107 protein-coding genes and 4 tRNA genes (1 of these 111 running past the window's edge) are annotated in these 110,921 nt (G+C 67.1%); 31 read left to right on the top strand and 80 right to left on the bottom strand.

Annotation, left to right across the window (positions count from 1 at the left end):
* The 5 genes from NU688_RS00555 to NU688_RS00535 all read right to left on the bottom strand — a co-directional run.
* Positions 1–354: the 5' portion of a TonB-dependent siderophore receptor gene (locus NU688_RS00555; protein WP_257858596.1), read on the bottom strand. It extends 1,836 nt beyond the left edge of the window; the window shows 354 of its 2,190 coding nt (coding positions 1–354); the start codon lies at positions 352–354; its stop codon lies beyond the left edge, outside the window.
* Positions 355–476: 122 nt separating this feature from the next.
* Positions 477–833: a DUF2946 family protein gene (locus NU688_RS00550; RefSeq protein WP_257858594.1), complete on the bottom strand. Its 357-nt coding sequence runs from the start codon at positions 831–833 to the stop codon at positions 477–479.
* Between the two features lie 44 nt (positions 834–877).
* On the bottom strand, positions 878–1,198 hold the full coding sequence (locus tag NU688_RS00545; protein WP_257858593.1) for a multidrug efflux SMR transporter: 321 nt from the start codon (positions 1,196–1,198) through the stop codon (positions 878–880).
* A gap of 6 nt (positions 1,199–1,204) precedes the next feature.
* Positions 1,205–1,672: a carboxymuconolactone decarboxylase family protein gene (locus NU688_RS00540; protein WP_257858592.1), complete on the bottom strand. Its 468-nt coding sequence runs from the start codon at positions 1,670–1,672 to the stop codon at positions 1,205–1,207.
* A gap of 109 nt (positions 1,673–1,781) precedes the next feature.
* On the bottom strand, positions 1,782–3,206 hold the full coding sequence (locus tag NU688_RS00535; protein ID WP_257858591.1) for a PLP-dependent aminotransferase family protein: 1,425 nt from the start codon (positions 3,204–3,206) through the stop codon (positions 1,782–1,784).
* Positions 3,207–3,306: 100 nt separating this feature from the next.
* On the opposite strand from NU688_RS00535, the gene NU688_RS00530 reads away from it, so the two are divergent.
* Complete coding sequence (locus NU688_RS00530) at positions 3,307–3,918, top strand: FMN-dependent NADH-azoreductase (RefSeq protein ID WP_257858590.1); 612 nt, start codon at positions 3,307–3,309, stop codon at positions 3,916–3,918.
* On the opposite strand, the gene NU688_RS00525 is transcribed toward NU688_RS00530, so the two are convergent.
* The 3 genes from NU688_RS00525 to polA are packed head-to-tail and all read right to left on the bottom strand — an operon-like array spanning position 3,915 to position 8,967.
* The gene (locus NU688_RS00525; protein WP_257858589.1) at positions 3,915–4,817 is read right to left on the bottom strand and encodes a LysR family transcriptional regulator; all 903 of its coding nucleotides are present in this window, start codon (positions 4,815–4,817) and stop codon (positions 3,915–3,917) included. The genes NU688_RS00530 and NU688_RS00525 overlap by 4 nt on opposite strands.
* A gap of 16 nt (positions 4,818–4,833) precedes the next feature.
* Positions 4,834–6,117 carry a M20/M25/M40 family metallo-hydrolase gene (locus tag NU688_RS00520; RefSeq protein ID WP_257858588.1) on the bottom strand — a complete coding sequence of 428 codons (1,284 nt, stop codon included), beginning with the start codon at positions 6,115–6,117 and terminating at the stop codon, positions 4,834–4,836.
* Between the two features lie 36 nt (positions 6,118–6,153).
* Positions 6,154–8,967 carry a DNA polymerase I gene (gene polA / locus NU688_RS00515; RefSeq protein ID WP_257858587.1) on the bottom strand — a complete coding sequence of 938 codons (2,814 nt, stop codon included), beginning with the start codon at positions 8,965–8,967 and terminating at the stop codon, positions 6,154–6,156.
* Between the two features lie 97 nt (positions 8,968–9,064).
* Between polA and NU688_RS00510 the strand changes: the two genes are divergently transcribed.
* From NU688_RS00510 to NU688_RS00500, 3 genes are read left to right on the top strand one after another with little or no spacing between them, the layout of a single operon-like run.
* Positions 9,065–9,433 (top strand): hypothetical protein, encoded by a 369-nt coding sequence (locus tag NU688_RS00510; protein WP_257858586.1) that lies wholly within the window; start codon positions 9,065–9,067, stop codon positions 9,431–9,433.
* Between the two features lie 56 nt (positions 9,434–9,489).
* Entirely contained in the window at positions 9,490–10,539 is a 1,050-nt protein-coding gene (locus NU688_RS00505) for a homoserine kinase (protein WP_257858585.1), read from the top strand.
* Between the two features lie 10 nt (positions 10,540–10,549).
* Positions 10,550–11,389, top strand: coding sequence for a BPSS1780 family membrane protein (locus NU688_RS00500; protein ID WP_257858584.1), 840 nt, complete (start codon positions 10,550–10,552; stop codon positions 11,387–11,389).
* Between the two features lie 19 nt (positions 11,390–11,408).
* Here the strand turns inward: NU688_RS00500 and NU688_RS00495 are convergent, their stop codons facing one another.
* The 3 genes from NU688_RS00495 to NU688_RS00485 all read right to left on the bottom strand — a co-directional run bounded on the left by NU688_RS00495 (position 11,409) and on the right by NU688_RS00485 (position 19,240).
* Positions 11,409–12,896: a DUF3999 domain-containing protein gene (locus NU688_RS00495; protein WP_257858583.1), complete on the bottom strand. Its 1,488-nt coding sequence runs from the start codon at positions 12,894–12,896 to the stop codon at positions 11,409–11,411.
* Positions 12,893–16,720: a DUF2339 domain-containing protein gene (locus NU688_RS00490; RefSeq protein WP_257858582.1), complete on the bottom strand. Its 3,828-nt coding sequence runs from the start codon at positions 16,718–16,720 to the stop codon at positions 12,893–12,895. The genes NU688_RS00495 and NU688_RS00490 overlap by 4 nt, the downstream gene beginning before the upstream one ends.
* A 108-nt stretch (positions 16,721–16,828) precedes the next feature.
* The gene (locus NU688_RS00485; RefSeq protein WP_257858581.1) at positions 16,829–19,240 is read right to left on the bottom strand and encodes a UvrD-helicase domain-containing protein; all 2,412 of its coding nucleotides are present in this window, start codon (positions 19,238–19,240) and stop codon (positions 16,829–16,831) included.
* Positions 19,241–19,445: 205 nt separating this feature from the next.
* On the opposite strand from NU688_RS00485, the gene NU688_RS00480 reads away from it, so the two are divergent.
* On the top strand, positions 19,446–20,423 hold the full coding sequence (locus NU688_RS00480) for a GMP reductase (protein WP_257858580.1): 978 nt from the start codon (positions 19,446–19,448) through the stop codon (positions 20,421–20,423).
* Positions 20,424–20,448: 25 nt separating this feature from the next.
* On the opposite strand, the gene NU688_RS00475 is transcribed toward NU688_RS00480, so the two are convergent.
* Positions 20,449–21,315: an alpha/beta hydrolase gene (locus NU688_RS00475; protein WP_257858579.1), complete on the bottom strand. Its 867-nt coding sequence runs from the start codon at positions 21,313–21,315 to the stop codon at positions 20,449–20,451.
* An 89-nt stretch (positions 21,316–21,404) separates the two neighbouring features.
* Here NU688_RS00475 and NU688_RS00470 point away from each other — a divergent pair.
* Positions 21,405–21,480 (top strand) — tRNA-Ala (locus NU688_RS00470).
* Positions 21,481–21,530: 50 nt separating this feature from the next.
* Here the strand turns inward: NU688_RS00470 and NU688_RS00465 are convergent.
* Positions 21,531–22,238, bottom strand: a complete 708-nt coding sequence (locus NU688_RS00465) for an SDR family NAD(P)-dependent oxidoreductase (RefSeq protein WP_257858578.1) — start codon at positions 22,236–22,238, stop codon at positions 21,531–21,533.
* A 144-nt stretch (positions 22,239–22,382) separates the two neighbouring features.
* Between NU688_RS00465 and NU688_RS00460 the strand changes: the two genes are divergently transcribed.
* Positions 22,383–22,458, top strand: a tRNA-Lys gene (locus NU688_RS00460).
* Positions 22,459–22,534: 76 nt separating this feature from the next.
* Here the strand turns inward: NU688_RS00460 and NU688_RS00455 are convergent.
* The gene (locus NU688_RS00455; protein WP_257858577.1) at positions 22,535–22,957 is read right to left on the bottom strand and encodes a hypothetical protein; all 423 of its coding nucleotides are present in this window, start codon (positions 22,955–22,957) and stop codon (positions 22,535–22,537) included.
* 206 nt (positions 22,958–23,163) lie between these two features.
* Here NU688_RS00455 and NU688_RS00450 point away from each other — a divergent pair, with 206 nt between their 5' ends.
* Positions 23,164–23,406 (top strand): hypothetical protein, encoded by a 243-nt coding sequence (locus NU688_RS00450; RefSeq protein WP_257858576.1) that lies wholly within the window; start codon positions 23,164–23,166, stop codon positions 23,404–23,406.
* 91 nt (positions 23,407–23,497) lie between these two features.
* Here NU688_RS00450 and NU688_RS00445 read toward each other — a convergent pair whose 3' ends face one another.
* The 6 genes from NU688_RS00445 to NU688_RS00420 form a co-directional block, all read right to left on the bottom strand.
* The gene (locus NU688_RS00445) at positions 23,498–24,061 is read right to left on the bottom strand and encodes an HNH endonuclease (protein ID WP_257858575.1); all 564 of its coding nucleotides are present in this window, start codon (positions 24,059–24,061) and stop codon (positions 23,498–23,500) included.
* A gap of 56 nt (positions 24,062–24,117) precedes the next feature.
* Positions 24,118–24,191 (bottom strand) — tRNA-His (locus NU688_RS00440).
* A gap of 25 nt (positions 24,192–24,216) precedes the next feature.
* Complete coding sequence (locus NU688_RS00435) at positions 24,217–24,414, bottom strand: short-chain dehydrogenase (protein ID WP_257858574.1); 198 nt, start codon at positions 24,412–24,414, stop codon at positions 24,217–24,219.
* Between the two features lie 39 nt (positions 24,415–24,453).
* Positions 24,454–24,530 (bottom strand) — tRNA-Arg (locus NU688_RS00430).
* 379 nt (positions 24,531–24,909) lie between these two features.
* Positions 24,910–25,116, bottom strand: coding sequence for a hypothetical protein (locus NU688_RS00425; RefSeq protein WP_257858573.1), 207 nt, complete (start codon positions 25,114–25,116; stop codon positions 24,910–24,912).
* Positions 25,113–25,472 (bottom strand): hypothetical protein, encoded by a 360-nt coding sequence (locus tag NU688_RS00420; RefSeq protein ID WP_257858572.1) that lies wholly within the window; start codon positions 25,470–25,472, stop codon positions 25,113–25,115. Before NU688_RS00420 ends, NU688_RS00425 begins: the two co-directional genes overlap by 4 nt.
* 6 nt (positions 25,473–25,478) lie before the next feature.
* On the opposite strand from NU688_RS00420, the gene NU688_RS00415 reads away from it, so the two are divergent.
* Positions 25,479–25,652, top strand: a complete 174-nt coding sequence (locus NU688_RS00415) for a hypothetical protein (protein WP_257858571.1) — start codon at positions 25,479–25,481, stop codon at positions 25,650–25,652.
* A gap of 3 nt (positions 25,653–25,655) precedes the next feature.
* Here the strand turns inward: NU688_RS00415 and NU688_RS00410 are convergent, their stop codons facing one another.
* The 22 genes from NU688_RS00410 to NU688_RS00305 all read right to left on the bottom strand — a co-directional run bounded on the left by NU688_RS00410 (position 25,656) and on the right by NU688_RS00305 (position 50,276).
* Positions 25,656–26,120 (bottom strand): thioesterase family protein, encoded by a 465-nt coding sequence (locus tag NU688_RS00410; RefSeq protein ID WP_257858570.1) that lies wholly within the window; start codon positions 26,118–26,120, stop codon positions 25,656–25,658.
* Between the two features lie 2 nt (positions 26,121–26,122).
* Positions 26,123–26,653, bottom strand: coding sequence for a MarR family winged helix-turn-helix transcriptional regulator (locus tag NU688_RS00405; protein WP_257858569.1), 531 nt, complete (start codon positions 26,651–26,653; stop codon positions 26,123–26,125).
* Entirely contained in the window at positions 26,650–27,426 is a 777-nt protein-coding gene (locus tag NU688_RS00400; protein ID WP_257858568.1) for an SDR family NAD(P)-dependent oxidoreductase, read from the bottom strand. Before NU688_RS00400 ends, NU688_RS00405 begins: the two co-directional genes overlap by 4 nt.
* 73 nt (positions 27,427–27,499) lie before the next feature.
* Positions 27,500–29,086 (bottom strand): ATP-dependent acyl-CoA ligase, encoded by a 1,587-nt coding sequence (locus NU688_RS00395; protein WP_257858567.1) that lies wholly within the window; start codon positions 29,084–29,086, stop codon positions 27,500–27,502.
* A complete protein-coding gene (locus tag NU688_RS00390; protein WP_257858566.1) occupies positions 29,076–29,807 on the bottom strand; it encodes an ABC transporter ATP-binding protein in 732 nt (243 codons plus the stop codon). The genes NU688_RS00395 and NU688_RS00390 overlap by 11 nt, the downstream gene beginning before the upstream one ends.
* Positions 29,804–31,591 (bottom strand): branched-chain amino acid ABC transporter ATP-binding protein/permease, encoded by a 1,788-nt coding sequence (locus NU688_RS00385; RefSeq protein ID WP_257858565.1) that lies wholly within the window; start codon positions 31,589–31,591, stop codon positions 29,804–29,806. The genes NU688_RS00390 and NU688_RS00385 overlap by 4 nt, the downstream gene beginning before the upstream one ends.
* Positions 31,588–32,643: a branched-chain amino acid ABC transporter permease gene (locus NU688_RS00380; RefSeq protein WP_257858564.1), complete on the bottom strand. Its 1,056-nt coding sequence runs from the start codon at positions 32,641–32,643 to the stop codon at positions 31,588–31,590. The genes NU688_RS00385 and NU688_RS00380 overlap by 4 nt, the downstream gene beginning before the upstream one ends.
* A 61-nt stretch (positions 32,644–32,704) precedes the next feature.
* Complete coding sequence (locus NU688_RS00375; RefSeq protein WP_257858563.1) at positions 32,705–33,868, bottom strand: ABC transporter substrate-binding protein; 1,164 nt, start codon at positions 33,866–33,868, stop codon at positions 32,705–32,707.
* Positions 33,869–33,908: 40 nt separating this feature from the next.
* Positions 33,909–34,373, bottom strand: coding sequence for an aromatic-ring-hydroxylating dioxygenase subunit beta (locus NU688_RS00370; protein WP_257858562.1), 465 nt, complete (start codon positions 34,371–34,373; stop codon positions 33,909–33,911).
* Positions 34,370–35,689 carry an aromatic ring-hydroxylating dioxygenase subunit alpha gene (locus NU688_RS00365; RefSeq protein ID WP_257858561.1) on the bottom strand — a complete coding sequence of 440 codons (1,320 nt, stop codon included), beginning with the start codon at positions 35,687–35,689 and terminating at the stop codon, positions 34,370–34,372. The genes NU688_RS00370 and NU688_RS00365 overlap by 4 nt, the downstream gene beginning before the upstream one ends.
* 21 nt (positions 35,690–35,710) lie before the next feature.
* The gene (locus NU688_RS00360; protein ID WP_257858560.1) at positions 35,711–36,856 is read right to left on the bottom strand and encodes an ABC transporter substrate-binding protein; all 1,146 of its coding nucleotides are present in this window, start codon (positions 36,854–36,856) and stop codon (positions 35,711–35,713) included.
* A 41-nt stretch (positions 36,857–36,897) separates the two neighbouring features.
* Positions 36,898–38,067 carry an ABC transporter substrate-binding protein gene (locus tag NU688_RS00355; RefSeq protein ID WP_257858559.1) on the bottom strand — a complete coding sequence of 390 codons (1,170 nt, stop codon included), beginning with the start codon at positions 38,065–38,067 and terminating at the stop codon, positions 36,898–36,900.
* A 52-nt stretch (positions 38,068–38,119) separates the two neighbouring features.
* On the bottom strand, positions 38,120–38,845 hold the full coding sequence (locus NU688_RS00350) for an SDR family oxidoreductase (RefSeq protein ID WP_257858558.1): 726 nt from the start codon (positions 38,843–38,845) through the stop codon (positions 38,120–38,122).
* Positions 38,842–39,654, bottom strand: coding sequence for a cyclase family protein (locus NU688_RS00345; RefSeq protein WP_257858557.1), 813 nt, complete (start codon positions 39,652–39,654; stop codon positions 38,842–38,844). Before NU688_RS00345 ends, NU688_RS00350 begins: the two co-directional genes overlap by 4 nt.
* A 16-nt stretch (positions 39,655–39,670) precedes the next feature.
* Positions 39,671–40,924 carry an SDR family NAD(P)-dependent oxidoreductase gene (locus tag NU688_RS00340; protein WP_198788156.1) on the bottom strand — a complete coding sequence of 418 codons (1,254 nt, stop codon included), beginning with the start codon at positions 40,922–40,924 and terminating at the stop codon, positions 39,671–39,673.
* The gene (locus tag NU688_RS00335) at positions 40,921–42,093 is read right to left on the bottom strand and encodes a thiolase family protein (RefSeq protein WP_257858556.1); all 1,173 of its coding nucleotides are present in this window, start codon (positions 42,091–42,093) and stop codon (positions 40,921–40,923) included. Before NU688_RS00335 ends, NU688_RS00340 begins: the two co-directional genes overlap by 4 nt.
* On the bottom strand, positions 42,090–43,715 hold the full coding sequence (locus NU688_RS00330) for an AMP-binding protein (protein ID WP_257858555.1): 1,626 nt from the start codon (positions 43,713–43,715) through the stop codon (positions 42,090–42,092). Before NU688_RS00330 ends, NU688_RS00335 begins: the two co-directional genes overlap by 4 nt.
* Before the next feature lie 7 nt (positions 43,716–43,722).
* The gene (locus NU688_RS00325; protein ID WP_257858554.1) at positions 43,723–44,223 is read right to left on the bottom strand and encodes an aromatic-ring-hydroxylating dioxygenase subunit beta; all 501 of its coding nucleotides are present in this window, start codon (positions 44,221–44,223) and stop codon (positions 43,723–43,725) included.
* Positions 44,223–45,536: an aromatic ring-hydroxylating dioxygenase subunit alpha gene (locus NU688_RS00320; protein WP_257858553.1), complete on the bottom strand. Its 1,314-nt coding sequence runs from the start codon at positions 45,534–45,536 to the stop codon at positions 44,223–44,225. Before NU688_RS00320 ends, NU688_RS00325 begins: the two co-directional genes overlap by 1 nt.
* A 20-nt stretch (positions 45,537–45,556) precedes the next feature.
* On the bottom strand, positions 45,557–46,549 hold the full coding sequence (locus tag NU688_RS00315; RefSeq protein WP_257858552.1) for a PDR/VanB family oxidoreductase: 993 nt from the start codon (positions 46,547–46,549) through the stop codon (positions 45,557–45,559).
* Between the two features lie 18 nt (positions 46,550–46,567).
* The gene (locus NU688_RS00310; RefSeq protein ID WP_257858551.1) at positions 46,568–48,079 is read right to left on the bottom strand and encodes an indolepyruvate oxidoreductase subunit beta family protein; all 1,512 of its coding nucleotides are present in this window, start codon (positions 48,077–48,079) and stop codon (positions 46,568–46,570) included.
* Between the two features lie 4 nt (positions 48,080–48,083).
* Positions 48,084–50,276, bottom strand: a complete 2,193-nt coding sequence (locus NU688_RS00305) for an indolepyruvate ferredoxin oxidoreductase subunit alpha (RefSeq protein ID WP_257858550.1) — start codon at positions 50,274–50,276, stop codon at positions 48,084–48,086.
* A gap of 159 nt (positions 50,277–50,435) precedes the next feature.
* Here NU688_RS00305 and NU688_RS00300 point away from each other — a divergent pair, with 159 nt between their 5' ends.
* Positions 50,436–50,918: a MarR family winged helix-turn-helix transcriptional regulator gene (locus tag NU688_RS00300; RefSeq protein ID WP_257858549.1), complete on the top strand. Its 483-nt coding sequence runs from the start codon at positions 50,436–50,438 to the stop codon at positions 50,916–50,918.
* 6 nt (positions 50,919–50,924) lie between these two features.
* Here the strand turns inward: NU688_RS00300 and NU688_RS00295 are convergent, their stop codons facing one another.
* The 6 genes from NU688_RS00295 to orn all read right to left on the bottom strand — a co-directional run bounded on the left by NU688_RS00295 (position 50,925) and on the right by orn (position 57,665).
* The gene (locus tag NU688_RS00295; protein WP_257858548.1) at positions 50,925–51,800 is read right to left on the bottom strand and encodes a zinc-binding alcohol dehydrogenase family protein; all 876 of its coding nucleotides are present in this window, start codon (positions 51,798–51,800) and stop codon (positions 50,925–50,927) included.
* Positions 51,797–52,597: an alpha/beta fold hydrolase gene (locus NU688_RS00290; protein WP_257858547.1), complete on the bottom strand. Its 801-nt coding sequence runs from the start codon at positions 52,595–52,597 to the stop codon at positions 51,797–51,799. Before NU688_RS00290 ends, NU688_RS00295 begins: the two co-directional genes overlap by 4 nt.
* Positions 52,594–53,598 carry a 3-hydroxybutyryl-CoA dehydrogenase gene (locus tag NU688_RS00285; RefSeq protein WP_257858546.1) on the bottom strand — a complete coding sequence of 335 codons (1,005 nt, stop codon included), beginning with the start codon at positions 53,596–53,598 and terminating at the stop codon, positions 52,594–52,596. Before NU688_RS00285 ends, NU688_RS00290 begins: the two co-directional genes overlap by 4 nt.
* Complete coding sequence (locus NU688_RS00280) at positions 53,588–54,661, bottom strand: NAD/NADP octopine/nopaline dehydrogenase family protein (protein WP_257858545.1); 1,074 nt, start codon at positions 54,659–54,661, stop codon at positions 53,588–53,590. The genes NU688_RS00285 and NU688_RS00280 overlap by 11 nt, the downstream gene beginning before the upstream one ends.
* A 214-nt stretch (positions 54,662–54,875) precedes the next feature.
* Complete coding sequence (locus NU688_RS00275; RefSeq protein WP_257858544.1) at positions 54,876–56,819, bottom strand: DEAD/DEAH box helicase; 1,944 nt, start codon at positions 56,817–56,819, stop codon at positions 54,876–54,878.
* A 249-nt stretch (positions 56,820–57,068) separates the two neighbouring features.
* On the bottom strand, positions 57,069–57,665 hold the full coding sequence (orn, locus tag NU688_RS00270; RefSeq protein ID WP_206177874.1) for an oligoribonuclease: 597 nt from the start codon (positions 57,663–57,665) through the stop codon (positions 57,069–57,071).
* Positions 57,666–57,724: 59 nt separating this feature from the next.
* On the opposite strand from orn, the gene NU688_RS00265 reads away from it, so the two are divergent.
* From NU688_RS00265 to rsgA, 3 genes are read left to right on the top strand one after another with little or no spacing between them, the layout of a single operon-like run.
* On the top strand, positions 57,725–58,990 hold the full coding sequence (locus NU688_RS00265; protein WP_257858543.1) for a M48 family metallopeptidase: 1,266 nt from the start codon (positions 57,725–57,727) through the stop codon (positions 58,988–58,990).
* A gap of 31 nt (positions 58,991–59,021) precedes the next feature.
* Positions 59,022–59,372, top strand: coding sequence for a 4a-hydroxytetrahydrobiopterin dehydratase (locus NU688_RS00260; protein ID WP_257858542.1), 351 nt, complete (start codon positions 59,022–59,024; stop codon positions 59,370–59,372).
* A gap of 12 nt (positions 59,373–59,384) precedes the next feature.
* Positions 59,385–60,344: a ribosome small subunit-dependent GTPase A gene (gene rsgA / locus NU688_RS00255; RefSeq protein WP_257858541.1), complete on the top strand. Its 960-nt coding sequence runs from the start codon at positions 59,385–59,387 to the stop codon at positions 60,342–60,344.
* Here the strand turns inward: rsgA and hisC are convergent.
* From hisC to rpsP, 7 genes are all read right to left on the bottom strand, one after another.
* The gene (hisC, locus tag NU688_RS00250) at positions 60,338–61,426 is read right to left on the bottom strand and encodes a histidinol-phosphate transaminase (protein ID WP_257858540.1); all 1,089 of its coding nucleotides are present in this window, start codon (positions 61,424–61,426) and stop codon (positions 60,338–60,340) included. The genes rsgA and hisC overlap by 7 nt on opposite strands.
* A 10-nt stretch (positions 61,427–61,436) precedes the next feature.
* Positions 61,437–62,438 (bottom strand): CobD/CbiB family protein, encoded by a 1,002-nt coding sequence (locus NU688_RS00245; protein ID WP_257858539.1) that lies wholly within the window; start codon positions 62,436–62,438, stop codon positions 61,437–61,439.
* Between the two features lie 51 nt (positions 62,439–62,489).
* Positions 62,490–63,299, bottom strand: coding sequence for a CoA pyrophosphatase (locus NU688_RS00240; RefSeq protein ID WP_257858538.1), 810 nt, complete (start codon positions 63,297–63,299; stop codon positions 62,490–62,492).
* Positions 63,300–63,423: 124 nt separating this feature from the next.
* Complete coding sequence (gene rplS / locus NU688_RS00235; protein ID WP_042582524.1) at positions 63,424–63,807, bottom strand: 50S ribosomal protein L19; 384 nt, start codon at positions 63,805–63,807, stop codon at positions 63,424–63,426.
* Positions 63,808–63,920: 113 nt separating this feature from the next.
* Complete coding sequence (gene trmD, locus NU688_RS00230) at positions 63,921–64,667, bottom strand: tRNA (guanosine(37)-N1)-methyltransferase TrmD (RefSeq protein ID WP_257858537.1); 747 nt, start codon at positions 64,665–64,667, stop codon at positions 63,921–63,923.
* A gap of 17 nt (positions 64,668–64,684) precedes the next feature.
* Positions 64,685–65,239: a ribosome maturation factor RimM gene (gene rimM / locus NU688_RS00225; RefSeq protein ID WP_257858536.1), complete on the bottom strand. Its 555-nt coding sequence runs from the start codon at positions 65,237–65,239 to the stop codon at positions 64,685–64,687.
* Between the two features lie 16 nt (positions 65,240–65,255).
* Positions 65,256–65,519, bottom strand: a complete 264-nt coding sequence (rpsP, locus tag NU688_RS00220) for a 30S ribosomal protein S16 (RefSeq protein WP_013540078.1) — start codon at positions 65,517–65,519, stop codon at positions 65,256–65,258.
* Positions 65,520–65,699: 180 nt separating this feature from the next.
* Between rpsP and NU688_RS00215 the strand changes: the two genes are divergently transcribed.
* Both NU688_RS00215 and NU688_RS00210 read left to right on the top strand, forming a co-directional pair.
* Positions 65,700–66,224 carry a GNAT family N-acetyltransferase gene (locus NU688_RS00215; protein ID WP_257858535.1) on the top strand — a complete coding sequence of 175 codons (525 nt, stop codon included), beginning with the start codon at positions 65,700–65,702 and terminating at the stop codon, positions 66,222–66,224.
* Positions 66,221–66,667 (top strand): TM2 domain-containing protein, encoded by a 447-nt coding sequence (locus NU688_RS00210; RefSeq protein ID WP_257858534.1) that lies wholly within the window; start codon positions 66,221–66,223, stop codon positions 66,665–66,667. The genes NU688_RS00215 and NU688_RS00210 overlap by 4 nt, the downstream gene beginning before the upstream one ends.
* A gap of 3 nt (positions 66,668–66,670) precedes the next feature.
* Here NU688_RS00210 and NU688_RS00205 read toward each other — a convergent pair whose 3' ends face one another.
* From NU688_RS00205 to hda, 6 genes are all read right to left on the bottom strand, one after another.
* On the bottom strand, positions 66,671–67,681 hold the full coding sequence (locus NU688_RS00205; protein ID WP_257858533.1) for an inorganic phosphate transporter: 1,011 nt from the start codon (positions 67,679–67,681) through the stop codon (positions 66,671–66,673).
* 14 nt (positions 67,682–67,695) lie between these two features.
* Complete coding sequence (locus NU688_RS00200; protein ID WP_124463399.1) at positions 67,696–68,340, bottom strand: DUF47 domain-containing protein; 645 nt, start codon at positions 68,338–68,340, stop codon at positions 67,696–67,698.
* Positions 68,341–68,465: 125 nt separating this feature from the next.
* On the bottom strand, positions 68,466–69,074 hold the full coding sequence (locus NU688_RS00195; protein ID WP_257858532.1) for a trimeric intracellular cation channel family protein: 609 nt from the start codon (positions 69,072–69,074) through the stop codon (positions 68,466–68,468).
* A gap of 7 nt (positions 69,075–69,081) precedes the next feature.
* Entirely contained in the window at positions 69,082–69,741 is a 660-nt protein-coding gene (gene folK / locus NU688_RS00190; RefSeq protein ID WP_308340270.1) for a 2-amino-4-hydroxy-6-hydroxymethyldihydropteridine diphosphokinase, read from the bottom strand.
* On the bottom strand, positions 69,738–71,369 hold the full coding sequence (gene pcnB, locus NU688_RS00185) for a polynucleotide adenylyltransferase PcnB (protein WP_257858531.1): 1,632 nt from the start codon (positions 71,367–71,369) through the stop codon (positions 69,738–69,740). Before pcnB ends, folK begins: the two co-directional genes overlap by 4 nt.
* Positions 71,370–71,387: 18 nt before the next feature.
* Positions 71,388–72,074 (bottom strand): DnaA regulatory inactivator Hda, encoded by a 687-nt coding sequence (gene hda / locus NU688_RS00180; RefSeq protein ID WP_041942819.1) that lies wholly within the window; start codon positions 72,072–72,074, stop codon positions 71,388–71,390.
* Between the two features lie 133 nt (positions 72,075–72,207).
* Here hda and purM point away from each other — a divergent pair, with 133 nt between their 5' ends.
* The 5 genes from purM to NU688_RS00155 all read left to right on the top strand — a co-directional run bounded on the left by purM (position 72,208) and on the right by NU688_RS00155 (position 76,678).
* Positions 72,208–73,248, top strand: coding sequence for a phosphoribosylformylglycinamidine cyclo-ligase (purM, locus tag NU688_RS00175; protein WP_257858530.1), 1,041 nt, complete (start codon positions 72,208–72,210; stop codon positions 73,246–73,248).
* Between the two features lie 56 nt (positions 73,249–73,304).
* The gene (locus NU688_RS00170) at positions 73,305–74,393 is read left to right on the top strand and encodes an AI-2E family transporter (protein WP_257858529.1); all 1,089 of its coding nucleotides are present in this window, start codon (positions 73,305–73,307) and stop codon (positions 74,391–74,393) included.
* A gap of 127 nt (positions 74,394–74,520) precedes the next feature.
* Positions 74,521–75,087 carry an isochorismatase family protein gene (locus tag NU688_RS00165; protein ID WP_257858528.1) on the top strand — a complete coding sequence of 189 codons (567 nt, stop codon included), beginning with the start codon at positions 74,521–74,523 and terminating at the stop codon, positions 75,085–75,087.
* Positions 75,084–75,713 carry a DJ-1/PfpI family protein gene (locus NU688_RS00160; RefSeq protein WP_257858527.1) on the top strand — a complete coding sequence of 210 codons (630 nt, stop codon included), beginning with the start codon at positions 75,084–75,086 and terminating at the stop codon, positions 75,711–75,713. The genes NU688_RS00165 and NU688_RS00160 overlap by 4 nt, the downstream gene beginning before the upstream one ends.
* Positions 75,680–76,678, top strand: a complete 999-nt coding sequence (locus tag NU688_RS00155; RefSeq protein WP_257858526.1) for a GlxA family transcriptional regulator — start codon at positions 75,680–75,682, stop codon at positions 76,676–76,678. The genes NU688_RS00160 and NU688_RS00155 overlap by 34 nt, the downstream gene beginning before the upstream one ends.
* A gap of 3 nt (positions 76,679–76,681) precedes the next feature.
* On the opposite strand, the gene NU688_RS00150 is transcribed toward NU688_RS00155, so the two are convergent.
* Positions 76,682–77,908, bottom strand: coding sequence for an RNA polymerase sigma factor (locus NU688_RS00150; protein WP_257860470.1), 1,227 nt, complete (start codon positions 77,906–77,908; stop codon positions 76,682–76,684).
* Positions 77,909–78,012: 104 nt separating this feature from the next.
* Here NU688_RS00150 and NU688_RS00145 point away from each other — a divergent pair, with 104 nt between their 5' ends.
* The gene (locus NU688_RS00145) at positions 78,013–78,984 is read left to right on the top strand and encodes a formylglycine-generating enzyme family protein (protein ID WP_257858525.1); all 972 of its coding nucleotides are present in this window, start codon (positions 78,013–78,015) and stop codon (positions 78,982–78,984) included.
* Between the two features lie 14 nt (positions 78,985–78,998).
* Here NU688_RS00145 and NU688_RS00140 read toward each other — a convergent pair whose 3' ends face one another.
* The 5 genes from NU688_RS00140 to murJ all read right to left on the bottom strand — a co-directional run bounded on the left by NU688_RS00140 (position 78,999) and on the right by murJ (position 82,928).
* Positions 78,999–79,415: a YciI family protein gene (locus NU688_RS00140; protein WP_257858524.1), complete on the bottom strand. Its 417-nt coding sequence runs from the start codon at positions 79,413–79,415 to the stop codon at positions 78,999–79,001.
* Between the two features lie 27 nt (positions 79,416–79,442).
* Complete coding sequence (locus tag NU688_RS00135) at positions 79,443–79,871, bottom strand: YciI family protein (RefSeq protein ID WP_206177854.1); 429 nt, start codon at positions 79,869–79,871, stop codon at positions 79,443–79,445.
* A 129-nt stretch (positions 79,872–80,000) separates the two neighbouring features.
* The gene (locus tag NU688_RS00130; RefSeq protein WP_257858523.1) at positions 80,001–80,450 is read right to left on the bottom strand and encodes a VOC family protein; all 450 of its coding nucleotides are present in this window, start codon (positions 80,448–80,450) and stop codon (positions 80,001–80,003) included.
* Positions 80,447–81,301, bottom strand: a complete 855-nt coding sequence (locus NU688_RS00125) for a SirB1 family protein (protein WP_257858522.1) — start codon at positions 81,299–81,301, stop codon at positions 80,447–80,449. The genes NU688_RS00130 and NU688_RS00125 overlap by 4 nt, the downstream gene beginning before the upstream one ends.
* Positions 81,302–81,374: 73 nt before the next feature.
* Complete coding sequence (gene murJ, locus NU688_RS00120; protein ID WP_257858521.1) at positions 81,375–82,928, bottom strand: murein biosynthesis integral membrane protein MurJ; 1,554 nt, start codon at positions 82,926–82,928, stop codon at positions 81,375–81,377.
* A 118-nt stretch (positions 82,929–83,046) separates the two neighbouring features.
* On the opposite strand from murJ, the gene rpsT reads away from it, so the two are divergent.
* A complete protein-coding gene (gene rpsT, locus NU688_RS00115) occupies positions 83,047–83,361 on the top strand; it encodes a 30S ribosomal protein S20 (protein ID WP_007831346.1) in 315 nt (104 codons plus the stop codon).
* A 127-nt stretch (positions 83,362–83,488) separates the two neighbouring features.
* On the opposite strand, the gene NU688_RS00110 is transcribed toward rpsT, so the two are convergent.
* Complete coding sequence (locus NU688_RS00110) at positions 83,489–83,893, bottom strand: DUF3579 domain-containing protein (RefSeq protein ID WP_257858520.1); 405 nt, start codon at positions 83,891–83,893, stop codon at positions 83,489–83,491.
* 159 nt (positions 83,894–84,052) lie between these two features.
* Between NU688_RS00110 and NU688_RS00105 the strand changes: the two genes are divergently transcribed.
* The 8 genes from NU688_RS00105 (at position 84,053) to NU688_RS00070 (ending at position 92,321) form a co-directional block, all read left to right on the top strand.
* Entirely contained in the window at positions 84,053–85,261 is a 1,209-nt protein-coding gene (locus tag NU688_RS00105) for an aspartate aminotransferase family protein (RefSeq protein WP_257858519.1), read from the top strand.
* Positions 85,258–86,193, top strand: coding sequence for an ornithine carbamoyltransferase (gene argF, locus NU688_RS00100; RefSeq protein WP_257858518.1), 936 nt, complete (start codon positions 85,258–85,260; stop codon positions 86,191–86,193). The genes NU688_RS00105 and argF overlap by 4 nt, the downstream gene beginning before the upstream one ends.
* Before the next feature lie 26 nt (positions 86,194–86,219).
* Positions 86,220–86,528, top strand: coding sequence for a YkgJ family cysteine cluster protein (locus NU688_RS00095; RefSeq protein ID WP_257858517.1), 309 nt, complete (start codon positions 86,220–86,222; stop codon positions 86,526–86,528).
* 75 nt (positions 86,529–86,603) lie between these two features.
* Positions 86,604–87,257 (top strand): arylformamidase, encoded by a 654-nt coding sequence (gene kynB / locus NU688_RS00090; protein WP_257858516.1) that lies wholly within the window; start codon positions 86,604–86,606, stop codon positions 87,255–87,257.
* Positions 87,258–87,267: 10 nt separating this feature from the next.
* Complete coding sequence (gene kynU / locus NU688_RS00085; protein WP_257858515.1) at positions 87,268–88,545, top strand: kynureninase; 1,278 nt, start codon at positions 87,268–87,270, stop codon at positions 88,543–88,545.
* Positions 88,542–89,390: a tryptophan 2,3-dioxygenase gene (kynA, locus tag NU688_RS00080; RefSeq protein WP_257858514.1), complete on the top strand. Its 849-nt coding sequence runs from the start codon at positions 88,542–88,544 to the stop codon at positions 89,388–89,390. Before kynU ends, kynA begins: the two co-directional genes overlap by 4 nt.
* 221 nt (positions 89,391–89,611) lie before the next feature.
* On the top strand, positions 89,612–90,997 hold the full coding sequence (locus NU688_RS00075; RefSeq protein WP_257858513.1) for a reverse transcriptase family protein: 1,386 nt from the start codon (positions 89,612–89,614) through the stop codon (positions 90,995–90,997).
* A 73-nt stretch (positions 90,998–91,070) separates the two neighbouring features.
* Positions 91,071–92,321 (top strand): SMI1/KNR4 family protein, encoded by a 1,251-nt coding sequence (locus NU688_RS00070; RefSeq protein WP_257858512.1) that lies wholly within the window; start codon positions 91,071–91,073, stop codon positions 92,319–92,321.
* Positions 92,322–92,337: 16 nt separating this feature from the next.
* Here NU688_RS00070 and NU688_RS00065 read toward each other — a convergent pair whose 3' ends face one another.
* The 7 genes from NU688_RS00065 to NU688_RS00035 form a co-directional block, all read right to left on the bottom strand.
* Positions 92,338–93,522, bottom strand: a complete 1,185-nt coding sequence (locus tag NU688_RS00065) for an FAD-dependent monooxygenase (protein WP_257858511.1) — start codon at positions 93,520–93,522, stop codon at positions 92,338–92,340.
* Positions 93,523–93,681: 159 nt separating this feature from the next.
* Positions 93,682–93,969, bottom strand: coding sequence for a DUF6587 family protein (locus tag NU688_RS00060; RefSeq protein WP_257858510.1), 288 nt, complete (start codon positions 93,967–93,969; stop codon positions 93,682–93,684).
* A 34-nt stretch (positions 93,970–94,003) separates the two neighbouring features.
* Entirely contained in the window at positions 94,004–95,899 is a 1,896-nt protein-coding gene (locus tag NU688_RS00055; protein WP_257858509.1) for a ferrous iron transporter B, read from the bottom strand.
* Positions 95,892–96,200: a FeoA family protein gene (locus tag NU688_RS00050; protein ID WP_257858508.1), complete on the bottom strand. Its 309-nt coding sequence runs from the start codon at positions 96,198–96,200 to the stop codon at positions 95,892–95,894. The genes NU688_RS00055 and NU688_RS00050 overlap by 8 nt, the downstream gene beginning before the upstream one ends.
* Before the next feature lie 134 nt (positions 96,201–96,334).
* Complete coding sequence (locus NU688_RS00045) at positions 96,335–96,793, bottom strand: metallophosphoesterase family protein (RefSeq protein ID WP_257858507.1); 459 nt, start codon at positions 96,791–96,793, stop codon at positions 96,335–96,337.
* A gap of 4 nt (positions 96,794–96,797) precedes the next feature.
* Positions 96,798–99,665 carry an aconitate hydratase gene (locus tag NU688_RS00040; protein WP_257858506.1) on the bottom strand — a complete coding sequence of 956 codons (2,868 nt, stop codon included), beginning with the start codon at positions 99,663–99,665 and terminating at the stop codon, positions 96,798–96,800.
* Positions 99,666–99,842: 177 nt separating this feature from the next.
* Positions 99,843–100,256 (bottom strand): hypothetical protein, encoded by a 414-nt coding sequence (locus tag NU688_RS00035; RefSeq protein WP_257858505.1) that lies wholly within the window; start codon positions 100,254–100,256, stop codon positions 99,843–99,845.
* A gap of 142 nt (positions 100,257–100,398) precedes the next feature.
* On the opposite strand from NU688_RS00035, the gene NU688_RS00030 reads away from it, so the two are divergent.
* Positions 100,399–101,247 carry a helix-turn-helix domain-containing protein gene (locus tag NU688_RS00030; protein ID WP_257858504.1) on the top strand — a complete coding sequence of 283 codons (849 nt, stop codon included), beginning with the start codon at positions 100,399–100,401 and terminating at the stop codon, positions 101,245–101,247.
* Here NU688_RS00030 and NU688_RS00025 read toward each other — a convergent pair.
* The 5 genes from NU688_RS00025 to NU688_RS34020 form a co-directional block, all read right to left on the bottom strand.
* On the bottom strand, positions 101,153–103,411 hold the full coding sequence (locus NU688_RS00025) for an acyl-CoA dehydrogenase (RefSeq protein ID WP_257858503.1): 2,259 nt from the start codon (positions 103,409–103,411) through the stop codon (positions 101,153–101,155). The genes NU688_RS00030 and NU688_RS00025 overlap by 95 nt on opposite strands.
* A gap of 136 nt (positions 103,412–103,547) precedes the next feature.
* Positions 103,548–104,171 (bottom strand): hypothetical protein, encoded by a 624-nt coding sequence (locus NU688_RS00020; RefSeq protein WP_257858501.1) that lies wholly within the window; start codon positions 104,169–104,171, stop codon positions 103,548–103,550.
* A gap of 8 nt (positions 104,172–104,179) precedes the next feature.
* Entirely contained in the window at positions 104,180–105,298 is a 1,119-nt protein-coding gene (locus tag NU688_RS00015) for a DUF2827 domain-containing protein (protein WP_257858500.1), read from the bottom strand.
* Entirely contained in the window at positions 105,295–106,434 is a 1,140-nt protein-coding gene (locus NU688_RS00010) for a DUF2827 domain-containing protein (protein ID WP_257858499.1), read from the bottom strand. Before NU688_RS00010 ends, NU688_RS00015 begins: the two co-directional genes overlap by 4 nt.
* Positions 106,435–106,534: 100 nt before the next feature.
* Positions 106,535–110,921, bottom strand: a 4,387-nt coding sequence (locus tag NU688_RS34020; RefSeq protein WP_257860469.1) for a YadA-like family protein, incomplete at its 5' end; no start/stop codon positions are given.

Raw genomic sequence — 110,921 nt, 5'->3', positions numbered from 1 at the left:
GTAGCTCACGCCGATGTTGCCCGGCGCGTCGTGCGCGGTCACGCCCGGGATGGCGCGCAGGATCTCCTGCGTGTTCTGTGCGCCGCGCGCGTCGATGACCGAGCGGTTCACCACGGTGACCGAGGCCGGCGTCTCGCGCGGCGTGAGGCCCAGGCGGCTGGCGGTGTCGGAGGGGGTGTCGAGGTCGAGCCGGCCGTTGGGGCTTGGCGCCTCGTCGGTCACTTCGACCTGCGGCAGCGACCGTGCGGCCGCGCCGGCCAAACCGGGCTCTTGCGCGATGGCGAGGCCGGGTGCGCAGGCGACGCCGAACAGGGCCGCGAGCCCCAGCGTGGGGGCGGAAGGAATACGGGACATGGAATCTCTCTGGCGGCGGCGCGCGCAAGCCCGACAGGGGCGACAACGCAGCGCCGGCCGCGGAACGACCGAAGATCCACCGCGCGCCCAAAAGCGACGTCAGGTGGAGGAAGTGCGGGAGCTCAGGAGAGCGCGGGCGGCCCGCGCGCCGGCAGCGGCGAGGCCGTGGCTGCCGCGATGCGGGCAGCGGGAATCGATTGCAGCGCGCGGCCCAGCGGCAGCGGCGTGGGCAGCGCCACCTGCGCGGCGGGAGGCGGTGGCGCGGAGACCATGCACAGCGGACAGTCCATCGCCGCCATGCCCATCTCGGTGGGACCATCGTCGCCCTGCACGACGAGCTTGACGCTGCCGGTGGCGGAGCACACCAGCTCCATCGCCTGCGGGTTCACCAGGGGCGAAGCCCCCGCGACCAGCAACGAGGCCATGAACCATGCCAGCGCCAGGCGGCGCAGGAAGCAGAGGGTTCGAAGGACGTGCATGGCGCCGGATTATGGCGCGGGGCGATGCCCGCCCCTTCCCTTCGTCAGTCGACCGTGACCAGCTTGAGCCCGATCACGCCCGCCAGGATGAGCGCGATGCACAGCAGCCGCATAGGCGCGGCGGAGTCGCCCAGCACCACCATGCCCACGATCGCGGTGCCCGCCGCGCCGATGCCGGTCCACACCGCGTAGCCCGTGCCCATCGGCAGCGTGCGCATCGAGAGCGCCAGAAGCACCACGCTCGACAGGCCGGCACCCACCGTGAACAGCGCGGGCACCAGCCGCGTGAAGCCTTCGGACGACTTCATCGCGAAGGCGAAGACGATTTCGAGAAGCCCGGCGATGCCGAGCAGTGTCCATGCCATGGCGCGTCAGGCCGCAGCCGCCGCAGCAACCGTGGCTGCGGGCGTCGAGCGAAAGGTGACACCGAAGCGGTTGAAGGCGTTCATCAGGCTGATCGCATAGGTGAGATCGGCCAGTTCCTTGTCGCCGAATTCGGCGGTGGCGGCTTCGTAGTCGGTGTCGGGAACGCCGGTCTCGGCGACGCGCGTCACCGTTTCTGCCCAGGCGAGCGCGGCGCGTTCGCGTGCACTGAACACCGCGCCCGCGTCGTGCCACACCGGCACCAGCACCAGCTTGTCGACCGCGAGACCGGACTTCAGCAGGTCGCGCGAATGCATGTCGATGCAGTAGGCGCAGCCGTTGATCTGCGACACCCGCAGGTAGACGAGATCGACCAGTTGCTTGGGAAGGCCGCTTTTCTGGACGGCGACATACACCCCGCCGAAGGCCTTGTAGACGTCGGGCGAAACCTTGGCGTAGTCGATGCGATTGCTCATGGGGAGTCCTTGTGTGTTTGCTGATTGAGAAGGACTCCATCGTCGGAGATCTTGGTCCAGCTCAGAAGAGCCAAGAATGGCATCTGGTCCTAGGCCATGATTTTTCGATTCACATCAAGGCCAGGATGCGCCTGCCCAGCTTCTCGGCCGTGGCCCGGGAGTCGATGTTCGTGAAGTTGACGAGCAATGCCGAGGCGCCCTTGCCGATCTGCTGCCATTCCGACAACGCCTCCGCGAAGAGGCCGTCTTCCCGCATGCGCAGCATGAGCTTGCGGTCCGATTGGCGGCCCGTCAGCCGCAGGATGAGGTGCATGCCACCGGGCAGTGCGTCGATGCGCACGCGTTGGCCCAGCACGCTTGCCAGGCCCGCGCTGGTCGCCTCGCGGCGCTCGGCGTAGAGCTTGCGCATGCGCTGGATGTGACGCGCGAAGTGGCCCTCCTTGATGAAGGCCGTGACGATGGACTGCGTGAGTTCGGGGCTGCCCCCGGCGAAGGTCTGGATGATCTGCTCGAAGCGCTCGACCTGCGGTTCCGGCACCACGAGATAAGCCAGCCGGAGGCTCGGAAAAAGCACCTTGCTGAAGGTGCCCGCATAGAGCACGCGCCCGTCGCGGTCCAGGCTCTTGAGCGCAGGCAGGGGGCGGCTCACGTAGCGGTATTCGCCGTCGTAGTCGTCCTCGACGATCCATGCGTTGTTCCGCCCCGCCCAGTCCAGCAGCGCCAGGCGCCGCTGCAGGGACAGGGACACGCCCAGCGGGCTTTGGTGCGCCGGCGTGACCACGGCCATGCGCGCACGCGGCGCCGACCGGACGCCTTCGGCAACGACCATGCCGTCCGCGTCGACCGGCACCGGAACGGAGGCGATCTGCATGTGCGCGAGCAATTCCCGCGTGGGCGGATAACCCGGGTCTTCGAGCCAGACGCGGTCGCCCGCCTTCAGCAACGCGAGACCGATCAGCTCGATGGAGTGACGGTATCCCGAGGTCACGAACACTTGCGACGCCGCGCAATGGATCCCGCGCGACACCTGCAGGTAGGCAGCGATTTCCGCACGCAGCGCGGGCTGCCCGTAGACGGAGGGATGCGTCATGTCCGATGGCTGCATGGCCCGCGCGCACCGCGCACCGAGGCGCGCCCAGATCTTTCGGGGAAATTCGTCCAGCGCGGGCAAGCCCATCTGGAACGGAAGGATCGAATACGGGCGAAAGCCGATCGAAGAAGTCCCGGTGTCGATCACGGGCGACGGCATGGCCACGGGCGTGCGCGGCTTGAGGCCCGGCGTGACGATGGTGCCCGCCTGGCCGCGGGCCTGGATGTAGCCCTCGGCGGTCAGCAGGGAGTACGCGGTGTCGATGGTGCCTCTGGCCAGGCCGAGCTCCTTGGTCAACGCGCGTGCAGAGGGAATCCGGTCGCCCGGCTTGAGCAAGCCGCTGGCGATGGCGCTGCGCAATCGCTCGTAGATCTGGCGGTAGTAAGGCTCGGCCGCCGTGGGGTCCAGGGGCGAGATGGAGGTGGGCTTGCCGGCGGTCGTCATGCCAAATTATGGACCAGCCCCAATCTTCATTCATGGCTCTATGACATAGGCCATGTGCTTCCTAGACTTCTTCCTTCACAAGAAACTGGAAGTGGTCGCAATGAAGATCCTGCATGTCGTCTGCAGCTCCCGCGGGGAAGCCTCCGAGAGCTACCGGCTCTCCCGAAAAATCGTCGCGCGCCTCATGGGTCGCGAGCCGGCTGCAACGGTGATGAACCGGGTGATCGGCGGCAACGCCCTGCCCCATATCGACGCGAACTACGCGCTCGGCCAGCACTCGGCCACGGCGGAGATCGCGCACGGCGGCTCCATGGCCCAGTCCGACGAACTGATCCGGGAGCTGGAGGATTCGGATGCCGTGGTCATCGGAACACCGATGCACAACCTGGGCGTGCCCTCGGCGTTGAAGGCGTGGATCGATCACGTCGTGCGGGCGCGCCGCACCTTCAACACGGGCCCGGGCGGCAAGGTCGGCACGCTTCGCGACCGGCCTGTCTTCATCGCCATCGCTTCAGGCGGCAGTTTTTCCGGGGAGTACGCACGGCAGCCGGATTTTTTGACGCCGTACCTGACGGTCATCCTGGCCCAGATCGGGCTGAAGGACCTGCACTTCTTCTCGGTGCAGGGAACGGGCCTGGGGCCGGAAATCCTCGAGAAGTCGAGGGCGCTGGCCGACGAGGCGCTTCAGTCGTATTTCTTGCCGCGCGTCTAAAGCGCTTCCTGGATCGCCTGCTGCATGCAGCGCGTGATGCCGCGCACCGCCACTGAATCGGGCCGGCCGGTGAAGCGCAGCGCGCGCACCGGCACCGGGATGTGCGGCTCAAGCGTGAGCACATCGACCTTCTCGCGGTCCGCCGAACGCGCGGTGCAGCCATCGACCAGCGCGACGCCCAGGCCGTGGTGCGCCATGGCCAGCGCCGCGTGGTACGTCTGCACCGTCACCACTGCCTGCTGGAAGCCGACGCCGGCCTGCCGGCAGGCCTGGCTGAGACTCGTGCCGACCGGGTCGCGGCTATCGAGACCAATCACCGGGCGATCGACCAAGTCATGCAGCGCCACCGAGCCGTTGCGCACCAGCGCGCGCGGCAACATGCCCTTGGGCGCGATGCAGACCATGCGGCTGTCGGCCAGCGTCTCCTGCGTGAGCGAGGGATGCACCACGGGGCTGAAGGCGAAGCCCACGTCGGCCTCCTGCAGCAGCAGCGCCGACATGATCTGCGGCGAATGCAGCGACTCGACGGTGATCGCATAGCCCGGATGCTTTTCGCGAAACGCCTTGAGCGCGCGCGGCAATATCTCGTAGCTCAGCGCGAGCACGCTGAGGATGCGCAGCTCGCCCGTGTCGCTGCCGGCCTTGAGGTTGGCGGCCAGCCGCTGCACCTCGTCGAGCTGCGCGAACAGGCGCTCGATGTGCGGGTAGAGCGTGAGCGCCTCGGTGGTCGGCGAAAGCCGTCCCTTGGCGCGCTGGAACAGCGGAAAGCCCAGCTGCAACTCCGCATGCTGCAAGGTGCGGCTCACCGCCGGCTGCGTGATGTTGATGAGCCGCGCGGCCGCGCTCACGCTGCCGGTCAGCATGATCGCGTTGAAGACCTCGATGTGACGCAGCCGCATGGAGGGGCCAGGGGAATCAGTTGCCGGTCTTGCCGCGTGCGATGTCCATCACCATGCGCGTGGCGAGATACAGGCGCGGCTCGATGGAATCGACCAGCACGTATTCGGCATCGGCCGAGTGCGCGCCGAAGCCCTGCAGGCCGAAGCGCTCGACCACTGGCGCCTTGGTCTTGAGCGAAGCGAAGGCGGCATCGGTGCCGCCGCCGGCGGCCTTGTCGTCGGCGCCCAGCGGGCGGCCGAGCTCGTCCTTGTAGATCGTCTGCGCATGCTTGGCGAACGCGACCGAGGCGGCTGTGGCTTCGAGCGGCGGGCGGCGGCGCTCGAACTTCAGCTCGACCTTGGCTTCGGGAATCAGCTGCTTCTTCACGCGCTCGTTGACCTGCTGCTCGATGCGGTCGTAGTCGGCCACCTTGAGCACGCGCACGTCGGCGCCCGCGGTGGCTGCGGCCGGAATCACGTTGCGGTTGCTGCCCGAGCGGGAGATGGTCCAGTTCATCTTGAGGCCGGTGGCCGGATCGGAGAGGTCGCGCATCTGCAGGATCTGGTGCGACAGCTCGTAGAGCGCGTTCACGCCCAGCTCGGGCGCGGAACCCGCATGCGAGGCCTTGCCGGTGACGTTCAGCGTGACCGAGGCAATGCCGGCGGTGGCCAGCGAGAGCTTGTCGTCCTTGATGGAGGCGCCCTCGAAGGACATCACCGCATCGTGCTCGCCGCCCAGGCGCGTGAGAAGCGCGCGCGAGCCGGGCGAGCTGATTTCTTCGTCGCCGTTGATCAGCACGGTGAGCGTGCCGTATTCCTTGAACTTCAGCGCCTGCAGCATCGCCACCGTGTGGGTGATGACGGCCACGCCCTGCTTGTCGTCGGAGATGCCCAGGCCGTAGGCCTTGTCGCCCTCGATGCGGAACGGCTGCCGGTTGAGCATGCCCACGGTGTAGACCGTGTCCATGTGCGCGATGAGCATGATCTTCTTTGTGCCCGTGCCCTTGAAGGTGGCGCGCACGACGCGGCCGATTTTTTCGGGCGTGTCGTCCATGCGGTAGGCCTCGGCGCTCGGATCGATCAGCTCGACCTCGCCGCCCAGTGCCTTGAACTTCGCGGCGATGAGGTCGGAAATCTTCTCCAGGCCTTCGAGGTCACGGCTGCCCGATTCGATGGAAACGAGTTCCTTCAGCGTGTCGAGCAGCGCGGGCTTTTCCTTGGCGGCGAGCGAGGCGATGCGGGCATCGGGGGCGGCGAAGGCGGTGCCGAGGAAGGCGGCGCAAACGGCCGCAAGCAGAAATGGGGGGGGCTGTAATTTCATGGGTGCGGTTCTTCTTTGGTCTTGTCTCGTGTCTCGTCAGTGGGCCTTGTCCCAGTTGGGACCGATGCCGATCTCGGCGAGCAGCGGCACCTTGAGCGCCGCCACGCCGGCCATCAGGCGCGGGATTTCGGTGCGCACCCATTCGACTTCGGCCTCGGGCACTTCAAACACCAGTTCATCGTGCACCTGCATGATCATCTTGGTGGCGCGCTTCTCTTCGTCAAGCACGTTCTGTACCTTGACCATGCTCAGCTTGATGAGGTCGGCCGCCGTGCCCTGCATCGGCGCGTTGATGGCTTGCCGTTCCGCAGCCTTTTTGCGAGGGCCATTCCCGCCATTGATTTCACTAAGGTAAAGGCGCCGGCCGAACGCGGTCTCAACGTAGCCGTGCTCCCGCGCAAACTCCACCGTCTCATCCATGTACACCTTCACGCCCGGGTAGCGCGCGAAGTAGCGCTCGATGTAGGAGGCCGCGGCCTTGGTCTCGATGCCGAGGTTCTTCGCCAGGCCGAAGCTGCTCATGCCGTAGATGAGCCCGAAGTTGATGACCTTCGCATAGCGGCGCTGCTCGCTCGACACCTGGTCGGGCGTGGAGCCGAACACCTCTGCCGCCGTCGCGCGGTGCACGTCGATGCCTTCGGTGAAGGCGCGCAGCAGCGACTCGTCGCCGCTGATGTGGGCCATGATGCGCAGCTCGATCTGCGAGTAGTCGGCGCTGGCGATCACGCTGCCTGCGGGTGCCACGAAGGCTTCGCGCACGCGGCGGCCTTCGGGGGTGCGGATCGGGATGTTCTGCAGGTTCGGGTCGTTGCTGCTCAGGCGCCCCGTCACCGCCACAGCCTGCGCATAGTGCGTGTGGACGCGGCCCGTGCGCGGGTTGGCCAGCTGGCCGAGCTTGTCGGTGTAGGTGCCCTTGAGTTTCGACAGGCCGCGGTGCTCGAGGATCTTGGCGGGGAGCGGATAGTCCTCGGCCAGTTTCTCCAGCACTTCTTCATCGGTGCTGGGCGCGCCGCTCGGCGTTTTCTTGACCACCGGCAGGCCCAGCTTGGTGAAGAAGATCTCGCCGATCTGCTTGGGCGAACCGAGGTTGAAGGGCTGCCCCGCAATCTCGTAGGCCTCCTGCTCCAGCGCCATGATGCGCGTGCCGAGCTCGTGGCTCTGCGCGGCCAGCGTGGCGCTGTCGATCATCACGCCGTTGCGCTCGACGCGGTAGAGCGCCTCGCTCGAATCCATTTCGAGCTGGTAGATGAAGCGCAGCTTCTCGTTGGCTTCGAGCTGGGGCCACAGCGTGCGGTGCACGTCCAGGGTCTGATCGCTGTCCTCGCACGAGTATTCGGCGGCCTTGGCGATGTCGACCTGGCTGAAGGAGATCTGGTGCGCACCCTTGCCGCAGAGGTCTTCGTAGGAAATGCCGCTGCGGCCCAGGTGGCGCTCGGCCAGGGACGACAGGCCGTGCGGCCTGTGCACTTCGAGCACGTAGCTCTGCAGCATGGTGTCGTGCGCGTAGCCCTGCACCTCGATGCCGTGGTTGGCGAACACATGGCGGTCGTACTTGATGTGCTGGCCGAGCTTTTTCTTTTCGGGGTTCTCGAGCCAGGGCTTGAGCCTGGCGAGCACCTCGTCGATGGGCAGTTGCGCGGGCGCGTCGGGGTAGTTGTGCGTGAGCGGGATGTAAGCCGCCTCGCCGGGCTCGACGCTGAAGCTCACGCCGACGATCTGCGCGACCATTTCGTCTAGCGAGGTGGTCTCGGTGTCGATCGCCGCGAGTTCGGCGGCTTCGAGCCGCGCGAGCCAGGTGTCGAACTGCTCCCAGGTGGTGATGGTGTCGTACTTGAGGTTGCTCGCGGGCGCGGCGGCGTCGAGCGCGCTCAGGTCCGAAGGCTCGTCGAACAGGCCGCCCTGGTCGGTGTTGGCCTTGGCGGACTTCTTCTTGGCGTTCTCTTCGATCAGCTCGGGCGGAACCGCCTGTGCTTCGAGCGATTTGACGAGACTCTTGAAACCGAACTTCTCGTAGAAGGGCTTGAGGTCCTCGGTCTGCGGCGCGCCGACGGGCAGGCCTTCGAGCGACGGCAGGCCGGTGACGTGACCCTCGAGGTCGCAGTCGGTGCGGATGGTGACCAGGCGCCGGCTCAGGGGCAGCTTGTCTAGCGCCTTGCGCAGGTTCTCGCCGGCGGCGCCCTTCACTTCGGCGGCGCGTTCGACCAGCGCATCGAGCGAGCCGTATTCGAGCAGCCATTTGGCTGCTGTCTTGGGGCCGACCTTCTCGACGCCGGGCACGTTGTCGACCGTATCGCCCACCAGCGTCTGGTAGTCGACCATCAGGTTCGGCGGCACGCCGAACTCGGCCGTCACGCCAGCGATGTCGCGCTTCTTGCCGTTCATCGTGTCGATGATCGTGATGTGCTCGTCGACCAGCTGGCTCAGGTCCTTGTCGCCGCTGGAGACGATCACCTCGACGCCCTGCGCGGCGGCGATCTTGGCGAGCGTGCCGATCACGTCATCGGCCTCCACGTCGGGCACGCTGAGCACCGGCCAGCCCAGGAGCTTCACCACTTCGTGGACGGGGTCGATCTGGCTTCGCAGGTCGTCGGGCATCGGCGAGCGGTTGGCCTTGTATTCGGGATACCAGTCGTCGCGAAAGGTCTTGCCGGGCGCATCGAAGATGCAGGCCGCGTAGTCGGCGCGCACCTCGCGGCGCAGCGCCGTCATCATGTTGATCATTCCCCGGATGGCGCCGGTGGCCGGGCTCTTCGGGTCGCCGGGCACGGCGCGCAGGTCGGGCATGGCGTGGAAGGCCCGGTACAGGTAGCTCGAGCCATCGACGAGCAGCAGCGTTTTCTTGTCGGTCATCGGGCCATTTTGCCGTGCCCGGACCGGCGCGCAGAACCACGACGCCATGCGCCGCGCGCCGACACCCCTGGAACGGGTGCGCGCCTACAATCAAGGCATGCCTAGCTCCACACTCCTGATCGCCCGCCGCATCCTGCTGGCGCTGGCCTTTGCGGCCCCCTTCGCCACCGTGCAGGCGCAGCCCGCGCCCGCTGCCACCCCGGCCCCGGCGGAGCCGCTACAGAATCAGGAGCAGGCCGACGGCCGGCGCAACCAGAAGGTCGAGCACATCCATACAGAAGACAGTGGCGCCTCGGTCGACGAAGTCCGCTACGGCGGCCGCACGCAGAGCATCAACGTCACGCCGAAGTCGAACATGCCGGGCTACGAGGTCCTGCCGAACGACCCCGGCAGCGCACGCCCCGGTTCGGGCGACACGAACACCACCGGCAACGGCGCGCGCGTCTGGAACGTGATGAAGTTCTGACCGTGCAGTCGTCGTTCCCGTCCACCGCATCCCCGGCTCCTCGCTGAGCACCCCCCATGGCAGTTTTTACCGAAGTCGAGTTCGGCGAGGCAGACGCGCTCGTCCAGCGTCTGGGCATGGGCGCGCTGCGCGACCTGCGCGGCATCGAGGGCGGCATCGAGAACACCAACTACTTCGCGACCACCGAGTCCGGCGAGTTCGTGCTCACGCTGTTCGAGCGCCTCAGCGCCGAGCAATTGCCCTACTACCTTTGCCTCATGAAGCACCTGGCGGCCCGCGGCCTGCCGGTGCCGGAGCCCGTGGCCGACCCGGCCGTGGAAGCCCCCAAGGGCCACGCGCTGACGGTTCCCGCCAACGCGCCCTGCGAGCTGCTGCATATCGTGGCGGGCAAGCCGGCGGCACTGGTGCAGCGCCTGTCGGGCCACAGCGAACTCGCCCCGACCGCGGCGCACTGCGCCGAACTGGGCGCAATGCTGGCGCGCATGCACATCGCCGCGCGCGACTTCCCGCGCATCCAGCCGAACCTGCGCGGCCTGCCATGGTGGAACGAGACCGTTCCGGTGGTGCTGCCCTACATCGACGAATCGCAGGCCACGCTCTTGCGCGCCGAGCTCGCCTACCAGAACCACATCGCCGAGTCGTCGGCCTACGCGGCGCTGCCGCGCGGACCGGTGCATGCCGACATGTTCCGCGACAACGTGATGTTCGCGACCGATGGCGAGCCCGGCTCGCCGCCGCTTCTCACCGGCGTGTTCGACTTCTACTTCGCCGGCACCGACACCTGGCTCTTCGACCTCTCGGTGTGCCTGAACGACTGGGCCATCGACCTCGCCACCGGCGTGCACGACGCGGCGCGTGCCGACGCCCTGCTCTCGGCCTACGAAACCGTGCGTCCGCTGAACGCCTCCGAGCGCGCCCTGCTGCCCGCGATGCTGCGCGCCGCGGCGCTGCGCTTCTGGATCTCTCGCCTGTGGGACTTCCACCTGCCGCGCGAGGCCAGCATGCTCAAGCCCCACGACCCCACGCACTTCGAGCGCGTGCTGCGTTGGCGCGCCACCCACCCGCATGCCATGGCGCAGGCTCTCGAGCCGCTCATGGCCGCATGATCCGGACCCCATGAAACTCAACCTCGTGCCGGCGCGAACCGGCGCCGCCTGGGTCCGCTCCGGACTCAAGACCTTCTGGCAGCAGCCGCTCGCCTTCATCTCGCTGTTCTTCCTGCTGATGGCGGTGATCTCGACGGTGTCGGTGCTGCCGCTCATCGGCAGCATCGTCGCGCCTGTGTTCCTGCCCTTCATGACGCTGGGCCTGATGGTGGCGACCTCGGTGGCCTACGACGACAACGCCGACGGCCTCGGCCGCGCGGGCCAGCTTGGCGATGCGCAGCGTCCCACGGGCTCGGCGATGTTCGTCGCAGTGTTCGGCGCCATGCGCACCGAATGGCGCTCGCTGGTGGTGCTGGGCGTGATCTCGGCGATCTACTTCGTGTTCGCGGTGATGGTCACCGCGCTGGTCGACGGCGGGCAGCTCATGCGCGCCTACCTGCTGGACGATGCGATCACGCCCGAGGTGATGGCCAGCAGCGACTTCCAGCTGGCCCGCGTGCTCCTGATGTGCCTGAACCTGCCGCTGTCGCTGGCCATGTGGCACGCGCCGGCGCTGGTGCACTGGCACCGCGTGGAGCCGGTCAAGAGCATCTTCTTCAGCATCGTCGCGCTGTTCCGCAACTTCGGCGCCTATGCGCTGTTCGTGCTCGCGTGGTTCGGCGTGTTCTTGCTGGCCGGCATCGCGATGGGCCTGGTCGCGACCGTGCTGGTGGGCGTCGGCGCGCTGGGCGCGGGCGGCGCGGCCGTGGCGGTCGGCAACATCCTGATGATCGGCACGGCGCTGGTGCTGGCGGCGATGTCGCTGAGTTCGACCTGGTTCACGTTTCGCGACAGCTTCGATCCGAACTGACCGTCTCCGGTCAGTCCGCTCAGTCCGCCGAGGCGCGGTCCTTGCGCAGGCTCGCGAACAGCGACCACGCCATGCCTGCGAGCAACAGCAGGCCGACACCGAGAGCACCCCAGAGCCACCACTTGCGTGACGGATCGTTCGGCGCCGTCTCCGGAACGGGCGCGAGCGCGGCGGCAGCGACGGCAGCCTCCACCGCGGCCACGGGCAACGTGACCGAAGCGTCGTCCGCCACGACGGGTTTGTCCGCGGCGTAGCCCGGGATCAGCGTCGACAACGCGAGCGGTGCTCCCGGCACCGCACCTTGAACCGCGCCCTTGTCGGGCGCCGCGCTCCACGCCAGCGAGAACGGCGCGCCGCCCTGTGCAAGAAACACCAGCGTGCGCGGCGTGGCGCCCACCGCAATCGTCGGCGGCATCGCACCGAGCACGCTCACCGGACCGGAAGTGCGCAGCCGCAGGCGCGCATACACCGCACCGTCGAGCGCCAGCACGGGCGAACGCGCTTCGCCGCCGGCCTGCGCGAGCCGGTACACCACCGCGTCGAGCAGCGGCGCCTCGCCCGGGCCGGTGGGCAACGGCGTCGTTCGGCGCTGCTGGTGCCGCAGCGCGTAGAGCGGGTTGCGCGGCACGAACTGCGGCGGCGTCGCCGAAGCCGGTGTGGCATCGAGCAAGCCCGAGACGCCGACCTGCGCCAGCGTGTTGATGTCGGCCAGGTCGATGCGCAGGCTCTGCACCGGCAGGCCGCGCGGCAGCAGGTAGTCGCAATAGTCCTCGGCGCAGCGCTCCGGCTTCAGCGCGCCGGACCATTCGATCGGCGCCACCGGCTCGACCTCCTGCACGCTGTCGATCTCCACCTTGGAAAGCGGTGCGCCTTGCTGCGGATCGCTCCAGCGCAAACGCAGGAAGCGCGTGCGCAGGTTGCCGAGGTCGACCGCCATGCGCTCGATGGTCTGGCCGCCGTGGGCCAGGCGCACCAGTTGTTCCTCACCGCCAACTGGGCGCCATTGCCGCAGGTCCTCGCTGGCCTCCAGCCGGAAGGCGAACAGGCCGCGTGCATCGGGCACGACCTCGAAGCGCGCCTGCAGCAGGCTGCCCTTGACCTGGCTCACGTCGATGAGCCATTGCGTCGCGTCGTTCGGCTTGGCGGTGGTCTTGCCGTCAAGCGCCAAAGAGCCATCGGGACGCACGGTGAAAACCAGCGCGGCGTCGGCCGATGCGGTGTTGCTCGGCAGCGCAAAGATCGGCACAGCCCGCGAGGCCGTGCGCGGCGCGGCCGCTTCGTTGCGCAGCCAGGCATAGGGCACGGCATGCCCGGCGGCGTTGTGGACCCGCAGGTCACCGAGGTCGCCGTAGGCTGCGCGGCCGTAGATGGCGAGTGGCAGCGTGAGCCGGTGGTACGGCCCGGCGCCCTGCAGCGCGATGGGGGCGGAAGTGACCGGCTGCGCCTGCGCCACGCCAGCCGCAGCCATCAGCGCGACAAGGACAACGCGAATCGAACGGCCGCTCATGCCGCACCTCCTTCAGCCGGCGCCGTCTTCGGCTCCGGCTCTTCCTTCTTCGGCGGCACCGGCGCGAAATACCCCACCAGCAGCAGCAAGGCACCGACAGCAATGAACGACACGATGCGGAACAGCCCGCCGCGGTCCGCCAGTTCGACGAAGAACAGCTTCAGCACCACCACGCCGAGCAGCGCGGCACCCGCGATCCACAGCGTACGCACCCTGCGCCCGTGGCCGAGCACCATCGCGACCACGCCGCAGATCGCCCAGGTGATCGACAGCGCCGCCTGCGTGAGCCACGAGGCGTAGAGCGCGTCGAAACGCCACTCGACGCCCGCGTAGTGATGGCAGGCGCGCAGCACCATGCCGGTCAGCAGCGCGAGGCCGGTGAAGCCGACCGCGCCCTTCGCGACCATCGGCTGCACGCGCGCGAACGAGCCTTGTGGCAGCGCGCGCCACCAGAGCACCAACGCGAACAGCACAAGCCATTGCGCAAGTTCGAGCGGATTGAGCAGCGGCACATAAGGCAGCGGCGCCGCATCGCCAGGACTGACGGCGTTGGTGACCCACACCCATGCGAGCAGGTACACCGCCACGGGCGTTGCGGCGAACTCCAGGTAGGCGCTGCGGTATTCGCTGAGCGGCCAGCGCTGCAGCAGCACGCGCGAGCGCAGCGCCCACAGCACCAGCGCGGGCACGATGGCCCAGCCCAGCAACTGCCAGCTCGACCACTCGGCGCCGACGCGGCCGAGCTGCCACTGGCATTCGCGCGCCGCGAGCAGCAGGAAGAGCCAGAAGCCCGCGACGTGGAACGGCGTCAGCGCCGCGGCATCGAGCCAGCGCTTCTGCGCACGCAGCAGGCGCAGGTGCCACACGAGCGCCAGCGGCCACGCGATCCAGCCGAGCGCGCTCGACGGCACGTAGAACAGCGTCAGCCCGCCTGCGATGCCGTAGGCGGCGATCAGGCCGAAACCGGGCAGCGCGGCGATCGTCGCCTGGCCAAGCTGCGACCAATTGCGTCGATGCGCCACGAGCGCGCTGAGCACCGACGTCACGAGCACCACTGCCATTGCAACTGCGGGCACATGGCTCGCCAGCGCGTGGAGGTTCAGCACCCGGACGCTTTCGTCCAGCATGCCGAACAGCCACCAGCCCAGGCCCCAGACCACTGGCGTCCACAGCACCGCAGGCAGGGCGCACCACGCGTTGACCCAGCGCTTGCGCGCCGCGCCGGCGGGCTCGCCCGCGCGCGGTCGCGCTTCGTCGCGCAGCCAGTCGCCGGCCAGCAGCGCCGCAAGGCCCAGCACCACCGGCGTCCAGAAGCCGAGATGCCCGAAGGCGGGGCGCAGCACGCGCATGTCGCCGCCCATCTCCGCCAGCACGATGAAGAGGATCGCCGAGACCGCATGCAGCACGCCCGCGAACGCCGCGAGCGGCAGGTGCGCCATGCGCAGCGCCACCCACAGCACGACGGTGGCGGTCAGCGGCCACAGCAGCGCGGCCTGGGCAAGGCTGATCTGAAACAGCATCGCTAGGTGCAACAGGCCCGCGCCCGCGATCACGCCCACCACATTGCCGACCGACCACACGGGCTGCACGCCACGCGCCAGTGCCGCGCGGTGCGCCTGCAGCATCGACCAGGCGGCGCTGCCGAGCACGCTGAGCGCGATCAGGCAGGCGGCCGCGGCGCCTTGCCAGCCGCTCTCGAGCGCCTGCCCGGCATCGAGCCCATCGCCTGCGCGGTGCAGCGTGGCGATGAAGCCTGCTACCGCCAGCGCCTGCATGCCGAAGCTCACATAGGTGAACGGCAGCAGCGCGAAACGCACGGCAACCGCGAAGGTGACCGATGCGAGCACGGCCGTCGCCGCCGCGGCCCAGGGCGGTGTGAACCACTGCCACAAGAGCAGCGTGAGCGCGGCCATGCCGAGCCACGGCAAGGCGCTGCCGACGATGGCTTCGAGGCTGTCGCCTTCATCGAGCTTGGCGCGGCGATGCATGGCCCACATCGCGAAGGCGCTCGCCGCCACCAGCAGCGGGCCAATCACCGAGCCCTGCAGCAGCGGATGCCCGGCGGCCCCGTCGAGCTGCGTGGCTTCGAGCAGCTTCCACACCGCACCGGCGAACACCAGGAACGAGAAGGCGCGCGCATAAACGCGCCCTTGCCGCACACCCAGCCAATACATGCCGGCCGCCTCGACCGCCCACGCCGCGCCGGTCCACTGCCCCTCGAGGCCGAGCGGAATGGCGAGCGTGCCGAAGATCACGCCGACGATGGCGTAGGCCTCCGCCAGCAGCGCGAGGCCCTTGGGCTGCGTGGCGAACACCAGCCGCCCCATCACGAGATAAAACGCCGCGAGCGCCATCGCCGAGAAGGCGGCGCCGTACTCCCACGGCCGCATCAGCAGGTACTGCATGCCGAAGGCGACCATCGGCGTGCCGAACACCAGCGAGCTGTCGACCCGGCCGGCGCGGCGCAAGGTGTCGAGCGCGCGCGTTGCGAGCGGCTGCGCAGGCTGCACCGGCGCATCGAACAGCGTGCGGCGCGCGAAGAACAAACCGATGGCAGTGAACAGCAGGAAGAACACGACGAGGAACGGCTGCACGATGCCGTACTGGTCGTCGGTGTAGTACTTGTGCGCCCAGCCGGCCGCGAGCGTGAAGGTGCCGACGAATCCGATCAGGTTGAGCACGCGCCAGGCCTTGAACCAGGCGATCAGCACGATGCCCACGTCGAGCACCAGCAGGTAGGTGAAGAGGCCCACCGGCTGGTTGGAGCCGGTCGATGCCAGCACCGGCGCCGCGAAGCCTTCGAGCGCGGCGACGATCGCAAGCAAGGGCGCGTTCTGCAGCACCGCGAGCGCAGCGCTGAGCACCGCCACGCCGAACAGGAACGCGAAGCCCACGCTGGCCGGCAGCAGGCCGCTGAGCTTCATGGCCGCGAGCGTCGTGAGATAGAAGACGCCGATGCCTGCCCCCTGCAATATCAGCGCATAGCCCGCGCGCTTGTGGCGCAGCAGCCAGCCCAGCACCAGGAGGCCCGCGCCCACCAAGGCGACCGCGGCGTAGCGCAGTTCGATCGGCACGGTGACGCGTTCGGCCGTGTAGCGCAGCAGGAAGGCCAGGCCGAGGAACAGGATCAGCACGCCGAGCTTCACCAGCATGTTGCCGCCGAAGATCAGGTTGGCGATCGGTGCGGGCAGGCGGTCGCGCAGCGGGACCGATGGCGGCGGCGGGGGTGGACGGCGAACCAGCGGCGGCACGGCGACCGGCGCAGGGGTGGCGACGGTTTCAGGCAGACGTGGCGCGGCGGGTTTGTCGGCAGCGGGAACGACGGGTGCGGCAGGCGCCTCTGCGGCGGGCTCCTTGGCAACGACGACAGGTTGCGGGACCTGCATGGTCGAGATGCGGGGCCGCGTCATCTCGGCGGCGCGTGCGGTCGCCGGTTGACCCAAGGGCAGTGAAGGCGATTCGGCCACTGGCGTGCCGGCCATGGAGGTGGCGAGATCGCTGACCGGCGTGGCCGGTGCCACGACTACTTCGCTTGGGCCCTGCGCGAGCCGGCGTTCGAGCTGGCTGACCCGCTCCTCGAGCTCGGTCACCCGCTGCTGCAGCTTCAGCACGCCGCCAGCGGGTGCCGTCGTGGCCGGCGTGCCAACGGTGCGGCCGTCCGGCAAGCCGCCTTCAGCCTCGGTGCGTTGCGGCGCATCCTTTTTCTTCTTGCCGAACAGCTGCGAGAACGCATACGCGCCGACGAGTGCGAGAACCAGCGCCACGGGCACCGATTCGAACAGCGCCCCAATGAACAGGCCGGCCATCATGCCTATGAACCACATCCCTGACTCCCCATGTTTTGGCGAGTCCGGAGTGTACGGCTGATCTAGGCTGAAGCCGCTGCGGCGCCCGCCCGGCCTATGCTGTCAGCTATAGGTTTGGTAGCAGCCTCAGACCGGCGTGAGCTTGGCCACCGACAGCGCCAGCCACTTCACGCCGTGCCGCGTGAACTTGACCTGCGCGCGCGCGTCGTCGCCCGAGCCTTCGAGGGCCACCACCGTGCCCTCGCCGAACTTGTTGTGGAACACCTGCATGCCCGAACGCAGGCCGTGCGACGGTGCGGTCTTCTGCGGTGGCACCGGCGGACTGGCGAAGGTGTCCTTGCTGCCGCCGTAGCTGCTGCTTCCACCGCTGTAGCCGCCACTGCCACCACGCGTGCTCGCGTAGCCGCCGCCGTAGCCGAAGGCCGATGGCGTGAAGCCCTGGTTCTTCGGCGTGAGCCACTTGAGCGCGCCTTCGGGCAGTTCGTCAAAGAAGCGGCTCTTGACGTTGTACCGGGTCTGGCCGTGCAGCATGCGCGTCTGCGAATGGCTCAGGTACAGGCGCTTGCGGGCGCGCGTGATCGCCACGTACATCAGGCGGCGTTCTTCCTCGAGGCTCTCGAAATCGCTCATCGAGTTCTCGTGCGGGAACAAGCCCTCTTCCATGCCGGTGATGAACACGCAGTCGAATTCGAGGCCCTTGGCAGCGTGCACCGTCATGAGCTGCACCGCGTCCTGGCCGGCCTGCGCCTGGTTGTCGCCCGACTCGAGCGCGGCGTGCGTGAGGAACGCCGCCAGCGGGCTCAGCGTTTCGCCGGTTTCGGCGTCGGGGGCGAGCGGCTCGTCGAGCACCGGGCGGGTCGGATCGATGCCCTGGCTCGCGGGCGACTGGCGCAGTTCATCGACCGGCAGCGCCACCGCATCGCGGCCGAAGCCTTCCTGCGTGACGAAGCTCTCGGCCGCATTCACCAGTTCGTCCAGATTCTCCAGTCGATCGGCGCCTTCGCGGTCGGCCTTGTAGTGTTCGACGAGGCCGCTGTGATCGAGCACCAGCTCGATGATTTCGCGCAGGCTCACACCCTGGGTCTGCTCCCGCAGCACGTCGATCTTGGCGACGAAGCCCGTGAGGTTCGCGCCCGCCTTGCCGCCAACCACGCTGACCGCGTCATGCAGCGAACGCCCCGCCGCACGCGCCGCGTCCTGCAGGGTTTCGAGCGTGCGTGCGCCGATGCCGCGCGGCGGAAAGTTGACGACGCGCAGGAAGCTGGTGTCGTCGTCCTTGTTCTCCAGGAGGCGCAGGTAGGCCAGCGCGTGCTTGATTTCGGCGCGCTCGAAGAAGCGGAGGCCCCCATACACGCGGTACGGCACCGAGGCATTGAAGAGCGCCGTTTCGATCACCCGGCTCTGCGCATTGCTGCGGTAGAGCACGGCCATCTCCTTGCGGTCGAAGCCGTCGCGCACGAGCTGGCGCATTTCCTCGACCATCCACTGCGCCTCGGCGAGATCGGTGGGCGATTCGTACACGCGCACCGGCTCGCCCGGGCCCTGGTCGGTGCGCAGGTTCTTGCCCAGGCGCTTCTTGTTGTGGCTGATGAGCTCGTTGGCCGAGTCGAGGATGTTGCTGTAGCTGCGGTAGTTCTGCTCCAGCTTGATCTGGTGCTGCACGTCGAACTCGCGCACGAAGTCGGCCATGTTGCCCACGCGCGCACCGCGGAAGGCGTAGATGCTCTGGTCGTCGTCGCCCACCGCGATCACGCTGTTGTTCGGGTTCGGCGTGAACTGGCCGCCGACCGTGTGGCCCGAGAGCATCTTGATCCACGCGTACTGCAGGCGGTTGGTGTCCTGGAACTCGTCGATCAGGATGTGGCGAAAGCGCCGTTGATAGTGCTCGCGCACCGGATCGTTGTCGCGCAGCAGCTCGTAGCTGCGCAGCATGAGCTCGCCGAAGTCGACCACGCCTTCGCGCTGGCATTGCTCTTCGTAGAGCTGGTAGAGCTCGACCTTCTTGCGGTCGTCGTCGCTGCGGATCTCCACACCCTTCGGACGCAGGCCGTCTTCCTTGGCGCCGGCGATGAACCACTGGGTCTGCTTGGCGGGAAAGCGCTCGTCGTCGACGTTGAACTGCTTCATCAGGCGCTTGATGGCCGAGAGCTGGTCTTGCGTATCGAGGATCTGGAAGGTGGAAGGCAGGTTGGCGAGCTTCCAGTGGGCGCGCAGCAGGCGGTTGCACAGGCCGTGGAAGGTGCCGATCCACATGCCGCGCACGTTGACCGGCAGGATCGCCGTCAGCCGCGTCATCATTTCCTTGGCGGCCTTGTTGGTGAAGGTCACGGCGAGGATGCCGCCGGCGGAGACCTGGCCGGTCTGCAGCAGCCAGGCGATGCGGGTGGTGAGCACCCGGGTCTTGCCGGAACCGGCGCCCGCCAGGATGAGCGCATTGCCCTGTGGCAAGGTGACCGCAGCGCGCTGCTCCGGGTTCAGGTTCTGCAACAGCGGCAGTTCCGAGGGGTTGGCATCAGCCGCAGGATCGTTAAACAACATCCACCGATTGTAGAAACCACCGCGTATGCGGGTTATACGAAGAACTGGAAGACCTGCCTTCAGGACACCGCGTAAAATCAATCACCGGGCCCAAGATTCTTGCGCCCGGTTTTTTGTGCCCGTCTTTTGCTGAAAGACGCCGCAATGACCGGCCGGACCAAGCGCTCATTCGTTTTTTTCAACGATTCCTTTCAGGAGCCTGGTCATGCAGATTTTCGATTACGACAACATCCTTTTGCTCCCCCGCAAGTGCCGCGTGGAGAGCCGCTCGGAATGCGACGCCAGCGTGACGCTGGGCGAACGCACGTTCCGCCTGCCGGTGGTGCCGGCCAACATGAAGACGGTGGTCGACGAGTCGATCTGCCTGTGGCTCGCGCAAAACGGCTACTTCTACGTGATGCACCGCTTCGACCTGGACAACGTGAAGTTCGTCAAGGACATGCAGGGCAAGGGCGTGTTCGCCTCCATCTCGCTCGGCGTGAAGAAGCCCGACTACGAGACCGTCGACCAGCTGGTGGCGCAAGGTCTCGTGCCCGAATACATCACGATCGACATCGCGCACGGTCATGCCGACAGCGTGAAGAACATGATCGGCTACCTCAAGGAGAAGCTGCCCAAGGCCTTCGTGATCGCCGGCAACGTCGGCACGCCCGAAGCGGTGATCGACCTGGAGAACTGGGGCGCGGACGCAACCAAGGTCGGCATCGGCCCGGGCAAGGTCTGCATCACCAAGCTCAAGACCGGCTTCGGCACGGGTGGCTGGCAGCTGTCGGCGCTCAAGTGGTGCGCGCGCGTGGCGACCAAGCCGATCATTGCCGACGGCGGCATTCGCGACCACGGCGACATCGCCAAGAGCGTGCGCTTCGGTGCATCGATGGTGATGATCGGCTCGCTGTTCGCAGGGCATGAAGAATCGCCGGGCAAGACGGTCGAGGTCGACGGCACGCTCTTCAAGGAGTACTACGGCTCGGCCAGCGACTTCAACAAGGGCGAGTACAAGCACGTCGAGGGCAAGCGCATCCTCGAACCGATCAAGGGCAAGCTTGCGGACACGCTGGTCGAGATGGAGCAGGACGTGCAGAGCTCCATCAGCTATGCGGGCGGCCGCACGCTGATGGACATCCGCAAGGTCAACTACGTCACGCTGGGCGGCGACAACGCGGGCGAACACCTGCTGATGTAGCCGCCTCGCTCCGGGACCGTGCCGGTCAGGCTTCGAGCAGTTGCACCGCGTGGCGGTGCAGCGAGTGGGCCGGATCTGCGAATGCATCGACCACGCCGAAGTGGTCGAGGCCCGGGAGCACCTCGCACACCGGCACAGCGTTGCGGCCCCAGGCGTCGCGGATCATCGCGTTGTGGCGGATGAATTCGGGGCTCTCTTCGCCACCAACAGCCGCGTAGAGTTGGCCGCGCGGCGGCGCGGGCCAGAGCGCCGGGCTCGCACGACGGGCATCTGCATCGGTCAGCTTCAGCGTGTGCTCCAGGAACGGTGTGCGTTGCAGCGGTCGTAGGTCGTACAGGCCCGAGATCGAGAGCGCATTGCGCGCCAGCTGCGCGGGCAGATCGGGTGCGACTGCTTTCCAATCGCAGGACAACAAGGCCGCCGCCATGTGGCCACCGGCCGAATGTCCCGCGACGGTGATGCGCGAGGGATCGCCGCCGTAGGCCGTGACGTGGCGCCAGGTCCATTCGAGCGCACGCAGCACCTGCATGAGGATATCCGGCACGGTGACGGGCGCTTCGACGGGCCCGGGACACAGCGCGTAGTTGGGCACGACGACGCAGATGCCGCGGTCGTTGAACGATGGCGCGATGAAGGAATGCTGGCTCTTGTCCATCGCGCGCCAGTAGCCGCCGTGGATGAAGACCAGGACCGGCGCGTCGGGGATCGGCGCCGGAAAAATGTCGAGCGTTTCGTTCGGGCCTTCGCCGTAGCGCAGGTCGATCCGGCCCGGCAAGGCATCACGTACCGCAGCCGATTCGCGCGTCCAGCGCTCGAAGTACGCCGGATGGTTTTTCACCCGCGCGAGGTTGTTGTACATGCCTTCCAGCCAGGCGGGGTCGTACGAGGCCATGCGATTGCTGCTCTTGGTTTTGCGAGGCGCGAATCTTGGCACGACAACGTGCGCCGGGACGGGAGTCTGGTTAGAATTTACGTCGTGTTGGGGGGGTAGCTCAGCTGGGAGAGCGCCGCGTTCGCAATGCGGAGGTCGTGAGTTCGATCCTCATCCTCTCCACCAACCGATTTGAAAAGGCCTTGGCAACCGCCAAGGCCTTTTCTTTTTGGCGCTCAGGTATCGAGCGTCAGATGCTGGCCATGCAACGCCGCCGCGGCAGGCGATGCGAGAAAACCGATGGTCTGCGCCGCGACCGACGTCGACACCCACTCGGCCGGATTGGCATCGGGCATCGCCTGGCGATTCGCTGGTGTGTCCAGCACGCTCGGTGCGACGCTGTTCACGCTGACGCCGTGCGGCGCGGCTTCGGCAGCCATCGCTTCCACCAAGCGCTGCAATGCGCTCTTCGATGCGATGTACGCGGCCATTGCCGGCACTCCGCGCGCCGCAACCTTCGCCGTCACGGCGACTATGCGGCCGGCCTTGCGCTCGATCATCGAGGGCAGCACGGCCTGCGTCACCGCGACGAACGACCAAGCGTTGAGATTCATCATGCGGTCCCAGCTCGCACGCGACAGCGCATGCGTTGCCTCGCCCATTTCGAAGCCACCGGCAATGTGCACGAGCGCGTCGACACGGCCGAATGCCTTGAGCACCTGGCCGGTCAGTTCGGCCATGTCGGGTGCCGAGGTCACGTCGCCTGCGAGCAGCAGGTGCTGCGAGTTGTCGAGCCCCGGGAAGACCTCGGCCAATCGACCTGCATGGTGATCGACCAGTGCAAGGCGTGCGCCTTGCTCAAGGAAGTGCTGCGCCATGGCCCGACCCAGCGCGCCCGCAGCACCGGTGATCACGACATGGGGCGTGGTGTTTGCATCGCTCATAAGAAAATGCTCCTGATTGTGAGGAGGGGAATGGCCCCGTCGGTGGCGCATCCTAACGCCGCGGTTCACAATTTTTTTGGACACCGGAAAATTCTGGGATATACTCGTGGTCTTGCCTGAAAACGCTAGTCGCTTACAGTGCAGGGGCTCTTAGCTCAGTTGGTAGAGCAGCGGACTCTTAATCCGTAGGTCGAGTGTTCGAGTCACTCAGGGCCCACCACCAACATGGCGGAAACGCTGAAAAAGCCTGCAACCTCACCGGTCGCAGGCTTTTTTATTTGCTCGCCGACATCACGTCACGGCGAACCCGCCTCACCCTGCCGCGTCATCCAGTCGTCGACGAAACGCGCGAGCACATCACGCTTCTCGTCGACCTCGGCCGCCAGATATTGGCGCGCATGTTCCTGGGCCAATTCGTTCGACAGGAACCACTGTTCCCGCGCGGGACTGCCCTGCGCAGGCGGCGTGCCCCAGGCGGCGACGCTCTTGCCCAGAAACGCTTCAGTGACTGGCAACCGCCCATCGGTCTTGCCGATGTCCGACAGCGCATTGCGCGGACCGCCGAGTACGACACGCACCTGGACGATGTCGCTCTCCGCATGAATGGATGCGCCAAGCCCACCCGTCTGGTGCACCTGCCAGAGCTGCTCCGCGGAAGCATTGCGAATCCAGCTTTCGAGCGCGCGCGTCAAACTCTCAAGGATGATTTCTTTGTTCATATATGCACTATTTCACATTTAAGACTGTCAGTTCTGGTCTTCGATAACGCAAATCTACAGAGTCCCGTGCATGACATGGCATCTTGTACCCGCTGTCACGCATCACAACAATCAAGATTCCAGGGACATCAACTTCGAAGCGAAAAGCTCGTTGGACCCGCTTCGGCGGGTTATTTTTTGCCCTCCCTCATCCAGCGCGACCAGCGATGCCCGGTGACAACACAATCCACCGGCCGGGCAAAGTGATTTCCGGCCTGCGCTATATTTCTCCCATGGAAAAGGCTTCCGACATAGGCAAACCCACCGTCCCCATCGACCTGATCGGGCCGGAACACTGGGGCCGCTCCAGGCGCGGCAATGGTCGGGTCACCAAGGTGCTCTGCATCATCGTCGGTGGCCTCGCGGCTGCTGGGGTGATCGCCTATCGCTTCTTCGGCGTCGGGCGCTGAACGTTCCATCCGCACAATAGAAAGCCCGCTGTCCGACGACAGCGGGCTTTTTTCATGAGGGTCGTCAAGCCAGTGCACAGCCCCCTCCCTCTCATTGAAGCCGCGAGCCCTTGGGCAGCCGCTTCGCCAGCCACTCGTGCACGTCCGCGCGGATGTTGCGGCCTTCGAGCAGAAAGCTCTCGAAGCGGCTCGGCACATAGGGCAGATAGACCAGCGGCATGCCGGCTTCCTCCGGCGTGCGCGCGGCCTTCCTGTTGTTGCAGACGGCGCACGCGCTCACCAGGTTGGTCCAGGTCCACGGGCCACCGCGCGATTCGGGCAGCACATGCTCGCATTGCAGATCGCGTTCGTGGAACACGCCCGCGCAGTACGCGCAGGTGTGACGGTCGCGACGCACCAGCTTGCTCTTGGTGACACCGGGCACCACGTCGAACAGGTTGATCTTCGACGCGCCACGCAGCGCGATGATGGGCGCCACTTCGATGCGCGACTGCACACCACGCGCAACGTTGAAACCGCCGCGCAGCGTGGCCAGCGGCAGGACGCCGTCTTCCCAGGCGACCGATCCGGTGGCGTAGTGCAGCACCGCCTGCTCCAGCGAAATCCAGGCTTGCGGCGTGCCCTGAATATCTAGTTGCAGGACGTGAGGATGCATGATGGCTCGCCTCCTTTTGCGGCGATGGTCGAAGGGGTTGAAGAGAAAAAGATGGGTGGGGTGCACGAACGGAATCGAACCGTCGTCAGCGGGCTCACAACCCGCGGCTCTGCCGTTGAGCTACGCGCACCGTAGAGAAGAAGCTGACCGGCCGGCTACCACTCGCCCACTTCACGCACGCGCTGGTCAAGGTCGAGACCTTCGACCGCACGCTCGTGGCTAGGCGACGCGGACAGACTTTCCGTCGTGCGCCAGCCGATGCCGAAGCGTTGCGCCAATGCCAGCACCATGCGCTTGCGCGGCTGGGTCGGGCGCACGGTGATCATCCGGATCGGGGTATTGCGCTTGCGCATGGTGACTCCTTGGTTGTTGTGGTGACAGCAAAACAAAAATGGCCCCACGTGCACGACTCGAACGTGCAACCCCTTGCTTCGTAGGCAAGTGCTCTGATCCATTGAGCTAACGCGGGATGAATGAAAAACGAAAATAAAAAGTGTCCGGTTACGGGTTCCGGCGCCGCCCAATCTTTGCGGCCGGTTTCCGCGGAAGGACCATCTGCAATGGCCCGGTTCCGCTCGGGTTCGATGCGAAAAAACGAATGACCGCTTTTCCATTTCGGTTGTGTCCTCACGCGACGGACAGCGCGCTGGGCGCTGCCCCGTACGACGTCGCTGCACAGGAGGGATCAGTTCCTGCACATCCCGCCAGACCGTCTACGCGGTGGGTCCTGGCGGTGTGGTGAAGGCACACCCGAAATGGCAAAGCACAAAAGCAAAAAACAAAACAAAAAGGCCCGGAAACCTTTCGGTGTCCGGGCCTCTGCTTGAGAGAGCTTGGAAGGTATGCGCCTATGCGCAACCTCCACCCGGTAGCACCTGATCCTCGAACTTGCCAACGCGCAGACGGGCTGCGGTTTGCGTGGCATGCACGTAGCTCTGGCGCAGATTCGATTTCGACGACGACGGCATGCCGAACCCACCGCCACACGACCACACGCGCACGAACGCCCGGCCCGATGCGGGTCGAATGTTGGTGAGGGTCAATGCGGTGTTCACGATGGTTCCTGGTCAAAAATTGCCGCTGTCGGCTGTAAGGGGTTGGAAAAAAGGTACGGCTTGAGCCGCGAATGAGGGCAACTGTAAATAGTGTTTACGGCGACGTCAACAACCGGGACAATCTTTTCTTGTCTTGTTGTTGTTTTTGAACAGTGCCCAATACCACCGTCGCGCGCCGTCGCAATGTCCTTGCGCTGCATCGCCGCTTTCTTGAGGGCGCCATTGCCGCCGGTCTGCCAGCCAAAGGGCTGGATCAGTCCTTTGCGAAGAAGATCGAAATCTCCCCGAGCATGTGGAGCCAGATCAAGAGCTCCCGGCCCATCGGCGACAACCTCGCGCGGCAGATCGAGCGGCATTGCGACGTGGAGCCTGGTTGGCTCGACAAGGAAGACCGGCCCTCCGAGGTGCCCGATGCGGCGGAAGAACGCTTCATCACGGCTGCGCGCGAGGCGTGGCGCACGGCCAATGCCAAGGGCAAGAGAGAACTCGGCGGCTGGCTGAAGAAACACGCGCAGGACGCCGACCCGGCGCCCTGAAATTCAACTCGCCAACGCCGACGCGTCGCGCAGGATCGCCGCGCGCATGTCATCGGGAATGGCAACTGCGCGATGCGTCTCGAGCGATGTCGTGACGATCACCTGCGCCATCTGCATCCGCACTTCGCCGCTCTCGGCACCGAAGCAGCGCACCGCCAACGTCATCGAGCGTGAGCCCAACCGTTCAACGGCGAGCCCGAGCATCACTTGGTCACCCATGCGGCTCACGGCGCGGAAGTCCACTTCCAACTTCACGGTCGGCAGACCGATGCGGCGCTCGGCCACGAGCCCGTGGTAGCTCAGGCCCAGCCCTTCGTTCACCCAGTCTTCGACCAGCCCGTTGAGCATCACGAAGTACTGCGGATAGAACACGATGCCCGCCGGATCGCAGTCCGAAAACCGGATCAGCCGCGGTCGTCTGAATTCCGCACTCGGCGCCGCCAAGTCGACATGCGTGGCATCACTCACGCTCACGCCTCCTCGCCGGCTGCCTCGCCGCGCATCACATGCACGCGCAGCAGTCCGAGCTGGCTGTGCATCTGCTTGACCGTCTTCATGTCGAGGCCCGAGAACATCTCGAGAATCCACTGCTCGTGCTCACTCGCCATCGTCTCGAAGGTGCGCCGCCCCGCGGGCGTGAGGCTCACGATCCATGCGCGGCGGTCGTCGGGGCTGGGCGCGCGGGCCACCATGCCTTCGCGTTCGAGCTCATCGGTCAGCCCGGTCACGTTGCCGCCGGTCACCATGAGGTAGCGCGACAGCACGCGCATCTTGAGCCCGTCCTTGTAGCGGTAGAGCTGCGCCATGTAGTCGAAGCGCGCGAGCGAGATGCCGAAGCGCTCGCGCAGACGGCGGCGGATCTCGGCCTCGATCTGCGTGGTGCTCGCGAGCATGCGCAGCCACAGCTTGAGCATCGCGTGGTCTTCATGACCGGCGCGTGCTTCGTGACCGAGTTCTTCGGCGTCGCTCAGTGCGGCGTGCGAGGCGTCGTTGCGTGTCATGTCACTTCTCCTCCCGAGACCGAGATCGATTGGCCGGTGACCGAGGCCGCGCCTTCGCCGCACAGCCAACGCACGGCGTCGGCCACCTCGGATGGCTGCACGATGCGCTTCTGCGGGTTCACGCTGGAGAACTCCGCCAGCGCATCGGCCTCGCTGCGCCCGGTCTTGCCGACCACGTTGGCGACGCTGTTGCGCAGGATGTCGGTGTCGGTATAGCCGGGGCACACGGCATTCACCGTGATGCCCTTGCGCGCCACTTCGAGCGCGAGCGAGCGCGTGAGGCCGATCACGCCGTGCTTGGCCGCGGTGTAGGCCGAGACGTAGGCGTAGCCTTTCTGCCCCGCCGTACTCGCGATGTTGACGATACGACCCCAGCCGGCTTCGAGCATGTCCGGCAGTGCGGCCTGCGCGCACAGGAAGCTGCCGGTGAGGTTCACCGACAGCATCCGCTGCCAGAGATCGACTGAGGTCTTGAGGAACGGCGCGCTCTCGGCGGCACCCGCGTTGTTGACGAGGATGACGATCGGGCCCCGCGCCGCACGGGCCTGCGCGAAAGCGGCCTGCACGCCTTCCGGGTCCGCCACATCGGCGGCGGCCACGCCATGGCCGCTGCCTGTGAGCGTATCGGCCACGCGCTGCAGCGCTTCGCGGTCACGCCCCAGCAGCGTCAGTACGGCGCCCTCGGCGGCCAGCGTGCGTGCGATCTCCGCACCGATGCCGCGCGCAGCGCCGGTCACGAGTGCGTGACGGCCAGTGAGTAAATTTGATTGCATACCTGAATGTTTTAGTTCTGAATCATTTTAACAATCTCCGCCCGCCGGCCTGTCAGCACATGAAACGGCCGCCTTACGGCCTCGCGGGCCGACCGTCCCAGGTCTGCGGCCCGACGCCGCGCTCGCGCAGCTTGAACTTCTGCACCTTGCCGTTCTCTGTCCGCGGCAGGTCGGGCAGCACGTCGATGTAACGCGGCACCGCGAAGTACGGCAGGCGGCCCTCGCAGAAGCGCGACAGCTCCACGGGATCGATGTGCTCGCCTTCGCGCACGACCAGCGCGGCCATCACCTCGTCTTCGGCCAGCTCGGAGCGCACGGGATACACGGCGCACGAGGCCACACCGGGGTGACTCAACAGCACCTGCTCCACCTCGAACGAAGAGATGTTCTCGCCGCGCCGGCGGATCGCGTCCTTGATGCGGTCCACGAAACGAAACGCGCCGTCCGCATCCCGCACCACGCGGTCACCCGTGTGGAACCACAGGTTGCGCCAGGCTTCGACCGTCTTCTCCGGCATGTTGAAGTAGCCGCTCGCAAAGGCATACGGCTCGTCCGCGCGCAGCAGCAGTTCGCCGGCCTCGCCGGGCGGCAGCGCCACGTCGTCCTCATCGGCCACGCAGGCCTGGAAGCCGGGCCGCAACCAGCCCATGACTCCGCCACGCGGCGAGTCCGGCGCGGTGGCGATCGCGAAATTGGTTTCCGTCGAGCCGTAGCCTTCGAGCAGCGACACGCCCGTGCGCGCCTTGAACGCCTGCCCCGCCGCCGACGGCACGCCCGGCCCGAGCCCGATGCGCACGCGGTGATCGCGCTCTCCCTCTCCTTCGGGCTGCGCGAGCAGGATCGGCACCATCGCGCCGAGGAGGTAGACCACGGTGGCGCCGCTCGCACGCATCGACGGCCAGAAGCCCGAGGCCGAGAAGCGCGGCTCGAACACCACCTCGGCCCCGGTCATCGCCGCCTGCGCGAAAGTGTTGAGCGCGTTGATGTGAAAGAGCGGCAGCGTGGTGCACAGCACGTCGTCGCGCCCGACACCGAGCACCTCGGCACTGTTCACGCCCCACCAGAAGTACTGCGCATGCGGGCAGATCACGCCCTTGGCCGGACCGGTGGTGCCCGAGGTGTAGAGGATGGCGAGCGGATCGCCCGGCTGCACATCGGCGGGCGCAATGGCCTCCGAACCTTCCGGGAAGTTCGAGACGCGCACGCCGGCGGGCGGCTCCCACGAAGCAGCACCCTCGCCCACCACCCACACATCGCGCAACGCAGTGCGCCCGAGATCGGCCGTCTTGAGGCGCTCAAGAAAACCCGCCTCGATCACCAACAGCTTCGCCGCGCTGTTGGCCAGGAAGTATTCGATCTGCGGCCCCATCGACGCCGTGTTGACCGGCACGACCGAAGCGCCGAGCCATCCGGCACCGAGAAAAGTTTCGAGAAACTCGATGCGGTTGCCGCACATCACCGCGATGCGATCGCCGCGCGCCACGCCAGCCTGCGCCAGTGCACCGGCGCACATCGCGGCCGCTTCGACCGCGTCACCATGCGTCCACTGCCGGCCCGCGATCCGCAACAGCGGGCGCGCACCGAACAGCGCCGCTTGCCGCTGCAGCATCGCCGGCAGCGTGCGCTGCGCGGGCGGCACGGCGCGCACCTCACTCGTCATCGTGCGTGCCTCCGCCGAGGTACGTCGCTTGCACGCGCGGGTCGCTCGCCAGCTCGGCCGAGGCGCCCGAGAGCGCGATCTCGCCCGTCTCCAGCACATAGCCCTCGTCCGAGCTTTCGAGCGCCGCGCGGGCGTTCTGCTCCACCAGCAGGATCGACACGCCGTCTTCACGCAGCTTCCGCACGATGGTGAGGATATCCCGCACGATCAGCGGCGCAAGGCCCAGGCTGGGTTCGTCGAGCATCAAGAGGCGCGGCGCCGACATCAGCGCGCGCCCCACCGCCAGCATCTGCCGCTCGCCGCCCGAGAGCGTGTCGGCGCGTTGCGCGCGGCGCTCCGCCAGTCGTGGGAAGCGGTCGTACACCGACTGCAGCTGCCGCTTCATCGCATCGCCGCGCAGCCGCTTGGCGTAAGCACCGAGCTGCAGGTTGTCGAGCACGGTGAGTTCGCCGAACAGCTCGCGCTTCTCGGGCACGAGGCACAGGCCGCGCTCCACGCGTGCCTCCACGTCGAGTCCCTGCAGGTCTTCGCCCTCGAAGCGCAGCGTGCCCTTGCACGGCAGGAGCCCCATGGCGGCCGCCAGCAGCGTTGTCTTCCCCGCGCCATTCGGCCCGATCACCGAAATGATCTGCCCGGGCTGCAGGTCGAGCGATACACCGCGCACCGCCTCCACCTGCCCATACGACACATGCAGGTCGCCGATCTCCAGCATCGCAGTCATACAACGCTCCCCAGGTAAGCCGCCTGCACACGCTCGTCCGCGCGCACCGCCGACGGCACGCCCTCCACGAGCTTGGAGCCGAAGTTCATCACCACCAGCCGGTCCACCAGTTTCATCACGAAGTCCATGTCGTGTTCGACGATCAGGATGGTCACGCCCTCCTCGCGGAGCTTGCGCAGCAGGTCGCCGAGCGCCATCTTTTCCTTGCGACGCAGGCCCGCCGCGGGCTCGTCGAGCACCAGCAGCACCGGGTCGGCGGCCAGCGCGCGAGCGATCTCCAGGATGCGCTGCGTGCCCAGCGGCAGGCTGCCCGCGATCTCGTGCACGCGGTCGCCAAGCCCGATGCGGTCGAGCTGGCGCTGCGCCTCCTGCAGGATCTGCATCTCCTCCTTACGATCGAGCCGCAGGCCCGCCTTCAGGATGCCCGAGCGCGTGCGCGAATGCGCGCCCAGCGCCACGTTGTCCAGCAGGCTCATGTGCGGCCGGAGCTTCACGTGCTGGAAGGTGCGCGCCAGGCCCAGCCGCGCCACCTGCCGCTGCGGCATGCCGGCGATGTCGTGGTCGAGGAAGCGCACCTGCCCCGAGGTCATCGGCAGCGTGCAGGTCAGCAGGTTGAACATGGTCGACTTGCCCGCGCCGTTCGGCCCGATCAGCCCGACGATCTCGCCGGCCTTCACGTCGAAGCTCACGTCGTTCACTGCCACCAGCCCGCCGAAGCGCTTGACCGCGCCATTCACCGACAGCACCTGCGTGCCGCGCGCCGGCAGTTGGCGATGCGGCAGCGGATCGACCGGCGGTGCATCGTGGCGCGATACACCCTGCGTGCCACCACGACGACGCGTCCAGCGCCGCAGCAATCCCATCAACCCACCACGCGCAAAGTGCAGCAGCAGGATGAAAAGCGCGGCGAAGGCCACGGCCTCCAGTTGCCCGGCACGCTGCGTGAGCATCGGCAGCACGTCCTGCAGCCCGTTCTTCAACACCAGCACCAGCGCGGCGCCCACCAGCGCCCCGGCCAGTTGGCCGAGCCCGCCAGCTACCGCCATCAGCAGGTACTCGATGCTCGCGCGCACATCGAAGGGCGACGGGCTCACGAAGCGGTTCATGTGCGCATAGAGCCAGCCCGCCAGCCCCGCGAACAGCGCGGCCGTCACGAACAGCGTGAGCCGCACGCGGTACGCATCTGCCCCCACGCTCGCCAGCAGCGTTGCCCCGCCGCGCAGCCCGCGAATCGCGCGGCCCGGTCGCGACTGCAGCAGGTTGTGGCTGAACAAGCACGCCAGCCCGACCACCACCCAGATCAGGTAGTACATCGACCGAGGATCGGCCAGCGACCAGCCCGCGACCTGCAGCGCCGGAATGTTCGACAGGCCCGTGTGGCGGCCGAGCGCATCGACGTTGCCGAACAGCATCGCGATCGACAGTCCCCACGCGATGGTGCTGAGCGGCAGGAAGTGCCCGCCGAGCCGCAGCGTCAGCATGCCGATGGCGAGTGCCGAGATACCCGTGAGCAGCAACGCGAACAACAGGCCGATCCACGGCGACATGCCTTGCGCGGTCGTGAGCCACGCCGTCGCATAGGCCGCGATGCCGACGAAGGCCGCCTGCCCGAACGAGGTCGCGCCGCCCACGCCCGTAAGAAGCACCAGCCCGAGCGCCACGAGCGCGCCGATGCCGATGTCGTTGAGCAGCGAGACCGTGAAGCTGCCCGCCACCGCCGGCACCAGCGCCAGAACGACGATTACCGCGGCGATCCACAGCATGCGTTTGCGGTTGCCGTTCATTGGTCCACCTCGTCTTCTTCCTCTTCCGAATGGGCCGCCATGAAGGAGCGCAGCATGAGCACCGGGATCAGCAGGCTAAACACGATCACGTCTTTCAACGCCCCGCTCCAGAACGACGCGAAGCTCTCCACCACGCCGACCGCGAGCGCGCCCACAGCCGTCATCGGGTAGCTCACGAGCCCGCCGATGATCGCGGCCACGAAGGCCTTCAGCCCGATGATGAAACCGGAGTCGTAGTACATGGTCGTCACCGGTGCGATGAGCACGCCAATGAGGCCGGCGAGCAGCGAGGCGCAGCCATAGGCCAGCAGCGCGGTGCGCACCGGCCGGATGCCGACCAGCCGCGCCCCCACCCGGTTCACCGCGGTCGCACGCAGCGCCTTGCCGGCCACCGTGCGCTCGAACACCAGAAAGAACAGCCCGCTCAGCACGATCGCCGCGCCCACCATCAGCACCACCTGGCCGCTGACCGTGAACCCGTCGCCCAACGTGAACACCGCGCTCGTTAATGGCGTGGTGCGCGAACCTTCAGGGCCGAAGAACAGCAGGCCCAGGCCCGAGAGCAGGAAGTGCAGCGCGAGCGACACGATCAACAGCACCAGCACCGACGCGTCGGCGATCGGCTGGAACACCACCCGTGCGAGCAGCGGCGCGATCGGCACCACCAGCAGCACAGCCACCGCGATGTGCACCGCCACCGGCACGCCCGGCCGCGCCGCGATCCACGCGAGCACGCACGGAATCGCCGGCAGCACGCCCCACATCAGCACCGCCTTCGGAATGTGCGCGGCCTCGCCGCGGCGCAGCAGGCTGCCGATTTCCGTCGCCAGCGCCAGCACCGCGAGCACCGCCACCATGCCGATAGTGGCCGGCACACGGCCGGTTTCGAAGGCCGCGAGCGACAGGGCCGCGAAGGCCGCGATGTCGCCGAACGGCACGAACACCACCCGCGTCACGGAAAAGATCAGCACCAACCCGAGGCCGGCCAGCAGATAGACGGCACCGTTGGCCAGGCCGTCGGTGATGAGGATCAGCGCGACGTCCCACGTCATAGGAAAACCTCAGGCGTTGCTTTCATCTTTTTTCTTCTCTTCTTCGGGAACGGGACATTGATCAAGGTGCGAGCTTCCAATGGCCGTTGTCGAGCTTGACGATCACGCGTGCACGCTCGTCAACGCCGTAGAGGCTGCCGGGCTTGAAGCTGTAGACGCCGTGCGTGCCCACCACTTCCTTGGTGCTGAAGATGGCATCGCGCAGCGCCACGCGGAACTCGGCGGTTCCCGGCTCGGCTTTCTTCATGGCGCGCGAGGCGGCGTCGGCGAACACCAGCCAGCCGTCGAAGGAATAGGCCGAGAAGGCATCGCTGGTCGGCGCGTTGTTGACCTTCTGGAACACGGCGCGGAATTCGGTCGCGATCTTCTTGGTCGGGTAGCTGTCCGGCAGTTGCTCGGCGACGATCACCGGGCCGGTAGGCATCAGCGCGTTCTGGCCGGCAGCGCCGACCACGCGCACGAAGTCGGGGTTGATGAGCCCGTGCTGGCCATACACGCCGCCCTTGTAGCCGCGCTCCTGCAGCGCGAGGAACGGCAGCGCGCCCGGCGTGCCGGCGCCGCCGGTCATCACCGCGTCGGGGCGCAGCGCCACGATCTTGAGCACCTGGCCGGTTACCGAGGCATCGGCGCGCGCATAGCGTTCGTTGCTCACCACCTTGATGCCGGCGCCGGGCGCGGCCTTCATGAGCGCGTCGTACACCAGGTCGCCCCAGGCGTCGGTGAAGCCGATGTAGCCCACGGTCTTCACGTTGTTGCGCTTCATGCGCTCGACCACCGCATCGATCATCAGCTGCGTGGGCTGCGCGACCGTCATGACCCACGGGTTCTCGTTGGGGTCGAGCAGGATGGGCGTGAGGCCGATCATCGGCGTCTTCGCATCGCGGCCGACCTGCGCCATTGCAATGGCGGCCGGCACGCCCGAAGTGCCCATGAGCACATCGACCTTTTCCTCTTCAACGAGCTTGCGCGCATTGCGCCCGGCGGTGGTCGGGTCGGAGCCGTCGTCCAGCACGATGAGCTGCACCTTGCGACCGTTGATCTCGGGCTTGTACGCCAGCGCGGCCTGCATGCCCTTCGCATAGGGCACGCCCAGCGAGGAGTTCGGCCCCGAGAGCGACACGCTCAGGCCGACCTTGAGATCGGCCGCGAGAACGCTCGCAACGCCGCAGGCGGTCAGCGCCGCGGCGAGGGCACCGCGCGTGAGGGTCAGCATCAGGCTCTTCATGTCGTAGCTCCGGTGAGGATGGTTGGAATGAACAGGTAACTCAGATGAACAACTGGATGGCCGGCAACGCGCGTGCGGCATTGAGCAGGTTGATGCGCTTCTGGCGGATGGCCCAGCCAGCCGGCGTGTGCACGAGGTGGTGGCGCGCGGTGCCGCTCAACAAGATCTGGGATTCGCCGCGCGCCTCGACATAGAGAAACGGTGTGCGCAGGTGCGCTTCGTCGGCCGTCTCGCTCTCGATGCGCGAGGGCTGCAGCACATGCTGGCTGTGGCTCGCGGGGTGCTGCGAATGCGCGCGCGGGTTCTTGAGGCGGTCCACGCGCAGTTGCAGCAGCAGCCGGTCTTCGTAGGTCAGCGAGTTGTGCGAGAACGGATCGACCTGCGCCGCGCCGAGCAGCGGCACCCAGTAGTGGCCGTCTTCGCAGAACAGTGCCAGCCAGTCGTCGAAGCGCCGCTCGTCGAGCAAGGCGGCCTCGTGGGCAATGAAATCGCGCGGGTCGTTCATGCCGCAACCTCCGACGCCATCGCCTTCGCCCAGGCGCGGAACTGGTTGCGCATGAGCAGCTCGTTCGTGCCGTTGGTGGTGATGGTCGATTGCGCGAGCTCGGCCGCATCGAAGTTGCGGTGCAGGCTCACCCACTCGTTGCCGCCGGCGCGCAGGCCCTGCTGGATGCTCTCGAACAGATGCACGTCGTCGTGCGCCACCACCGACATCGGCGAGAACACGAGCCGGTTGTAGCTCATCGCGCGCTCGAACAGCAGCGCGGGCGCACCGGCCGCGCGGAAGCTCCAGGCTTCGATCAGCGTGCGGTCGGCAGCCAGCGGACGGATCACGCGGATGGCCTGCGGCGAGCCCTTCACCGACAGGCTCGGATAAAAGACCGAGTTCTGCGGCGAGCGCTGCAGGATGTCGGCTGCGCGTTCAACGCCGTGCGCGGCCTGCATCGCGGCCTCGTACTCTGGCAACTGCGCATAGTTGGAGTGGATGCTGAAGTTCACGCCCAGCACGCTGTGCCCGTTGGCGAACACCCGCCCGCCCATCCTGTCGAAAAACTCGTAGCCCGAGCCGAAGGGCAGGATCTGCTCCATCGCCATCGGCTTGGGATCGGTGGGCGCATGGCCCTCCCACAGCGCCTCGGCCGCCTGGGTGGCCGACTCGTGCGTCGACATCGGATGCACCGTGTCGTTGATGTTCTCCAGGTACATCTTCCAGTTGCAGTGGACGATGTTGCGCAGCACGCCGCCACCCACGGTGAGCTTGCCTTCGGGAGAGCGGTCGACCATGTTGTCGATGGCGCCGAGCACCTCGCCGAAGTAGTCCTCGAACGCGGGGCCGGTGTCGGCCAGGCGCACGAACACGAAGTCGCGGTAGACCTTCACATGCTTCACCACGGAAAGCCCCTGCCCCGATTCGCAGGCCCTGAGCTGCGTGCCTTCGTAGCCCGCCTTCAGCGGCAGGCCGAGCGGCGCACCGTCGAGCTTGTAGGTCCACGCGTGGTACGGGCAGCGAAAGAACCGGCCGGTGTTGCCGCTCTCGTCCGTCACCAGTTGCGTGCCCTTGTGGGCGCAGCGGTTGTACATGACGTGCACCGCGCCGTCGGGCTGTCGCACCATCAGCAGCGGCCGGCCCGCGACCTCTTGCGTCACGAAGTCGCCCGCCTCTGGCACCTGGCTCGCATGGCCGAGGAAGACCCAGGTGTTCGCGAACAGGCGCTCCTGCTCGAGCGCGAAGATCTCCTCGCTCAGGTACAGGTCGCGGTGCACGCGGTCGTCCTGCACCAGGGCGGCGATGCGGTCGGGATGATGGCGGTAGCTGGTCATCGGCGGGCGCTCAGGTTTCGGTCAGGGGACCAGCTTCCACTGGCCCTTGTTCATCTGCACGATCACTACGCCGCGCTGGTCGGAGCCATAGCGGTCGTCGGGCCTGAAGGTGTAGATGCCGTGCGTGCCCACCAGCTCCTTCGTGCTCACGATGGCGTCGCGCAGCGCGGTGCGGTACTGCGGCGTGCCGGGCTCGCCCTTGGTGCGCGAGGCGGCGTCGGCCAGCAGCAGGTAGGCGTCGTAGGTGTACGAGGAGAAGGCATCGGTCGGCACCGCGCCGTTCACCTTCTGGTAGGCCGCGCGGAAGGCCATCGACACCTTCTTGACGGGGTTGCTGTCGGGCAGCTGGTCGGCCACGAGCACCGGGCCGCTCGGCACCTGCAGGCCTTCGATGGAGGCGCCGCCCACACGCACGAAGTCGGCGTTGATGAGCCCGTGCGTGCCGTAGATCCTGCCCTTGTAGCCACGCTCGGCGAGTGCGATGTAGGGCAGCGCGCCAGGCGTGCCGGAGTTGCCTGCGAACACGGCATCGGGCCGCACGGCGACGATCTTCAGGATCTGCCCCGCCACCGACGAATCGCTGCGCGCATAGCGCTCGTTCGCCACCACCTTGATGCCGGCGGCGGCCGTGCTCTTCATCAGCGAGTCGTAAGCCAGGTCGCCCAGCGCATCGGAAAAGCCGATGAAGGCCACCGTCTTCACGCCGGACTTCTGCATGCGGTCCACCACGCCCGCGACCATGAGCGGGAACGGCTGCGACACCGTCACCGTCCACGTCCCTTCGGGGCCGGCGATGGTCACCGGCGTGGGCGAGATCAGCGGCGTGTTGAGCTCGCGCGCCACCGAGGCGATGGCCATCGCGCCCGGTACGCCCGAGGTGCCAATGAGCACATCGACCTTGTCTTCCGTCACCAGCTTGCGGGCGTTGCGGCCAGCGGTGGTCGGGTCGGAGGCGTCGTCGAGCACGATGAGCTGGACCTTGCGTCCGCCGATTTCCGGACGCTCGGCAATGGCTGCGCGAATGCCCTTTTCGTAGGGCACGCCGAGTGCGGCCACGGGCCCCGACAGCGAGCTGATGAAGCCGATCTTCAGGTCGGCCGCCATGGCCTGTGCAGTTGCCAGTGCGATGGCGGTGAGGCCGAGGATGCGGGCGATTTTCTTTTTCATCGAGGTTGCTCCAGCGTGTGTGGTGTGTGGTGTGCGTTGAATCAGGGGACCAGCTTCCACTGGCCCTTTTCAAGCTTCACGACGACCCGCGAACGCTCATCCGATCCATAGCGGTCGGTCGGCTTGAAGTTGTAGACGCTGTGGGTCCCCACCAACTCCTTGGTGCTGACGATGGCGTCGCGCAACGCAAGGCGGAACTGCGGCGTGCCCGGTTCGGCCTTGGTGGCGAGCGCGCGTTGGGCCGCATCGAGGTACAGCAGCCACGCGTCGAAGGTGTAGGCCGAGAAGGCATCGGTCGGCGGCGCGCCGTTGGCCTTCTGGTAGGCCGCGCGGAAGTCCATCGACACCTTGCGGATCGGGTTGTCGTTGGGCAACTGCTCGGCCACGATCACCGGGCCGGTGGGTGCGAGCAGGCCTTCGACGGCCGCGCCGCCGACGCGCACGAAGTCAGGATTGATGAGCGCGTGCATGCCGTAGATCTGGCCCTTGTAGCCGCGCTCCGCAAGCGCCAGGTAGGGCAGCGCGCCGGGCGTGCCCGAGGTGCCGGTGATCACCGCATCGGGGCGCAGCGCCACGATCTTGAGCACCTGGCCGGTCACCGACGAATCGGCGCGCGCATAGCGCTCGTTCGACACGATCTTGATGCCCGCGGGCTCCGCGCTCTTCTGTAGCGCGTCGTACACCAGGTCGCCCCATGCGTCGGAGAAGCCGATGTAGCCGACCGTCTTCACGCCCGATTTCTTCATGCGCTCGACCACCGCGCTCACCATCAGCGGCGCAGGCTGCGGCAGCGTGACCATCCACGAGCCCTCTTCGCCCGGCAGGTTCGCGTTGGCGATGGAGATCAGCGGCGTTTTTGTCTCGCGCGCCACGCCGGCGATGGCTAACGCGCCGGGCGATCCTGCCGTGCCGATGATGACGTCGACCTTGTCCTCGTCGATCATCTTGCGGGCATTGCGCGCGGCCGTGGACGGGTCCGAGGCGTCATCCAGCTGCACCAGCTGGATCTTGCGGCCGCCCAGGTCCGCCTTGTAGGCGAGCGCGGCCTTCATGCCCTTCTCGTAGGGAATGCCGAGCGACGACACCGGCCCCGAGAGCGACGTGATGAAGCCGACCTTGAGATCGGCGGCCCACGCGCCTGCCACGGCGCTCAAGGCGCCGAGGCCCACGGCGATGCCCGCGAGGGCACGGAATCGGTTCAGGACTTTCATGGCGATGCTCCAGAGGTGATGTTTTGAACGAGACGAAACGCTGAAATGAAAACTAGAGGGCCAGGCTGCCGACACTGGTGCCGCCGCAGACATAGAGCACCTGGCCGGTGACGAAGCTGTTGTCAGGGTCCGCGAAGAAACGCACGGCGCGTGCCACATCGGCCGATTCGCCCAGCCGCTTGACGGGCACGGAGGCGGCGAGTGCGCGTTCCTTCTCGCTGCCGGCTTCGACGACGTCATAGAACATGTCGGTGCGGATGGGGCCAGGCGCCACCACGTTCACCGTGATGCCATCGGCGGCCAGTTCCAGAGCCCAGGTGCGGGCCATGCCCAACATGCCGGCCTTGGTCGCGGAATAACTGGTGCGGGTCGCAAGGCCCAGCGCGGCGCGCGACGACAGCAGCACCACACGGCCGAAGCGCTGCGCGCGCATGGCGGGCAGTGCGCCCTGCACGAGCTGGATCGCGCAGCCCAGGTGCAGGTCGACCAGCGCATCCAGATCGTCGAGCTTCACCTCGGGCAGCAGGGCGGCGCGGATCACGCCCGCGTTGTGGACGATGGTGGTCGGCGCAAAGCGCTCGACCAGTTCGCGCACCGCTTCGCCCGTGGCCGCGCGGTCGCTCAGGTCGACCTCCAGGCTGTGCAGCTTCGGATGGTCGATCTCGGCCTTGCGGCGCGCGAGCGACACCACCTCGTAGCCCTGCGCGAGCAGGTCTTCGCAGATCGCCTTGCCGATGCCGGCGCTGCCGCCGGTGACGGCCGCGACCTTCGGCGTCATGCCTGAGCCCCCACCAATGCCAGCACGCGCAGCGGGCTGCCGCTGCCCTTCTCGATCTTGAGCGGCGGGCAGATCAGCACCGCACCGGACGGCGGCAGCAGATCGAGATTGGTCAGGCATTGCAGCCCATAGCGCCCCGCGCCATGCATGTAGTAATGACACGGGTACGGCGGCCGCAGGTGATAGCCCTGCCCCGCATCCGTGCCGATCGCCTCCGAGCCGAAGCCCAGCACGTCGCGCTGCTCCACCAGGAAGCGCACAGCCTCGGTGCTCGGGCCGGGCGTGTGCTGGCCCGTCTCGTCGAAGTTCTGGTAGGCCTCAGGGTCGCTGCGCTTGGACCAGTCGGTGCGCATCAGCACCCAGGCGCCCTTGGGAATGCGGTCGTGCGCAGCTTCGTAGCGCTCGATGTCGGCCACGCTCAGCAGGTAGTCGTCGTTCGATTGCACATCGGCCGAGCAGTCGATCACGCAGGCCGGCGCCACGAAGTTCTGCACGGGGATGGTGTCGACCGAATTGTTCGGCAGGTCGCGTCCCGAGATCCAGTGGATCGGCGCGTCGAAGTGCGTACCGGTGTGCTCGCCGCAGGAGAAGTTGTTCCAGTACCAGCCTGGGCCGCGCTCGTCGTACTTCGACACTTCCTCGATGCGGAAGGGCCAGCACTGGCCCATCTCGGGCGGCAGCGCGATCTGCGGGAATTCGGGCGTGAGCGTCTGCGTGAGGTCGATCACGCGGATGCGACCGCTCGCCATGGCGGTCACGAGGCCGCCGAGGATTTCGGCGGCGGATATCAGTTCGGTGGTGGTCGTCATCGTGTGGCTCCTGTTCTCAGCCGCCTGCGGCCAGCTCGCGTTCGAGCACCTTCGGGTTGTCGCGCCAGCGCTCCAGCCACTCCTGCGCCACGTCGCCCGGATAGACGTCTTCGACGCCATCGCGCAGCGCCTTCACGATGGCGTTGGCCAATGCGGTGGGCGCCAGCTTGGGCGGCGGCGTGTGCTGGTTCCATTCGTCGTCGATGGGCCCCGGGAACACATTGATCACGCGGATACCGGCCGGCCTCATCTCGGCGCGTAGGCACTGCGCGAGCGAATGCGCCGCCGCCTTCGAGGCGCTGAAGGTGCCATGCGGCGGGAAGTTGCTGAGCGCGTAAATCGACAGCAGGTTGACCCACGCCGTCGCGCCCGTCGCGCCGTCGGCCGAGCGGCCCTTGAGCGCGGGACCGAATTCCTGCGCGAGGCGCAGCAAGCCGAAGTAGTTGATGTCCATCTCGGCCTTGGCCACATCAGTGCCGCGGCGAGCGCCGATGCCGAAGGTGCGATGCACCTCGGCGTTGTTGATCACGATATCGACCTTGCCGCCGATGGAGCCTGCGAGCTCGGTCACCTGGCGGCCGTTGGTGAGGTCCAGCGGCACGAGCGTCACCTGCGGCAGCGCCGAGATGTCGTCCAGCCCGTCGCCCATCTTCTTCCAGGGCTCGGCGTGGCCGACCCAGACGATGTCGGCGCCGGCCTTCACCAGTGCGCGCACGATGGCCTGTCCGGTCTCGGTCTTGCCGTCGGTCACCAGCGCCTTGCGGAACTTGGGGTCGCTGGTCATTTCTCGGAGCATCTTGTCGTCGGCCATGTGGGCACTCCCTTCATTCGGAAAACCAATGAGAACGGCCTGGCCCGCGCGGTCGAGCCGGGCGCCGACACGCACGCGCGTGGGCGCATCGCCGACCTCGCCGTGCAGGTGGACCATGAGCGTCGGGCCGGCATCCAGGTGCACCAGCCCCAGCCGCCAGGGCAGCCGCTCGCGGAAGAACAGATCGTTGCTGTGGTGCAGCGTGGTGCTGCCGAGCAGTTCGCCCTCGCCGCTCTGCGTGCGCCAGCGCAGCGCTGCGGAGAGGCACTTGTGGCAGACCTCGCGTGGCGGGTACTGCACGGTGCCGCAGTCTTCGCAGGTCTGCAGCTCGAAGCGGCCTTCGGCTGCGGCCGCCGTGAGGCCGAGCGCCACGCGGCCGCGCGCGCCGGGCGGCAGGTTCATTTGCCGGGTGCGCAGCACCGGGTTCTTGCGCGGGGGGCGCATCAAAGGCATGGTCATGCCGGTCTCCCCAGAATGACCGCGCCTGTACAGAGGCACCGGTCGTAGGTCACCATGCCGAAGCCGGCGACGAGCCCGAGTTGGGCGTCCGGCACGGCGCGTTTGTCGGCTTGATCGGTCAACTGGCGAATGGCCTCGACCATGCCGAGGAACCCACCCGCCGCACCGGCCTGCCCGGCAGATAGCTGGCCACCGCTCGTGTTGTTAGGAAAGCTGCCGTCGAAGGTCATGGTGTGCGACTGCACGAAGGCCGGGCCCTCGCCCTTCTCGCAGAAGCCCAGGTCCTCGAACTGCATCATCACGATGACGGGGTAGTCGTCGTAGGTCTGCACGAAGTCGAGCGCGGCGGGCTGCACGCCGGCCTGCGCGTAGAGGTCGTCGCGGTCCTTGCGCCAGCCGCCCTGCACCATCACCGGGTCGTCGGCGTAGGCGTTGTGGCGCTCGATGGCACCGCGGATCACGACATGCGCGAGGCCCAGTTCGCGAGCGCGCTCCTCGCTCATCACGAGGAAGGCGTCGGCGCCCGCGCAGGGCATCACGCAGTCGAACAGGTGGATGGGGTCGGAGATCGGCCGCGCGGCCATGTACTCGTCGAGCGTGAGGCCCTTCTTGAACATCGCGTTGGGATTGCCGAGCGCATTGGTGCGCTGGTCCACGCAGATGCGGCCGAAGTCCTCGCGCTTCGCGCCGTAGGTGCGCATGTAGTTAGCGGTGATGAACGCGAAGATCGAGTTCGGCCCGCCCGAGCCGTAGGGGTAGCTCGCATCGCGCGCGAAATTGCTGAAGCTGCCGAGCGTCTGGCGGAAGGAGTCGACGTGGTTGGTGTCTGCCCCCACGCAGGCGACGATGTCGGCATCGCCCGCCTGCACGGCGCGCGCGGCGCGGCGCAGGCACATCACGCCCGAGGCGCCTCCCGTGGGCACATGGTCGAGCCAGCGCGGCGACATGCCCAGATGCTGCGTCACGCCCACGGCCGTGTCGGGCGCGAGCGAGAAGCTGCTCAAGCACAGGCCATCGATCTCTTCCTTCGCGACGCCGCTGGCTTCGACCAGCGCCTGCACGGCCTGCCCGATGAACCAATGCGCGGTGTGCGTGGAGTAGCGCACGTAGGGCACCGTGATGGGCACGGCCACCGCGACGCCTTCGTAGGAAAGCCGGTTGCGACTCATGCTTGCCTCTTTTTCATCGAGCGGGTGTCGATGCAGTGGTCCTGCCCCGGCAGCGACTGCGCCATCTCGCGCAGTTGCCCGCGCTGGATCTTCTGGGAGGGCGTGAGCGGCAGCGCATCGACGAAGGCGACGTAGCCCGGCGCCTTGTAATAGGCCAGCTGCGCGAGCGCGTGCTGCACGATGCTGGCTGCGACCTGCTCGCGCTGCGATGCATCGGCGTCTTCGCGCATCACGATGCAGGCCAGCACCTCGTCGCCCCGCACCGCGTCGGGCGTCGCGGCCACGGCCGAGGTCTTCACGGCCGGGTGCTGGTTGAGCACGCTCTCCACCTCGACGGCCGAGATGTTCTCGCCGCTGCGGCGAATCACGTTCTTCTTGCGGTCGACGAAGAAGAAGTTGCCTTCGGCGTCGCGGCGCACGAGGTCGCCGGTGTGGAACCAACCATCGGCCCAGGCTTCGTGCGTGGCTTCCTCGTCCTTCAGGTAGCCGGAGAAGAAATAGCGCTTCGGGTCGTCGCCGGCCGAGCGCACGAACAGTTCGCCCGGCGCATCGGTGCCGACGTCGCTGCCGTCCTCGCCGACGAGGCGGATCTGCACGAAGTCTTCCTGCCGGCCAAAGCAGCTTGTGCCCACGAGGCGCGGCTCGCGGTTGGCCATGATGCAGGCGGCCGCACCGGTCTCGGTCATGGCCCAGGCCTCGACCAGCGGGAAGCCGAAGCGTTCTTCGAACGGTATGTGGTTCTTGCGGTCCACGCCAGCGCCGAAGCCCCAGCGGATCGCGTGGTCGCGGTCGGCGGCCGACGCAGGTGCGGAGAGCAGCATCGCGGGCATCACGCCGAGGTAGTGAACGATCGTCGCGCCACTTTCGCGCGCGCTCGCCAGCCAGGTCTTCGGATGGAAACGGTCGAGCTGCACCAGGCAGCCGCCTGCCACCAGCACCACCATGGTGGAGAACGCCATCGCGTTCATGTGGTTGAGCGGCAGCGGTGTGATGACGCGCTCAGTGTCGGGGCGGATGCTGCAGACGCCATCGAGCGCGGCATACCACTCGCCTGCGCGCAGGAAGTACGCGTTGCTCAGGATGCAACCCTTGGGGCGCCCGGTGGTGCCCGAGGTGTAGAGCAGGCCGCATTCGGTGTCGACGCTGATGGGCTCGTGGGCGCGCGGCGCGGCGGTCTTTGCGCTGAGCACTGCGTCGTCCGGCCCCATCGTTTCGAAGTCCACGCCAGCTTGTGCCGCGGCTGCGTGCAAGTCGTTCGCGCGCTCGGGCAGCGTGACGGCAAGGCCGATCTCGCTGTGGCCGATCAGATAGGCCAATTCGGCCGATCGCATCTCGGCATTGATCGGCACCACGCTAACGCCGAGTGCATTGAGTGCGAACCAGTGGAAGAGGAACGCGGGCCGGTTCTCCAACAGCAGGCCGACGCGGTGGCCATGGCCATAGCCGGCTTGCGCGTAGGCCGTGCGCAGTCGCTCGACCTCGGCAGCAGCCTCACCCCAGCGGATGGCGCCGGCCGCGATGCCGTAGGCCGCAGCGGTCACCGATTCGGTGAACAGGAACTCGGCCTCCGGCGTGCGCTCGGCAGTCGCCGCGAAAATTTGATGGACGGTGGCGTGTTGCATCGCGTCCCTAGATGAAGAGCTGCACGGCCGGAAGCGCCGCGTCGCAGTTGAGCAGGTTCACGCGCTTGAGCGTCATGCGCAGCGCGCCGTCCTGCAGCGTGAGGTGATGGAAGAAGGTGCCGACGTAGAACTGCAGCTCGTCGCCTTGCGACTCGGTGTAGTGGAATTCAGTGCGCACCACGAAGCGGTTGCCTTCGGCGTCCAGCACCTCGACCACCGGCACCTGCAGCAGGTGGTGACAACGGCTGCGCGGCTGCTGCGAGAACGCACGCGGGCTCTTCAGGCGCTCGATGCGCAGGTCGCGCAGCAGCTTGTCTTCGTAGAGGTGCGAGGTGTGGTTGAGGCCCTCCTCCTGGTCGGGCACGAGCGGCACCCAGTAGAAGGCGTCGCCGGTGAAGAGCGCGTTCCACTCTTCGTAGCGGCGCGTGTCGAGCAGATGGGCTTCGTTCACGACGAAGTCGATCAGGTCCTGGCGCGTGATCTGAGCTGAGGTGTCGATGCCGGCCATCACATCGTCTCCGTCATGCGCTCGACCCAGCTTCGATACTGGTTGCGCATCGGCAGCTCGTTGGTGCCGCCGGTGGTGATCTCGCCGCCCTTCAGTTCCGACTCTTCGTAGTCGCGGTGCAGGCTCACCCACTCGTTGCCGCTCGCATGCAGGCCGGCCTGCATGCCGCGATACGCCTGCAGGTCGTCGTGCCCCACCACCGAGAACGGCGAGTTGATGAGCCGGTTGTACATGGTGGTGCGCTGCAGCAGCTCGGGCGGCGCGCCCTTGAGGCGAAAGGTCCAGCTCTCGATCAGCGTCTTGTCGGCCGAGATCGGCTTCACCACGCGGATCGCCTGGATCGCGCCCTTGATCGTGAGGTTCGGGTAGTACACCGTGTTGTGCCGCGCCATGCCCAGGATCTGCGCGGTCTTTTCTTCGCCATAGCGCGCCTTCATGGCGTCGTCGTATTCGGGGATCGCCTTGTACTTGCTGTGGATGCTGAAGTGCACGCCCGTGAAGCTGTGGCCGTGGTCATAGGTGCGGATGCCCATGTCCTCGAAGAACTTGTAGTCGGACATGAAGGGCACGAACTGCTCGACCGCCATGGGCTTGGGCTCGTCGGCCGGCTTGTCGGCCCACATGCGCTTGGCGGTGCCGGCCGAGGACTCGTGCGCCACCATCGGATGCAAGGTGTCGTTGAGGTTCTCCACGAACATCTTCCAGTTGCACTGGTGCACGAAGCGCAGGCACCCGCCGGCGATTTCGAGTTCGCCCTCGGGCGAGCGGTCGGCCATGTTGTCGATGGAGCTCAGCGAGTCGCCGAAGTACTCGTCGAAGTCCGGCCCCGCGTCGTTGATCTTCACGAAGATGAAGCCGCGGTGGCTGCGCACATGCTTGAGCGTCGTCAGGCCCCTGGCCGACTCGCATTCGTGCAGCGCGGTGTTCTCGTAGCCGGTCTTCAGTGGAATCGCCAGCAGCGATCCGTCGGTCTTGAAGGTCCAGGCGTGGTACGGGCAACGGAAGAACTTGCCGGTGTTGCCACAGGGCGCGCTCACGAGGCGCGAGCCCTTGTGGGCGCAGCGGTTCATCATCGCGCGCACGCTGCCGTCGGTGTGGCGCACCACGATCAGCGGACGGCCGGCGATCTCGTTGCTGATCCAGTCGCCGGGCTTGGGCAGCTGGCTCTCGTGGCCGACGTAGTTCCAGGTGTTGGCGAAGAAGTGCTCCTGCTCCAGCTCGAAGAGTTCCTGGCTGGTGTAGAGGTCGCGATGGACGCGGTCGTTCTGCACGAGCGCGCGGACGGCATCGGGGTTGTCTCTGTATGAAGGCATGGTTCTCGTGGCTCCTTGCTTCAGATGTCGAGCACCAGGCGCGGACCCTTGGCGCGCGAGATGCAGATCTGCATGACGTTGCCTTCCGCCTTCTCGCGGGCGGTGAGCACGTAGTCGCGGTGTTCGATTTCGCCTTCGAGCACGGGCACGGCGCATACGCCGCATTCGCCGCGCTTGCAGTCGAACATCGGATCGCAGCCGTTGTCGATGAGGCAGTCGAGGATGCTCTGGTCGGCCGCAACGGTGAAGCGCTGGCCCGATTGGGCGAGCTCGACCTCGAAGGGCTGGTCGCCTTCTTCGGCGACCGGCTCGGTGAAGAGCTCGAAGTGCACGCGGTCGTGGTCCCAGCCGCGCGCCTGGGTGCGAGCGAGTACCGCGTCGAGCATGACTTTGGGGCCGCAGACGTAGAGGCGGTCGCCGGCGGGAACGCCATCGAGCAGCGCGTCGATGTCGAGCGGCGCGCCGGCTTCGGCATCCGCATGCACCCGCATGTCGTCGCCCAGCAGCGCCTGCAGTTCGGGCAGGAAAGCCATCAGCTCGCGGCTGCGGCCGGCGTAGTGCATGCGCACCGATGCCTCTTCGGCGCGGCGGCGCGCGGCCATGGTGGCGAGCGGCGTAACCCCGATGCCACCCGCGACCAGCACCGAGCCGCCGGGGCCGGTGTGCAGCGGAAAGTCGTTCTTCGGCGCCTCGATGGCGAGCGTGTCGCCCTCTTTCAGCCCCTCGTGCATGAAGCGCGAACCACCGCGGCCTTCAGCCTCCTTGCGCACGGCGATCACGTATTCGGTCGGTACGTTCGTCGCGTTGCGCGCGGTCGCGAAGTTGATCAGCGAGTAGTGGCGCCAATCGGTCTTGCCGTCGGGCAGCGACACCTGCACGCGGATGTGCGCGCCGGCCGCGAAGCCCGGCAGCGGGCGACCGTCTTCCGCGCGCAGGCGCAGCATGCGGATCAGCGGATTGAGTTCGCGCGCTTCGGCGACGCGAAGCTGGAGCGTGGCGGTGGGAGCGGTCATCGTGCGTCCGTTGTCTCTTCAGGCCAGTGCGTGCTGTGCCAGTGCCGCCTGCAGCTTGTGGCCGTGTTCGTCGGCGAGGGCCGCATCGCGCAGTTCTCGCAGGGTGGCGGGCGCGAGCTGTGCACCGGCGCGCTCGACCGCGCGCATCACGGTGTCGTAGTTGCGGATGCCGCGCTCGTGCGTGTCGCTGTAGCCCTTGACCAGGCGCTGGCACTGCGCGAGTTCCACCGCCAGCTCGGGGTTGCGCTCTGCAGTGACGGCAATGCGCTGCAGCCATTCCTCGATGCGGCGGTTTTCTTCGGCGTAGCGCATCGTCGAGAGGCGCCAGCGCTTCATGGCGGCCACGGTGCGCAGCATCAGGTAGCCGCGCAGCGAGCTGGTCCGGATCACGCGGCCGTTCTGCGTGAAGCGCTCGACGAGCTTCTTCGGCAGCGTGGAGTTCATGAGCCAGCGGCCGATGCCGCCGGGCAGCGTTTCGCAGATTTCCTGCAGGCGCGGATGCATATATTCGTTGATGGCGAGCACCTGGCCCGGCTGCACGCGGGCCTCGCCGCGCACGCGCTCGAAACGGGTGGCACGGGTCTTGAGGGCGGCCACGCGGGCGGTGTCTTCGTAGGACATCCAGAGCGCGAGATGCCGTGCGGTTTCGCGCAGTAGCCGGTGGTCGCCGCCGTTCGGCAAGGCCGCGATGACGGCCACCCGGTCCAGGTACAGGCCGGCATAGGCCACGTCCTGGTAGTCGATGAGGCGGCGCACGCCTTCGAGCAGGAAGTCTTGCGCGGCGAGCGGAAAGCTGTGCTGCACGCGTTCGACCAGTGCGCGCACGGCCGGGTGACGGGGCTGTGGCGTTGGCACGGCCGCAGCGGCTTCAGACGGTGTCTCGCCATCGTCGCCGGCCTGCGCGCGGGCGAATGCGTCGCCGAAGGCCCTCAGGCTGGGCTTCACGCCGACGCCGCCGCGCTCGACGGTCGCTTCGAACTGCGCGCGGCTGAACGGCAGCACGCCCGAACCCGCCAGCGCGCCGAAGAGCACGGCGCTGATCACGCTGCCCGATGCTTCGGCGGCTTGCGCCATGTCGAAGCGGATGAAGCGCTTGGCAGCTTTGGCGGTGTGCGCGAGCAATTGCGCGCTGTCGACGCGGCCATCACCCAGCGCACTCTTCTCCGCGATGGAGAACACGCGGTGCGTGGAAGCGATGAGCGTGGTGCGGTCGTTCGTGACCAGCCCGCGTTGCACTGCACGGCCGGCCTCCATCAGTTCCGATGCCAGCACCACATCGACGTCGCCCGGCAGCGGCATCAGCGCCAGCACGGGCCGGCCGCCATCTGCATCGGCTTGCGCGATCGGATACAGCTCGACGTAGTAGATGGTTGCGCCGGTGCGCTGGGCCACGCCTGGTACCGAGGTGGTCTGCGCGACATAGCCATTCGCTTCGCCCATGTCGACGATCCAGTCGGCCAGCACGCCGCCGCCCTCCCCGCCCATGGCGAGGATCGCGATCTTGATCGGTTGCGCCTTGATGCTCGTCATCGCTTCAGAAGGCATAGGCTTCGCGGCGGCGCGCCTCGCCGCGCTGCAGCCAGCCGATGACGGCGGAACGCACGCGCTCGCGCAGCTTGTCCCAGCCGGTGGGGTTGCTCACGATCTGCGCCTTGTAGAACGAGGGGCACAGCACCGCCGCATGCGAGACCTCGCCGCACACACCGCAGCCCACGCAGCTGTCGAGCACGGTCGCGACCGGGTCGGTACGCAGCGGATCGGGGTTGGGCTTGATGGAGAGCGACGGGCAGCCCGACAGGCGGATGCACGAGTGGTCGCCGGTGCAGGTGTCGGAATCGACGCCGAACTTCTCGCGCACCATGCGCTTGCCATCGGCGATGGCCTTGCGCACCAGCGGCTTCTCGCGGCGCTGCTTGTTGAGCATGCATTCCGACTGCGCGATCAGGACCTTGGGTCCCTTCTTCGTGGTGGTGAGCGCTTCTTTCAGCGCATCGCGCATGCCGGCGACATCGTAGGTGCGGCGCAGCGTCTTCACCCACTCCACGCCCACACCGCGCACGGCGCGTTCGATCTCGTGGCCGGTGCTGCGCGTCTTGTTGACGGCGTTGGACGAGAGGATGTCCTGCCCGCCGGTGGCCGAGGTGTAGTTGTTGTCGACGACGATGGTGAGGTTGTCGCTCTTGTTGAAGACCGAATTCGCCACGCCGCTGGTGAGGCCGTTGTGCCAGAAGCCGCCGTCGCCCATCATCGAGATCGCGCGCTTGCCGGCCGGCGCATTCAGCGCCGAAGCGCCCGCGCCGCCGAGGCCATAGCCCATGGTGGTGTTGCCGATGTTGAAGGGCGGCAGGATGGAGAAGAGGTGACAGCCGATATCGGCGCTGACGTGGTGTGCGCCGAGCTCGCGCTCGACCAGCTTCATCGCGCTGAAGATCGGGCGCTCGGGGCAGCCGGTGCAGAAGCCCGGTGGGCGTGCATGCACGACATCGCCGAGTGCCGAGGATGGCATGGCCGGCTCGAGCGCGGCATCGACGCCGATGGCGGCCACCTCCTTGAGCTGGATCACCTTGCGCACCGGTACGGGCACCGGCAGGGGCGCGAGGCGTTCATAGCGCTCGCAGAAAGTGCGCGCGCCCTTCAGCAGTTCGGACGATGTGTATTCGCCAGCGACAGGCAGCATGTCCTTGCCGTGCAGCGCCGCGGTCGAGCCGGCCTGGCGCAGGATGGTCGCGAGGTTCTGCTCGACGAAATTGGGCTGCCCCTCTTCCACGATCAGCACCGCGCGCTTGCCTTCGCAGAAGCGGATGACTTCGCTCTCGATGACGGGGTAGGCCACATTCATCACGTAGAGCGGCACCTTGGTGTTGCCATACACGTCAGCAAGGTCGAGCCGCTCGAGTGCACGCAGCAGCGTGTTGTAGCTGCCGCCCTGCACGATGATGCCGATGTCGTCAGCGTCTTCGGAGAAGAACTCGTTGAGCCGGCGCTCTTCGATGAAGCGCACCGCGGCGGGCCAGCGGTCCTTCACTTTTTCCTGCTCGTGCACAAAGCTCGCGGGCGGCAGCACGATGCGGCTGACGTCGCGCTGCGGGTTCTCCAACGCCTCCTGCAGCGTGAACTTCGCGCGCTTGTTGTCGCCGGCGATGAAGTGGCCATGCACGTGGCAGGCGCGGATGCGCAGCTGCAGCATCACGGGCGTGTTGCTGGCCTCGGAGAGATCGAAGCCCGTCTTCACTGCATCGACGATGCTCGGCAAGTTGGGGCGCGGATCGAGCAGCCAGATCTGCGACTTCATCGCGAACGCATGGCTGCGCTCCTGCATGATCGACGAGCCTTCGCCGTAGTCCTCACCCACGATGATGAGCGCGCCGCCGGTCACACCGCCCGAGGCGAGGTTGGCCAGCGCATCGGATGCGACGTTGGTGCCCACGGTCGCCTTGAAGGTGACGGCGCCGCGCAGCGGGTAGTTAACCGATGCCGCGAGCGTGGCGGCGGCGGTGGCTTCGCTCGCGCTGTTCTCGAAGCGGATGCCCTGCTCGGCGAGGATGTCCTGCGCATCGGCCAGCACGTCCATCAGGTGTGAGATGGGTGCCCCTTGGTACCCGGCCACATAGGAAACTCCCGATTCGAGCAAGGCCTTGGTGACCGCCAGAATGCCCTCGCCACGAAATACATCTCCGCCGGAAAGCCGCAGCTTCTTGACTTCTTCGACGAACGAACGCTCAGCCATGTGGGTCCTTCTTCTTTCTCGTGGGAGGATGCGCTTCAGGTGCCACATCACGCTTTCTATAATGTTGACAAATGAATGTATCCACAATCATGAATTACCCTAGACATGCAAGCGGCGTGCCCACGGCTGGTTTGACGTGTCTGGAAGCGAGGTGCCTTCATGGCTGAACAAGAGCAACCCACCGAATCGCATCGCTTTGTCGACGACTACCTGCCGGCGCTGCTGGCGCAGGCCAGCCAGCTGATCTCGTCGGAGTTCCACGAGGTGGCGCGACAGCAAGGCTTCTCGGTGTCGGAGTGGCGCGTGATGGCGTCGCTCGCAGGCAGCGAGCCGATCAGCATCGGCCAGCTCGCGCAGGTGACCGTGACCAAGCAGCCGACGGTGACGCGCCTTCTCGACCGCATGGAATCGCGCGGACAGGTGGAGCGCCTGCCCCACGAAAGTGATCGCCGCATCACGCTGGTGCGCATCACACGCAAGGGCCTGAAGGCCGTCGAGCACCTGATGGAACTGGCGCGCGAGCACGAGCGGCGCGTACTCGAACCCTTCGGCCTGCGGCGGGCCGAAGAGCTCAAGCAGACGCTGCGAAGAATGATCGAACTGCACGTGCATGTGCCGCTCGAGGAACCAGAAGAAGACTGAGGCAGCTTAGGGCACGAGCACCGCGCGGCCGCGATGTCCGCGCTGCGCGATCCAATCGAGTGCGATGGCGGCGTCAGCCAGTGCAAAGCTCTGCACATCGAGATGCAAACGGCCATCGGCCAATCGCGCGAGCAACTCGGGCGCGGCGGCACGGCCCTCGGCCTCCCGCCTGAACATATTGAGCGGCATCAGCGCCACGTCTCGCTGCAGGAAGTGCGCGATGTCGAGTTGCAGCGTGGGGCCGGCTGTGTAGCCGATCAGCACGGCGCGACCGCCGGGCCGCACGGCGGGCAGAGACGCTGCAAGGACGTGGCCGCCGACCGTGTCGATGAGCAGGTCGGCGCTGGCAGCGGCGGGTGCGGTGTTCGGATCGACCGGCGTCACCACGCACCCTGCATCGCGCGCAAGTTGCATCACGAGCGAACCCACCGCGCCGCTCGCACCCGTCACCAGGACTTGTTCTCCAGCTTGCAACTTCGCGACCTCGTGCAACGCCACCCATGCCGATGTAGTGGGCGAGAAGAACGCAGCGCCGAGCGCCATCGGCACCGCATCGGGCAAGAGACCGAGCGCTTCGTCAGGCGCGTCGATCTGCTCGCACCAGGTGCCGTCGAACAGCGTACCCAGGCCGCTGCCGCGCAGCCACACGCGCTGTCCGACCTCGTAACGCCCGCTCGCGAGAACGATGCCCGCGGCCTCCACGCCCGGCGTATAGGGCAACGGTGGATGCCGCAGGAAACTGCCTCGCCACACGGTGCGGTCGATATGGCCAACCGTGGCGGCCTGCATGCGGACGATGGTGCGGCCGGGGCGCGCGACGGGATCGGCCACCTCCTCCAGCACGGGCACTGCATCGAAACCGTGGATGCGGATGGCTTTCATGGCAGCGTCGAAAGAAAATCGAGTACGGTCTGTGCGAAGGCTTCGGGCATCTGGTCCGGCAACGGCACCATGCCCCCTTCGATATCGACGATGCGCGCTTGCGGCAGACGGTGCTGCAGCTCGGCCGCATGCGGTGCGGCAAACGGATCATCGGTGGCGCGGATGAGGAGTGCGGGTTGCGTCACGCGGCCGATGCGGTCTTCCATGCGGTAGGACGCAACGGCGCGGTGCCCCTCTTCCACGCGATGGCCGACCTTCAACGCATCGAGCACGAAGGCTTCGAGCAACTCGGGGCGACCTGCCGGATAGAAGCCCTGGCGCTTTTGCCACAGCGCGGCGAGATGGCTTCCGTCTTCGCTCGGCGTGACCTCGTCGATGGGCGGTCGCTGGGCGCGCGCGATGCGAAAGGGCTCGTCTGTGTATGGCGTGGACGACAGCACCAGACCGCGCACGCGGTTCGGAAATGCGGCAGCCAGTTCGATTGCGACGACGCCGCCCGTGTGATGGCCCACAACATCGGCCTGTTGGATGCCCAGCGCATCGAGCAGTTCGCACGCCACGCGCGCCCATTGTTCGATGCTCGCGGGCACGCCGCCGTCCGAAGAATCGCCGAAGCCCGCGGTGTCCATCGCGATAGCGCGGTAACGCGCGCCGATCAGCGGAAGCACTTCACGGTACTCGGCCCAGCTGCGCGGCGACTGGTGCATCAACAATACGGCCGGTGCATCCGCATCGCCGCATATTGCGTAGTGCACCTGCCCTACCGACAGGTCGGCAAAGGCGCGGCGGATCATCATGACAGCGTCTCGCTGGCAGGCGGTCGCCAGAGGCCGGCGTGCTTCAACTCGCCCAGCGTGCGCGAAAGCACATCGCGCCGGTACGCTGGGACGTCGCGGCCTTCGTAGTCGTAAAAGCCGCTGCCGCTCTTGAGGCCGAGGCGTCCCTCTTCAACCATGCGATCGACGATGGCAGGCGCGGTGTAGCGGCCCTTGTCAATCGAGACGGACATCTCGCGGCTCGCGTGATGCAGGATGTCGCAGCCGCCGAAGTCGATGAACTCGACCACACCGAGCGCGGCGAAGCGCAGGCCGAGGCCGTAGCGCGTGGCCTTGTCGATTTCCTCTGCGGTGGCGGCGCCCTCTTCGATCATGCGGGCCGCCTCGTTCATCACCAGCGCCTGCAGGCGCGGCACGATGTAGCCGGGCGAGGCACCACAGACCACGGGCAGCTTGCCGATCTCTTCCATCAGCGCCTTGGTGCGTGCGAGCACGCCAGCGTCGGTGCCCGGGTGACAGCTGAGCTCGACCACGGGGATCACATACGCCGGGTTGAGCCAATGCATGTTGAGAAAGCGCGCGGGCAGCCGCACCAACGCCGCGAGCTGCGTCACGAGGATGCTGCTGGTGGTCGAGGTGAGGATCGCGTCGTCGCGGCAATGACGGTTGAGGTGCTCGAAGGCTTCGCGTTTCGCCTCCAAGGTTTCGGGTACGCCTTCGAAGACAAGCTCGGCGGCGGCCAGTGCCTGCGGCGCCGCAGCGGCATTCACGAAGTCCACACGCGCGGCGATGGGCTGGATCTGCGCCGCATCGATCACACCGAGTTGCGCGAGGCCCGCGAGGCTGGCTTCGATTTCCGTCTTCGCTTCGTCGCGGAGGTGCTGCCAAGCCTCATCGCTTCGCTGGCGCAGGTCGATCAGCGAGATGCGGTGGCCGGCGTAAGCGAACGCAATCGCGATGCCGCGCCCCATGCGGCCGGCACCGACGGCGGCAAAGCGGGGCAGCGCACGCTCATTCGCCATCGTGCAGCCTCTCTTTGAGCTGCGCGGCACTCAGGTCGGCGAGACCCAGGCTTTCGAAAGTGCGCGGACCGCGGCGCAGGTCGCGGCCGAGGAAGCCGCCGACGATGGCCAGCAGGCCGTGCGCGATGGGCGCATCCACGCCCGCATGTCGCGCGGCCGAGGCGAGGAAAGCCAGGCCGAGCTCGGTGTCTTCGGTGATGTAGCGGTGCGTGTGCAGGTCGATGTTCTCGCGCCAGTCGCCGGACTTGACGAGCTGCTTGTGCGCGTCGCCGTACATCCACTGGTCGTTGTTGTAGTGATCGGCCAGCGGGTAGTGCGGCGCGCCCTGGCCGAAGGCCTCGCGCACGGCCATGCGCTCGCGGTCGAGTCGGTCGGTCACATCGCGCACCGCGCGCTGGGTGCCTTCGTTGTGGATGTCCCAGCGCTCGAAGTGCTGCAGCGGGGCGGCGTTCATCACCATCAGCGGCGGATGGATGACGGGGCCGGCGTTCATCAGCGCGCCCGAAAGCGCATCGCCGCAGCCGTGCACGGCCGGGTAGGCTTTCCGGATCACTGCGATCGCCTCAGCCTCCTTGCGCGCTGGGTAGACACCGGTCGGCAGGCGGATCGCGCGGATCGTGACGTTCACTTCGCGCTCGCCGTGCTTACGTGCGAGGTACGGCAAGGTGCCGGTCTCGGCCCAGGCCACGTCGGCGCGGTTGCCGGCCTCTTTCACCGTTCGCGCCATCACGTAGCTGCCGAAGGTGCCCGGCGGCAGGAAGACGACCTGGCCGTCGACCAGGTACGGTGCCATGGCGAGCGCGATGTCGTGCTGGGCGATGGCGGGGGTGGGAATGACGAGCAGCTCGGCGCCCTTGAGCGCCGCGGCGATGTCGGCAGTCGCGAGAGCGAGTGCCACCTCGCGCGAGCCGTCGGCATCCTTCAGCGTGATCGCGCCGGCCTGCACGACCGGCTCGAGCGCCGCGGCATCGCGACGCCACAGGCGTACCTCGTGACCGGCTTCGGACAGGTCCGCGGCGGCTGCGTAGGCACCGTGACCACCGCCAAGAATCGCAATTTTCATGTTCGGAAATTTGAAAAGCAGATGTCGATGAACCGGCAGCCGCGGCGCGGACCGGGGAGCAATGCGCCATTACATTACTTTTCATCGATTCAGATGTCAATCAAATACCGAGGCGACGGCCCCCTCGGAAACCCGCAATGAAAAAGCCCGCGCTTCTTGCGAAGCGCGGGCTTTCTTTTGGGGCGAGACAGCCGCTGGGCCGCTCTAGAATGGATCAGCGCGAGGGCTTGAACGCACGCTTTTGTGCGTCGCGGGGCACGAACACCTTGCCCGGGCCGCCATGGCCTGCGCCATTGCCGCGCGGAGCGAAACCTTCGCGAGGTGCGAAGCCTTCACGGGGCGCGAAGCCGCCGTCGCCGCGGCCAGCGCCGTGGTGACCCTGGCCGTGGCCGCCGCGCGGGGCGCTGTCGCCCCAGCCCGGCTTGCGACCGTAGCCTGCGCCACCGCCGTTGTTGCCGCCGTCGTCACGACCGCCGCCGAAGCCGGCGTTGTTGCCGCCTTGATAGCCGCGCGGGGCCTGATGACCTTGGCTCGGAGCCGGACCGCGTGCATTGCGGTCGTTGAAACCGCTGGCGCCGGCATAGCCGCCGCCGTTGTTGCCGCGATAGCCACCACCGCCGCCGCCACCATTGCCGAACTTGCGGTCGCGCGACTGGTTGTCGCCACGGCCACCGCGGTACTCGCCCATCGGGGGACGCGATTGCGGCATGCGCTGTTGCGGCTCGAGGCCGGCAACCACTTCAGCCTTGAACTGCTGGCGGCTGTATTGCTCGATGTCCATGATCTTGCGGCGATCGCGGAACTCGGCAAAGGTGATGGCCAGGCCATCGCGGCCGGCACGGCCGGTGCGGCCGATGCGGTGGGTGTAGTCCTCGGCCTTCATCGGCAGGCCGAAGTTGAAGACGTGGGTGATGGTCGGCACGTCGATGCCGCGGGCGGCAACGTCCGTGGCCACCAGGATCTGCACCTGGCCTTGGCGCAGCGCCATCAGGCGACGGTTGCGCAGGCCCTGGCTCAGGGCGCCGTGCAGCGCGACGGCGCTGAAGCCCTCTTGCTGCAGGTCGTTGGCGAGGCCGTCGCACTCGACTTGCGTGCTGGCAAACACGATCGCCTGGTTGATGCTGGTGTCACGCAGCCAATGGTCGAGCAGCTTGCGCTTGTGCTGGCTGTTGTCGGCCCAGTACAGCGACTGCTTGATGTTGGCGTGCTTCTCTTGCGGGCTGTCGATGGTGATGCGCTGCGGCTCGCGCATGACGCGCTGGGCCAGTTGCTGGATGCGCGGCGCGAAGGTGGCGCTGAACATCATCGTTTGCTGGCGCTCGATGGTGAGCTGGTTGACTTCGGCCAGGTCGTCGGAGAAGCCGAGGTCGAGCATGCGGTCGGCTTCGTCGACCACCAGGAACTTGACCTGGTCGAGCTTGAGTTGCTGCGAGCGTTGCAGGTCGAGCAGACGGCCCGGCGTGGCAACCACGAGGTCGGCGTTCTGCAGCTTGGCTATCTGCAACTGGTAAGGCATGCCGCCCACGACGTTGGCGATGCGAAGACCGCGGCAATGGCGAACCAGTTCGATGGCGTCGTGCGCGACTTGCTGCGCGAGTTCGCGCGTCGGGCACAGGATCAGGGCGCCGGGGGTGGCGGCCTTGAAATGGCGGGCGTTGGTCGGGTCCTTGCGCTTGGGCTTCTTCGGCGCGGCTTCACCACGAGCTGCGGCTTCGGCGGCCTGGCGCTGGAATTCGGCCTTGGCTTCGGCTTCGGCTTCGGCTTGGCGCTTCAGGAGGGTGTGCAGCACGGGCAGCAGGAAGGCTGCGGTCTTGCCCGAACCGGTCTGGCTCGAGACCATCAGGTCGACAAAACGGGCCTTGCCGTCCTGGCCGGCTTCACCGCCCATGGCGAGCGGGATCACCTTGTCTTGCACGGTGGTCGGCTGGGTGAAGCCCAGGTCGGCCACGGCGGCGATCAGTTCGGGTGCGAGGCCCAGGCGGATGAAACCGTTGGGCAGGCTGGGTTCTTGTTCGACCGCAGCAGCCTCGGGGGCGGCTGCATCGAGCGCCTCGAGGATCGGCGCTTCGGACACAGTGTCCACAGCGGCGGTGAATTCGTTGTTGGTAGCGGATTGCACAGGCGCGAACTCGCCCTGCGCTTCAAAAGCGTCGGTCATGTAGATATCAATCTCAAACGCGAGCGCTGCCGTAGGCGGCGCCCCGTTGGTGGTTAAAAACATCAACCATCCAACGACATTCAGCTTCCGGCTAACGCCTGAGGCTGCGGCCCTTTTTGATCAGCGAATGCGATCGGGCGCGGTGTGCAAGATAGGGAGATGCAAGAGACGCTGATGTGTCCTGTGACAAATGCAAATCAGCGAAGCCTGCGATTATGGCACGGCTTCGGGTTTTTACCTAATCCCTTATCAATCGGTCAGGCGAAGGAAGGTTTCCCGGTAGTGGGCGAGCTCCTCGATGGACTCGTGCACGTCGGCCAGCGCGGTGTGCGCCTGCTGTTTCTTGAAGGCGCTGTAGGCCGAGGGCTTCCAGCGCTTGGCCAGTTCCTTGAGGGTGCTGACGTCGAGATTTCGGTAGTGGAAGTACGCCTCCAGCTTGGGCATGAACTTGACCAGGAACCGCCGGTCCTGCCCGATCGTGTTGCCGCACATCGGCGAGCCGCTGCGGGGGATGTACTTGGCGATGAATTCCAGCAGTTGCTGCTCGGCCGCGGCTTCGTCCAGCGTGGAGGCCTTCACCTTGTCGATCAGGCCGCTGCGGCCGTGGGTGCCCTTGTTCCAGGCGTCCATGGCGTCGAGCACGGCGTCGCTCTGGTGAATGACGAGCACCGGGCCGTCGATGCGGGGCGTGAGGTCGGGGCCGGTAACGACCACGGCGATCTCGAGCAGGAACTCTTTCTCGGGGTCGAGGCCGCTCATCTCGCAGTCCAGCCAGACCAGGTTCTGGTCGCTTTTCTTCAGGGTAGGCACGGCTGCGGGGGGCGTCGGGTCAAGGGATTCGGGCATCGCAGGATTGTCGCCCAAGGCCTGCGCCCCGATTTACCGGGGACTAAACTCGCCGCTCCATGTCCTATTCGCTCATCTTCACCATCGCCTTCGCGGCCGCGCTCGTTGCAGGCCTGCTCGTGAAGTTCTGGCTCGCTTCGCGTCAGGTGCGCCATGTGGCGCAGCACCGCGGCACCGTGCCGGAAGCTTTCGCGCAGACCATCACGCTCGCGGCACACCAGAAGGCGGCCGACTACACGATCGCCAAGGTCCGTTTCGGCCTGGTCGAGATGGCCTGGGGCGCGGCGCTGCTGCTGGGATGGACGTTGCTTGGCGGGCTCGATGTGTTGAACAAGCTGCTGCTGGTGTGGCTCGGTGGCGGCATGGTGCAGCAGTTGGTGCTGCTGGGAGCGTTCGCGGCGATCAGCGGCCTCCTCGAACTGCCATTCGCGCTCTGGCAGACCTTCAGGCTCGAGGAGCGCTTCGGTTTCAACAAGATGACCTGGGGGCTCTGGCTCAAAGACGCCCTGAAGTCGATCGCCATCGGCACCGCGATGGGGCTGCCGATTGCAGCGCTGATCCTCTGGCTCATGGGCGCGGCCGGCGAGCTGTGGTGGCTCTGGGCCTGGGCCTCATGGATGGGCTACAGCCTGCTGGGGATGGTGATCTACCCGATCTTCATTGCTCCGCTGTACAACAAGTTCGAGCCGCTCGACGATCCGACGCTCAAGGAGCGCGTGACGGCCTTGCTCAAGCGCTGCGGCTTCAAGGCCAAGGGCCTTTTCGTGATGGACGGCAGCACCCGCAGCGCGCATGCCAACGCCTATTTCACAGGCTTCGGCGCAAGCAAGCGTGTGGTCTTCTACGACACGCTGCTGCGCCAGCTAAATGCCGGTGAAATGGAAGCGGTGCTCGCGCATGAACTCGGCCACTTCAAGCACCGCCACATCGTGAAGCGGCTCGTCGTGATATTCGCGCTGAGCCTCGCCGGCTTCGCGCTGCTGGGCTGGGTCTCGACCCAGGTCTGGTTCTATACCGGCCTGGGCGTGCAGCCGAACATGTCGCCGGCCGCGCCGAACAGCGCGCTGGCCCTGCTGCTGTTCATGCTCGCGGTGCCGGTGTTCGGCTTCTTCGTGGCCCCGTTGCCGGCGCGCCTTTCGCGCAAGCACGAGTTCGAGGCCGATGCCTATGCCGTCGCACAGACCAGCGGCGCCGACCTTTCCGCCGCCCTGCTCAAGCTCTATCAGGACAACGCATCGACGCTCACGCCCGATCCGGTGTTCGTCAAGTTCTACTACTCCCATCCGCCCGCATCCGAGCGCCTTGCGCGCATGACTGCGGCGTGATCAACCACCTCACATTTCAGCAAAGCCCCTCATGAGCAGCATGTTCAAACCCAAGGACTGGAAGAACCTTCCTCCCCGCCAGGCACTGAGTGCCACGGAGATCGTTTCCGGCCTCGCCAAGCTCGACCACTGGAAGCTCACCGGCGACGGCGCCGATGTCGCCATCGAGAAGACCTTCACCTTCGCCAACTACTTCGAGACCATCGCCTTCGTGAACGCGCTGGCGCTCGTGGCGCACACGCAAGACCACCACCCCGACCTGTCGGTGCACTACAACCGCTGCGTGGTGCGCTTCAACACGCACGACGTAAAGGGCCTGTCGGTCACCGATTTCGATTGCGCTCGGCAAGCCGACGCGCTGGTTGCGAGTCCCTCCGCGTGAGGAAACACGCCTGTGGCTAAGCCAGGCCGCGCCGCCTTCACTCCTGCTGCGCACAACACAGGGAAGGCGCATCATGACGGCCTCGTCGTTGCCAGCCACGGGCGTCACTGCCTCGTCGAAACGCCCACGGGAGAGCGGCTGATCTGCCACCCGCGCGGCAAGAAGAGCCAGGCCGTGGTCGGCGACCGCGTGCGCTGGCAGGCCACCGAGGACGAAGGCACCATCGAGGAAGTGCTGCCACGGCGCAACCTCTTCTACCGGCAGGACGAGATCCGCACAAAGTCTTTTGCGGCGAACCTCGACCATGTGCTGATCCTGATTGCGGCCGAGCCGGAGTTTTCCGAGCATCAACTGGCGCGCGCGCTGATCGCGGCGGAAGCCGAGCGCATCACGCCGATCATCGCGCTCAACAAAAGCGACCTGGTCGAGCCCTTCGAGCGCGCCTGGACCAAGCTGGCGCCTTATCGCCGCATGCATCACGGCGTGCTGCCGCTCTCGCTCAAGGCGTCGGGCGAGGCGGACTATGCATCGCTGATGAAGCTGCTGTCCGGCAAGTCCACCCTCGTACTTGGCCCCTCGGGTTCAGGCAAGAGCACGTTGACCAATTTGCTGGTGCCGGGTGCAACGGTGCTGACCCAGGAAATCTCGCAGGCGCTGAATTCCGGCAAGCACACGACCACGAGCACCACCTGGTACTGGATCGACGAAGCGCGCACCACCGGCCTGATCGACTCGCCGGGCTTCCAGGAATTCGGCCTGAACCACATCGAGCCGATGCAGCTCGCCGGGTTGATGCCCGACATCGCCGAGCACACGGGGGACTGCAAGTTCTACAACTGCACCCACCTGCACGAGCCCGGCTGCGGCGTGATCTCGAACGTCGAGACGCCGACACATGCGGGCCCGATCAGCGCGTCGCGCTACAGGATCTACGGCGAGCTGTTCGCCGAGCTGAGCCAGACGCGCTACTGAACGTCCAGGATGGCTTGCAGCGCCTGCACCAGCGCGCTGCACTGCTCGCGCGTGCCGATGCTGATGCGCAGATACTGCGCGATGCGCGGTTGCTTGAAATGCCGCACCAGCACCGCACGCTCGCGCAGCAACGCGGCCAGCTCGGCCGCATCGCGTTGCGGATGGCGCGCGAACACGAAGTTGGTCTGTGAAGGCAACACCTCGAAACCCAGGTCTTCGAGCTGCAGGTGCAGCCCTTCGCGGGTGTCGACGATCTTGTCGCGCGTGGTGCTGAACCACGCCTCGTCCTCCAGCGCCGCGACGGCGCCCGCCGTGGCGAGCCGGTCGAGCGGGTAGGAGTTGAAGCTGTCCTTCACGCGCACCAAGCCGTCGATCAGAGGCTGCTGGCCGCAGGCGAAGCCGATGCGCAGGCCGGCGAGCGAGCGCGACTTGGAAAGGGTCTGCACCACGAGCAGGTTCGGATATTTGTCGACGAGCGGCAGCGCGCTCTCGCCGCCGAAATCAACGTAGGCCTCATCCACCAGCACCACGCGGTCAGGGCACCCTGCGAGCAGTCGTTCGATCTGCGACAGCGGCAGCCCGATGCCCGTGGGTGCGTTCGGATTGGCGATCACGATGCCCGCGCATCCGCCGCGTGCACGCGCCGCAATGGCTTCGACGTCGATGCGCAGGCCTTCATCGACCGCTTGCAACTCACAGGCAATGCCGTAGAGCTGGGCATAGACCTTGTAGAAGCTGTAGCTCACATCGGGCATGAGCAAGGGCTCGGCCTGCTGGAAGAAAGCGAAGAAGGCGTGCGCCAGCACTTCGTCCGAACCGTTGCCGGCGAACACCTGGTCGACCGTCAGGCCATGCCGCCGTGCCACCGCTTCGCGCAGCGCGAACGAGGTGGGGTCGGGATAGCGCTCCAACCCGCTCGAAGCAGCTTGCTGGATCGCATCGACGACAAGCGGCGACGGCGGATACGGGTTCTCGTTGGTGTTGAGCTTGACGAGGTTCGCGATGCGCGGCTGCTCGCCGGGCACGTAGGGCTCGAGTGCGCCGATGCGCGGGCTCCAGAACGCCGGCGTGGCGGAGGTCATGTCGCGCCGCTCAGCCAAGCAGACGGGCGAGCGTCAACAACGCCAGCAGCACCATCCACATCACGACCGAGCGCCAGACGAGGCCGACCACGCTGCGCAAGTGCCCGGGCTCGGGCTCGCGCCCCGGCGTGCTGCCGCTGTCGGGCCTGCGGTCATCGATCACCGATTCGCCGGCCTGCGCGCGCGGCAACGGGTCAGTGACGGGAATAGGGCTCAGCGAACCGCCGCCCAGTCGCACATTGACCGCGCCGGAAGTGGCCGCAAGGATCACGCCGTCGTTCTCGTTCGGAAAGCGCCGGGCGTCGTTGCGCCAGCAGTCGATGGCCTCCTCGAAACTGCCGACCACCGCGAAGCCCAACGCCGTGATGCGCGCGGGCAGCCAGTCGATGCCATGCCAGGCGCTCTCGGCCGCCTGCTGCACGGACACGCTCGACGGCTGCACCGCCGCGCCGTTCTTGTGGGCCCAGTAGCGTGCGACGAATTCGCTCATGCGGTAGAACACCGCGCCGGCCGGTCCGAGGCCGATGGCGGCGAGCACCGAGAACCACGCCAGCACGCCGAACACATGGCGGTGCGCGGCGATGACCGAATGCTCGATCACATGGCGCACGATCTCGCTGCGCTTGAGCTCGGCGGCATCGACGCCCTGCCAGTGCGCGAGCAGCGAGCGAGCGAGCGGCTCGTCGCCCTCGTCGAGCGCGTCGCGGATGTCGGTGAAGTGATGGCTGAACTGCCGGAACCCCAGCGTGACGTAGAGCACCGCGATGCTCCAGAGCACCGCGAACGGCAGGCCCAGCGTGAGCACCAGCAGCCAATGCACGCCGAGCGCCACGAGCGTGGGCACGAAGACGGCGAGCCCCCAGGCGATCCATCCGTGATGGGGCTTGCCCGCATCGAAATTGCGGCTGGTCCAGCGGGTCCACGCGAGAACGGTGCCGTACACGGGGTTGTGAGGGCCCAGCGGCCTCACCTGTTCGATCAGCAACGCGCACAGGATGGCAAAGAAGCTCATCCTTCGATGATAGCGAGAGCGCCCCCAGGTTCAGCCGGGATTCAGGCGCTCTCAAGTCAATGTGGCTTTGCCACTTGACTTGATCCCCCGCGGGGGGCCGGCCGGGCGCAGCCCGGCTATGGGGGCGCTCAAGAAACGGTAAAGATTGCGCAGCATGCCAGCGGTGGCACCCCAGACGAAGCGCTCGTCGGCGCCGTCCTGGTAGGGCATCGAGTACCACTGGCGCTTCGTGCCGTCGGGGGCGGGCACGGTGTGGTGGCGGTGGTTGGCCGGGTCCATCAGCCACGCGAGCGGCACTTCAAAGGCATCGGCGACTTCGTAGGGATTGATGGTGAGTTCGAAGCCGGGCTGCACCAGCGCAACCACCGGTGTCACGATGAAGGAAGTGACCGTTGTGTAGGTCGGCAGGTTGCCGAGCACTTCGATGTATTGCGCCGAAAGGCCGACCTCTTCCCAGGCCTCGCGCAATGCGGCGGCCGCGACGTTCGCGTCCTCGGGGTCGACGCGGCCACCGGGAAATGCCACTTGCCCCGAATGGGTCGAGAGGTGCGCGGTGCGCTCGGTCAGCAGCACGGTCGCGCCTTGCGAGCGCTGCACGATCGGCACGAGCACGGCCGCCTGGGCGGGTACGCGCTCGGTCAATCGCGGCTCGCGGCGCAGTTCGGGGGTCCAGACCGGCGGCGTTTCGAAACGAGCCCGCAGGGCCTGTGCCGTCAACTGCGCGGCCGGCACAGCCGGCAACCCATCGTTCCTCACCGCGAAAGGCGCCTTCCGAGGATCGAACGGTGGCAGCGTGGACGGCGCCACGGCGTTGACGGGTTCGAGAGAGGCGTCCTGCGGGGAAGTGGATGAGGTGGTCAAGAGATGAAAAGTACCGGGGCCGGAAAGAAGAAGTAGAGCGGAAAAACGAAAAGTTGTCTTTGAGCAGGAGCAACAACGCAAAAAGCCGCCAGAGCGGCGGCTTTTTGCACTGCAGGAAAACGGCTTACTTGGCGGCCGCTGCTGCTTGCGACTTGCCCGGCAGCTTTTCCTTGATACGTGCCGAACGGCCACTGCGATCGCGCAGGTAGTACAGCTTGGCGCGGCGCACATCGCCACGACGCTTGACTTCGATGCCGGCGATCAGCGGGCTGTAGGTCTGGAACGTACGTTCCACGCCTTCGCCGCTGGAGATCTTGCGCACGGTGAAGCCGCTGTTGAGGCCGCGATTGCGCTTGGCGATCACGACGCCTTCGTAGGCCTGCACGCGCTTGCGGGTGCCTTCGACGACGCTCACGCTGACGATGACCGTGTCACCGGGCATGAAATCGGGGATCTTCTTGCCGAGGCGGGCGATTTCTTCCTGCTCGAGGGTTTCGATGAGGTTCATGATTTCCTGATATTCGATCGTGTCGGGCTACACAAAAGGCGCCGTTGGTATCTGCCACCCTGAGGCGAACAGAAAGCCAGGCGCGGCCGGGCAGAGGATCGGGGAGCCCGAGATTATAGCTTTTTTTTCAGCACTGTCTCATCGGCCTTGTTCAGGCGGCCGGCAGCGCGGGCGGCGTCGATGAGGTCGGGGCGCCGGGCGGCCGTCATGGCCAGCCGCTGGTCGCGGCGCCAGCGCTCGATCTGCGCATGGTGGCCCGAGAGCAACGGCGCCGGAACGCCCTGCCCGTTCCACTGCTCCGGCCGTGTGTAGTGCGGGCAGTCGAGCAGGCCGTCGAGCGCGGGGTTGAAGCTGTCCTGCACATGGCTGGCCTCGTCGCCCAGCACCCCGGGCTGCAGCCGCGCCACGGCGTCGAGCAACGCCATCGCCGCGATCTCGCCGCCGGAAAGGACAAAGTCGCCGAGGCTGATCTGATGGGTGACACGCGCATCGATGAAACGCTGGTCGATGCCTTCGTAACGGCCACAAACCAGCACCGCGCCCTCGCTGGCCGACCACTTTTCGACCGCTTCGTGGCGCAGCGCCTCGCCGATGGGCGAAAACAGCACGACGGGCGCATCCGCCCCGCGCGCGGCCAGCGCCGCGTCGAGGCAGGCCGCCAGCGGCTCGGCCATCATCACCATGCCGGGGCCGCCGCCGAAAGGCCGGTCGTCCACGCGCTTGTAGTTGCCCTGTGCGAAATCGCGCGGATTCCAGAGCACGATCTCGACCTGCTTCGACTCGTACGCGCGGCGCGTCACGCCGCTGGCCATGAAGGGCGCGAACAGTTCGGGAAAGAGCGTGAGGACGTCGAAGCGCATGCGCGCAAGCCCCGGGGTCAGAACTCGGGCTGCCAGTCGACCGTGATGAGACGGCCGGCCAGATCGACCTTGTCGACGAAGACCGAGACGAAAGGCACCATCCGCTCGACGGCCTTGCCGTCTTCTTCGGCGGCCAGCACGAGCGTGGTCTGCGGGCCGGTGGCGAGCAGTTCGCGCACCGTGCCGAGCGTCACGCCTTCGCGGTTGACGACCGAAAGGCCGATCAGGTCGACCCAGTAGTACTCGTCGTCGCCCGCGGTCGGAAAGCTCGAGCGCGGCACGAACACGCGCGCGCCGCGCAAGGCCTCGGCCGCATTGCGGTCAGGCACCTCTTCGGACGAGGCGACGATGCAGTCGGAATGTTCTTTGGCTTCGCGGATCGCGAGCCGGAAAGCGGCGTTCGCCGAGGCTCCGGGAGCCTGCAGGAACCAGCGCTTGGAAGAAAAAAGCGCCTCGGGCTGGGCGCTGTGGGGCAGGACCTTGAACCAGCCCTTGATGCCCCATGCATCGGCGATGCGTCCTACCTCGATCGCATCCGCCGGCAATTCGGCGGCTTCGAGTGCGGGCAACATCGCCGTGCGTGACGGCTTAGGCTGCCGCCTTGGGAGCTGCGGCTGCAGCTTGCTTGATCAGGCGCAGGACCGTGGGCGAGGCTTGGGCGCCAACGCTCTTCCAGTAGGTCAGGCGATCCTGGGCAATGCGGATGCTTTCTTCGTTTTCCTTGGCGGTCGGGTTGTAGAAACCCAGGCGCTCGATGAAACGGCCATCGCGGCGGACGCGCTTGTCCGACACGACGATGTTGAAGAACGGACGGCCTTTGGAGCCGCCGCGGGAGAGTCGAATGACGACCATGATTTATCCTTGGGTGGTCAGCGAGCCAGTTGGATGAGAAAGAGGCCCGCTCACAATGTTCTTCCAGCGTCGAGACACGCGACATGGCCACCCGGCCAGCGACACGCTGAAAAGCCTGCGATTATAGCCCGCTACGCGTTTTCTCCGAATTTTCGGCCTCGCGCCGTCTCTTTTTCACCCATGACCCTCTCCATTCGCCCCAGCCGCGACGACGACGTCGCGGCCATCACGGCCATCTACGCCCACCATGTGCTTCACGGCACGGGCACCTTCGAGACCGAGGCGCCCTCCGCCGCCGACATGGCCGCGCGCCGCGCCGACGTGCTCGGCAAGAACCTGCCCTACCTGGTCGCCGAGGAGGATGGCGAGGTGCTGGGTTTTGCCTACTGCAACTGGTTCAAGCCGCGCCCGGCCTACCGTTTTTCGGCCGAAGACTCGATCTACATGGCGGAGTCAGCGCGCGGCAAGGGTCTGGGCGCCAAGCTGCTGGCGGCGCTTTCGCAGGCCGCCGAAGCGGTCGGCGTCCGCAAGCTGATCGCGGTGATCGGTGATTCGGCCAACGCCGGCTCCGTCGGTGTGCACCGCAACCAGGGCTTCACGCACGTCGGCGTGCTCAAAGATTGCGGCTGGAAGTTCGGCGAATGGCGCGACGTGGTCCTGATGGAAAAGGTGCTCGGCGAAGGCAGCACGACAAAACCCGAATGAAAAACAAAACTACCGCAGCGTGGCTCTCTTTCCTCGGCGGCCCCTTGGGGCTGCACCGCTTCTACCTGCGCGGCCTGGGCGACTGGCTGGGCTGGCTGCTGCCGATTCCGACGGCGCTCGGCGTCTACGGCATCGAGCGCGTGCGCATGTACGGCGTGGACGACGGCCTGAGCTGGGCGCTGATTCCGCTGCTGGGGTTCACCATCGCGGGCTGCGCGCTGATGGCCATCGTCTATGGCCTCATGACGCCCGAGAAGTGGAACGCCCGCTTCAACGCCAGCGCCCCGGCAGACGCCGCTCCGGGCCAGACGAACTGGTTCACGATCGGCGCCGTGGTGCTGTCGCTCTTCTTCGGCAGCACGATCCTGATGGCCAGCATCGTGTTCAGCTTCCAGCGCTACTTCGAGCACCAGATCGAAGAAGGCCGAAAGATCTCGCAGTAGCCGTCAGAACAGCTGCATGCTGATCCAGTAGGCGATCGCGGCCACGAACGCCGAGGCCGGGATCGTGAAGATCCACGCCCAGACGATGTTCCCCGCCACGCCCCAGCGCACCGCGCTCGCGCGCTGCGTGGAACCCACGCCGACGATGGCGCCGGTGATGGTGTGGGTGGTCGACACCGGAATGCCCAGCGCCGTTGCCAGGAACAGCGTCAGCGCGCCGCCGGTCTCGGCGCAGAAGCCGCCCACGGGCTTCAGCTTGGTGATCTTCTGGCCCATCGTCTTCACGATGCGCCAGCCGCCGAACATGGTGCCCAGTGCGATCGCGGCGTAGCAACTGATGATGACCCAGCTCGGCGGCGCCGCGTCGGCAGCCGAGGCGTAGCCGGTGGCGATCAGCAGCATCCAGATGATGCCGATGGTCTTCTGCGCATCGTTGCCGCCGTGGCCCAGGCTGTAGGCGCCGGCCGAAACCAGCTGCAGCCGCCGGAACCAGCGGTCCACGCGCGACGGCGTGGCGCGCCGGAAGCCCCAGGCCACCGCGATCATCATCACCGAGCCCAGCAGGAAGCCCAGGAGTGGCGACACGAAGATGAACGCCACCGTCTTCCAGATGCCCGAGGCCACAAGGCCCGTCGTGCCCGTCTTGGCGATCACCGCGCCCACGATGCCGCCGATCAGCGCATGCGACGAGCTGCTCGGGATGCCGTAGTACCAGGTCACCAGGTTCCAGCTGATGGCGCCGATGAGCGCGCCGAACACCACATGCACATCGACCACGCCGGGCTGGGCGATGCCCTTGCCCACCGTCGCCGCCACGCTCAGGTGAAAGATGAAGATCGCGATCAGGTTGAAGAACGCCGCGAACACCACGGCCTGCCCGGGCTTGAGCACGCCGGTGGAGACCACCGTCGCGATCGAATTGGCGGCATCGTGGAACCCGTTCATGAAGTCGAACAGGATCGCCAGCGCGACCAGCACTACCACCACCCAGAGGGCGACCTGAACCGTTGCCATCGATGGCTACCCGCTCAGGAGTTCTCGAGGACGATGCCCTCGATCACGTTGGCCACGTCCTCGCACTTGTCGGTGATCGTCTCGAGCAGCTCGTAGATCGCCTTCAGCTTGATCACCTCGCGCACATCGGGCTCCTCGCGGAACAGCTTGCTCATGGCGCTGCGCATCACGCGGTCGGCGTCCGATTCGAGGCGGTCGATTTCCTCACAGGTCTTGAGCACTGCCTCGGCCACGGCCGGGTCGGCGATCTTGCCGAGGAACTTGACGGCGTCCTTCAGGCGGTCGCAGCACTTCACGCTCAGGGCCGTGAGGCGCACGATCTCGTCGGTCATGTGGCGCACGTCGTACAGCGCCATCGTCTCGGCCGAGTCCTGGATCAGGTCGGCCACGTCGTCCATCGTGTTGATGAGCTTGTGGATCTGCTCGCGGTCGATGGGCGTGATGAAGGTCTTGTGGATCAGCCGGTTGACGTCGTGCGTCACGCGGTCGGCGGCGCGCTCGGCGTTGTCGACGTCGCGGTTGTACTGCTCCCGCAGATGCACGTCGCTGTAGTTGGCGACGAGTTGCTCGAATGCCCTCGCCGCCTCCACGATGCGCTCGGCGTGCTGGTTGAACATCTCGAAAAAATTGCCCTCGCGGGGCAGCAGCTTGCCGAACATGGAAACTCCTGGGTCGCGCCAATCACAATTTGATGACGCCTTCATGAAAAACCGGCGAAGTTTAACGGGCACGACGATCGCGTCCGGGCCAGCCTGCTTTTCAGGGCCGCCGGAATGCCCGCGATTCAGCCCGGCAGCTGCAATACCGGCAGGTGCCAGCCGCCGTAGATACCGCCCATCCGGAGCGCCACGATCAGCAGCACGCCCACGTGGAAGGCCCAGCGCCGGGGCATCCGGGCGGCTTGCAGCAGCAGGTAGACGGCAATGCCCGCGATGGCCGCGGAACCGTAGATGCCGCTGCTCAACAGCAGCGGGACACGGGCGGTGAACACGTCGCGCAGCAAGCCGCCGGCCGCGCCAGTCATGGTGCCGACCAGGATCACGATGACGGCCGGCAGGCGCCGTTCCTCGGCGATCTGCGCCCCGGTGATGGCGAAAAGCGCCAGCCCGAGCGCATCGGCCAGTGCCAGGGCGTGCTCGGGCATCGGCAGCAGATGCACCCAGGCAATCGTGAGCGCCACGGCCACAAGAATCACGTAGACGTAGCGGGTGTCGCGAATCCAGAACACCGGATGCCGGTCGAGCAGCAGGTCGCGCAGCGTGCCGCCGCCCACCGCGGTGACCGAGGCGATCACCACCACGCCCAGCCAGTCGAGACCCGCATGGCCGGCCCCCAGCGCCCCACTGACCGCGAAAACCGCCACGCCGGCGAGATCGAGGACGTAGAGCAGCACGGTTTCTTCAGACGATGCGCTTGACCACCTGGCCCGTGACGCGTGCCAGCGCCGCGCGCGGCACCTTGTCGGGGGCGATTTCGGCGAGCGGCTTCAGCACGAAGGCGCGCTCGCGCATGCGGGGATGCGGCAGGGTCAGCGTGGGCGTGTCCATCACCGAGTTGCCGTGCATCAGCAGGTCGAGATCGAGCGTGCGCGGCGCATTGGGGAACGGCCTTTCGCGGCCGGCCTGCGTCTCCAGGCGCTGCAGCGCCACGAGGAACTGCTCGGCATCCAGGCCGGTGCGCACGGCCACCACGGCGTTGACGAAATCGGGGCCTTCGGCATCCACCGGTTCGCTGCGGTAGAGCGACGAACGGGCAGTCACCGTGGTGCGCTGCAGCGCGCCGATGGCGGCCATGGCGGCCTTCACGGAGGCCTCGGCGTCGCCCAGGTTGGCGCCGATCGCGACGAAGGCCTGCACGGTCGGGTAGTCCTCCCGCGGGCCGCGGGGGCGGCTCGTGGGGGCTCGGGCGGGCGCACGGCGTGCGGGGGGACCGCTGGGCGGGCCCTTCCTGGCAGCAGCCGGCGCGGGCCTGGCACCGCCCGCGCGCGGCGGAGCGGCCTTGGCCTTGTCACCGGTCTTGGGGTTCTTCTTGCCGTCCTTCGGCTGGTCGGACGCGCTCATTCGCCTGCGGCGCTCCCGCCGCCCTCACCACCACCGCCACCGGTGCGGGGCTTCCGGCGACGCCGGCGCTTGCGCGCTGCGGGCGCCTCGCCATCGGGCGGCACGGCACCGGCCTCGACTTCGACTTCTTCGTCCTGTTCCGAATCCTGGGCTTGGGCCTCGCCCTGGCGCTGCCGGCCGGCCGGCTCGCTGCGGGGCTTCGGCGGTGGCGGCGTCTCGCGCACACGCACGCGCTGGCGGGTCTTCTGCTCGTCGCGCACCTGCTCCAGCAGGTCCTGGCGGCGCACGTCGTCGGCAGTGCCGAATTCCTGCCACCACTCGGCAATCGCCTCGCTGACCTCGCCCACGTCGGCACGCAGCCGCATGAAGTCGAAGGCGGCCCGGAAGCGCGCCTGCTCGATCAGGCTGTAAGGCGTGGAGCCGGTGCGCTTGTCGAAGCGCGGCTGCATCATCCAGATCTCGCGCATGTCGGCTGCCAGCTTGCCGCGGCCCGATACGTCCCCGATGCGCGAATTGAACACGTCATCGATCGCATCCTGCAGCGCCGGGAACGGCGGCTGCGGACGCTGGCCGTGGCGGCCTTCCTGGCGCTGGGCCCAGCCGTCGCGCACGTCAGCCCAGAGCACGCAAGCCAGCAGGAAGCTGGGCGCCACGGGCTTGCCTTCGCCAACGCGGCGGTCGGTGTCCTGCAGGGCCGCCTTCACGAACGGCTGGTCGGCGCGCTCGACCACCACGTCCAGCAGCGGATAGATGCCAGTGGCGAGCCCCAGTTTGCGCAGTTGCTCAACGGTGGCAATGGCATGGCCGGTCTGCAAGAGCTTGAGCATCTCGTCGAACATGCGGCTTTGCGGCACGTCGGCCAGCAGCTTGCTCGATTCGATCAGCGGTGCCGCGGTCTTGGCTTCCATCTTGAAGCCCAGTGCCGCGAGCTTGGCCGAGAAGCGGATCGCGCGAATGATGCGCACCGGGTCTTCGCGGTAGCGCGTGACCGGGTCGCCGATCATGCGCAGCGTGAGCTTCTGGGCGTCCTTGATGCCGTTGTGATAGTCGACCACCACCTGGTTGGCCGGGTCGTAGTACATGGCGTTGACGGTGAAGTCGCGGCGCGCCGCGTCTTCTTCCTGCGGGCCCCAGACGTTGTCGCGCAGCACGCGGCCGCTGGCGTCCACGGCGTGCTTCATGCTCGCAAGCTCGCCCTTGCTGGTGCGCTCGTTGCCGGCCACCTGCTCGGCGGCGGCGCTGTCCATGTAGGCGCGGAAGGTCGAGACCTCGATCACCTCGTGCTCGCGGCCCCGGCCGTACACCACGTGCACGATGCGAAAGCGCCGCCCGATGATGAAGGCGCGGCGAAACAGCGACTTGACCTGCTCGGGCGTGGCGTTGGTGGCCACGTCGAAGTCTTTCGGACGCAGGCCCAGCAGCAGGTCGCGCACCGCGCCGCCCACCACATACGCCTCGTACCCCGCCTGCTGGAGCGTGGTGACCACGTTCTTCGCGCGTTCGTCGACCAGGGCCGGATCGATCCTGTGAACCTCTGCCGGCACCTCCTGGCGCTTGCCGAAGCGGCTCTTGCCCTGTGTGCTGCCAGCGGATTTGCCCAGCAGCTTGTCGATGAATTTCTTGATCATTGGTTGTGAAAGCTCTTCTTATTCGTTTTCGAGCATGGATCGGATCAACGGGATGGTGATCGCGCGTTGTGTCTGGAGCGCGTAGCCGTCGAGCTGCGTGAGCAGCTCCATCAGGCTGCCGAGGTCGCGGCTGAAACGGTGCAACATGAAATCGAGCACGTCGTCGGACAGCATCACGCCGCGCGCATCGGCGGCCTGGCGCAGCACCGCGCGGCGTTCGGTTTCGCTGAGCACCTGCAGGTGGAACACATGGCCCCAGCCCAGGCGGGTGCGAAGGTCTTCGCGCAGCGGCAGGTCGGCCGGCGGCAGCGCGCCGGCGGCGACCACGCCGCGTTGCAGGGTCTGGGCATTGACGAACCAGTTGAAGGCCGCGTGCTGCTGCACGGCGGTGTAGAGGTGCACGTCGTCGAGCAGCACGGCGCCCCAGCGCTCGTCGAACTCGGGCGGCTCGAGCAGGCCGGCATGCAGCCAGCCCACGCTCGCGCCCTGCTCGCGCAGTGCGACACGCACCGATTCGAGCAGATGGGTCTTGCCACTGCCGCCTTCGCCCCACAGGTAGGTGGGCACCGGCGAGTGCAGCGCTGGGCTGCCGGCGCTGCCCACCCACACTTGCAGGTGGCGCAGCGCCGCCTCGTTGGGGCCGGCAAAAAAGGCGTCGAAGCTGGGGCCCGTCGCAATGCCGATATCGAGCGCGAGCTGTTTCATCCCGGGAAGGTTCATGGAGGGGGCCGCTGGGGCCCTTAAAATCAACAGGAATTCTATCGGCCCGGCCGCTCCGGTTGCCGGCGCCTCTACCACCCTGCCTCTTGTGGGCTCTCTTGTTCGCTTTCGCACACCCATGACCTCCCCTACGCCCACCCCGCTCAGCTACAAGGATGCCGGTGTCGATATCGATGCCGGCGACGCGCTGGTCGACCGCATCAAGCCCCTGGCCAAGAAGACCATGCGCGAAGGCGTGCTGGCCGGCATCGGCGGCTTCGGCGCCCTGTTCGAGGTGCCCAAGCGCTACAAGGAACCGGTGCTGGTGAGCGGCACCGACGGCGTGGGCACCAAGCTCAAGCTGGCTTTCGAGTGGAACATGCACGACACCGTCGGCATCGACCTGGTGGCCATGAGCGTCAACGACGTGCTGGTGCAGGGCGCCGAACCCCTCTTCTTCCTGGACTATTTCGCCTGCGGCAAGCTCGAGGTCGACACCGCCGCAGCGGTGATCGGCGGCATCGCCCGCGGCTGCGAGCTCTCGGGCTGCGCACTCATCGGCGGCGAAACCGCTGAAATGCCCGGCATGTACCCGGCCGGCGAGTACGACCTGGCTGGCTTTGCGGTCGGCGCGGTCGAAAAATCGAAGATCCTCACCGGCCAGAACGTGAAGCCCGGCGACGTGGTGCTGGGCCTGGCCTCGGCCGGCGTGCATTCCAACGGTTTCAGCCTGGTGCGCAAGGTGATCGAACGCGCGGGTACTGATTTGCCAGCAACCCTCGACGGCAAGCCCTTCCGCGAAGCCGTGATGGAACCCACCCACCTCTATGTGAAGCCCGTGCTCGAGGCGCTGGCCAAGCACCCGATCAAGGCGCTGGCCCACATCACCGGCGGCGGCCTGCTCGAGAACATTCCGCGCGTGCTGCCCGAAGGCACCGCCGCCCACCTCAAGAAGGGCAGCTGGCCGCAGACCGAGCTCTTCGCCTGGCTGCAGAAGGTCGCCGGCATCGACGACATCGAGATGAACCGCACCTTCAACAACGGCATCGGCATGGTCGTGGTCATCGATGCGGCCGAAGCCGCCGCCTGCGCCGCCACGCTGCGCGCATCGGGTGAAAAGGTGCACGAGATCGGCGTCATCGCCGAGCGCGGCGAAGGCGCCGCGGTGGTCGTCGGCTGATCGCCGACGGTTCCACCCTCCAATCCACACACCCGAGCAGCGCACCCGAACCCCGGATGGCCAAGAAGCCGCAACCCACCTTCACCGCCGCCGCATCCCCCGCGGCGCCCATCGTCCGGCCTACGGCCTCCCGCGGCGTGATGCTCGCCAGCTACCTGCTGATGCTGGGCGCGCTGATGCTCGTGATGTGGGAGCACCTGTTGCCGGGCCTGATCTGCGTGTGCATCGGCTTCCTGGTCACGCGCTGGTTTGCCCGCCTGCTCGAAAAGGGCCTGCTGCGCGTTCCGGTCATGCGCTCCAGCGCCGGCGGCTGGGCCGGGGTGCTGGCGGTGATCGTGGTGCTGCTGGCTCCGGCCGCGCTGATCACGCTGGGGCTGTCGCAGGCGCGCGAATACATCGTCGATGCGCCCGACCAGTACCGCGAACTGCTCGACTACACCGCCCGCACGGTGCTCGAGCTGCGCTCCAAGCTGCCGCCCGACATCGCGACCTACCTGCCCGAAGGCGCGGCCGAGATCCAGCGCGTGATCGCCAACTACCTGCGCGCGCAGGCCGGATCGCTCGCGATGGCCGGGCGCGCCTGGCTGCACGGGCTGCTCTTTTCCTATGTGGGGCTGATCGTCGGCAGCCTGGCCGCCGTGGCGGCGGCGCCCCTGCGGCGCAAGCCCCTGGCCGAGCAGTTGCACCAGCGCGTGGAGATTTTCGGCGAGGCCTTCGCCCAGATCGTGGCGGCCCAGTTCTGGATCGCGGCCTTCAACACGCTGCTGACCGCCATCTTCCTGCTGTTCCTGATGCCGCTGTGGGGTGCGCACCTGCCGTACACGCCGGCGCTCATCACGCTCACCTTCCTGGCCGGGCTGGTGCCGATCGTGGGCAACCTGGTCTGCAATTCGGTGATCACGCTGGTGGGGCTGTCGGTGTCGCCGCTCACGGCGGCCGCCTGCCTGATCTTCCTGATCGTGATCCACAAGGCCGAGTACGTGATCAATGCCAAGGTGGTCGGCGCCCGCACGCAGATGAGCGTGTGGGAGCTGCTCGCGGTGATGTTCGTGGCCGAGGCGGTGTTCGGGCCGGCCGGGCTGGTGGCAGCACCGCTCTACTACGCCTACCTGAAGAAAGAGCTGCAGGCCGCATCGCTGGTCTGACGGCCTTGCAGGACAGCCTTGATGTCCTGATCTGATCGGTTCTGGTCCGCTTCGGCGCGGACCGCACCCCTGGCAACGCTCAAGAATTGGCGGCATCATCCACTCCGCCTTGCGAGCAGCCACCGCCATGAAAACCTGTCTGATTGTGATCGACGCCCAGGAATCGTTCCGCCAGCGCGCGTACTGGAACGAAGGCGTCGCGGCGCCCTATTTCGCCGCCCAGAACGCGCTGATCGAAGGCGCCGCAGCGGCGGGCCTGCCGATCGTGCGCATCTTCCACGTCGACGAGCCGAGCAATGCGAGCAACCCGTTCGCCGTCGAATCGGGTCACATCCACCCCATCGACGGGCTCGTGGCGTTCGAGGCCGCGGCCACCTTCACCAAGCACCGCCACAGCGCGCTGGTCAACAGCGGGCTCGACGTATGGCTCACCGAGAACGGCATCCGCCGGCTGGTCGTGAGCGGCATCCGCACCGAGCAATGCTGCGAAACCACCACCCGCCACGCCTCGGACCTGGGCTGGGAGGTCGACTACGTGACCGACGCCACGCTGACCTTCGACATGGTGCAGCCCGACGGCCGGCCGCTGCTGGCGGCCGACATCAAGTCGCGCACCGCCGCCGTGCTGGCCGGGCGCTTCGCCACGGTGTGCAGCGTGGCGAAGGCGCTGGAACGCGCGGGCACCGCCGAATGACCGCCTTGCGCGTGCTGATCCTGGCCTACGACGGCGTCGAGGCGCTGGATTTCGCGGGCCCGTTCGAGGTGTTCACCACCGCGAGCCGGGTCAGCCAGCGCATGCAGCCAGGCGCGACGGCGCCGTTCGAGGTCGCTTCGGTCGCGCTTGCGCCGAGCGGCCAGCCCGTGCAGGCGCGCGCCGGCCTGCAGCTGCTCGCCGACCACACGATCGCGGCCCACCCAACGGCCGACGTGCTGATCGTTCCCGGCGGCGTGGTCGATGCGCCGATGGCGAGCCCCGAAACCCTGCGCTGGATCGCCGATTGCGCGGCCGGCGCGCAGCTCGTCGCCTCGGTCTGCACCGGCGTCTTCCTGCTCGCCAAGAGCGGCGTGGTCACGCAGGAGGCCGTCACCACGCACTGGGAAGACATCGCCGACCTGCGCGCGCAGTTCCCGAAACTCGACGTGCGCGAAGACGTGCGCTGGGTCGACACCGGCCGCATCGTCAGTTCGGCTGGCATCAGCGCGGGCATCGACATGAGCCTGCACCTGGTCGAACGCCTCGCAGGCCGCGCGTTGGCCGAGCGCACCGCGCGACAGATGGACTACGCATGGACCCACAACAGCAGTCACCCATCCGCGTAGTCTTCGTGCTGCTCCCCGGCAGCCTCGTGCTCGACTGGGCCGGGCCGGCCGAGGCGCTGCGCATCGCGAACCAGCGGCTGCAGGCGTCGGGCCAGCCCGAGCGCTTCGCGATCGAGTTCGCGAGCCCGCGGCCGACCTCCATCGCCTCGGTCGGCGTCACACTCGCCGGGCTCTCACCGCTGCCCACACAGTGGAGCGGGCCGGCCTGGGTCGTGCTCGTCGGCCTGCCCGGCAACACCATCGCCATCGACAACCCCGAGACGCAGGACCTGCTGCACTGGCTGCGCGGCCAGCGCTTCGAGCGTGGCCGCGTCGAGCTGGTCACGGTCTGCGCGGGCGCGGTGCTGGCGGCGCACGCCGGCGCGCTCGCCGGACGGCGCGCCACCACACACCACCATCACCTGGACGAACTGCGTGCGGTCGAACCGCGCTGCGACGTGGTGAGCAACCGCGTGTTCGTGATCGACCCGCCGCTCTACAGCAGCGCGGGCGTCACGACCGGCATCGACCTCGTGCTGCACCGCATCGCCGAGACCTGCGGCGAAGCGCTCGCCGCTCAGGTGGCGCAGACGATGGTGGTGGCGCTGCGGCGCGGCCCGCACGACCCGGAGCTCTCGCCTTTTCTCGCCTATCGCAACCATCTGCACGCGGCGCTGCACCGCGTGCAGGACGCTGTCAGCGAGCAACCGCAGGCCGACTGGAGCGTGCCGCGGATGGCGGACGTGGCCCACACCTCGGCGCGGCACCTCACGCGGCTCTTCGTGGAGCATGCGGGCGTGGCGCCGCTGGCCTATTTGCGGCGGCTGCGGCTCGCGGCCGCGCAGCTGGCGCTGTCGTCGGGCGCGAGCGTCACGCGTGCGGCGGAGCTGTCGGGCTTCGGCTCCGACACGCAACTGCGCCGGGCGTGGCACCAGTTCGGGCTGCCCGGTTCGCCGTCGGAAGCGGGCACGGCACTGAAAGCCTGACGGTCAGCCCGTGCAGGCCCGCGCACGCGCCCGCAGCAGCGCCTGCTCGCGCGTGTTGCGCGTGAGCAAGGCGGCGCGGTCGAACTCCTTGCGCGCCTCGTCGCGGCGGCCGAGCTTGAAGAGCAGATCGCCGCGCACCGTCGGCAACAGGTGATAGCCCCTGAGCGCCGGCTCGTCCATGAGCCCATCGACCACCTCGAGCCCCGCCGCCGGCCCGAAGGCCATCGACAGCGCGACCGCGCGGTTGAGCTCGACGATGGGCGATGGCGCGAGCTCGGCCAGCGCGTCGTAGAGCGCGGCGATGCGCGGCCAGTCGGTCTCCTGGGCGGTGCGTGCCCGGCCGTGGCAGGCGGCGATGGCGGCCTGCAGGGCGTAGGGACCGAGCGCGCCCAGCGCTTCTGCGCGCGCCAGACCAGCGAGGCCGCGGCGGATCAGCATCTGGTCCCAGCGCGCACGGTTCTGTTCGAGCAGCAGCACCGGCTCGCCCGAGGCGCCGACGCGCGCGGCGGTGCGGGAGGCCTGGATTTCCATCAGCGCCACGAGGCCGTGCACCTCCGACGCGTCGGACACCAGCCCGGCCACGATGCGGCCCAGGCGCATCGCCTCGTCGCAGAGCGTGGGGCGCATCCAGTCGTCGCCGGCGGTGGCGGCGTAGCCCTCGTTGAAGATCAGGTAGAGCACCTCGAGCACCGAGGCCAGGCGCGATTCGAGCTCGTGCCGGCGTGGCACCTCGAAAGGCACGCGCGCGTCGAGCAGCGTGCGCTTGGCGCGCACGATGCGCTGCGCCACGGTGGCCTCGGGCACGAGGAAGGCGCGGGCGATCTCGTCGGTCGTGAGGCCACCCATGAGGCGCAGCGTGAGCGCCACGCGCGCCTCGGTGGACAGCACCGGGTGGCAGGCGGTGAAGACGAGGCGCAGCAGGTCATCGCCGATGTCGTCGTCGAGAGCCGCATCGACCGCTTCGGCGAAGTCGGCCTCGGCCATCTCGTGCTGCGCGTCGAGTTCGCGGCCGATCTCGGGCGCCTTGCGCTCGGCCAGCTGGCCGTGGCGCAGGCGGTCGAGCGCGCGGTGCTTGGCCACCTGCGTGAGCCATGCGGCGGGGTTGTCGGGTACGCCGGCCCCGGGCCATTGCTCGAGGGCGGCAACCAGCGCGTCCTGCGCCAGCTCTTCGGCCAGGCCCACGTCGCGCACCATGCGCGCGACGGTGGCGATGATCTTGGCCGACTCCATGCGCCAGACGGCGTCGATGGCGCGGTGGATGGCGGCTTCGTCCTTGCTGTCGCTCACGCTACAGCCCCTTCTTTGACGCTCATTGCGCGCGCTAGCATGCGGCCATGAAACAGTGTCTCCTGATCCTGTGCCTCATCCTGGGCAGCGCCCAGGCCGCCGAGGTCGAACGCAACAGCCTCGGCATGGCCTTCGTCAGGCTGCCGACCGGCGAATTCATGATGGGCAGCGACGAGGCGCCCGAAGCGCTGGCCGCCGCCTACCCCGAGCTGCCGAAGGAACGTTTCACCGAGCTGCGCGACGAGGGGCCGGCGCATCGCGTGCGCATCACGCGCTCCTTCTGGATGGGCCAGCACGAGGTGACGGTCGGCCAGTTCCGCCGCTTCGTCGAAGCCTCGGGCTACGTGCCGGAATCGATCGCCGACGGCACCGGCGGCTACGGCTGGCGCGCCGACTACGACCCGGCCAAAACCCGGCGCGGCGACGCCTTCGAAGGGCGCGATCCGCGCTACTCCTGGCGCAACCCGGGCTTCGCGCAGGGCGACGACCACCCGGTCGTCAACGTGACCTGGAACGACGCGCAAGCGCTCGCCGCGTGGCTCAGCAAGACCGAGGGCCGGCGCTACCGGCTGCCGACCGAGGCCGAATGGGAATACGCCTGCCGCGCCGGCACGCGCACCCGCTACAGCGCGGGCGACGATCCGCAAGCGCTGCTGCGCGCGGCCAACGTGTTCGATGCGCGCACCGCCAGGTACTGGCCGCGCTGGGCACCGATGGCGCTGAAGGCCGACGACGGCTACGCCTTCACCGCCCCGGTCGGCAGCTTCGCGCCGAACGCCTGGGGCCTCTACGACATGCACGGCAATGCCTGGGAATGGGTGGCCGATTGGCATGGCGACGAATACTACGCGGGCTCCCCGGTCGACGACCCGCAGGGCCCGGCCGAAGGCACGGTGCGGGTGCGCCGCGGCGGCTCCTGGCACACCTGGCCCTTCTACACCCGGTCTTCTTACCGCAACTGGAACGCGCCGGACACGCGCTACACGCTCGTGGGCATCCGGCTGGTCCGGGAAGACTAAGAAGCCGGGAAGACCTACTTCTTCACCGTCTGCATCGACGGAAAGCTCTCGGCCACGGCCTGCAGGTCGGGCGAGAAATCTTCCAGCTCCTGCACCTGGCGGACCTCGATGACCTCGTTCTCGCCACCCGGGCAGCGCGTGGCCCATTCGATGGCCTCGGCGCGCGAGGCAACCTCGATGACCCAGTAGCCGCCGAGCACTTCCTTGACCTCGGCGAACGGACCGTCGACCACCTTCGGCTTGCGCCCCGGAAAGCTCACGCGCGCGCCCATCGAGGGCGGATGCAGGCCGTCGCAGCTGATCAGCACGCCGGCTTTCTGCAGGGATTCGTTGTAGGCCATCATCGCGGTCATCGCGTCGAGGTCTTCAGGCATCGTGCCCGGCGCGGCGGTCTCGTAGCCGTGGGGAATCATCAGCATCATGAATCGCATGGTGTGTCTCCTTGGGATTCGATGGGCTCAGCCTGCAGCGCCGGTGCGCTTGGCGGATTCGGCCCGCAGGCGGTCTTCCTGCGCCAGCAGTTCGGGGGTCATCGAATCGCCGAAGTCGGTGGCTTCGAACACCTGGCGGATCTCGATCTCGCCTTCCTGAAAGGGGCTGCGCTTGATCCACTCGATGGCTTCTTCCTTCGACTTGACTTGCAGCAGCCAGAAGCCGGCCAGCAGCTCCTTGGTTTCGGCGAAGGGGCCGTCGATGACGGTGCGCTTCAGGCCTTCGCAGCGCACGCGCGCGCCCTTGGAACTGGGGTGCAGGCCCTCGCCCGCCAGCAGCACGCCGGCCTTGACCAATTCCTCGTTGAACTTGCCCATCTCGGTGAGGATCTCGGTGCTGGGCATCACGCCCGCTTCGGAATCCTTGTTCGCCTTGACCAGAATCATGAATCGCATGTCGTTTCTCCTGAGGGTTGATGAAATCGGGAGCCGCTGAAATTGCGTGCTCCTGTACTCACGTCGGACGAACGAAAGCCGGATCGACACGATTGCATCGGCCCAGTTGTAATTTTGTGTTTCAGAAATTCAGGGCAGATAGCCGCAGAAGCGCAGCACGTGTCCATCGGGTTCGCGGATCGCGAATTCGCGCAGGCCCCAGGGCTGGGAGACCGGCGGCTCGATCACCGTCACGCCACGCTTCACATAGGCGTCGTGCAGGCCGTCGATGTCCTTGCCCACGTGGATGACGATTTCGCCGCGCCAGGGCGGCGTGCCGCGTGTGTTGCACTGCCAGAGGCGCAGGTAGACCGGGTCGCCGTGGCTGCCGTCGCCCTTTTTCACACGCGCATAGCTGGGCGGCTCGCCGGCGATGAAGTCGAGTTCGAAGCCCAGCACGTCGCGAAACCAGCGTGCGGCGCGCGAAACGTCCGATACGGGCAGGACCGGCTGCACACCGTGGAATTCGTGCAGGGTGCCCAGGTCGGGCGCCGCGCCGCCCACGCCGCCGATGCCGCCCACGCCGGCCTTGGCGGTCATCCGTTGGCCGTTCGGCGCAAGGCGGCCACGCGCTCGGCGATGGCGTCGATGTCCAGCGCGTCCTCGGCGTGGGTCAGGTAGACCTCGAGGTCATGCACCGCGAGCGCGGTGTTGCCCTGCTCCGCGTGCGCGATGCCGCGGTCGCGGTGTTCGCCCCAGGCGCTGGGCAGCAGCGCGATGAGACGGTCTTGCACCGCGATGGCGCGCTGCCAGTCTTCCTGCGCGCGGTGCACTTCCTTGAGGTTGCGCAGCATGCGGCCGATGATCTCGCGCGAACTGGCCGGCTGCAGGTACAGGCCGAGCGGCACGTCGAAGTCGCCGACCAGTCCGTTGCTGCGCTTGTACGGCTCCAGCCGCTCGCCGAGCTCTTCGCGCGAGAGCGATTTTCCGGTGAACGGATCGATCACCACCTGCCCCTTGGGCAGCGTGACCTTGAGCATGAAATGCCCCGGAAAACCGATGCCGCGTGCCTGCAGGCCCAGGCCCTGCGCCAGTTCCATCCACAGTACCGCCAGCGAGATCGGAATGCCGCGGCGGGTGCGCAGCACGGCGTTCAGGTAGCTGTTGTCGGGGTCGTAGTAGTCGTTGACGTTGCCGCCGAAGTTCAGATCGTTGAAGAAGAACTGGTTCAGCGCGCGCAGCCGGGCAAGCGGTGCCGCGTCGGCCGGCAGGCGGCGCTTCAGGCGGGCGAGGAGCTGGTCGACGTCGCCGAGGACCTGCTGGACGTCGAGTTCGGGGTACTCGTCCTGCGCCAGGCTGGCGGCGGCCTCGAGCAGCGGGAAATGGTCGTCGCTGCGAACGAGCGATTCGAAATATTCCAGAGCGGTTGGGACCTGAAATGTGAACGTCATGTGTCTTTGTAGAGGAGCATCCGGGGAGCGTCAAGGCGGGACACGTGCGTATTGCCAGGTATCGCCAAGCGGCTCAACGGCGCATGAAACTGCGCAGCCGCACCCCGACTGCCGCCAGGATGGCGAAATAGATCAGCGCGGCGCCCACAACGAGCGCGGCCAGGAGGCCGATGCGGTGCAGGGGCTGCGCGCGCAGGCCGATCCAGTCGAACCAGTGCGCGCCCCACGCCAGGAAAGCCGCCAGCACCAGCGTGCCGGCCAGCACCTGCAGCACGAACTTGCCCCAGCCGGGTTCGGGCGCGTAGCTGCCGCGGCGGACGAGGCCGACCAGCAGCCAGGTCGCATTGACCAGCGCGCCGATGGCGATGGTGAGCGTGAGCGCCGCATGCTGCAGCACCGGCACCAGGAAGAAATTGAGCACCTGGGTGAAGACGAGCACGCCCACGGCAATCAGCATCGGCGTGCGCGTGTCCTGCTTGGCGTAGTAGCCGGGCGCGAGGATCTTGATGGCCACGATGCCGATGAGGCCCACGCCGTAGCCCATCAATGCCAGGGTGGTGCGCTTGACGTCCTCGTCGCCGAAGGCGCCGTTGTGAAAGAGCACGGCGACCAGCGGCTGTGCAAAGAGCAGCAGCGCGATGGCGCACGGGGCCGAAAGCAGCACCACGAGGCGCAGGCCCCAGTCGAGCAGCGCGGAATAGCGCGCGTCGTCCTTGGCGGCGCGGGCGCCGGCCAGTTGCGGCATCAGCACCACGCCGAGCGCGACGCCGAGCATCGCGGTGGGGAACTCCATCAGCCGGTCGGCATTGACCACCCAGGTCACGCTGCCGGTCGCGAGGTGCGAGGCGATCTGCGTGTTGATGAGCAGCGAGATCTGCGCCACGCTCACGCCCAGCAAGGCGGGAAGCATGAGCTTCATCACCTTGCGGGTGGTCGGGTCGGTCCAAGCGGCGCGCAGCGCCTTGAAGCTCGCGCCGACGCGCGGCATCAGGTTGAGCGCGCGCAGCGCCGGAATCTGCAAGGCCAGTTGCAGCACGCCGCCGACCAGCACGCCCACGCACTGCGCGTAGATCGGCTCGATGCCGTAGCGCCGGAACAGCGGCGCGCCAACCACGATGGCAAAGATCAGCGCCAGGTTCAGCAGCACCGGCGACGCCGCCGGCACCGCGAACTTGCGCCAGGTGTTGAGGATGCCGCCCGCCAGCGCCACCAGCGACATGAAGCCGATGTAGGGGAACATCCAGCGCGTCATGACGATAGCTGCGTCGAAGCCCTTCAGGCCGCTGGCCATGGCCCAGACCAGGAGCGGCGCGCCGACCACGCCGGCCACGCAGACCACCAGAAGGGTCCAGGTCAGCAGCGTGGCGACGTGGTCGATCAGCTCCTTGGCGCCCTCTTCGCCGCCCTCCGTCTTGCGCGCGGCCAGCACCGGCACGAAGGCCTGGCTGAAGGCGCCTTCGCCGAAGACCCGCCGGAACAGGTTGGGGATGCGGAAGGCGACGTTGAAGGCGTCGGTGAGCGCGCTGACGCCGAACACCGAGGCAAAGAGCACGTCGCGCACGAGGCCCGTGATGCGCGAGGCGAGGGTCAGGAGGGAGACGGTGGAGGCGGATTTGAGCAGGGACACCGGGCGAGTGTAGGGGTGCCGAAGGGCCGCCAAATCGGCCGAATTGGCTGGGGATGGCCTGCCGGCTTATAATCGCGGGCTTTGCTGCATCATCCTCAGACACCTAAGGAACTAAATCATGGCATCCGCCAAGCCCAAGAAAAAGAACCCGCGCCTCGCCTCCGGCCGTAAGCGCGTCCGTCAGGACACCAAGCTCAACGCTGCGAACACCTCGCTGCGCTCCAAATACCGTACCGCGGTCAAGAACGTCGAAAAGGCTGTTCTGGCTGGCGACAAGACCAAGGCAAGCGAACTGTTCGCGAAGGCCCAGAGCATCGTCGACACCGTCGCCGACAAGGGCATCTTCCACAAGAACAAGGCAGCCCGCGACAAGAGCCGCCTGTCGGCCAAGGTCAAGGCCCTCGCCCTCGCGCCTGAAAAGGCCGCCGCCTGACACCTGTCAGGCAAGCCCGGATCGGAATTCTCCGATCCGCCGTTTGATCGGGGTGCGCTGCAGCAAAGTGTAAAAAACCGCCTTCGGGCGGTTTTTTCATGGGCGCTAGGTTTCCGGTTTTGCCGGGTCAGTCGGCTTTGGGCTGCTCGACGGGAATCACGGGCGCGGCGGGATCCGACCGAACCGCAGCAGCCACCGGGGTCTGCGCAGCCTTCGGCACGGCCGGTGCGGGCGGCGCCGGGGACACCTCGGAGACCTGCAGGTCGTTGTCTTTTGCGAAGTTCACGCAGAAGTCCCAGGCCATGGGCTCGGCGTCGCGCAGGTCGCGGTTCACGATCACGCACTTGACCCCGTTGATGGTGGTCGGTTCGCACCACGGCGAATAGCTCAGGTAGCTGCCCGGAAAGGCGCCGCCGGGCCGGAAGGAGCTCATGACGCCCGCCAGCCGCTCGGCCCAGTCGCTGGGGCGGAAGGTCCGGCCATCACGGGTGATGCCCTGGATGAAGATTTCTTTGGCGGTGGGGGAAATCATCGTTGATTGAGGCAACCGAAACGGGTGCTGCGGTGCAGCAACGGATTCTATCCGGGGCACTTTTTGCATCCTGAACGGGGGCATTGCTGTAATGCGAAATCGTCAACGAAGCCGTCAAATCGCACGCCTAGAATCCGCGTTCCCTATCTGGAGAACCCAATGAGCGCTACCGCCCAACCCACCTCGCCCCACGTCATGAACACCTACGGTCGCCTGCCGATCGCACTGTCGCATGGCCAGGGCTGCCGAGTCTGGGACACCACGGGCAAGGCCTACATCGACGGACTGGGCGGCATTGCCGTCAACACGCTGGGCCACAACCACCCCGAGCTGGTGCCGGCATTGCAGGACCAGCTGACCAAGCTGATCCACAGCTCCAACTACTACCACGTGACCGGCCAGGAACAGCTCGCCGCCAAGCTGACCGAGATTTCGGGCCTCACCAACGCATTTTTCTGCTGCACCGGCCTCGAAGCCAACGAAGCGGCTCTCAAGCTGGCGCGCAAGTTCGGCCACGACAAGGGCATCGAGCGCCCCGAAATCGTCGTCTACGAAGCCGCCTTCCACGGCCGCAGCATTGCCACCCTGTCGGCCACCGGCAACCCCAAGGTTCAGGCCGGCTTCGGCCCGCTGGTCGAGGGTTTCATCCGCGTGCCGCTGAACGACATCGAGGCGCTCAAAAAGGCCACCGAAGGCAACCCGAACGTGGTGGCCGTGTTCTTCGAGACCATCCAGGGCGAAGGCGGCATCAATCCGATGCGCGTGGACTACCTGAAGCAAGTGCGCCAGCTCTGCGACGAGCGCGACTGGCTCATGATGATCGACGAAGTGCAGTGCGGCATGGGCCGCACCGGCAAGTGGTTCGCCCACCAGTGGGCGGGCATCCTGCCCGACGTGATGCCGCTGGCCAAGGGCCTGGGCTCGGGCGTGCCGATCGGCGCCGTCGTGGCCGGCCCCAAGGCCGCCAACATCTTCGGACCGGGCAACCACGGCACCACCTTCGGCGGCAACCCGCTCGCGATGCGTGCCGGCGTCGAAACCATCCGCATCATGGAAGAGCACAAGCTGCTTGAGAACGCCGCCACCGTGGGCGCGCACCTGAAGGCCGCGCTGGAACGCGAAATCGGCGGTCTGCCCGGCGTGAAGGAAATCCGCGGCCAGGGCCTGATGCTGGGCATCGAGCTCGACCGTCCCTGCGGCGTGATCCTCAACCGCGCCTGCGATGCCGGCCTGCTGCTGAGCGTGACCGCCGACAAGGTGATCCGCCTGGTGCCGCCGCTCATCCTGAGCATTGCCGAAGCCGACGAGATCGTCGCGATCCTCGCGCCGATCGTCAAAAACTTCCTGTCGGAGCCTGCCGCGCAATGACGACCGCCACGACACCGCCGGCCATCCGCCACTACCTGCAGTTCGCCGACCTCACGGCCGACGAGTACGTCTACCTCTTCGATCGCATGGCGATCATCAAGAAGAAGTTCAAGACGTATGAAAAGCACCAGCCGCTGGTCGACCGCACGCTGGCCATGATCTTCGAGAAGGCCAGCACGCGCACCCGCGTGAGCTTCGAGGCCGGCATGTACCAGCTCGGCGGCAGCGTGGTGCACCTGACCACCGGCGACAGCCAGCTGGGCCGCGCCGAGCCCATCGAGGACAGCGCGAAGGTCATCAGCCGCATGGTCGACATCGTGATGATCCGCACCTACGAGCAGACCAAGATCGACACCTTTGCCGCGCACTCGCGCGTGCCCGTCATCAACGGCCTCACGAACGAGTTCCACCCCTGCCAGATCCTGGCGGACATCTTCACCTACATCGAGCATCGCGGCTCGATCCAGGGCAAGACGGTGGCCTGGGTGGGCGACGGCAACAACATGGCCAACACCTGGCTGCAGGCGGCCGAGATCCTGGGCTTCACGGTACATGTGAGCACGCCCAGCGGCTACGAGGTCGACCAGTCGATCGCCGGCATCCGCTCGGGCGACAGCTACAAGGTCTTCAAGGACCCGATGGAAGCCTGCCGCGGCGCCGACTTGGTCACCACCGACGTCTGGACCAGCATGGGCTACGAGGCCGAGAACGAGGCGCGCCGCAAGGCCTTCGCCGACTGGTGCGTCGACGAGGACATGATGCGCATCGCCCAGCCCGGTGCCCTCTTCATGCACTGCCTGCCCGCGCACCGCGGCGAGGAAGTGCAGGCCGAGGTCATCGACGGACCGCAGTCGGTCGTGTGGGACGAGGCCGAGAACCGCCTCCACGCTCAAAAGGCGCTGATGGAGTTCCTGCTGCTCGGCAAGCTCTGAGCACCTGAATAAGAAGGCGCGGCCGCGTGTCCCCTTGCCAGCAATGCGGCGCCTGCTGCGCCAGCTACCGCGTCGACTTCAGCGTGCATGAGCTCGACGACAACGGCGGCCGCGTGCCGTCGGGCCTCGCGGTCGAGGTGAACGACGCCCTCTGCCGCATGCGCGGCACCGATCACACGCCGATGCGCTGCGCGGCGCTCACCGGAAAGATCGGCCAATCGGTAGCCTGCGGCATCTACGAATGGCGCCCTAACCCGTGCCACGAGTTGCAGTCCGGCAGCGACGCCTGCGAGCGGGCGCGCGCCCGACACGGCCTCCCCGCGCTGGACGCCTGAACCACAGCATCTGGTCACGCGGTGTGTTGGAAATAACCGACACCACGACCCCTCGCCCGGCGCTAACTTCGCGCCATGCGTTCTCTGCAACCCCAACCCCGCGTCTGGGACATCTCCCCCCCGGTGCATGAAGGCGCGCCGGTGTTCCCCGGCGACACGCCCTACCAGCAGCGCTGGGCCGCGACCATTTCGCCGGATTGCCCGGTCAACGTCAGCGAGATCAAGCTCTCGCCCCACGTCGGCGCGCACGCCGATGCGCCCCTGCACTACGACCCCGAAGGCCAGACCATCGGCAACGTCGATCTCACACCCTTCCTCGGCCCCTGCCGGGTGATCCATGCCATCGCCAAGGGTCCGCTGATCGAGTGGGAGCACATTGCGCATGCCGTCACGAGCGACCTGCCGCCCCGCGTGCTGGTGCGCACCTACGCCACCATGCCCGTCGGCCATTGGGACCCGCAGCTCGCGGCCTACGCGCCCGCCACCGTCGAGCGCCTGGCCGCGATGGGCGTGAAGCTCGTCGGCATCGACACCGCCAGCATCGACCCGGCCGACAGCAAGACGCTGGAGAGCCACCAACGCATCCGCCGCCTGGACCTGCGCGTGCTCGAGAACCTCGTGCTCGACGCCGTGCCCGAGGGCGACTACGAACTCATCGCGCTGCCGCTCAAGCTGGTGAGCGCCGATGCCTCCCCCGTTCGCGCCGTGCTGCGTGATCTTCCCCGCTGAAACCTTCACCATGACGACCCTTGCAGACTGCCGCGCGCTCGACGCGCAAGACCCGCTGCGCGCCCTGCGCGACCAATTCACGATTCCCGCCGACGTGCTCTACCTGGACGGTAACTCGCTCGGCGTGATGCCCAAGGCGGCCCCCGCGCGCATCGCCGAAGTGGTGACCAAGGAATGGGGCGAAGGCCTCATCCGCTCGTGGAACACCGCGAGCTGGTTCGACCTGCCGCAGCGCCTGGGCGACAAGGTCGCGCGCCTCATCGGCGCAGCGCCCGGCGAAGTGGTGTGCACCGACAGCACCTCGGTCAATCTCTACAAGGTCCTGTTCGCGGCCCTCTCGCAGCAGAAGGACAGTGGTCGCAAGCTGGTGATCAGCGAACGCAGCAACTTCCCCACCGACCTCTACATCGCCGAGTCGCTGTGCCGCGAGCGCGGCTTCACGCTGAAGCTCATCGATGCGAGCGAACTCCCGGCCGTGCTGACCGACGAAGTGGCGGTGCTGATGCTCACGCATGTCAACTACCGCACCGGCGCCATGCACGACATGAAGGCCATCACCGCCGCCGCGCACGCGGCGGGCGCGCTCACGGTGTGGGACCTCGCGCACAGCGCGGGCGCCGTGCCGGTGGCGCTCAACGACAGCAACGCCGACTACGCGATCGGCTGCGGCTACAAGTACCTGAACGGCGGCCCCGGCGCACCGGCCTTCGCGTGGGTCAATACCCGGCATGCGGGCCAGTTCGAGCAGCCGCTGTCGGGCTGGTGGGGCCATGCGGCGCCCTTCGAGTTCACGCCGCACTACCGGCCCGCGCCGGGCGTGGGTCGCTACCTCTGCGGCACGCAGCCGATCATTGCGCTGGCGGGCCTGGAGTGCGGGCTCGACACGGTGCTCGCCGCCGAAGCCTTCAACAAGGACCAGGGCGCGATGGCCGCGCTGCGCACCAAGTCGCTTGCACTTACCGATCTGTTCATCCAACTGGTCGAGGAACGCTGCACGGGACAGGGCCTTTCGCTCATCACCCCGCGCGACCATGCGAAGCGCGGCTCGCAGGTGTGCCTCAGCCGCGAAGAAGGCGCCTACGCCATCGTGCAGGCACTGATCGCGCGCGGCGTGATCGGCGACTACCGCGCCGGCGACTCGCAGATGCCCGACATCCTGCGCTTCGGCTTCACGCCGCTGTACATCGGTTTCGAGGACGTGTGGAACTCGGTCGAACACCTTGTGCAGGTGCTCGAAACCGGCGAGTGGCGACGCGAAGAATTCAACCGCAAGAACGCAGTGACATGACCGCCGAAAAGCACACCGAAAAAATCGTCCACGAAGAAAAGGCCCAACTGGACTTCAGCAAGTCCATGAGCTACGGCGACTACCTGCACCTCGACGAGATCCTCAACGCGCAGCACCCGCTTTCGCCCGCACACGACGAGATGCTGTTCATCGTGCAGCACCAGACCAGCGAGCTCTGGATGAAGCTCATGCTGCACGAGCTGCGCGCCGCCACCACCTGCATTGCCGGCGAGAAGCTGGCCGACGCCTTCAAGATGCTCGCGCGCGTGAGCCGCATCATGGAACAGCTGGTGAGCGCATGGACCGTGCTCTCGACCATGACGCCGCCCGAGTACACGGCGATGCGCCCCTACCTCGCGAACTCCAGCGGCTTCCAGAGCGCGCAATACCGCTGCATCGAATTCGCGCTCGGCAACAAGAACGCCGCCATGCTCAAGCCGCATGCGCACCGCGCCGATCTGCTCGCGCAGGTCGAGGAGGCCTACCGCTCGCCATCGCTCTACGACGAGTCGCTGCGGCTCCTCGCGCGCCACGGCCTGCCAGTGCCCGCCGACCGGCTGGAGCGGGACTGGACGCAGCCCTATGAATCGAGCGATGGCGTCGAGGCGGCATGGCTCGTTGTCTACCGCAATCCGCACGACCACTGGGACCTGTACCAGCTCGGCGAAAAGCTCACCGACCTCGAAGACGCCTTCCGCCTCTGGCGCTTCCGCCATGTGACGACGGTCGAGCGCGTGATCGGCTTCAAGCGCGGCACCGGCGGCACGGGCGGCGTGAGCTACCTGCGCAAGATGCTGGACGTGGTGCTGTTTCCCGAGATCTGGAAGCTGCGCACCGACCTCTGAGCGTCACAGGCCGCGTGCAACAATCGCCGCGGCACCGGACCTTCAAGACTCGACAAGGCAGGCGATTCGTCGCTTTCCTTGTGCTGCGGGGCACCCCCGCGGTGGATGGATGGGTACACATTTCGGCGCGTGAGCGGGACTGCGCTGTCGCGCAGCGCAGCTAGCGCATCACCGGCTGGTTGAAGGGCCGGTTGCCACCTTCGTTCCACTTCACCGCCTTCATGACGCGCGAACCGAGCTACAGGGAATGGATTGCACGCGGCCTCGCGCATGCCCTGCTGGCCGATGCGAGGCAGCCCGGCGGCACCACGCCCGATGCGTTGCGTGCGCGGGCCGAGGCGGCGCTTGGCGTCGACCCGCCGTGGCTGAAACTGCTGGCCGAAGAACTCGGCAAGCGATCGCTCGCGACATGGGAGCGCACCGACCTTCCCGGGCTGACGCAGGCGATCCTCGAAACGCCGGCACTGGAGCTCGCCTTCGAGCAGGACGAGCCACCCCGCATTCGCCGGCTTATCCTGCGACCAGCAGAGATGCTCCCGCGCCCGATGGGCCTCGACCACTTCGCCTTGCCTCGATTGCCCACGCTGGCCGATCTTGCGCAGTGGCTCGAACTCGAACCCGACCGCCTCGCGTGGCTCACCGCCGCATCGCAGGCCTTCCGTGCGCCGGATGCATCGAGCCTGCACCCCGCATCGCACTACCGCTACCAGCTGCAGCCCAAGCGCCTCGGTGGCCTGCGGCTGCTCGAGATTCCCAAGGCGGACCTCAAGCGTGTGCAGCGCCGCATCCTCGACGACCTGCTGCAGCGGGTGCCGGTGCACGAGGCGGCCCATGGCTTCGTGCAGGAGCGCTCGGTCGCAAGCCATGCGGCCGCGCATGTCAGCCAGAAAGTGGTGATCGGCTTCGACCTGCGCGACTTCTTTCCCAGCGTGCGCGCCTCGCGCGTGCATGCGCTGTGGCGCACGCTGGGCTACCCCGAAGGCGTGGCGCGTGCGCTCACCGCGCTGTGCACGCACCGCACGTCGGCAGCGGTGATCGAGCGCCTTCGCGACGACGGCGGACTCGACTGGATAGGCGCCAAGCGCCTGGCCGAACCGCATCTACCGCAGGGCTCGCCCTGCTCGCCGGCGCTGGCGAACCTCTGCGCCTTTCGACTCGACCTGCGGCTCGAAGGCCTCGCGTGGGCCTTCGGCGCCACCTACACGCGCTATGCGGACGACCTCGTGTTCTCGGGGCCTGCGTCGCTGCGCGGGCAGTTCAACGCGCTGCGTGCCTGGGTCGACGGCATCGCCGCCGACGAGGGCTTTGCGCTTCATCCGCGCAAGGTGCGCTGCATGCCGCGGCACCGCCAGCAGCGCGTGACCGGCGTGGTCGTGAACGAGAAGGCGAACACGCCGCGCGTCGACTTCGACCGACTGAAAGCAGTGCTGCATCAGTGCGTGCTGCACGGGCCCGCGAGCCAGAACCGCGCAAAGGTGGCCGACTTCCGCGGCCACCTGCTGGGCCACATCGCGTGGATCGGCCAGTTCAATCCGGCGCGCAAGGCGAGACTGATGCGCCTCTTCGAACGCATCGAATGGCCGTCCGTCCCGCAGCCACCGGGTTGACCGCTCGCATGTACCGCTTGTCATGCCTCTGCAAAGCGCTACATTTTTGGCAACAACGACGGAGGCCACTGCCATGCACAACATCCGGTTCTCACCCGACGAGATTTCCACCTTGCGGGCACACGGCGTCGTGATGTTCGCGGACCGCGTGATCTTCGATGCGCAGCCGCCGATGCCGGCGCAGCAGATCGCCGCCGTGCAGGCCCTGTGCGCCGGGCCGATTCCCGAGGCACTGGTCGCGCTGTGGCAAGAGACCGCGGGCGGGCGCCTCGACTACGACCTCGCGCTGCCGATGAACGGCAACATCGAGAGCGTGAGCTGGTCGGAACTCTTCTGGGACGGCAGCGACGGCTACCGCGACCTGCAGGGCTGGATCGAGCACGAGCAGGAACTGGCCAAAGACGCCGCCGCCGAGAACGACGCGCCCTGGAGCGGCAAGCTCACCCACCTGCCCTTCGGCGGTTTCGAGTACCTCGACCGCATCTACACCGTGGTCGAGCCCGGCGAGGCCTACGGCCGGGTCATCGCATGGAAGCAGGGCCTGCCGCCGGCCTGGACGCACGCATTGCACGAAGACACGCTGAGCACCGTCGCGCCGGACCTGCAAGGTGCCTTCGCCGCATTGCACCTCGACGAAGACCCGCTGGCCCCCACGAGCGACTACTTCTCGGGACAGACCCTGCTGCAGTACCTGGACGACCGCCACCAGGACCACGGGCTGGACCTCGACCTGATGGACAAGCTGGTCACCTTCTACTGCCGCGCCGTGGTCGACTGGCGCACGCCGCTCGCGGACGGCACGCTGCGCCATCAGCCGGCGCTGGCGCGTGCGGCGCTGCACCATGCGATCGCGACCGACGACGCGCCGCTGGTGGTAGATCTGGCCGCCTCGGGCGTGAGCTTCGACGGGCCGCAGCAAGGCAGCGCCCTCGCGACCGATGTTGCGCTGAGCCAGAGCGCCTTCGCAGCGGCTGCGGCCTTGGTGCGCGCGGGCGCGCCGGTGGCGGTCGATGCCTTGCGCAACGTCGATGGCCAGATCGCGCCCGAACTCACGAGCGCGCTGCTGGCCAATGGCGCCGAGCCGAGCGTGGCGGCCATCGTCAAGTGCGTGGCGTGCGGTGCGCCTGCGAGCGCGCACCTGATCGCCGATGCCTGCACCGAAGCCGGCATCGACGTGCCGCCCGCCTTTGTCGCGGACCGCGATGCGATGCTGACGGAACTCGAAACGACGTTGGTGAAAGTGCGCGATGGCTCGCTCGGGCACTACCTCGGGCCGGAAGGTCTGGCGGAACGCATCGAGCATCTGCAGACCTTCAGGCTCTGAAGGTCCGAGGGTTCATTCAACCGCCGTACAGCCAGGGCTGATCTAGCAAGCGCGCGCCGAGCGTGCGCATCGCGAGATCGCGCCCCAGGCGCACAGGGCCGGTCGCATGGAAGACCTCGCCGTTGCGCCGCGCGCGCGCCTGCACCTGCGCATTGCGCTGCCAGCGCGCTTCGGCATAGCGCGCGAAGGCTGCGGGTACATCGACCGCGCTTCCATCGCCCAGCACTTCGGCCAGCGCGACCGCGTCCTCGATCGCCATGCCGGCGCCCTGCGCAAGGTACGGCACCATCGGGTGCGCCGCGTCGCCCACCAGCGCGACACGCTCGTGCGCCATGTCGGCGGCGGAGGTCAGCGGCGCGCGGTCGCTGAGCGACCAGGCGCGCCAGCCGGGCATCGCCTCGAGCAGGGCCTGCAGACGGCCGCCGCTGCGGCCTGTGGCCTGTTGCAGGGCCGCGATGCTGCTGGACTGGTCCCAGTCGCGCGCATCGCCGGCCGGGGCGGATTCGGCGATCACCACCACATTGAGCCAGTCACCGCCGCGCACCGGATACGCCACGGCATGCAGGTACGGGCCCAGCCACACATCGACCTGCTGGCGCCGCAATGCCGCGGGCAGGTCGGACTGCAAGGCCATTGCGCGCCAGGCTGTGTGGCCGGTGACGCGCGGCGGCTCCACGGCCGAGGGTGTATCGAGTTGGCGCCGCACCATGCTCCAGAGGCCATCGGCGCCCACGAGCGCTTCGCCCTCCCAGGCGCGGGCGTCGGCGCTAGAGACGCACACGAGGTCGTCGCTGGTCTCGACCTGCCTGATCTGCGCGGCCGTCACCAGCGTGCCGGTGCCGCGCGCGCGCACCGCTTCGAGCAGCAGAGCATGCAGGTCGGCACGGTGTGCGCAGAAGTAAGGGGCACCGTAGCGCTGCTGCATCGCATCGCCCAGCGGCAGGCGGGCCAGCACGGCATCGCTGCCGGCGCTGCGGACCACCAGTGCATCGGGGCGCGCCGCGATCTTCGCGAGGCCCGTGCCGAGGTCCAGTTGTTGAAGGCGCCGCGTGACGTTCGGGCCGAGCTGCACGCCGGCCCCGATTTCGCCGAAGACCGCCGCCTGCTCGAAGACATCGGCGCGGTGCCGGCTCCGCGAAAGCGCCAGCGCCGTGGCCAGCCCCCCGATGCCGCCCCCGGCGACGAGGATGTGCGTGGGCATCGGACTCAGAGGCTGAGAGGCAATTCGGCGTGACCGAGCAGCGCCCGCAAACGGTCCCAATCAAGGCGCAAAGCGCAGCCATAGCTCGGGCTATGGCGAGCATTTGCAACGCAGAGTGGGGCCGTTTGCGGGGGATGAGCGGTCACGCCGGGCTGCCTCTCAGCCTCTTAGGCTGTTCGAGAGGGCCTTGTCGGCTTGCGGCGCGTTGGTGTTGCCGGGTTTCTTGGGAGCGCAGCTGCCACAGGTGTCGCAGGAGCCGCAACCCGAGGTCTTGGCGAGCGAGGCGGCCAGCTGGTTGGCGCGCTCCTGGTCGACCAGGCCGGCACGCTGCGTGCCGGCCGCGAGCTTGTGGGCCGCGCTGCGTCGCCAGCCTGCGGGCATCCAGCGCCAGACCGCGTAGAACGCAGCCGCTGCGACGATCAATCCGACGATCAGTTGTTGCGTCATTTCTTCTTCAAACCTTTCAGCGTCTAGGGCGGTTTTAACCCGCTCCGAGTGCCACCGCAACGTGGTAGGTGATGAAGCACGCTGCGTAGGCGAGCGCAAACAGGTAGCCCGCCATGATCCACACGTACTTCCACGAGGCCGTCTCGCGCTTCACGGCGGCCAGCGTCGAGATGCATTGCGGCGCGAACACGTACCAGACCAAGAGCGACAGCGCCGTCGCCAGCGACCAGCTGCCGGCGATCAGCGGCTCGAGCGCACCGGCCACGTCGTCGCCGGTGGCCGAGAGCGCGTACACCGTGCCCAGCGCGCCCACCGCCACTTCGCGCGCCGCCATGCCCGGCACCAGCGCGATCGAGATCTGCCAGTTGAAGCCGATGGGCGCGAAGATGACTTCGAGCCCGCGGCCGATCATGCCGGCCAGGCTGTACTGGATGGCCGGGCCGGTCGCGCCTTCAGGCGGCGACGGGAAGGTCGAGAGGAACCACAACAGGATCGTTAGCGTGAGGATGATCGTGCCCACGCGCTGGATGAAGATCCACGCCCGCTCGTAGAGGCCGAGCGCGAGGTTGCGCAGGTTCGGCCAGCGGTAGGCGGGCAGCTCCATCAGGAGCGGCGAATGCTGCGTGTTGTCGCGAAAGCGCTTCATCACCCAGGCCACGGCCATCGCCGAGACGATGCCGAACACATACAGCGCGAACAGCACCACGCCCTGCAGGTTGAAGACGCCACCCACGGTGCGCGCCGGAATGAAGGCCGCAATCAGCAGCGCATACACCGGCAACCGCGCCGAACAGGTCATGAGCGGCGCGATCATGATCGTCGTGATGCGGTCGCGCCAGTTGCTGATGGTGCGGGTCGCCATCACGCCCGGAATGGCGCAGGCAAAGCTCGAGAGCAGCGGAATGAACGAGCGGCCCGACAGGCCCACGGTACCCATCACGCGGTCGAGCAGGAAGGCCGCGCGCGGCAGGTAGCCCGAGTCTTCGAGCGCGAGGATGAAGAGGAACAGGATCAGGATCTGCGGCAGGAACACGATCACGCCGCCCACGCCGGCGATCACGCCGTCGACCAGCAGGCTCTGCAGCATGCCTTCGGGGATGGCCGTCTTGAGCAGGCCGCCCAGCGCCTCGGTGCCGGCCTTGATGGCGTCCATCGGCACATTGGCCCAGCTGAACACGGCCTGGAACATCAGGAACATCGTGACGGCCAGCACCACCATGCCCCACACCGGATGCATCACCACGCGGTCGATGCGGTCGCTGGTGGCGAGGCTGCCGACCGGCTCCTTCACCGCGAGGCCGAGAATGCGGCGCACCTCGCGCTGCGTGGCGAGCACGTCGTCCAGGCCCGGCGCCTGCCAGGGCTGCGGCGTGGCGGCGGCCACGGGGGCGTCGAGCGCCTCGAGCAGGTTCTTCGCGCCGCCGGTGTGAACGCCGACGGTTTCGATCACCGGCACGCCGAGCTCGCGCGAGAGCACGGCGGTGTCGACCGCGATGCCCTGCTTCTTGGCCATGTCGGTCATGTTGAGCGCGACGACCATCGGCAAGCCGAGCTTCTTCGCCTCGAGCACGAGGCGCAGGTTCAGGCGCAGATTGGTGGCGTCTGTCACGCACACCAGGAGGTCGGGCAGGGCTTCGTTGCTCTTGCCGGTGACGATGTCGCGGGTGACGGCCTCGTCGGCGCTGAGCGCATTCAGGCTGTAGGCGCCCGGCAGGTCGAGCACGAAAACGCGACGGCCCGATGGCGTGCGCAGCGTGCCTTCCTTGCGCTCGACGGTCACGCCGGCGTAGTTGGCGACCTTCTGGCGGCTGCCGGTCAAGAGGTTGAAGAGCGCGGTCTTGCCGCAGTTGGGGTTGCCGAGCAGCGCGATGCGCCCCGGCTGGGCGGTGGGGGCGAAGCCGCCGGGTCCCTGGATGACGGCTTCAGCCATGGTTGGCGGCTCCCGGCGTGACGTGGATGAGCGCGGCCTCGTGGCGGCGCAGCGCGAAGGTGGTGTGGCCCAGGCGCACCGCCAGCGGCTCCCGGCCCGGGATGCCGCTCGCGACGATGCGCACCGCCTCGCCCGGCACGAAGCCGATTTCGGTCAGGCGCAGCACGAGCTCGCGGTCGTCCGCACCCTCGGGGCGCGCCACGTCGAGCACGGTGGCCCACTGGTTGTTCGGAAGCTGGTCGAGGCGCAGGGCGACGGCCGTGGTGTTGGCCGGCGCGGTGCCGAAGTCGTTGGTTCGCACGGTGGGGCGGCGCCCTGGATATCCGGACGCACCTGTAAGCAAAGCCTAGATGCTAGCAATTCTCAATCGCACAAACCTGACTAAAGCCCTTTGACCTCGGGGGCCGCGCCATTTCTGGCCGCCGCACGCGCCCTTCAGGCCAACTCGACGATGCGCGCCGTCACCGAATTGCCTTCGACGATGAGCTCGCCGACAGCGATTGGCAATTTGAATCGCCGCGGTCCGGCGCTGCCCGGGTTGACGTAGAGCACGCCGCCCCGCTCCTCGACTTTCGGCTTGTGCGAATGCCCGGACACCACCACGCGAACGCCCGCTCCCGCGGGGTCGATATCGATCTGCGAGAGGTCGTGGATTGCATAGACGAGAACACCGCCGACCTTCAGGAATTCCGTCTCGGCGATGCCACCGGCCCACGGCTCCCGGTCGTTGTTGCCCCGCACCACCGTGAGCGGCGCGATGGCCACGAGCGCTTCGAGGATGCCGGCATCGCCGATGTCCCCGCCATGCACGATGAAATCGCTGCCCTGCAGGGCAGCCACGGCCTGCGGACGCAGCAGGCCGTGGGTATCGGAGATGAGCCCGACGCGGATCAAGCGTTCAGGCGGCCAGCAGCTGCCGCAGCACGAACGGCAGGATGCCGCCGTGCTTGTAGTAATCGACCTCGATCGGCGTGTCGATGCGCAGGCGCACCGTCACTTCCTGGTGGGTGCCGTCGGGGCGGTGCACGACCAGCTTCACGTCCATCTGGGGCTTGAGTTCGCCGCCGATCACCACGTCGATCTTCTCGTCGCCCGTGAGGCCCAGCGTCTGCCATGAATCGGCGCCGCGGAACTGCAGCGGCAGCACGCCCATGCCGACCAGGTTGGCGCGGTGGATGCGCTCGAAGCTGCGCGCCACCACGGCCTTGATGCCCAGGAGCTGCGTGCCCTTGGCGGCCCAGTCGCGCGAGGAGCCAGTGCCGTATTCCTCGCCGCCGAACACCACCGTGGGGGTGCCTTCTTCCATGTACTTCATGGCGGCGTCGTAGATGAACATCTTCTGGTTGCCCGGCTGGAACAGCGTGACGCCGCCCTCTTCCTGCGTGCCGTTGGCGTCCGGCGGAATCATCAGGTTCTTGATGCGCACGTTGGCGAAGGTGCCGCGCATCATCACGTCGTGGTTGCCGCGACGCGAGCCATAGCTGTTGAAGTCGGCCTTGGGCACGCCGTGCGCCTTGAGCCAGATGCCCGCGGGCGAGCTTTCCTTGATCGAGCCGGCCGGCGAGATGTGGTCGGTGGTGATCGAGTCGCCGAAGAGCGCCATGATCCGCGCGCTCTTGAAGCCCGCGTCCGTCGCATGCGGCTTCATCTTGAAGCCCTCGAAGAACGGCGGCTCGGCGATGTAGGTCGATTTGGGCCAGTCATAGACCTGGCCGTCGGTGCCCTTGATGCTGCTCCAGAACTTGCCCGGGTCGGTCTTCACCTTCTCGTAGTTCGCGCGGAACGACTTGGCGTTCATCGCAAAGCGCAGGTTCTCGTCGATCTCCTTCGGCGTGGGCCAGATGTCGCCCAGGTACACGTCCTTGCCGTGCTTGCCCTTGCCCACGGGCTCGGTCATGAGGTCGGTCATCACGTTGCCCGCGATGGCAAAGGCCACCACCAGCGGCGGCGAGGCCAGGAAGTTGGCCTTCAGGTTCGGGTGGATGCGCGCCTCGAAATTGCGGTTGCCCGACAGCACGGCCGCGCCGATGAGGTCGTTCTTGGTGATGGCTTCGTTGATCTCGGGTGTGAGGTCGCCGGCGTTGCCGATGCAGGTCGTGCAGCCGTAGCCCGCGAGGTAGAAGCCCAGCTTCTCCAGGTACGGCAGGAGGCCCGCCTTCTCCAGGTATTCGGTGACGATGCGGGAACCCGGGGCCAGCGAGGTCTTGATGTGCGGCTTGACTGTCAGGCCCGCCTCCACCGCCTTCTTGGCCAGCAGGCCCGCCGCGAGCATCACGCTCGGGTTGGAGGTGTTGGTACACGAGGTGATGGCCGCGATCAGCACGTCGCCGTTGCCGATGGTGACCTGGCCCTTGGGCGCGGGCGGCGCCGTGGCGCTGGTGTGCGCCGCGGCCTTGGTCGAGCGGTTGGCGACCATCTCGACCAGTTCGCGCGGCGAGCCGGCGGGCGGTGCGGCGGCCTCGTCGTCAGTGCCCTGGCCGGCGGTGATCAGCGGATAGCGCTGCTTGAGCTTCTCGGCCGGCTGGTTGAAGCCGTTGGCGTCGTTGGGCTTGCTGTAGAGCTCGGAGAACTTGGTGGACAGGTGGCCCAGGTCGATGCGGTCCTGCGGGCGCTTGGGGCCCGCCAGGCTCGGCGACACGGTGCCCAGGTCGAGCCTGACGATCTTGGTGTAGTCGATGTCGCCCGGTGCGGGCATGCCGAACAGGCCCTGCGCCTTGTAGTAGGCCTCGAAGCGCTCGACCTCTTCCTTGGTGCGGCCGGTGCCTTCGAAGTACGCCACGGTCATCTCGTCGACCGGGAAGAAGCCCATCGTCGCGCCGTATTCGGGCGCCATGTTGCCGATGGTCGCGCGGTCGGGCACGGCGATCGATGCGGCGCCGGGACCGAAGAACTCGACGAACTTGCCGACCACTTTTTCCGTGCGCAGGATGGCGGTGACGTACAGCACCAGGTCAGTGGCGGTGACGCCTTCGCGCAGCTTGCCGGTGAGCTCGAAGCCCACCACGTCGGGCGTCAACATGTAGACCGGCTGGCCCAGCATGGCCGCCTCGGCCTCGATGCCGCCCACGCCCCAGCCGACCACGCCGATGCCGTTGATCATGGTCGTGTGACTGTCGGTGCCGACCAGCGAGTCGGGGTAGTAGGTGGGCGTGTCCGCCTTGTCGTGCGGGCTCTTGTAGACGCCGCGCGCAAAGTATTCGAGGTTGACCTGGTGGACGATGCCGAAGCCCGGCGGCACGACGCGGAAGGTGTCGAAGGCCTGCATGCCCCACTTCATGAACTGGTAGCGCTCGTTGTTGCGCTGGAACTCCAGCTTCATGTTGAGGTCGAGCGCCTTGGGGGTGCCGTAGTAGTCGACCATCACCGAGTGGTCGACCACGAGGTCGACAGGCACCAGCGGCTCGATGGTCTTGGGCGACTTGTTCAGCTTGGCGGCCACGCTGCGCATGGCGGCCAGGTCGGCCAGCAGCGGGACGCCGGTGAAGTCCTGCAGCACCACGCGGGTGACGACGAACGGGATCTCGTCGGTGCGCTCTGCATTGGGTGCCCAGTGGGCCAGCTCTTCGACATGCTTGGGCGAGACCTTCTGGCCATCGCAATTGCGCAGCACCGATTCGAGCACGATGCGGATCGACACGGGCAGCCGCTCGATGGTGGGGTATTGCTTGGCCAGCTCCTTCAGGGACCAGTACTTGCCGGACTTGCCCGATGCGGTCTTGAAGGTCTTGAGGGTGGACGCAAAGGCGTGAGCCGGTGCTTTGGCCATAGAGGAACTCCTGTTGTTTCGTGGAAGCTCCTCAAGGATAGCGGGGAACAATGACCGTGGCTCGCCCCCAGTCTTCGCGCACTTCGTGTCGCTGCGCCAACCCCCTCTACCGGGGGCAACACCTGAGGCCCGGCAAAGCCGGTTCCTCGGCGTTACCTGAACAGGCCGCAAGGTCTTTCACGCCATTGCCATATTCGCGCTGGCGCGCGTGCGGCGAAGGCCGGTCCATTGCAGCTCGGCCAGCACGACCACGCACACGGCCTGCGCAATCACCCAGGCCATGCCCAGCGCAGTGACCGCGAACACCCCGCTCACCAGCAATGCGATGCAGGCCACGGCCCAGCCGAAGTTGCCGAAGATCACGAGGCCGACCAGCGTGCGCGACGGGGTGCTGCGGCTGGCCATGAAGGCGGCGAGCGCCGCATACGCCAGCAGGAACACGCCGGTGCCCATCAGCAGCGCCGCGGGCAGCCCGGTGAGCTCTGCCAGCGCATCGGTGAATGCCACCTGCAGCGCGCCGGTCGCGGCGCAGGAGGCGGCGTCGGCCCACATCACGTTGGGCAGGAAGCGGGGGGAAGTGAAGACGGACATGTGAATCTCCTTGGGGGTCACTGGGGTGGTACGCCGCAAGCCAGTCCTGCCGCGTTGGAGCCAATGATTCCGCGGGGCATGCATCGCGTCGATGACCTGGGAGGTCATGGCGCCGCGCCGGCACCGCGCCAGAATGCGGGCCATGAACACCACCCGCAGCACCCATTCGTCCAAGGCCAGCCAGCCCGGCGCGCGCGATCCGTTCGGCGCGCATCTCCGGCATTGGCGCACCCACCGGCGCCTCAGCCAGCTCGACCTGGCGCAGGAGGCCGAGGTCTCGACCCGGCACCTCAGCTACGTGGAAACCGGCCGCGCCGCGCCCAGCCGCGAGATGGTGCTGCGCCTGGCCGAGCGGCTGGAAGTGCCGCTGCGCGAACGCAACGCGCTGCTGGTGGCTGCGGGCTTCGCGCCGATGTACCGCCAGCGTTCGCTCGACGATCCGGCGCTGGCTTCGGCGCGGCGTGCGGTGGACCTGGTGCTCAAGGGCCACGAGCCTTTTCCCGCGCTCGCCGTCGACCGCCACTGGAACCTCGTCGCCTACAACGCGCTGGTGCCGATGCTCATGGCCGGCGCGGCGCCCGAGTTGGTGGCGCCGCCGGTCAACGTGCTGCGCCTGAGCATGCACCCCGGCGGCCTCGCCTCGCGCATCGCGAACTTCGCGCAGTGGCGCGCCCATCTGCTCGAGCGGCTGCAGCAGCAGATCGCCGCGACGGGCGATGCGGTGCTGCAGGAACTGCACGACGAACTGGAGGCCTTTCCCGCCCCCAACGTGAGCCATGACGCACCGAAGACCGAGACCGATCTCTCGGGCGTGGTCGTGCCCTTTCAGCTCGTCACGCCGAACGGGGTGCTGAGCTTCATCAGCACGACGACGATCTTCGGCACGCCGGTCGATGTCACGTTGCAGGAACTGGCGGTGGAGTCGTTCTTTCCGGCCGATGCGCAGACGGCGGCGGCACTGACGGAGATGGCAAAGCAGGCGGCTGGGTGAGGTTTTCGCCCTCGGCTTTCCGCGCCGACGGGCCTTCGAAGTCGTCCACCTGGATGACCTTGTCGGCGGCCCGCAGGTAGGCCAGCGCAAGTTCGGGGTCGGGCGCCGAGCGGGCGGCTTCTTCCAGCGAATTCGTGCGGCGCAGCACCTTGTTGAGCGCCGCCGTCGTGTCGCCGAGCTGCGCACCCAACTCCATCGCATGCATCAGGTCGCGCAAGCCACCGGCCGCCGGTTCGCTGAGATCGGGGGCCAGTCGCTCGACGATGCGCGGGTTTGTGCGCAGCAGGTCCGCGAGTTCGATGAGCTGCACATCACGCAGCGGCGCCAGGTGCGCGGTGCGGCGCAGCACCAGCGCGCCGATCACGCGCCGGCCCGCAGTCGGCAGATTCGCATACAGGTCGCGCAGGATCTTGCCGGCCTCGTCGAGCTGCAGCCGGATCGCGGCCCGCGCAAAAGGCAGCAGCTCCGGCGCCGCATCGACGCGATAGCGCCAGACGCAGGCACTCGCCAGGTACAGATGCGCGAGCACGTCGCCCAGCCGCGCCGACAGCAACTCCATGCGCTTGAGCTTGCCACCGAGCATGCCCATCGCAAGGTCGGCGGTGAGCGCGTATTTGGCGCTCATGCGCGCGATGAGCCGCGCCTCGCGCGCCAGCGCTTCGGGCGGCGTGCCGATCACCGGCGCCCCGAAGAGGCTGTGCCAGAGGTTGACCGCCACATGCTTGCCGTGCGCGACGAGCGCCTTGCCGAGCGCGGTTTCGTCGTTCGCCTGCACGGCGGCCATTTCGTCGAGCACATGCGGATGGCAGCGCACCGCCCCCTGCCCGAACACGATGAGCGCACGCGTGAGGATGTTCGCGCCTTCCACCGTGATCGCGATCGGCGCCTGCCGGTAGGCCACGCCGAGCAGGTTCGACGGGCCCGAGATGATGCCCTTGCCGCCGAGGATGTCCATGCCATGGTTGACCGCGCGGCGCCCCGCCTCGGTCAGTTGCACCTTGAGGATCGCGCTCGCCACGCTGGGCCGCTCGCCCTTGTCGAGCGCGGCGGCCGTGAAGCGGCGCGCCGCATCGCTCGCATAGAGCTCGGCCGACATCTGCGCGACCAGCCCGGCAATCGCATGGAACTTGCCGACCGGCAGACCGAACTGCTCGCGGATCTGCCCGTAGCCGTTGCTCACGTACAGCGCCGTCTGCTGCATCGACGATCCGAGCGCCGGCAACGAAATCGCGCGCCCCGCGGCCAGGCATTCCATCAACATGCGCCAGCCCTGGCCGACCTGTTTTTCGCCGCCGATGATCCACTCCATCGGCATGAAGACCTGGCGCCCGTGGATCGGACCGTTCATGAAAGCGCTGTCCATCGGGCGATGGCGGCGGCCGATCTCCATGCCCTCGTGCGGCACCGGAATCAGCGCGCAGGTGATGCCCAGCTCGCGCTGGCCTTCGGGCCGGCTCTCGTCGATGGCGTGGAAGGCCAGGCCCACCACGGTGGCGACGGGCGCGAGCGTGATGTAGCGCTTGTCGAAATCGACCAGAAAGCCGCGCGTCGGCTTGCCGTTGAACTCGCGCTCGACGATCACGCCGCGATCGGGGATCGATGCGGCATCGGAGCCGGCATAGGGCGACGTCAGCCCGAAGCACGGCAGCTCGCGGCCATCGGCCAGGCGCGGCAGGTAGTGCTCTTTCTGCGCGTCGGTGCCGTAGCGCAGCAGCAGTTCGGCCGGGCCGAGCGAGTTGGGCACCATCACCGTCACGGCCGTGGCCACATTGACGGTGGCGATGCGCGCCACCACCGTGGCGTGGGCGTAGTGGCCGAAGCCGAGACCGCCGAACTCTTCAGGAATGATCATTCCGAAGAAGCGTTTCTCGCGGAGGAACCGCCACACCTCGGGCGGCAGGTCGTGCGCCTGGTCGATGGCATGGTCATCGAGCATGTGGCACAGCGCGCGCACCTCGTTGTGCAGGAAGGCCTGCTCGCGCGCCGTCAACTGATTGGGGCCCATGGCGGTGAGCGCATCGAAATCCGGGCGCCCCGCGAAGAGCTGGCCTTCGAAACCGACGGTGCCGGCCTCGAGCGCCGCACGCTCGGTGTCGCCCAGCGGCGGCAGCGCCTTCGAGAAGGGCTGCATGGCCCATCGGCCGATCAATGAAGCCAGAGGCATGGGGTCTCCTTCGCCGCGACGGGTGCGCGGATCAAGTTCCATGCTGAACTCGACTGCCCCTGCGCGGGGCCGGTCAAGGGCGTCCCTGCGTGTCGGATGCGGGCGCACCTGCCGCCCGCGAGGTAGTCCCAGCCGGCTAGCGTCGCTTGGGTGCCTGTCCGGCCGGAGCCGCAGGAGCCGGCGCCGCAGCGGGCGTCGAAGGGTCCCGCCAGCCGTATTCGACGTAGCGGCGGATCACGAGGCAGCCCGGCGGCGAATCGATCAACGAGACCGACGAGGTCGGCTCCTTGGCATCGGTGTAGACCGCATAGATGGGCAGCAGGCGCGTCATCTGGTAGTCCTTGAGTTCCTGCTCGGCGACGCTCTGGCAGGTGAAGGGCGCGACCGAGATGCGCTCGGCCGACACGGTGCAGCTGCCGCCGTCGCCGGGAATCGCGGTGATCGAGGCCGCCACGCCGGCGTTCGGGTACTGAATGCCAACCAGCGAGAACATCGGGCCGTCGTCGGGACGCTTGCGGTCCCAGTCGAGCAGCACGTCGTGGCCGCGGCTGCCCTGCACGGTGAGCGTCGCGAGCCGCGTGATGGCGGGCAGGCAGCGCTTGATGCCCACACTGGTGGCGGCGCGCGTGAGCGTGTCCTGCGGCGGGGCGGCCGGCGCCTGGGGCACCAGCACGCCTTGCGCGAGTGCGGTGCCGGCGATGGCCCAGGCGGCCAGGGCAAGCAACAACTCTCGGATCCGCAGCGTCGTTGTCCTTTTCATCTGGAGTTTCACGCGTAGAGGTTCTCTATGGCGGCGGTGTAGATGCGCACGTTCTCCTCGCTTTCCGGATCAAGCGTCGCGATGAGCTGGCGTGCACGCTCACGATAGGCCGGCAAGTTGGCATCGTGCTCCGCAAAAGCCCGTTGCAGGGCACGGCCGCCTTCTTCGCAATCGAAGTCGTGGTAACGGTAGCCACAGTCGCCGATAAGGTGCGAGTTATGGATCAGGGGGTAGCCACCGTAGAGCGCTTCGTAGTAGAGGTAGTTCTGGCCGTTCTCCCAGTGGTGGCTGACTACCGCGTCGACATTGAGCGCCATCACCTGCCAGATCGGGAACCTGCCCTCGAAACTGCTCAGCCCGTGACGCACGATATCGAGGCTGTGGGCAAAGCCGCTGAACACCGAATGCTCCTTCATGTGGAAAGTGTTGTAGGCGTAGACGTGCTCCAGCAGATCAGGGTCGGCGCGGTGCGCGGCCTCGCAGCACAGCAGCGGTATGTGGCTTGTCTTCACCATGCAGATGTTGGGCTCGAACATCGCAACGCGCCAGCGCCTGCGGCCCGGCTCATAGTCGAAGCGCTGGCCTTCGGGCAGACCGGTGACGGCGCGATCGAGCACCATCGGACTCCACAGGTGCGGCACCATGCGCACCGGCGCGCGGAAGCCGGTCGCGAAATACGGCACGCAGGTGGTCTCATATTCAGGCAGTGTCCATATCTCACTGTAGGGCGCGCCGGTCAGCAGCAGACCGTGCGGCTTGTCAAATACCATGCGCTCGATATCGATCACATAGTCGTTGCCCACGCGCATCGAGACGATCTTCCCGCCGCGTTCGCGAAACGCCACCATCCATTCGCGGCCCAACTGGGCGCTCATCTCGATCATCACATCGAGTTCCTGCGCCGCCTGGGCCATATCGATCAGGGGCGCGGGCGAATCGGCCAGAAAATTCGTGGCATCTTCAGGGCCGCCATCGCCACCACCTGTCACCAGGTAGGTCTGCCCTACCAGCGGCGAGCGCTGCAGCAGCATGATGAGGAACAGGCAGTTCTGGTAGATGCCGTTCTCCCAGAGCGATTGCGTGCCCTTGCGCACGAAAATGGAAACGCCCACTTTCAACGCCTTCATGCTGCGATGCTCCCCAAGGTGGTGTGGGCCTGCAGGTCGAGCAGCAGCCGGGCATACCGTTCGAGGTTGGATGCATTGAAGGGGTCGACGGCTTCGAACACCTTTCGCGAACGCTCGCGGTAGCCGTCCAGCCGCGCGTCATGCTCGCTGGCCGCGATGCGCAACTGGCGCCCCCCCTCCGCGGCATCGAAGCCGGGGTAGTAGTAGCCAGCGCCAAAGCCCTGCAGCCAGGGCGAGTTGTGCACCAGCGGATAGTCGCCGTAGAGCGCGTCGAGATAGCTGTAGTTCTGGTCGTTGGTCCACTGGTGCGACACCACCGCATCGGCATGCTGGACCATGAAGCCCACGATGTCGTGCCGCCCAAGGAACAACGCCTTGTGCTGCTGTACCAGGTTGAGCTGGTTCGCGAAGTACAGCATGGTGGGGTGGTCCTTCATGTGCAACGTGTTGAGCACGTTCATCATTGCCACGCTGCCCGGATCGGCGCGATAGGCCTCGTCGCAGGCCTGCATCGAGATGCTCGAGGTCTTTGCGACCGAGACATTCGGCTCGAAGATCGCCACTCTGACTCCGCTTCGCGGCACACCGGCCTGCCAGCCGAAGCGGTAGCCCATCTGGGCCACCTCGGCGATGCGCTGCTCAAGGAACTGTGGATGCCAGAGGTACGGCACTATCCGTACCGGGCAGCGGTGCAGCACGCGCTGCATGCTCGCGAACGTCTCGTATTCGGGCAGCAGCCAGATCTCGTCGCAGCGGTCAGGCCGAGAGAAGTGACCAGGCTTGTCGAACACCGCCGGCTCGATCAGCGCCGTATAGGGCTGTCCCGCGCAATAGTAGACAACCTTCTTGCCGCGGGCCCGCTGCAGCGCGAGCCATTGTGGATCGAGAGCACCAGCCATCTCGATGATGACGTCCACCTCGTCAGTGGCCTCGTGCGCGCGCATCAACGCAAGACCAAGGACATTCAGATCGACCTGCGCTGGCATGGCCTGCTGGTCACCAACGTCGATCAGCACCACCGAGCTCACAAAGGGTAGTTTTTGAAAGAGGCGCGCCAGGAACACCACGTTCTGGCCAAGGCCGTTCTCCCAGATGTTTTGCCCCGCCCGGGTGATGACAGAAATGCCGATGCGCATGTGAATATGTGCCTTGAAAGAAAACTGGCCCCCGCGCCAGAGACGCAGGAGCCAGCAGATTACCCGATCCGGCGACCGGGTCAGAAGTAGCAAATGCCGATTATTTCCACTTCCAACCGATGCCGGCGTTCACGCCCCACTCCTTGCCGGTGGTGGACAGACCCGCACCCCAGGACATCTTGCCGTCGTCCGACAAGGCCTTGAAGGTCAGCGCCACGGCGCTGTAGCCCTTGTAGCTACCGAAGCCCACGCCCACGGTCTTTTCACCCGGGTAGAGCGTCGGCAGGTAGGTGCCCGACATCGCGAAGGCCATCGCCGAACCCGAGTAGGCGATGCGTGCCACCTCGCCGACCTGGCCCTGCACCTGGTTCAGCTGCTGCACGTTGACCGCATCGCCCGGCAAGATACCTGGCGCCACGTTCGAGATGCGCGTGCCGCCCGGCGCCTGGCCGCCACCCAGCGTGATCTGGTTGTAGTTGACCGACCCGTCCGGGTTGGTCGCGTACTGCACGCTGCTGGCCTTGGCTGCGGTCGATGCGGCCTTCAGCTGCGCGACGTTGGTCGCATCGCTGTCGGCCGAGCCGGCCGCCACACCGGTGATCTGGCGGAACTGGCCGTTGGCTGCGTCGCCCACGGACACAGCGGCCTGCGTGCTGGTCGTGGCCTTGATGGCTGCTTCCTGCTGCGCATTCGCGCTACCGGGGATGTAGCCGACCACGCCCGCGGCGGTCGTCGCTTTGGACCCCGCGCCCAGTGCCACGCCACCGCTCTGCGTGACCAACGAGCCGAAGCCGATGGCCGTGCCCTGGGAGACGTTCTGCGCCTGGCTCAGCACCGTGCCGCCGGCGTCGGCCTTGTCGCCCAACGCCACGCCACCACCACCCGCGCGGGAATCGACACCGATCGCCTGTGAGCCGGTCGCAAGCGCGCCCGAACCGATCGCGATGGCGTTGGCCCCCGTGGCCTGCGCCCCGAAGCCGATCGCCACAGCACCGTCTGCCGTCGCCTTCGCACCGTTGCCGGCGGCGAAGGAGTTGGCGCCGCTGGCCACCGACTGCGGCCCGATCGCCACGGCTTCCTGGCCGCTGGCCACCGAGTCGCCCGCCGTCGAGTTGGCATGGAAGTACTTGGTGCCCTTGTCGTTGATCGTGTTGACCGTCGTGCTCAGGCTGCTGATGCTGCTGGTCGCGGTGGCCAGGCCCGTGGAGGTCGAGGTCGACAGGCTGGCCAGACCGCTGTTCGAGCCGCTCACGCTGGTGGACAGGCTGTTGAGGCTGCTGTTGGTCGTGCTCAGGCCCGTCGACAGGCTGGTGATACCGCTGGTCGCGGTGCTCAGGCCGCTCGACGTGGACGTCGACAGGCTGTTGACGTTGCTGTTCGTCGTGCTCAGGCCGGTCGACAGGCTCGAGACGCTGCTGGTCACGGTGCTCAGACCGGTCGACAGGCTGCCGATGCTGCTGGTGGCAGTGCTCAGGCCGCTCGACGTGGAGGTCGAGAGGCTGTCGACACTGCTGGTGACAGTGCTCAGGCCGGACGAAGTCGAGGTCGACAGGCTGTTGATGCTGCTGGTCGCCGTGCTCAGGCCCGACGAAGTCGAGCTCGACAGACTGTTGACGCTGCTGTTCGTCGTGCTCAGACCGCTCGACAGGCTCGAGATGCCGCTGGTGGCGGTGCTCAGGCCCGTGGAGAGGCTGGCGATGCCGCTGGTCGCAGTGCTCAGGCCGGTGGACAGGCTGCCGATGCCGCTGAACGCCGTGCTCAGCCCCGAGGACAGGCTGCCAATACCGCTGGCCGCAGTGCTCAGACCGCTCGAGGTGGACGTCGAGAGGCTGCTCACGGTGCTGTCGGTCGTGCTCAGGCCGGTGGACAGGCTCGTGATGCCGCTGGTGGCAGTGCTCAGGCCGCTCGACGTGGAGGTCGACAGGCTGTTGACGTTGCTGTTGGTCGTGCTCAGGCCGGTCGACAGACTCGAAATGCCACTGGTCGCAGTGCTCAGGCCAGACGACGTCGAAGTCGACAGGCTATCGATGCTGCTCGTCGCCGTGCTCAGGCCGCTCGAAGTCGATGTCGACAGGCTGCTGATGCTGCTGGTAGCAGTGCTCAGACCGGACGACGTGGAAGTCGACAGGCTGCCGATGCTGCTCGTGGCGGTGCTCAAGCCACTCGACGTAGACGTCGACAGGCTGCTGATGCTGCTGGTCGCAGTGCTCAGGCCACTCGACGTGGAGGTCGAGAGGCTGTCGATGCCGCTGATCGCCGTGCTCAGACCGCTCGACGTGGACGTCGACAGGCTGCTGACGTTGCTGTTGGTCGTGCTCAGGCCGGTAGACAGGCTCGAGATGCCACTGGTTGCAGTGCTCAGGCCAGAAGACGTCGAGGTCGACAGGCTGTCGATGCTGCTCGTAGCAGTACTCAGACCGCTCGACGTGGACGTCGACAGGCTGCTGACATTGCTGTTGGTCGTGCTCAGACCGGTAGACAGGCTGCTGATGCCGCTGGTTGCAGTGCTCAGACCCGACGACGTGGAAGTCGACAGGCTGTCGATACTGCTCGTCGCAGTGCTCAGACCGCTCGACGTGGAAGTCGACAGGCTGCTGACATTGCTGTTGGTCGTGCTCAGACCGGTCGACAGGCTCGAGATGCCGCTGGTTGCTGTGCTCAGGCCAGAAGACGTCGAGGTCGACAAGCTGTCGATGCTGCTCGTCGCAGTGCTCAGACCGCTCGACGTGGAAGTCGACAGGCTGCTGACATTGCTGTTGGTCGTGCTCAGACCGGTCGACAGGCTCGAGATGCCGCTGGTTGCTGTGCTCAGACCCGACGACGTGGAAGTCGACAGGCTGTCGATGCTGCTCGTCGCCGTGCTCAGACCGGAGGACGTCGAAGTCGACAGGCTGCTGATACCGCTCGTCGCAGTGCTCAGGCCAGACGACGTCGAGGTCGACAGGCTGTCGATGCTGCTCGTGGCGGTGCTCAGACCCGAGGAGGTCGAAGTCGACAAGCTGCTAATGCCGCTGGTCGCAGTGCTCAGGCCAGACGATGTGGAGGTCGACAGGCTGTCGATGCTGCTCGTCGCCGTGCTCAGACCGGACGACGTCGAAGTCGACAGGCTGCTGATGCTGCTCGTCGCTGTGCTCAAACCCGAAGACGTAGAAGTCGACAAGCTGCTGATGCCGCTAGTCGCTGTACTCAGACCAGAAGAGGTCGAGGTCGACAGACTGCTGATGCTGCTGGTTGCAGTGCTCAGGCCGGACGATGTCGAAGTCGACAGGCTGCTGATGCCACTCGTCGCAGTACTCAAACCAGACGACGTAGAAGTCGACAAGCTGCTGATGCTGCTGGTAGCAGTGCTCAGGCCGGACGACGTCGAGGTCGACAGACTGCTGATGCCGCTGGTGGCAGTGCTCAGTCCAGACGACGTGGAAGTCGACAGACTGTCAATGCTGCTTGTGGCGGTGCTCAAGCCACTCGAAGTCGAGGTCGACAGGCTGCTGATGCTGCTCGTCGCTGTACTCAGACCAGAAGAGGTCGAGGTCGACAGACTGCTGATGCCGCTCGAAGTCGAAGTCGACAGGCTGCTGATGCTGCTGGTTGCAGTGCTCAGGCCGGACGAAGTCGATGTCGACAGGCTGCTGATGCCGCTGGTGGCAGTACTCAGTCCAGACGATGTGGAAGTCGACAGGCTGTCAATGCTGCTTGTGGCGGTGCTCAAGCCACTCGACGTAGACGTCGACAGGCTGTTGATACCGCTTGTAGCAGTGCTCAGCCCCGACGACGTGGAAGTCGACAGGCTGTCAATGCTGCTCGTCGCCGTGCTCAAGCCACTCGACGTAGACGTCGACAGGCTGTTGATACCGCTGGTAGCAGTGCTCAGCCCCGACGACGTGGAAGTCGACAAGCTGCTGATGCTGCTGGTAGCGGTGCTCAGGCCGGACGACGTGGAGGTCGACAGGCTGCTGATGCCGCTGGTGGCAGTGCTCAGTCCAGACGACGTGGAAGTCGACAGACTGTCAATGCTGCTTGTGGCGGTGCTCAAGCCACTCGAAGTCGAGGTCGACAGGCTGCTGATGCTGCTGGTCGCTGTACTCAGACCAGAAGAGGTCGAGGTCGACAGACTGCTGATGCCGCTCGAGGTCGATGTCGACAGGCTGCTGATGCTGCTGGTTGCAGTGCTCAGGCCGGACGAAGTCGATGTCGACAGGCTGCTGATGCCGCTGGTGGCAGTACTCAGTCCAGACGATGTGGAAGTCGACAGGCTGTCAATGCTGCTTGTGGCGGTGCTCAAGCCACTCGACGTAGACGTCGACAGGCTGTTGATACCGCTTGTAGCAGTGCTCAGCCCCGACGACGTGGAAGTCGACAGGCTGTCGATGCTGCTCGTCGCCGTGCTCAGGCCAGAGGAGGTCGATGTCGACAAGCTGCTGATGCTGCTGGTCGCTGTACTCAGACCAGAAGAGGTCGAGGTCGACAGGCTGCTGATGCCGCTGGTA

Origin of the sequence: Variovorax sp. ZS18.2.2 (assembly GCF_024701975.1) — a bacterium.
GTDB lineage: Bacteria > Pseudomonadota > Gammaproteobacteria > Burkholderiales > Burkholderiaceae_C > Variovorax.
The sequence above is the reverse complement of the archived record's forward strand: the minus strand, read 5'-3'. Positions and strand labels throughout refer to the sequence as shown.

What these genes read in the sequence shown, in the direction of transcription:
- NU688_RS00550 (WP_257858594.1), bottom strand. Translation starts at nt 833, where the DNA reads ATGCACGTCCTTCGAACCCTCTGCTTCCTGCGCCGCCTGGCGCTGGCA.
- NU688_RS00545 (WP_257858593.1), bottom strand. Translation starts at nt 1,198, where the DNA reads ATGGCATGGACACTGCTCGGCATCGCCGGGCTTCTCGAAATCGTCTTC.
- NU688_RS00540 (WP_257858592.1), bottom strand. Translation starts at nt 1,672, where the DNA reads ATGAGCAATCGCATCGACTACGCCAAGGTTTCGCCCGACGTCTACAAG.
- NU688_RS00535 (WP_257858591.1), bottom strand. Translation starts at nt 3,206, where the DNA reads ATGACGACCGCCGGCAAGCCCACCTCCATCTCGCCCCTGGACCCCACG.
- NU688_RS00530 (WP_257858590.1), top strand. Translation starts at nt 3,307, where the DNA reads ATGAAGATCCTGCATGTCGTCTGCAGCTCCCGCGGGGAAGCCTCCGAG.
- NU688_RS00525 (WP_257858589.1), bottom strand. Translation starts at nt 4,817, where the DNA reads ATGCGGCTGCGTCACATCGAGGTCTTCAACGCGATCATGCTGACCGGC.
- NU688_RS00520 (WP_257858588.1), bottom strand. Translation starts at nt 6,117, where the DNA reads ATGAAATTACAGCCCCCCCCATTTCTGCTTGCGGCCGTTTGCGCCGCC.
- polA (WP_257858587.1), bottom strand. Translation starts at nt 8,967, where the DNA reads ATGACCGACAAGAAAACGCTGCTGCTCGTCGATGGCTCGAGCTACCTG.
- NU688_RS00510 (WP_257858586.1), top strand. Translation starts at nt 9,065, where the DNA reads ATGCCTAGCTCCACACTCCTGATCGCCCGCCGCATCCTGCTGGCGCTG.
- NU688_RS00505 (WP_257858585.1), top strand. Translation starts at nt 9,490, where the DNA reads ATGGCAGTTTTTACCGAAGTCGAGTTCGGCGAGGCAGACGCGCTCGTC.
- NU688_RS00500 (WP_257858584.1), top strand. Translation starts at nt 10,550, where the DNA reads ATGAAACTCAACCTCGTGCCGGCGCGAACCGGCGCCGCCTGGGTCCGC.
- NU688_RS00495 (WP_257858583.1), bottom strand. Translation starts at nt 12,896, where the DNA reads ATGAGCGGCCGTTCGATTCGCGTTGTCCTTGTCGCGCTGATGGCTGCG.
- NU688_RS00490 (WP_257858582.1), bottom strand. Translation starts at nt 16,720, where the DNA reads ATGTGGTTCATAGGCATGATGGCCGGCCTGTTCATTGGGGCGCTGTTC.
- NU688_RS00485 (WP_257858581.1), bottom strand. Translation starts at nt 19,240, where the DNA reads ATGTTGTTTAACGATCCTGCGGCTGATGCCAACCCCTCGGAACTGCCG.
- NU688_RS00480 (WP_257858580.1), top strand. Translation starts at nt 19,446, where the DNA reads ATGCAGATTTTCGATTACGACAACATCCTTTTGCTCCCCCGCAAGTGC.
- NU688_RS00475 (WP_257858579.1), bottom strand. Translation starts at nt 21,315, where the DNA reads ATGGCCTCGTACGACCCCGCCTGGCTGGAAGGCATGTACAACAACCTC.
- NU688_RS00465 (WP_257858578.1), bottom strand. Translation starts at nt 22,238, where the DNA reads ATGAGCGATGCAAACACCACGCCCCATGTCGTGATCACCGGTGCTGCG.
- NU688_RS00455 (WP_257858577.1), bottom strand. Translation starts at nt 22,957, where the DNA reads ATGAACAAAGAAATCATCCTTGAGAGTTTGACGCGCGCGCTCGAAAGC.
- NU688_RS00450 (WP_257858576.1), top strand. Translation starts at nt 23,164, where the DNA reads ATGCCCGGTGACAACACAATCCACCGGCCGGGCAAAGTGATTTCCGGC.
- NU688_RS00445 (WP_257858575.1), bottom strand. Translation starts at nt 24,061, where the DNA reads ATGCATCCTCACGTCCTGCAACTAGATATTCAGGGCACGCCGCAAGCC.
- NU688_RS00435 (WP_257858574.1), bottom strand. Translation starts at nt 24,414, where the DNA reads ATGCGCAAGCGCAATACCCCGATCCGGATGATCACCGTGCGCCCGACC.
- NU688_RS00420 (WP_257858572.1), bottom strand. Translation starts at nt 25,472, where the DNA reads ATGCCGCTCGATCTGCCGCGCGAGGTTGTCGCCGATGGGCCGGGAGCT.
- NU688_RS00405 (WP_257858569.1), bottom strand. Translation starts at nt 26,653, where the DNA reads ATGACACGCAACGACGCCTCGCACGCCGCACTGAGCGACGCCGAAGAA.
- NU688_RS00400 (WP_257858568.1), bottom strand. Translation starts at nt 27,426, where the DNA reads ATGCAATCAAATTTACTCACTGGCCGTCACGCACTCGTGACCGGCGCT.
- NU688_RS00395 (WP_257858567.1), bottom strand. Translation starts at nt 29,086, where the DNA reads ATGACGAGTGAGGTGCGCGCCGTGCCGCCCGCGCAGCGCACGCTGCCG.
- NU688_RS00390 (WP_257858566.1), bottom strand. Translation starts at nt 29,807, where the DNA reads ATGACTGCGATGCTGGAGATCGGCGACCTGCATGTGTCGTATGGGCAG.
- NU688_RS00385 (WP_257858565.1), bottom strand. Translation starts at nt 31,591, where the DNA reads ATGAACGGCAACCGCAAACGCATGCTGTGGATCGCCGCGGTAATCGTC.
- NU688_RS00380 (WP_257858564.1), bottom strand. Translation starts at nt 32,643, where the DNA reads ATGACGTGGGACGTCGCGCTGATCCTCATCACCGACGGCCTGGCCAAC.
- NU688_RS00375 (WP_257858563.1), bottom strand. Translation starts at nt 33,868, where the DNA reads ATGAAGAGCCTGATGCTGACCCTCACGCGCGGTGCCCTCGCCGCGGCG.
- NU688_RS00370 (WP_257858562.1), bottom strand. Translation starts at nt 34,373, where the DNA reads ATGAACGACCCGCGCGATTTCATTGCCCACGAGGCCGCCTTGCTCGAC.
- NU688_RS00365 (WP_257858561.1), bottom strand. Translation starts at nt 35,689, where the DNA reads ATGACCAGCTACCGCCATCATCCCGACCGCATCGCCGCCCTGGTGCAG.
- NU688_RS00360 (WP_257858560.1), bottom strand. Translation starts at nt 36,856, where the DNA reads ATGAAAAAGAAAATCGCCCGCATCCTCGGCCTCACCGCCATCGCACTG.
- NU688_RS00355 (WP_257858559.1), bottom strand. Translation starts at nt 38,067, where the DNA reads ATGAAAGTCCTGAACCGATTCCGTGCCCTCGCGGGCATCGCCGTGGGC.
- NU688_RS00350 (WP_257858558.1), bottom strand. Translation starts at nt 38,845, where the DNA reads ATGACGCCGAAGGTCGCGGCCGTCACCGGCGGCAGCGCCGGCATCGGC.
- NU688_RS00345 (WP_257858557.1), bottom strand. Translation starts at nt 39,654, where the DNA reads ATGACGACCACCACCGAACTGATATCCGCCGCCGAAATCCTCGGCGGC.
- NU688_RS00340 (WP_198788156.1), bottom strand. Translation starts at nt 40,924, where the DNA reads ATGACCATGCCTTTGATGCGCCCCCCGCGCAAGAACCCGGTGCTGCGC.
- NU688_RS00335 (WP_257858556.1), bottom strand. Translation starts at nt 42,093, where the DNA reads ATGAGTCGCAACCGGCTTTCCTACGAAGGCGTCGCGGTGGCCGTGCCC.
- NU688_RS00330 (WP_257858555.1), bottom strand. Translation starts at nt 43,715, where the DNA reads ATGCAACACGCCACCGTCCATCAAATTTTCGCGGCGACTGCCGAGCGC.
- NU688_RS00325 (WP_257858554.1), bottom strand. Translation starts at nt 44,223, where the DNA reads ATGGCCGGCATCGACACCTCAGCTCAGATCACGCGCCAGGACCTGATC.
- NU688_RS00320 (WP_257858553.1), bottom strand. Translation starts at nt 45,536, where the DNA reads ATGCCTTCATACAGAGACAACCCCGATGCCGTCCGCGCGCTCGTGCAG.
- NU688_RS00315 (WP_257858552.1), bottom strand. Translation starts at nt 46,549, where the DNA reads ATGACCGCTCCCACCGCCACGCTCCAGCTTCGCGTCGCCGAAGCGCGC.
- NU688_RS00310 (WP_257858551.1), bottom strand. Translation starts at nt 48,079, where the DNA reads ATGACGAGCATCAAGGCGCAACCGATCAAGATCGCGATCCTCGCCATG.
- NU688_RS00305 (WP_257858550.1), bottom strand. Translation starts at nt 50,276, where the DNA reads ATGGCTGAGCGTTCGTTCGTCGAAGAAGTCAAGAAGCTGCGGCTTTCC.
- NU688_RS00300 (WP_257858549.1), top strand. Translation starts at nt 50,436, where the DNA reads ATGGCTGAACAAGAGCAACCCACCGAATCGCATCGCTTTGTCGACGAC.
- NU688_RS00295 (WP_257858548.1), bottom strand. Translation starts at nt 51,800, where the DNA reads ATGAAAGCCATCCGCATCCACGGTTTCGATGCAGTGCCCGTGCTGGAG.
- NU688_RS00290 (WP_257858547.1), bottom strand. Translation starts at nt 52,597, where the DNA reads ATGATGATCCGCCGCGCCTTTGCCGACCTGTCGGTAGGGCAGGTGCAC.
- NU688_RS00285 (WP_257858546.1), bottom strand. Translation starts at nt 53,598, where the DNA reads ATGGCGAATGAGCGTGCGCTGCCCCGCTTTGCCGCCGTCGGTGCCGGC.
- NU688_RS00280 (WP_257858545.1), bottom strand. Translation starts at nt 54,661, where the DNA reads ATGAAAATTGCGATTCTTGGCGGTGGTCACGGTGCCTACGCAGCCGCC.
- NU688_RS00275 (WP_257858544.1), bottom strand. Translation starts at nt 56,819, where the DNA reads ATGACCGACGCTTTTGAAGCGCAGGGCGAGTTCGCGCCTGTGCAATCC.
- orn (WP_206177874.1), bottom strand. Translation starts at nt 57,665, where the DNA reads ATGCCCGAATCCCTTGACCCGACGCCCCCCGCAGCCGTGCCTACCCTG.
- NU688_RS00265 (WP_257858543.1), top strand. Translation starts at nt 57,725, where the DNA reads ATGTCCTATTCGCTCATCTTCACCATCGCCTTCGCGGCCGCGCTCGTT.
- NU688_RS00260 (WP_257858542.1), top strand. Translation starts at nt 59,022, where the DNA reads ATGAGCAGCATGTTCAAACCCAAGGACTGGAAGAACCTTCCTCCCCGC.
- hisC (WP_257858540.1), bottom strand. Translation starts at nt 61,426, where the DNA reads ATGACCTCCGCCACGCCGGCGTTCTGGAGCCCGCGCATCGGCGCACTC.
- NU688_RS00245 (WP_257858539.1), bottom strand. Translation starts at nt 62,438, where the DNA reads ATGAGCTTCTTTGCCATCCTGTGCGCGTTGCTGATCGAACAGGTGAGG.
- rplS (WP_042582524.1), bottom strand. Translation starts at nt 63,807, where the DNA reads ATGAACCTCATCGAAACCCTCGAGCAGGAAGAAATCGCCCGCCTCGGC.
- trmD (WP_257858537.1), bottom strand. Translation starts at nt 64,667, where the DNA reads ATGCGCTTCGACGTCCTCACGCTCTTTCCCGAACTGTTCGCGCCCTTC.
- rimM (WP_257858536.1), bottom strand. Translation starts at nt 65,239, where the DNA reads ATGTTGCCCGCACTCGAAGCCGCCGAATTGCCGGCGGATGCGATCGAG.
- rpsP (WP_013540078.1), bottom strand. Translation starts at nt 65,519, where the DNA reads ATGGTCGTCATTCGACTCTCCCGCGGCGGCTCCAAAGGCCGTCCGTTC.
- NU688_RS00215 (WP_257858535.1), top strand. Translation starts at nt 65,700, where the DNA reads ATGACCCTCTCCATTCGCCCCAGCCGCGACGACGACGTCGCGGCCATC.
- NU688_RS00210 (WP_257858534.1), top strand. Translation starts at nt 66,221, where the DNA reads ATGAAAAACAAAACTACCGCAGCGTGGCTCTCTTTCCTCGGCGGCCCC.
- NU688_RS00205 (WP_257858533.1), bottom strand. Translation starts at nt 67,681, where the DNA reads ATGGCAACGGTTCAGGTCGCCCTCTGGGTGGTGGTAGTGCTGGTCGCG.
- NU688_RS00200 (WP_124463399.1), bottom strand. Translation starts at nt 68,340, where the DNA reads ATGTTCGGCAAGCTGCTGCCCCGCGAGGGCAATTTTTTCGAGATGTTC.
- folK (WP_308340270.1), bottom strand. Translation starts at nt 69,741, where the DNA reads ATGAGCGCGTCCGACCAGCCGAAGGACGGCAAGAAGAACCCCAAGACC.
- pcnB (WP_257858531.1), bottom strand. Translation starts at nt 71,369, where the DNA reads ATGATCAAGAAATTCATCGACAAGCTGCTGGGCAAATCCGCTGGCAGC.
- hda (WP_041942819.1), bottom strand. Translation starts at nt 72,074, where the DNA reads ATGAAACAGCTCGCGCTCGATATCGGCATTGCGACGGGCCCCAGCTTC.
- purM (WP_257858530.1), top strand. Translation starts at nt 72,208, where the DNA reads ATGACCTCCCCTACGCCCACCCCGCTCAGCTACAAGGATGCCGGTGTC.
- NU688_RS00170 (WP_257858529.1), top strand. Translation starts at nt 73,305, where the DNA reads ATGGCCAAGAAGCCGCAACCCACCTTCACCGCCGCCGCATCCCCCGCG.
- NU688_RS00165 (WP_257858528.1), top strand. Translation starts at nt 74,521, where the DNA reads ATGAAAACCTGTCTGATTGTGATCGACGCCCAGGAATCGTTCCGCCAG.
- NU688_RS00160 (WP_257858527.1), top strand. Translation starts at nt 75,084, where the DNA reads ATGACCGCCTTGCGCGTGCTGATCCTGGCCTACGACGGCGTCGAGGCG.
- NU688_RS00155 (WP_257858526.1), top strand. Translation starts at nt 75,680, where the DNA reads ATGGACCCACAACAGCAGTCACCCATCCGCGTAGTCTTCGTGCTGCTC.
- NU688_RS00150 (WP_257860470.1), bottom strand. Translation starts at nt 77,908, where the DNA reads ATGGAGTCGGCCAAGATCATCGCCACCGTCGCGCGCATGGTGCGCGAC.
- NU688_RS00145 (WP_257858525.1), top strand. Translation starts at nt 78,013, where the DNA reads ATGAAACAGTGTCTCCTGATCCTGTGCCTCATCCTGGGCAGCGCCCAG.
- NU688_RS00140 (WP_257858524.1), bottom strand. Translation starts at nt 79,415, where the DNA reads ATGCGATTCATGATGCTGATGATTCCCCACGGCTACGAGACCGCCGCG.
- NU688_RS00135 (WP_206177854.1), bottom strand. Translation starts at nt 79,871, where the DNA reads ATGCGATTCATGATTCTGGTCAAGGCGAACAAGGATTCCGAAGCGGGC.
- NU688_RS00130 (WP_257858523.1), bottom strand. Translation starts at nt 80,450, where the DNA reads ATGACCGCCAAGGCCGGCGTGGGCGGCATCGGCGGCGTGGGCGGCGCG.
- NU688_RS00125 (WP_257858522.1), bottom strand. Translation starts at nt 81,301, where the DNA reads ATGACGTTCACATTTCAGGTCCCAACCGCTCTGGAATATTTCGAATCG.
- rpsT (WP_007831346.1), top strand. Translation starts at nt 83,047, where the DNA reads ATGGCATCCGCCAAGCCCAAGAAAAAGAACCCGCGCCTCGCCTCCGGC.
- NU688_RS00110 (WP_257858520.1), bottom strand. Translation starts at nt 83,893, where the DNA reads ATGATTTCCCCCACCGCCAAAGAAATCTTCATCCAGGGCATCACCCGT.
- NU688_RS00105 (WP_257858519.1), top strand. Translation starts at nt 84,053, where the DNA reads ATGAGCGCTACCGCCCAACCCACCTCGCCCCACGTCATGAACACCTAC.
- argF (WP_257858518.1), top strand. Translation starts at nt 85,258, where the DNA reads ATGACGACCGCCACGACACCGCCGGCCATCCGCCACTACCTGCAGTTC.
- kynB (WP_257858516.1), top strand. Translation starts at nt 86,604, where the DNA reads ATGCGTTCTCTGCAACCCCAACCCCGCGTCTGGGACATCTCCCCCCCG.
- kynU (WP_257858515.1), top strand. Translation starts at nt 87,268, where the DNA reads ATGACGACCCTTGCAGACTGCCGCGCGCTCGACGCGCAAGACCCGCTG.
- kynA (WP_257858514.1), top strand. Translation starts at nt 88,542, where the DNA reads ATGACCGCCGAAAAGCACACCGAAAAAATCGTCCACGAAGAAAAGGCC.
- NU688_RS00075 (WP_257858513.1), top strand. Translation starts at nt 89,612, where the DNA reads ATGACGCGCGAACCGAGCTACAGGGAATGGATTGCACGCGGCCTCGCG.
- NU688_RS00070 (WP_257858512.1), top strand. Translation starts at nt 91,071, where the DNA reads ATGCACAACATCCGGTTCTCACCCGACGAGATTTCCACCTTGCGGGCA.
- NU688_RS00065 (WP_257858511.1), bottom strand. Translation starts at nt 93,522, where the DNA reads ATGCCCACGCACATCCTCGTCGCCGGGGGCGGCATCGGGGGGCTGGCC.
- NU688_RS00060 (WP_257858510.1), bottom strand. Translation starts at nt 93,969, where the DNA reads ATGACGCAACAACTGATCGTCGGATTGATCGTCGCAGCGGCTGCGTTC.
- NU688_RS00055 (WP_257858509.1), bottom strand. Translation starts at nt 95,899, where the DNA reads ATGGCTGAAGCCGTCATCCAGGGACCCGGCGGCTTCGCCCCCACCGCC.
- NU688_RS00040 (WP_257858506.1), bottom strand. Translation starts at nt 99,665, where the DNA reads ATGGCCAAAGCACCGGCTCACGCCTTTGCGTCCACCCTCAAGACCTTC.
- NU688_RS00035 (WP_257858505.1), bottom strand. Translation starts at nt 100,256, where the DNA reads ATGTCCGTCTTCACTTCCCCCCGCTTCCTGCCCAACGTGATGTGGGCC.
- NU688_RS00030 (WP_257858504.1), top strand. Translation starts at nt 100,399, where the DNA reads ATGAACACCACCCGCAGCACCCATTCGTCCAAGGCCAGCCAGCCCGGC.
- NU688_RS00025 (WP_257858503.1), bottom strand. Translation starts at nt 103,411, where the DNA reads ATGCCTCTGGCTTCATTGATCGGCCGATGGGCCATGCAGCCCTTCTCG.
- NU688_RS00020 (WP_257858501.1), bottom strand. Translation starts at nt 104,171, where the DNA reads ATGAAAAGGACAACGACGCTGCGGATCCGAGAGTTGTTGCTTGCCCTG.
- NU688_RS00015 (WP_257858500.1), bottom strand. Translation starts at nt 105,298, where the DNA reads ATGAAGGCGTTGAAAGTGGGCGTTTCCATTTTCGTGCGCAAGGGCACG.
- NU688_RS00010 (WP_257858499.1), bottom strand. Translation starts at nt 106,434, where the DNA reads ATGCGCATCGGCATTTCTGTCATCACCCGGGCGGGGCAAAACATCTGG.